Genomic DNA, 113,820 nt, shown 5'->3' on the forward strand with positions numbered 1-113,820 from the left:
CCGTGGTGGGTGCGCTCGGTGGGCACCCGCTTCGCCGCGGGCGGGGCAGTCTCGGTGGTCACGGCGGCCACGTTACCGGCCGGGCCGCTCCGCCCGCCGGACCAGCGGCATCCCGGTATCCGCCACCAGAGGTTTCGAACACATGTACGATAGCCGGCATGGCGGCAGCAGCGAGTTCCCTCGGCCGGTCCGGAGCCCTCGAGATCACCCGGCGGTTGGCGGCGATCTGCGGTCCGCCGTTCTCCCGGCTCGGCGGGCCGGCCGACGAGGTGGCGGGGCGGGCGGCGCGCTGGGTGGCGGTGCCCGGTGGCCCGCACGCCGCGGCCGAGGTGCTGCGGCTGGCCGCCGCGCACGATCTGACGGTGGTGCCCCGGGGAGCCGGCACGAAGATCGACTGGGGTGCCACCCCGGTGCAGGTCGACATCATGCTCGACACCGGCCGGCTGGCCGGCATCGGCCACGAGCCGGTCGGCGCGCCGGTCGCCGAGGTGGGCGCCGGCACGCCGCTGCGGGCGGTGCAGGCGACACTGGAGCGCACCGGGCAGCGGCTGGCGTTGGACGCCCCGTCGCCCGGAGCGACGCTGGGCGGGGTGCTCGCCGCCGGTGAGGCCGGCCCGCTGCGGCACCGCCACGGCAGCCCCTGCGACCAGCTCCTCGGCGTCCGCTATCTCGGTGCCGACGGTGAGCTGGTCAGCGCCGGCGGCGGCGCGCCCGGTCTCGACCTGGCCCGGCTGCTCTGCGGCTCGCAGGGCGCCCTCGGCGTGCTGGTCTCGGCGAGCCTGCGGGTGCAGCCGGCGCCGGCGAGCCGCCTGTGGGTGTCCCGTCCGGTGTGGACACCCCTGGAGGTGCACGACCTGGTCCGCGCGATCCTCGCCGCCCGCCTGGATCCTGCGGCCGTCGAGCTGGACCTCCCCGCCGGTACGCCCCGACCCCGGTCGCCGTACCCGCCCGGTCACCCATCCGCCACCGCCCGGGAACGCCACCCGTCGAACTCCGGCCGGCCCGGTGCCCCGTCCCGTGCGGGCAGCCTGGTGGTGCTGCTGGAGGGCGGTCCGGCCGACGTCACCGAACGCGCCGAACGCCTCGTCGGCCTGCTGCACGGGGAGGCGACGGTGGCGCACTCCGCCCCGACGTGGTGGCGGCGTTACCCGTTCGCCCCCGGCGACACGGCGCTGCGGCTGGAGGTGCCGATCAGTGACCTGCACGCCGCGGTGTACGCGCTGCGGGACGCGGCCGGCGCCCCGGTGCCGGTCCGGGGCTCCGCCGGCCTGGGCGTGGTGCATGCGGCGCTGTCCGGCTCGCTGGCACCCGACCGGGTGGCGTCCATCCTGGCCGCCGTCCGGGGGGTGCTGCTGGCCCGGGAGGGCCGCTGCGTCGTGGTCTCCGCTCCCGCGCCGGTCCGGCGGGCCGTCGACCTCTGGGGTGAGATCGCCGGCCTGGCCCAGTTGCGGGCCGCGAAGGAGCACCTCGACCCGGATCACCGGCTCGCCCCCGGCCGCCTCCCCGGCGGCCTGTGACGCGTCCGGTCAGATCACGTCGTTGCGCAGCACCAGGACGGCGATGTCGTCGCGGGGCGGTTCGACCGAGAAGTTGATCGCGGCGGCGCGTAGTCGGGCGGCCACCACGTCGGCCGAGTAGCCGGCCAGTGGCGCGGCAGCGTCCCGCAGCCGATCGGTGCCGAACAGCTCCCGCCCGCGTCGGCGCTCGGTGACCCCGTCGGTGTAGAAGATGAGCGAATCGCCCGGCGCCAGCGCGATCTGCGCCGTCGGCGAAGTGATCGTGTCGAGCAGGCCGAGCGCCGTGCCGCCGGTGCCGACGAACTCGGCGCCACCCTTCCCGGCCAGCAGCACCGGTCGGTCGTGCCCGGCGAGGTGCAGCGCGACGTCCAACTGGTTGCCGTCGCCCGGGCCGACCGCCGCCAGGGCCAACGTGCAGTACCTGCCGCCACCCCGCTCGACCAGGGTTTCGTTGAGGCGGGCCAGCGCCTCCGGCAACGGCTTGCCGTCGCCGACCAGCACCCGGATCACGTCCCGGACCAGCCCGGTGACCGCGGCGGCCTGCACGCCCTTGCCCGAGACGTCGCCGATCACCACCAGCCAGCGGCCGTCGGGCAGCGGCACCACGTCGTAGAAGTCGCCGCCCACCTCCGCGTCGTCGCCGGTCGGGACGTACTCGGCGGCGAAGCCGATCCCCTCCACCAGCGGCAGCACCGGGGGCAGCAGGGACTGCTGGAGGGTCTGCGCCACCCGTCGACGTTCGGCGTGGATGCGGGCGTTCTCGATGGCGAGCGCGGCCCGGCGGGCGACGTCCTCCAGGACGGACACCTCGTCCGGGTCGTGCCGGTGCCGTTGGTGTCGTCCCACGGCGAGGGTGCCAAGGCGCTGCCCGCGCGCGATCAGCGGGACCGCGAACCCCTCCATCGGCCCACCGAGCGGGATCTGTGCCGCGCTGCGCGACGCCTCGCGCAGCCGCGCCTGGATCGAGTCCGGTCCGGTCTCCGCCAGCACCCTGTGCAGCTGCGGCAGCACCGACTCGTCGGCGTGGGTCGCCGCCGCCAACCGCAGCCGGCCCCACTCGTCGGCGGTGTGCACGGCACACCACTGGCCGAGCCGCGGCACCACCAGCTGCGGGATCAACGCCATGGTCAGCTCGACGTCCAGCGACTGGGCCAGCAGTTCGCTCGCCTCGGCCAGGAACGTCAGCCATGCCTGCCTGCGGATGTCGGCCCGGCGCAGCCTGTCGTTCTCCAGGTGCAGCGACAGCCGTTCGGCGGTCAGCACCGCGAGCGGCCGGGCGTACGCGGACGGCGCGGCGTCCAACTCCAGCTCTCCGCCGTACGGGCGGTGCACGGTCAGCGGCACCCGGAGCAGTTCGCTGCCGAGGCGTGGCTGCCGGCCGATGCGGGCCAGCACCTGGCGACCCTGCCCGTCGCCCCGGTCCAGGCGGATCACACCGCCGGCGGCTCCCACCATCTCGGCGAGCCGGCTGAGCAGGCCGGTGGCGAAGTCGGGCAGCGGGTCGTCCGCGTACATGTCGGGGGCGGTCTGCATGAGTTCGCTCATGGCGCTGGCGCTCGGCGCGGCGCTGTCCACGGCCGCCCCGATCGGTGTCGTACTGCCGGCGGCGTCGGGTGGATCGGCGTCGGGGCGGTCCAGCCGGAACCAGACACCCTTGCCGGTGGGCAGGTACGTGGTGCCCCACCGGCTGGCGAAGTGGTCGACCAGCAGCAGGCCGCGACCCCGCTCGGACACCTCGTTGATCTCGGTGGCGTCGTTCCGGGCGCCCACGGTCAGTTCGTCACCCGGGCTGGCCGCGAAGTCGGAGACGGTCACCGTGAGCCCCACCTCGTCGGCGACGACGTCGATGTCCAACTCGGTGCGGGCGTGTTCGACGGCGTTCGTGGTCAGTTCGGTGGTGAGCAGCAGGGCCTCGTTGGCCAGCTCGTCGAGGTGCGCCTCGGTCAGCACCGAGCGGACCACCGCGCGGGCGGCGGCGGGGGTACGCCGGTCGGCGGGCAGTCGGACGTGCCGGACCGCCCCGTTCCGGGCCCCGGCCGTCGCGGGCCCCGCCTCGGCTGACACCTTCGTATCCTCCATCGTCCCCCCGCCAGGTGCCAAGCCGATCACCGTCGCGGGGGACGTTCACGGCCGGCCCGGGTCCGTTACGGCGGATCCGGCAACGGGGCGAGGTCTGCGACGCACCGTACCGGATCGGTCGCTGATGGGCGGATCGGTGCGCGGCCCGGGGTGTTCCGGCGGGTCGCGCACCCTGGCACCACGGCGCGCGCGGGCACAATATGGGGTGCCGGTGTGTCCGTACGGACCGGTGCCCCCGAGTTGAGCGAGGAATGATGACCACGGCGAAGCAGTCGGTGGCGGATCCGTCCGCGCCCGACCACGAGGCGCTCCTCGGCGAGTTGACCGAGGCACTGCGACGGATCGGCCGCGGCGACCTGAAGGTCCGGCTTCCCCGCCGCGCCGGCAAGGCGGGTGAGGTGGCGGACGCCTTCAACGAGGTGGTCTCGCTCCAGGAGCGGCACCATCTGGACCTGCGGCGGATCAGCCGGATCGTCGGCCGGGACGGTCGGCTCACCGAGCGTCTGGACGACGAGGGGCTGGACGGGTCCTGGGCGGAGGGGCAGCGGGCGATCAACTCGCTGATCGACGACCTCGGCCGGCCGACCACGGAGATCGCACGGGTGATCGTGGCGGTCGCGGACGGCGACCTGTCCCAGCACATGGCGTTGGAGATCGACGGCCGGCCGCTGCGCGGTGAGTACCTGCGCATCGGGCGCACCGTGAACACGATGGTGGACCAGCTGTCGTCGTTCTCGAACGAGGTGACCCGGGTGGCCCGTGAGGTGGGCACCGAGGGCAAGTTGGGTGGCCAGGCCGACGTTCGGGGCGTCGCCGGCACCTGGAAGGACCTCACCGACTCGGTGAACACCATGGCGTCGAACCTCACCGGCCAGGTGCGGTCGATCTCGCAGGTGGCGACGGCGGTGGCAAAGGGCGACCTGTCGCAGAAGATCACGGTGGGCGCGCGCGGCGAGGTCGCCGAGTTGGCCGCCACGATGAACTACCTCACCGACACGCTGCGGCTCTTCGCCGAGCAGGTGACCAGGGTGGCCCGCGAGGTGGGCACCGAGGGCAAGCTGGGCGGCCAGGCCGAGGTGCCGAACGTGGCGGGCACCTGGAAGGACCTGACCGACAGCGTCAACTCGATGGCGTCGAACCTGACCGCCCAGGTCCGTAACATCGCGCAGGTCTCGACGGCGGTGGCGCGTGGTGACCTGTCGCAGAAGATCACGGTGGCGGCGCAGGGCGAGATCCTTGAGTTGAAGGACACCGTCAACACGATGGTGGACCAGTTGTCGTCGTTCGCCGACGAGGTGACCCGGGTGGCCCGTGAGGTGGGCATCGAGGGCAAGCTCGGCGGTCAGGCGCAGGTGCGCGGTGTCTCGGGCACCTGGCGGGACCTCACCGAGAACGTCAACCAGCTCGCCGGCAACCTCACCAGCCAGGTCCGCAACATCTCCCAGGTCTCCACCGCCGTGGCCAAGGGTGACCTGTCGCAGAAGATCACGGTGGACGCGCAGGGCGAGATCCTGGAGCTGAAGAACACCGTCAACACGATGGTCGACCAGTTGTCGTCGTTCGCCGACGAGGTGACCCGGGTGGCCCGTGAGGTCGGTACCGAGGGCAACCTGGGTGGTCAGGCGCAGGTCAAGGGCGTCTCCGGTACGTGGCGGGACCTGACCGACAACGTGAACTCGATGGCGTCGAACCTGACCAGCCAGGTCCGCAACATCGCGTCGGTGACCACGGCGGTGGCGAAGGGTGACCTGTCGCAGAAGATCACCGTGGATGCCCGGGGCGAGATCCTGGAGTTGAAGTCGACTGTCAACACGATGGTGGACCAGTTGTCGTCGTTCGCCGACGAGGTGACCCGGGTGGCCCGCGAGGTGGGCACGGAGGGCAAGCTCGGCGGTCAGGCGCAGGTGCGCGGTGTCGCCGGCACCTGGCGGGACCTGACCGACAACGTGAACTCGATGGCGTCGAACCTGACCGCCCAGGTCCGCAACATCGCCCAGGTCTCCACGGCGGTGGCGAAGGGTGACCTGTCGCAGAAGATCACCGTGGATGCCCGGGGCGAGATCCTGGAGTTGAAGTCGACTGTCAACACGATGGTGGACCAGTTGTCGTCGTTCGCCGACGAGGTGACCCGGGTGGCCCGCGAGGTGGGCACGGAGGGCAAGCTCGGCGGTCAGGCGCAGGTCAAGGGCGTCTCCGGTACGTGGCGGGACCTGACCGACAACGTGAACTCGATGGCGTCGAACCTGACCAGCCAGGTCCGCAACATCGCCTCGGTGACCACCGCCGTGGCGAAGGGCGACCTGAGCCAGAAGATCACCGTGGACGCGCAGGGCGAGATCCTGGAGCTGAAGTCGACTGTCAACACGATGGTGGACCAGCTGTCGTCGTTCGCCGACGAGGTGACCCGGGTGGCCCGCGAGGTCGGCATCGAGGGCAAGCTCGGCGGCCAGGCGCAGGTCAAGGGCGTCTCCGGTACGTGGCGGGACCTCACCGAGAACGTCAACCAGCTCGCCTCGACGCTCACCACCCAGCTGCGGGCCATCGCCCAGGTGTCCACGTCGGTGACCCGGGGCGACCTGACGCAGCGGATCGCCGTCAAGGCGCAGGGCGAGGTCGCCGAGCTGAAGGACAACATCAACCAGATGATCGTCACCCTCCGGGAGACGACCAAGAAGAACGCCGAGCAGGGCTGGCTGGACTCCAACCTGGCCCGCATCGGCGGCCTGTTGCAGGGTCAACGGGACCTCGGCGAGGTCTGTCGCATGATCATGACGGAGGTGACTCCGCTGGTCGACGCCCAGCTCGGCGCCTTCTTCCTCGCCGACGACACCGACGGCAGCATGCGACTGCGGTTGACCTCGTCGTACGGGTACGTGGCGCGGGGGCACGACGTCACCTTCGGGCCGGGCGAGGGGCTGGTCGGGCAGACCGCGCTGTCCCGCCGCACGATCCGGGTCAGCGCCTCGCCGAACAGCCGGCTCACCCTGCGCTCCGGGCTGGCCGAGACGCCCCCGTCCGACCTGGTGGTGCTCCCCGTGCTGTTCGAGGGGGAGCTGCTCGGGGTGATCGAGTTCGCAAGTGTGGCCGCCTTCTCCGAGCTGCACCTGTCGTTCCTGGAGCGGCTGGTGCTGACCATCGGCGTCGCGGTCAACACCATCCAGGCCAACCGGCGTACGGAGGAGCTGCTGGCCCAGTCGCAGCGGCTCGCCCACGAGCTCCAGGAGCAGTCGGCGGAGTTGCAGCGCACGAACGCCGAGCTGGAGGAGAAGGCCACTCTGCTGTCCGAGCAGAAGGGCAACATCGAGACGAAGAACCGGGAGATCGAGCTGGCCCGGCTCGGCCTGGAGGAGAAGGCGCAGCAGCTCACCAGGGCGTCGGCGTACAAGTCGGAGTTCCTGGCCAACATGAGCCACGAGCTGCGTACGCCGCTGAACTCGTTGCTGCTGCTGGCGCGTCTGCTGGCGGAGAACTCGGAGCAGAACCTCAGCCCCAAGCAGATCGAGTTCGCCCGGACCATCCACGGTTCCGGTTCGGACCTGCTGCGCCTCATCGACGACATCCTCGACCTGTCCAAGATCGAGGCGGGCCGGATGGACGTCGAGCCGACCGAGATCCGCTTCGCGGAGATCCGCGGTTACGTTGAGCAGGCGTTCGCGCCGCAGGCCGAGGAGAAGAACCTCGACTTCCAGGTACGCGTGAGCAAGGATCTGCCGCCCGCGCTGGTCACCGACGCGCAGCGGTTGCAGCAGATCCTGCGCAACCTGCTGTCCAACGCGGTGAAGTTCACCGACAACGGCGCGGTGACGTTGCGGATCGCCCCGGCGGCGGAGAACGCGGTCTTCGACGTGCCGGCGCTGACGAACGCCCAGCAGGTGATCGCGTTCACGGTGATCGACACCGGGATCGGCATCTCCGACGACAAGCTGTCGATCATCTTCGAGGCGTTCCAGCAGGCGGACGGCACCACGAGCCGCCGCTACGGTGGCACCGGCCTCGGTCTGTCGATCAGCCGCGATCTGGCGCGGCTGATCGGGGGCACCATCACGGTGTCGTCGGCGCCCGGTCAGGGCTCGACGTTCACGTTGTTCGTACCCCAGGTGCTCGCACCGGACGCGGTGGTCGCGCCCGCGCCGCCGTCGCCGCAGCGCGCGGGCCTGCCGTCGTCGCTGCTGATGCCGCCGCTGGAGCTGCTGCCGGACCGGCCGGAGGCGCCGGCCACCCGTCAGCTGGACGGCGCGACGGTGCTGATCGTGGACGACGACGTGCGGAACGTCTTCGCACTGACCAGCGCATTGGAGCTGCACGGGATGACCGTGCTGTACTCGGACAACGGGGCGGACGGTGTCCGCCTGCTGGCCGAGCATCCGGAGGTGGACATCGTGCTGATGGACGCCATGATGCCGGACCAGGACGGGTACGAGACCACCCGCCAGATCCGCCGCAACCACCGTTTCGCGGATCTGCCGGTCGTCTTCCTGACCGCGAAGGCGATGCCGGGTGACCGCGAGTCGGCGCTCGCGGCCGGTGGCAGCGACTACATCACCAAGCCGGTCGACCTGGACGACCTGATCGAGTTGATGTCGTCCTGGATCAGCGGCAGCCGGACTGAGGAGACCTCGTGACCCAGATGGCCAAGGCGCTGCTGGTGGACGACCGGCGGGAGAATCTGATGGCCCTGGAGGCGATCCTCCAGGGCCTGCCGGTCCAGTCGGTGGCGGTGGAGAGCGGCGAGGCGGCCCTCAAGCAGTTGCTTGTGGACGACTTCGCGGTGATCCTGCTGGACGCGCAGATGCCGGACATGGACGGGTTCGAGACGGCCAGTCACATCAAGCGTCGGGAGCGGACCCGGCACGTGCCGATCATCTTCCTCACGGCCGCCGACCGGGACGCCCAGCTCGCGCTGCGGGGTTACCAGGTGGGCGCGGTGGACTACCTGACCAAGCCGTTCGACCCGTGGGTGCTGCGGGCCAAGGTGTCGGTCTTCGTCGAGTTGTGGGTGAAGACCCGGCAGTTGGCCGCCCAGTCGGATCTGGTGCGGGAGCGCGACACGCAGTGGCGGCGGCTCACCGACGCGGTCGACGAGGCGACGACGCTGCTGCGCTCGGACGACGCCCAGGCCCACGACCGGGCTGTGCGTCTGTTGGAGCAGGCCCGCTGGGGCAACACCGCCTGACCGGGGCGGTCAGGCCTCGCCGGGCCGGCCGTGGCCGGTGGCGGCCCGGCGGATCCGCCAGCGTTCACCGAGTGAGTCGATCTCCTCCTGGACGAAGACGAAGAAGTCGCGCATCTCGGCGACCCGTTCGCCGGCGGGGGTGTCCGGGCCGTTGAGGGCTGCCACTCCGCCGTCGGCCACGTCGATGAACGTCTTGTAGATCGCGGTCTTGGTGATGGTCCCCTCGTACCAGGGGTTGTCCGGCATCCGGTAGCGGTCCCGGCGGGAGCGGGGGACCGGCTCGCGGATCAGCAACCCGAACTGGGTGAGGTAGCGGACGGCGCCGCTGACGGCCGCCGCGCTGACCCCGAGCCGCTCGCCGATCTCGGCGGCGGTAAGGGGGTCGTCGGCGCTCATCACGGTGAACAGCACCCGGGCGGCCATCCGCGGGAAGCCGACCTCGGCGAACGTCAACGCCATCCGTTCGACGAAGAGGTGCACCGGGTCGTGGCTGTCGGCGGCTGCCATTGGTGGTCCCCTCCCGCGTTCGTGCGTGGCCTCGATGGTGCCGAGGTCTCACAGTCTTCACAACTTTGTGAAACGAGTGTAGCTTCCGATATATGGAAACTCCCATTTCGGTGTCCGGCCTGGTCAAGACGTTCGGCCGGACCCGGGCCCTCGACGGCCTGGATCTGACCGTCCGCGCCGGCGAGGTACACGGCTTCCTCGGCCCCAACGGCGCCGGCAAGTCCACAGCCATCCGGGCACTGCTCGGCCTGCTGCGAACCGACGCCGGGACCCTGCGACTCCTCGGTGGCGACCCGTGGCGCGACGCCGTCGCCCTGCACCGCCGGCTGGCGTACGTGCCGGGCGACGTCACGCTCTGGCCGAACCTGTCCGGCGGCGAGGTCATCGACCTGCTCGGCCGGATGCGCGGCGGCCTCGACCCGACCCGCCGCGCCGAACTGCTCGACACCTTCGAGCTGGACCCCCGCAAGAAAGGCCGGGCGTACTCCAAGGGCAACCGGCAGAAGGTCGGCCTGGTGGCGGCCCTCGCCTCCGACGCCGAACTGCTCATCCTGGACGAGCCCACCTCCGGCCTGGACCCCCTCATGGAGGAGGTCTTCCAGCACTGGGTCCGCCGGGCGAAGGCCGACGGTCGCACCGTGCTGCTCTCCAGCCACATCCTGGCCGAGGTGGAGGCGCTCTGCGACCGGGTGACGATCATCCGCAACGGGCGGGACGTGGAGACCGGCACCCTGACCGAGCTGCGCCACCTCCGACGCACCTCGATCGAGGCCGAGCTCACCGGCCCGGTGGACGGGCTGGGCCAGCTCACCGGCGTACACGACCTGCGGGTGGACGGGGCCCGGGTGCGCTTCGACGTGGAGAACGCCGCGCTGGACGTCGCGCTGCGCCGGCTCACCGACATCGGCGTACGGAGTCTGGTCAGTCAGCCCCCGACGTTGGAGGAGCTGTTCCTGCGGCACTACCAGGCCGAGCAGGTGCGGTCGTGACCGCGCTGACCGGCACCCGGCACCTGGTGCGGCTGATCCTGCGCCGGGACCGGGTGCTGCTGCCCATCTGGATCCTGCTGCTGGCGGTGCTGCCCGCCAGCTACGCCGGCACGTACGCCGAGCTGTACCCGACCGCCGCCGAGCGGGCCGCGTACCTGGCCGGTACGGCGAGCAACCCGTCGATCGTCGCCCTGCTCGGCCCGGTGTACGGCGACAGCGTCGGTGCGCTCACCGTCCAGCGGGCCGGCCTGCTCACCCTGATCGTCGCCCTGGTCAGCGTGCTCACCGTGGTGCGGCACACCCGTACCGAGGAGGAGGCTGGCCGGCGGGAACTGCTCGGCGCGACGGTGCTGGGCCGGTACGCCGGGCTGACCGCCGCGCTGCTGGTGACGTACACCGCGAATGTGCTCCTCGGTCTGCTCACCGCCGCCGGTCTGGTCGCGGCGGGCCTGCCCGGCGCCGGTTCGCTGCTCTTCGGCGCGGGGGTGGCGCTCACCGGGATCACCTTCGCCACGGTCGGCGGGCTGGCCGCGCAACTCACCGAGAGCGCCGGCGGCGCGCGCGGGATCGGCCTGGGGGTGCTCGGGTTGGCGTTCGCGCTGCGGCTGGGCGGCGACGCCGGCGGTTCCGGTGGCACCGGCGGGAGCGCCGAGTGGTTGAGCTGGCTGTCACCGCTGGGCTGGGCGCCCAGGGGGCGGGCCTTCGCCGACGAGCGGTGGTGGGTGCTGCTGCTGCCGGTGCTGTTCAGCGCGGCTGTCGCGCTCGTCGCGTACCCCGTCTCGGTGCGCCGTGACCTCGGCGCCGGGGTGTTCCCGCCCCGGCTCGGCCCGGCGACCGCCGGTCGTGGGCTCACCGGCCCGTTCGGACTGGCCTGGCGGCTGCACCGGGGTCAGTTGCTCGGCTGGACCGTCGGCTTCGGGCTGCTCGGCCTCGTGCTGGGTGGCGCGGCGGACGCGGCCGGCGACGCGGTGCAGGGCAACCAGCAGGTCGCCGAGATCCTGGCCCGCCTCGGCGGCACGTCGGCGCTCGCCGAGGCGTACCTCGGTGGGACGTTGAGCCTGACCGCGCTGGCCGCCGCCGGGTACGGCATCCAGGCCGCGCTGCGGGCACGGGCGGAGGAGGCCGCCGGGCGGGCCGAGCCACTGTTGGCCACGGCGGTGAGCCGGACCCGCTGGCTGGCGGCGCACCTGCTCTTCGCGTTGCTCGGCCCGGCGGTGGTGCTGGCGGTGGCGGGGCTCGCCACCGGGCTGGCGTACGGCCTCAGCGTGGGTGACGTCGGCGGTGAGCTGCCCCGGATGCTCGGTGCCGGGCTGGCCCAGGTGCCGGCGGTCTGGGTGCTGTCCGGTCTGGCGGCGTTGCTGGTGGGCTGGCTGCCCCGGTTCTGCGGGGCGGCCTGGGCGGTGCTCGCGGGTTGCCTGCTGCTCGGTCAGCTGGGCGCGGTGCTGGAGTTGGACCAGTGGGCGCTCGACGTCTCCCCGTTCACCCACACCCCACAGGTCCTGGGCGACACCTGGACGGCGACCCCGCTGGCGGTCCTGGCAGCCGTGACGGCGGCCCTGCTGGCCCTGGCCCTCGCCACGTTCCGATCCCGCGACATCCCCACCCTCTGACCTGCGTCGATCATGAGGTTGGCGGGCGGTACAGGCACCCGATCGCCCGTCAACCTCATGATCAACGGTGCCTGGCCGCCGGGCGCCCGGGGGGGGTCAGCCGGTGGGTTGGTCGTTGCGGATCATCAGGGCGCTGCGCAGGCCCGTGATGTCCAGGACGCGGATCAGGAAGTCGCCCACGTGGGTGAGCATCAGCAGGCTCTGCGCGTGGCTCGCCTTGCGGCTGAGGACGACGAGGGTGCCCAGGCCCTGCGAGTCGCAGAACGTGACGCCCCCGAGATCGAGCACGATGCGCGGCGGCGGGTCGGCCAGCACCTCGTTGACGACGGTGGAGAGCTGGGCGGCCGTGAGCATGTCGATCTCACCGGCCAGGCGCAGCACTGCTTCGTCGCCCGTCCGGTGTAGCGTGATGGACAGTTCGGCACGATCCACCCGGCCAGCCTAGCGCGATCCAGGCGACCCGGCCTGTCGAGGCCGCGAGCCGCGCCCGACGGGCTCCGACGAGCACCGATGGCGGGTGAGCCCGGTAACCCCGGTCCGGGGTGGCTGCTGGTTGGCCGTTCGGCGCTGACACAATGGCGGCATCGTGACCGACATCGTTTCCGCCGGATCTGGCCGTTACCCGGCCGACGCGCCGGCCTCCGAGGCCCTGTTCGACCGCGCCCGCGCCATCGTGCCGGGCGGGGTGAACTCCCCCGTGCGTGCCTTCCAGGCGGTCGGCGGCACCCCACGTTTCATGGTCCGCGGCGAGGGCGCGTGGCTGTACGACGCCGACGACCGCCGCTACGTCGACCTGGTCTGCTCGTGGGGTCCGCTGATCCTCGGGCACGCCCACCCGGAGGTGGTGGACGCCGTGCAGGCCGCCGCCGCCCGGGGCACCAGCTTCGGCACCCCCACCCCGGGTGAGGTGGAGTTGGCCGCCGAGCTGGTCGACCGGACGCCGATGGAGCAGGTACGCCTGGTCAACTCCGGCACCGAGGCGACCATGTCGGCGATCCGGCTGGCCCGGGGCTTCACCGGCCGTTCCAAGATCGTCAAGTTCGCGGGTTGCTACCACGGGCACGTCGACGCGTTGCTCGCCTCCGCCGGATCCGGCGTGGCCACCCTGGGCCTGCCCGACTCGCCCGGTGTGACCGGCGCGGCGGCCAGCGAGACGATCGTGCTGCCGTACAACGACATCCGGGCCGTCGAGGAGGCCTTCGCCGCCGAGGGCCAGCACATCGCCGCCGTGATCACCGAGGCGGCCGCCGGCAACATGGGCGTGGTCGCTCCGCGCGACGGCTTCAACCAGCAGCTCGCCCGGATCGCCCACGCCAGCGGCGCCCTGCTCGTGGTGGACGAGGTGATGACCGGGTTCCGGGTCTCCCGCGCCGGATGGCACGGCCTCGACGCCTCCGACGCCGACCTGTGGACGTACGGCAAGGTCATGGGTGGTGGCCTGCCCGCCGCCGCGTTCGGCGGGCGCGCGGAAATCATGGCGCGACTCGCGCCGGCCGGACCGGTCTACCAGGCCGGCACGCTCTCCGGTAACCCGCTGGCCTGCGCCGCCGGCCTGGCCACGCTGCGCCTCGCCGACGACGCGCTGTACCGCAAGCTTGACGACACGGCCGCCGTCGTGGGCAAGCTCGCGTCCGACGCGCTCGCCGCCGCCGGGGTCCCGCACCGGCTGTCGTACGCGGGCAGCATGTTCTCGATCTTCTTCACCGACGCCGACGTCGTGGACTACGACAGCGCCCGCACCCAGCAGGTGCCGGCGTTCAAGGCGTTCTTCCACGCGATGCTCGCCGCCGGCGTCTACCTGCCGCCGAGCGCGTTCGAATCGTGGTTCGTGTCGGCGGCGCTCGACGACGCCGCTCTGGAACACATCGCCGCCGCACTGCCGACGGCGGCGAACGCGGCGGCAGCGGCCGGTCACGGGGGGTAGCGGTGAGCGCGAGGAGTGAGCCGGTTTTGCGAGCCCCGCAGTCGCAAACAAAGGGGGCACAGCGGTGAGCAAGACGACGGTGCACGTGCTCCGGCACGGCGAGGTGCACAACCCCGACCAGATCCTCTACGGCCGGCTGCCCGGTTTCCGCCTGTCCGAGCTGGGCGTGCAGATGGCCAAGGCCGCCGCGGAGGGCCTGGCCGAGCGGGAGATCGTGCACGTGGTGGCCAGCCCTCTGGAACGCGCCCAGCAGACCGCCGAGCCGATCGCCGCCCAGTTCGGGCTGCCGGTCGGCGTGGACGAGCGGCTCATCGAGAGCGCCAACTGGTTCGAGGGCAAGAAGGTCTCCCCGGGCGACGGGTCGTTCCGCGACCCCCGCAACTGGTGGGTGCTGCGTGACCCGGTGACGCCGTCCTGGGGCGAGGCGTACCGGGTGATCGCCGAGCGGATGTTCGCGGCCGTGCACGCCGCCCGCGTCGCCGCCGAGGGACGCGAGGCGGTGCTGGTGTCGCACCAGCTCCCGATCTGGACGCTGCGTCGTTACGTCGAGCGCAAGCGGCTCTGGCACGACCCCCGCAAGCGGCAGTGCGGGCTGGCCAGCCTCACCTCGTTCCACTTCGACGGCGCGAAGGTGGTGGGCATCGGCTACAGCGAGCCCGCCGCCCACCTGATCGCTCTCTCCGCGACAGCCCGGACGGCCAAGGGGGCCTGATGAACGCCCGGAGGTGGACCGCCGGTCTGCTCGCCACCGTCGCCGCGGCGGCGCTGGTCGGCTGCACATCGTCGAAGGGGCAGGAGAAGACCTGCACGACCACCGCCGAGGGCATCGTCGAGTGCGCGCCGGACCAGCGCTCGGCACCGCCGAAGCTCGCCGGTGAGCTGCTCGCCGGCGGCAACTACGACGTGAGTCAGGCCCGCGGGCAGGTCGTGGTGGTCAACTTCTGGGGCTCCTGGTGTGCGCCGTGCCGCGCCGAGGCGGACGACCTGGAAGCCACCTACCAGGCCACCAAGGGCGCCGGGGTGAGCTTCCTCGGCATCAACGTGCAGGATTCGCGGGACAAGGCCACGGCGTTCGAGGAGGGTCGGGTCACCTATCCGAGCCTGTTCGACCCGTCCAGCCGGTTGGCGCTGGACCTGGACATCCCGCCGAACACTGTCCCGGCGACCGTTGTGCTCGACCGGCAGGGTCGGACCGCCGCCGTGATCCGGGCAGCGGTCAAGCAGGAGGGCCTGCAACCGATCGTCGAGCGGATCGCCGCCGAGAAGCCGGCACCGAACTGATGGGCGAGACCTTCAGGGAGTTGGCCGTCAGCGGGCCGCTGCTGCTCGCCATTGGCGCGGCGGCGCTCGCCGGCCTGGTCAGCTTCCTGTCCCCGTGCGTGCTGCCGCTGGTCCCCGGCTACCTGTCGTACGTGACGGGTCTGGCCGGCGCCGACCTCGAAGGCAGTGCAAGGAAGGGCACCTTACTAACGCCTGGGGTAGAGGAAGGTGCCCTTCCTAACGCCTCCGTCGGGGGTGGCGGAGCTGTCGCCGTACGGGAGCGGGCCGCGACGGTGGCCGTGAAGGGCCGGGTGCTCGCCGGGACGCTGCTGTTCATCGCCGGCTTCACTGTCGTCTTCGTCGCCACCGCCATCCTGTTCGCCGGCATCGGCCGGGTCTTCTTCGAGTACGAGCGGCAACTGGAGATCGTCGTCGGCGCGCTGATCATCGTGCTGGGGTTCGGCTACCTCGGGATGATCCCCGCGCTGCAACGGGAGTTCCGGATCTCCCGGCTGCCGTCGGCCGGGCTGCTCGGCGCACCGGTCTTCGGGGCGGTCTTCGCGCTCAGCTGGGTGCCCTGCACCGGCCCGACGCTCGGCGCGGTGATGGGCATGGCCACCGCCAGCGGCCAGAGCGACCGGGCCGTGGTGCTCGCCGTGGCGTACTGCCTCGGGTTGGGGATACCGTTCGTCGTCTTCGGGCTGGGCTTCCAGCGCCTGCTCGGGGTCTTCCGCGCCGTCCGGCGCAACAGCCGCTGGGTCACCCGGGTCGGCGGCGCCCTGCTCATCCTGATCGGCCTGGCGCTCGTCACCGGCGGATGGCAGAGCTTCGTGATCTGGTTGCAGACCACCGTCGGGGTGGGCGAGGTGAGCATCTGATGACGGTCGTCGACGACCGGCCAGAGGCCGAGGCCCCGGCGCCCCGGCGCCGGCCCAACCGGCTGCTGGCCCTGCTGCGCAACTCGTGGCGGCAGCTCACCAGCATGCGTACGGCGCTGATCCTGCTGTTCCTGCTCGCGGTCGCCGCCATCCCCGGCTCGGTGCTGCCGCAGCGGGGGATCAGCCCGGAGAAGGTCAACGAGTACTTCGTCGAGCACCCGGACTGGGCACCTCGACTGGACCGGATCGGCGCGTTCGAGGTCTTCGGCTCGGTCTGGTTCTCGGCCATCTACCTGCTGCTGTTCACCTCCCTGATCGGCTGCATCACGCCCCGGCTGCGCGACCACGTCCGGGCGCTGCGGTCCCGCCCCCCGGTCGCGCCGAAACGGTTGGCGCGGCTGCCGCAGCACACCGTGCTGCCCGCCCCGGCGGGCGGCGCGGAGGCCGTGGCCGAGGTGCTGCGCAAGCGGCGCTGGCGTGTCGAGGTACGCGGCGACGAGGTCTCCGCCGAGAAGGGTTTCCTCAAGGAGACCGGCAACCTGCTCTTCCACACCTCGCTGATCGCGGTGCTGATCGGCGTCGCGCTCGGCTCGTGGTACGGCTGGAGCGGCAACCGCCTGCTGGTGGCGGGCGCGGACAACGCGTTCTGCAACACCCGTCAGCAGTACGCCGAGGCGAAGCTCGGCCCGCGGGTGGACAGCGCCGACCTGCCCCGCTTCTGCCTGCGGCTGGACGACTTCCAGGCCCGGTTCCTCGACAGCGGTCAGCCGGAGTTCTTCAACGCCACGGTCACCGTCGACGGTCCGGACGAGCCGACCCGCCGCGCGGACTTCTCGGTGAACTCGCCGCTGCGCCTGAAGGACTCGAGCGTCTACCTGCTCGGCCACGGGTACGCCCCGGTGATCCGTTACACGGACCGGTTCGGTCGCAGCCAACTCAGTGACGACCCGTTCCTCACCACCGGCGACATGGGTCTGACCAGCGAGGGGCTGGCGGCCTTCCCGGACGCGAACGTCGACCCGGCCACCGGCAGGCGCGCACCGGACCAGCAGGTGGCGTTCACCGGCATCTACCTGCCCACGGCACCCGAGCAGGCGCCGTTCGTCCGTTCGCAGTACCCGACCGAGCGCAACCCGGTGTTGAACCTGGTCGCCTACCGGGGCAACCTCGGCCAGGACGCCGGCATCCCCGGCTCGATCTACCAACTCGACCAGCGGCAGGTGCGTACCGGCAAGGTCAAGGAGGTCGGCACCAAGCTGCTCCGCAAGGGCGAGACCTGGACGCTCGACGACGGGTCGAGAGTCGAGTTCCTGGGCACCGAGCGGTACGTCACGCTCTCCGTCCGGCACGATCCCGGCTCGACGATGCTGCTGGTGAGCTGCGGTGTCCTGCTGGTCGGGCTGATGGGTTCGCTGTTCGGGAAGCGCCGGCGGGTGTTCTTCCGAGTGGTGCCCGCCGACCCCGCAGAAGGATCTCCGACGAGCGGTAGTAGCTTGATGGAGGCCGGTGGGTTGCCGCGCACCGACTATCCAGGGTTCGCCGACGAGTTCGCCCAGCTCGTCGCCGCCGTCAGCGGTGACGAACGAGCGGCCGAGCGGGCCGGCGCGCGAGAAGGAGCCGAGTGATGTCCGCACTCTCCGACAATCTGGTGCTCTTCACGACCCTGGCGTATCTGATCGCGATGATCGGGCACGCCGTGGAGTACGCGCTTGGCAACGCGCGTACCCGGGTCGAGGTTGCGGCTCCGGTCCGTGAGCTGGTCGGTGCCGGTGGTGGTGTCGTCCCGACGCCGCCCGCGCCCGTACCCTCGTCGGCTCCGGCCGATCGCTCGGCGGCGCGTGCCCGACTCGCGGGCCTGATCGGGGTGGGCGCCACGGCGGTCGCCGCCGCCCTGCACCTCGGGGCACTTGTCACCCGCGGTTTCGCGGCGGACCGGATGCCCTGGGGCAACATGTACGAGTTCGTGCTCACGGTGACGTTCATCGGGGTCGCGGCGTGGCTGGTGGTGCTCTGGAAGCGGCCGTCGTTGCGCAAGCTGGGGCTGTTCCTGACCCTGGTGATGGTGCTGCTGGTGGCCACCGCCGAGTTGGTGCTGTACGTGCCGATCGTGCCGCTGGTGCCGGCACTCAACTCGTACTGGTTCGTGATCCACGTTTCGACGATCGTGTTCGCGTCCGGCATCTTCCTGTTCGGCGCGGTGCCGGCGGTCGGCTTCCTCATGCGCAACGGGTACGAGCAGGGCAAGCGGAGCTTCCCGTACACCCTGGCGAAGCGGCTGCCCGGCGCGGCCGGCCTGGAGCGGCTGACCTTCACGCTGCACGCGTTCGCGTTCCCGGTCTTCACGTTCGCGGTGATCGCTGGCGCGATCTGGGCCGAGGCGGCCTGGGGTCGGCCGTGGGGCTGGGACCCGAAGGAGACCTGGGCGTTCATCTCCTGGGTGGTGTACGCCGGTTACCTGCACGCGCGGGCCACGCCCAGCGTCAAGCGCAACGTGGCCACCTGGATCGCCGTGCTCGGCTTCCTCACCGTGCTGATGAACCTGTTCGGTGTGAACATCTTCTTCACCGGCCTGCACTCGTACGGCGGGCTGGACTGACCCCTCTCGACGATGTGCGGGCCGGCCACGGATGACTCCGTGACCGGCCCGCGTCGTTCCGCCGGGCTCGGTCAGCTCACCGTCACCGGTGCGATGTCGTTGCCCGGGTTGTCGTCCACCCGGGGGTAACGGCCGTACGGCTGGACCTCGCCGGCAGCGCCGGTGAGGCTGTCGATCCGCAGGTCGAAGGTGACCGTGTTGCTGGTGCCGGCCGGCAGGACCGCCCCCCGTCCGTTGCAGTACCAGGTCCGCGGGGTCGCTTCGCCGTCCTCCTCGCCGCCGGTCGGCGCGCAGCCAGGCGGGTTGGCAAGCACGGTGACCCCGGCGGGCGGGGTGATGAGGAACGCGCCGACCGTGTCGCCGGAGTTCGTGCCGTCCGGCACGCCCGGGCCCTCGTTCCGGATGCCCACGGTGACCTGGACGGTGTCGCCGACGGCGCCGGTGGTGGCAGCCCCGATGGCGACGATGTCGAAGGCGCTACGCACGTCGCGCAGGTAGGTCTGACCGCCGGCGCCGCTCACCTCCACCGGGGTCACGTCGAGCGGCACGCCCACCGCTCGCAGCCGCAGCGCCTGGTCGGCGTCACGGCTCCGGAGCTTCACACCGTTCGGCAGCGGCCCGGCGGTGGCCAGTGGCTCCACGAACTGGGTGATCCGCTTGCTGCCCAGGGTGGCCGGGCCGACCGCCGTGGCGAGGTTCTGCCGCAGTTCGTGTCGCTGGCCCGGCGCGAACGTGCCCCGCAGGGTGCAGACCGCCACCGTGGCGAGCACCTGGTCGGTGCCGTAGCGACAGTTGCGGTAGCTCGCCGGGACCAGCCCGACCGGGAAGTGCATGGTGAGCCGCAGGTCCACGGCCGGCTGGTCACCGGCGTTGACGACCGCCACCGGTACGGCGAGGTTGTCGCCGACGTCGACGCCGGAGACGTACTCGTCGACGAGGTCGAACAGGGCGGGTCCGGACCGGACGTCGATCGTCGCCCGCTGGGCGTACGCCTCGGTCTGTTCGCCGAACGCCGTGTAGTCGACGGTGCCGGTGGCGCCGTCGGCGGCACCGGGAGCGGCCCGGAACACCACCGGCACGGTGCCGGTGAGCGTGCCGGACTCGTCGACGGCCGTCGACGGCATGGGGCAGGTGACCGAGGTGCCCTCGGTGACACACCAGGTGGGGAAGCTGGCCGTGGCCACCCCGGCCAGCCCGGCCAGGTCGATGGTCACCCGGGGTTGGGTGGCTCCGGTGCTGGTCAGGGTCAGCGGTATCGTCCGGCCGGGAGCGCCGGGGCCGCCGACAGTGGTGTCGCCCAGCCAGGCGCCGACCCAGCCCGGGTCGTCCTGGGCCGCGGCCGGCGTCGCCGCCACGCCGATCGACGCCGTCGCCACCACCAGCGCGGTCAGCCCGCGCACGGCCCTGACGCGCGTAACACGCACAGATCTCAACCGATCTCCTTGTCGAGGGGTGAGCCGGTCGGAAGAGGTCGGGACGCCGTGCTCCCGGCCCGACCGGCACCCCTGATCCTAGTGATCAGCTGTGACGTTTCTCGATCCCGTCGCGGTGTGGGTCCGCGCCGATCGCCAGTCGCGCAACGTCCGCTCGACCTGGACGGTGACCTGGTAGGACACCTCCGGCAGATCGGCCAGCTCGATCCGTTCCCCGCGCATGGCCAGCTGCGAGTGCAGTTCCCTGGCGACGGCGTCGCGGACCGCGACCAGCAGGGGAGACAACCCGTCCGGGTCGCCGACGACGTACGCGTCCGACATGCCATCAGCCTGCACCCGAGCGGCCGTGACACGCCAGGGCCGGTGAGATGTGTCCGCCGGGCTTGACTCAGCCGCCGAACCAGCCGGGCATGTCCAGGCGGAACCAGTTGGCCGAGGCCATCGTGCGCAGGTCGTCCTCGAGCGCGTCGACGCGTTCCGCGCCCAGGGTGTCGGTCCACCGCGTGCGCAGCCGGTCGAAGATCTCCGCCGAGCGGCGCAGCCCGTCGGCGCCGCGCGGGGTCACCCGGACCAGCCGGCGTCGGGCGTCGCGGGGGTCGTCAACCCGCTCCAGGTAGCCGACGGCGACCAGCCGGTCGACGGTCTTGCCGGCTGCCTGTTTGGAGATGCCGAGCCGCTGGCCCAGTTCGGTGGCGGTGGTGCCGTCCGCGCCCACGGCCTGGAGGACGAACCCGTGCAGCGGGCGCAGCTCGGGATGCCCGGCGCGGGCCAGTTCGGCGTGCAGGTCGTCGATCAGCGTCCGGAAGCCGGCCAGCAGCAGCAGCGGTAGCTGGAAGCCGGGCCGCGCGGGTTCAGCGGTTGCCATGTTCGACAACCACGTTTACTATATCGTCAACCACGTTGACCATCTTACCGTCCCACTTGAGAAGCAGGTGACCCATGTCCGTCTTCACCGCCCACACCGCCGAAACCGCACCCGCCGCCGCCCGTCGGGCCGTCGAGACCGTACGCGGCCGGTTCGGCTGGCTGCCCACCCCGGTGGCACTGATGGCCGAGTCGCCGCAGCTGCTGGCCGGCTTCCTCACCGCCAGCGCGGGCTTCGACCAGACCGCCCTCACGCCCCTGGAGCGGGAAGTGGTCATCCTGACCGTCTCCACCAGCAACGAATGCCACTTCTGCGTCGCCCTGCACACCGGCAAACTCACCCAGCTCGACGCGGACACCGAGCTGATCAACGCGCTGCGTGCCGGCACGGTCCTGCCCGAGCCACGGTTGGAGGCGCTGCGCCGGTTCACGCTCGCCATGCTCGACCACCGGGGCGCGGTGCCCGACGACGAGCTCGACGACTTCCTGACCGCCGGCTACCAGCCCCGGCACGCGCTGGACGTGGTGCTCGGCATCGGCGCGTACACCCTGTCGACCTTCGCCAACCGGCTCACCCGCGCGCCGCTCGACCCGCCGCTCGCCGCGCACGCCTGGCAGCCCGCCGCCTGATCCGCCCACCGTCCGGGTGTATGTCACAGCACCCGGCGTGGGTCGTGCGGGAGCCGGTGCGGGACACTGGCGGGTATGGCGGCTCGTGGCTTCCCGTACACCGATCTCAAGGACTTCCTCGCGGCGCTGGAGCGCGCGGGGGAGCTGCGCCGGGTCGACGTCCCGGTCGACCCCACCCTGGAGATCAGCGAGGTGGTCACCCGGACGGTCCGGGCCGGCGGGCCGGCGCTGCTCTTCGAACGCCCCACCCGGGGTGAGATGCCGGTGGCGATCAACCTGTTCGGCACCGAGAAGCGGATGGCGATGGCCCTCGGCGTCGACTCGCTCGACGAGATCGGCGACCGGATCGGCGAGATGCTCAAGCCGGAGCTGCCGCAGGGCTTCTCGGGCATGATGGGCGGCCTCGGCAAGGTCAGGCAGCTCACGTCGATGCCGCCGAAGAAGGTCAGGACGGCCCCGTGCCAGCAGGTGGTCTACCGGGGTGACGACGTCGACCTCAACCGCCTTCCGGGTTTGCAGATCTGGCCTGGTGACGGCGGGATCTTCCACAACTTCGGGCTCACCCACACGAAGCACCCGGAGACCGGCAAGCGCAACCTCGGGCTCTACCGCCTCCAGCAGCACTCGCACAACGCGATCGGCATGCACTGGCAGATCCACAAGAACTCCACGGCGCACCACGCGGTCGCCGAGCGGCTCGGGCAGCGGCTGCCGGTGGCCATCGCCATCGGCGCCGACCCGGCGGTCGCCTACTCGGCGAGCGCGCCGCTCCCCGCCGAGATCGACGAATACCTGTTCGCCGGGTTCCTGCGCGGCGAACGCGTCGAGATGGTGGACTGCCTGACCGTCCCGTTGCAGGTGCCGGCGCACGCGCAGATCGTGCTGGAGGGCTACATCGAGCCGGGCGAACGGATGCCGGAGGGGCCGTTCGGCGACCACACCGGCTTCTACACGCCTGTGGAGCCGTTCCCGGTCATGCACATCGAGTGCATGACGATGCAGCGCGACCCGGTCTACCACTCGATCGTCACGTCGCAGCCGCCGCAGGAGGACCACGGTCTCGGCAAGGCCACCGAGCGGATCTTCGCGCCGCTGCTGCGCTTCCTGATCCCGGACATCGTCGACTACGACCTGCCGGCGGCCGGCGTCTTCCACAACTGCGCGATCGTGTCGATCCGCAAGCGCTACCCGAAGCACGCGCAGAAGGTCATGAACGCGATCTGGGGCGCGCACATGATGTCCCTGACCAAGCTGATCGTGATCGTCGACGAGGACTGCGACGTGCACGACTACAACGAGGTGGCGTTCCGCGCCTTCGGCAACGTCGACTACGCCCGGGACCTGCTGCTCACCGAGGGTCCGGTGGACCACCTCGACCACGCTTCGTACCAGCAGTTCTGGGGTGGCAAGGCGGGCATCGACGCGACCCGCAAACTCCCCACCGAGGGCTACACCCGCGGTTGGCCGGAGGAGATGAGGATGGCCCCGGAGGTCACCGCCCTGGTCGACAAGCGCTGGAAGGAGTACGGGATCTGATGGCCGTCCTCGACGCACCGGCCGAGAAGCCGGGCCGGGTCAAGTCCTTCCTCAAGCTCGTCGCTATTGAGCACTCCGTGTTCGCGTTGCCGTTCGCGTTTCTGTCGGCGTTGACCGCCATGCAGGTCAACGGGGGGCGGGTTCGGTGGCTCGACCTGCTGCTGATCACCGTGGCGATGGTCGGGGCGCGGACGTTCGCGATGGCCGCCAACCGGATCCTCGACCGGCGGATCGACGCCCGGAACCCGCGTACCGCCAATCGGGAACTGGTCACCGGGGCGGTGAGCGTGCGGACGGCCTGGACCGGCGCGGCCGTCGCGCTCGTGGTGTTCCTCGCCGCCGCCGCGCTGCTCAACCCGCTCTGCCTGGTGCTGGCGCCGCTGGCCGTGGTGCCGCTGGTGGTCTACCCGTACGGCAAGCGGTTCACCAACTGGCCGCACGCCATCCTGGCGATCGCCCAGGCGGTCGGCCCGGTGGGTGCCTGGCTGGCGGTCACCGGCACCCTGGACGGCTCGTGGCCGGCGTGGTTGCTCGGCGCGGCCGTCGGACTGTGGATCGGCGGATTCGACCTGATCTACGCCTGTCAGGACTCCGAGATCGACCAGGAGATCGGCGTGCACAGCGTTCCCGCCCGGTACGGCCGGCGGTTCGCGCTGCACGCCTCCACCGTCGCGCATGTGGTGACGTTCGCGCTCTTCGTCTGGTTCGGGGCGCTTGTCGGATTCGGTTGGCTCTGGTGGGTCGGTCTGGCGTTGACCGCCGTCGCGTTCGGCTACCAGCACCTGGTGGTGACGCCGACCGACCTGAGCAAGGTCAACCGGGCGTTCTTCACCGCCAACGGGTTCGTGGGCATCGCGCTGTTCGTGTTCGCCCTGCTCGACCTGGTGGTGCGGCTGGGGCTGCGCGGCTAGCCGCTGCCGCCACGCGATACTTGTTCTATCTACACTAGAACAAGCATTCTTTAGCCATGCTCTTCCGCATCGACCCCACGCTGAATGAGACGCTCTTCGCCCAACTCGTCACGCAGGTCCGCCTCGCCGTGGCACAGGGCGCGCTCCAGCACGGTGAGCGGCTGCCCGCCGCCCGGGAGCTCGCCGCGTCGCTCGATCTCAACGTGCACACCGTGCTCCGGGCCTACCAACTGCTCCGCGACGACGGGCTGATCGAGCTGCGACGCGGTCGCGGTGCCATCGTCACCGCCCGACCCGCGGCGGACCACGCCAACCTGCTGGCCGCCATCGACGAGGTGGTGCGCGAGGCGCGTGCCCTGCGCTTCTCCCCGGAAGCCACCGCCACGCTCCTGAAGGAGGCGTTCTCATCATGACCACCGCCACCGAGCCGCCCCGCGCCCAGGTCCAGCGGATGCGCCGGGTCGGCCTGACGGTCACCGTCTGCGGGCTCGCGATCCTGGCCGTGGCCGCCGCCGTGGCCCTCACCTGGCGTGCCGACCTGCCCGATCCGGTCGCGACGCACTGGGGAGGCCGGGGTCGCCCCGACGGCTTCATGTCCCTCGGTGCCGTCCTCTGGGTCGGCTTCGGCCTGGGCGCACTCCTGGTGCTCGGCTTCGGCGCGGTCACGACCCTGTGGGGGCAGTCGGCGGCGAACCGCCGCGTCGGCGCGGCGACCACCATCTGGGTCGCGCTCTTCCTGGCCCTGATCCAGCTCGGCACACTGCACGTCCAGCTCGGGCTGGCCGACGCGCGCGAAGCCGGCGGAATCGGCGGGGCAATCACCCTGGCGACCGTCGGCTCCCTCGTTCCGGCCGTGCTCGTCGGCCTGCTCCTGCCCGGTGACCCGCCTCAGCCGGCCGAGGACCCCGTCTCGCCCGAGGCACCCCGCGTCCCGCTTGCCGTGAACGAGCGGGCGGCCTGGATCGGGCGCACCGACGCCGGACCGGGCATCGCCCTGGGCGCCGTGGCCATCGTCGTCCTGGTCACGCTCGCCGTCGTCAGCGGTGTGTGGGGTCTGCTGATCGTCGCGGCGCTGCTGGTCGGGGTGTTCGTGGCGATGTTCGCCTTCACCGTCCGGGTCGACGAGACCGGCCTCCTCGTCCGATCGTCGGCCGGGTGGCCGCGTACCCACGTCCCCCTCGACGAGGTGCTCCGCGCCAGCGTCGTCCAGGTCCACCCGCTGCGCGAGTTCGGCGGCTGGGGCTGGCGGGTGGGCCGCGGCGGCCGCCTCGGCATCGTCCTGCGCAAGGGTGAGGGGCTGCTCGTCGAACGGACCGGCGGGCGCTCGATCGTCGTCACGGTCACCGACGCCGGCACCGGCGCCGCGCTGCTCAACACCCTCGCCGACCGGCGCGCCCGGTGAGCTGGAACCGCACCCCCGGTCAACTCCGGGATGCCGAATACCTGCCGCTCTCCAGTGACCAGTCGATCGTGCCGCGCACCGAGCGGGCGACCCCCTCCACGTGCGCGGCCACCGCCGGGGCCAGCTCCGGGCCGAAGGACGGGATCGTGGCCCGAAGCTCCATGAACCGCCGCATCGTCGCCAGCCAGCGACCCACCGCCGCCTCCACGGCCCGCTCCTCCGGCAGGCGCTGCTCCCGCGCGATTGCCAACACGAGGTTGTGCCCGCCCGACGTGACCCGATCCGTCTCCAACGACACCAGGTCGTTGAACCAGGAGAGCAGGTCGTTGCCGGTGGCCGCCAGTGCCCGCAGCGCCGGGTGGTGGTAGACGGCGTCCGGCAACGCGTGACCGGAGACGAACTCGATCATGGTGTACGACACGTACGCCGCCGAGGTGGCCCGGCGCAGCTCGACGTACTCGCTGACACCGGGACGGTGGCCCCGGGTCTTGTTCTCCGCCTCCGTCCGGTCACCGGCCAGGTGGTGGGCGACGGCGTCGGCGAAACGCCGCTGCCACGGCAACGACATCCGGGCCCGGGGCGCCTGCCACGCGTCCGCGAGCATCCGGCGCAGTGGTCCCCGGAACCCCGCCGGGCGGGCGCGCGGGCCGCGGCGCAGCACGTCCAGCACCCCGGCCCGCAACGCCGCCACGTCCGCCCCGCTGGCCCCGCCCGGCCCGTCGCAGGCGTCGTCGAGCAGGAAGAACCAGGTCCACAGGGCGGCGACGGTGCGCAGGTCGGCGACGCTGGCGTCGGGGTAGAGCCGGCCTGCGTACCAGGCGATGCGAGCGGCGTCCAGCCGGCGCAGGGCGACGTCGTCCAGCGGCAGGTCGAAGTGGCGCACCCAGCCGGCCAGCCACTCCTGGGTCGCCTGGGCATGGGGGGAACACCGCGAGGGAAGGGGACATTCGGCACTCAGTGTGCGGGCTGCCGCCGCCGTCATCGGTCGTACCGCCCCTCCGGTCGCTGCGGTGCGGTGATCCGCCCGCCCGAGCATCTCAGAAATCGGCCGTCGATGATGTCCGTGGCGGGTCGGACGGGCCGGTACGGGGGCACCGGCGCGGCGTCGACTCCGACCAGGCAGGCTGGGGGGATGCGCGAACCATGGGTGGTCGGTGTCTCCGGGGCCTCCGGAACGCCGTACGCGGCGGCGGTCATTGGCGGACTCCTCGACGCGGGGCAGCCGGTGGACCTCATCGTGTCCCGGGCGGCGCGGCTCACCGTGCTCGACGAGACCGGTCGGCCGTTCCGCGACGCGCACTGGACCGAGGACCTCGCCGGCTGGCTCGGGCGGGACCTCACCGACGCGGACGTGCGGCACTGGCCGGCGGGCGACCTCGCGGCCGGGCCGAGCAGCGGCTCCTACCGGGTACGCGGAATGGCGGTGGTCCCGGCCAGCACGGCGGCCTGCGCCGGCATCGCGATCGGGCTGTCCAAGGATCTGCTGCAACGGGCCGCCGAGGTGAACCTCAAGGAGCGCCGGCCCGTGGTGGTGGTGCCCCGGGAGACGCCGGTGACCCGGAGCCACCTGGAGCATCTCATCGCGCTGCACGACGCCGGGGCGGTGGTGTTGCCGGCCAGCCCCGGCTTCTACGGAGCGGGCGCGGCGGCCAGTGCCCAGCAGTTGGTCGACTTCGTGGCCGGCAAGGTGCTGGACGCGCTCGGCGTCCCGCACACCCTGTTCCGGCGGTGGTCCGGCCAGCTCGGCTCAGCCCGCTCGGCCGTACCGCCCCGCTGACCGTCGCAGCGGTACGCGGACCGGACTGACGCCCGGTCCGCGTGACGATGTCCGCACCAGTTCAGTACATGCCGGCGTTGGCCGGACCCGGCCCGGTGGATGCGGCCGGTCCCACGTTGCGTGGTTTTCCGACCTCGTCCACCTCGTCCAGCATGCCCTCCCCCTCAAGCAGGGCCCGCACCTCGGATTCCCGAAACCGGCGATGCCCGCCTGGAGTCCGGATGCTTCCTATCCGGCCGGCCGCCGCCCATCTCGTCACAGTCTTCGGGTCCACCCGAAACAGCGCGGCGACCTCACCCGGTGTCAGCAGGCGATCTCCAGTGTCCACAGCCCCCTCCTCGCGTCGACGAAGCCCCTGGCTGAACACACTGCCCCCGGCTGGTGCGAGCCCAGAGCCGTCATGAGGGACGTATGGCAATTACAGCACCAGGGACCTGGCGTGTCCGCCAAACGCGAAAAATGCACTGAGTGGGAAGTTAGTAAATGGTACTGGTGCAACCCCTACCTTGACTGACGGTTTGTGAACAGTTACTCACTGCTGTGTGCAACTGATGCCGAAGGCTTCGCGTTACGCCCAACCGGTTAAGGTCACTCTCCGTGGACGCCATCGACCTGAGCCTCGTCGACCTGCTGCGCGGCAACGCCCGCCTGTCGTACGCCGAACTGGCCCGGCAGGTCGGACTCTCCGCCCCCGCCGTCCACGAGCGGGTCGGCAAGCTGGAGAGCAGCGGCGTGGTCCGGGGCTACCGCGCGGACGTGGAGCCGGAGGCCATCGGGCTCGGCGTGACCGCGCTGATCGGCATCGTCGAGGACTCCGGGGCGGACTCCGACGACATGCTCGAGTCGCTGCGCGTACTGCCCGAGATCGAGTCCTGCTACTTCATGGCCGGCGTGGAGTCGTTCCTGCTCAAGGCGCGGGTCGGCACGATCGCCGAGCTGGAGCAGCTGATCGTACGACTCAACCGGACGCCCGGGGTCGCCTCCACCCGCACCGCCATCGCCCTGAGCACCAAGTGGGAGAACCGCCCCCAGCCGGTCGGCCCGACGGCTCCCTGAGCGCGTACCCCTGGTGCCACCCCGCCGACCGGCGGTAGCGTGCGCCGATGACCTCACCCGGACGTGGCACGGCCGTGGTGACCGGGGCTGCCGGCGGCCTGGGTCGCGCCATCGCGGCCGCACTGCACGACGACGGCTGGTCGGTGCTGCTCACCGACCTCGACGCCACGGCGGTGGCCGCAGCCGCCGCGCCGCTCGGCGGGTGGTCGGCCGCCCTGGACGTACGGGACGAGGCGGCCTGCGCCGAGATCGCGGCGACGGCGGCGACCCGGGGTGGCCTCGACCTCTGGGTCAACAACGCAGGCATCCTGGTCACCGGCCCGGCCTGGGAACACGACGCGCGGACCCGCCGCCGGGTGCTCGACGTGAACACCTTCGGCGCGATGAACGGCACCCTGGCCGCGCTCACGCTCATGCGCGAGCAGGGCCACGGCCACGTCCTCAACGTCGTGTCGCTGGCCGGGCTGATCGCCGCGCCCGGCGAGACGGTGTACGCGGCCAGCAAACACGCGCTTCTGGCGTTCAGCCTCGGCACCCTGACCGACCTGCGGATGGCCGGGTACCGGCGGGTGCACGTCTCCTGCCTCTGCCCGGACGGCATCTGGACCCCGATGCTGCACGACCGGCTGGACGACCCGGGAGCGCTCGCCTCGTTCACCGGCTCGATGTTGACCCCGCAGCGCGTCGCCGCCCGCGCGGTCCGGCTGGCCCGCAGGCCACGCCCGGTGGTCAGCCTGCCCCGCTGGCGGGGAGCGCAGGTCCGGCTGCTGGACGCGCTGCCCCGGCTGGCCGTCGCGTTGACACCGGTCATCCGGGCCGCCGGCCGGGCCGGGCAGCGCCGCCAACTGCGCCGGACCACCCCACCGGACCGGAGCTGACCACCTCAGGGCTGCTTGCTAGGTTTCCGGCGTGACTCATCTCGACCGGTGCGACGAGGCCAGCCGGACCTGGGTGACCGAGGCGATCGCCGCCGTCGAGGCGGACGCGAACCGTTCCGCCGACACCCACCTGCTGCCGTTCCCGCTGCCCCGGGCGTGGGGGATCGACCTCTACCTCAAGGACGAGTCGTCACACCCGACCGGCTCGCTGAAGCACCGGCTGGCCCGCTCGCTGTTCCTCTACGCGCTCTGCAACGGCTGGATCGGGCCGCACACCACGATCGTCGAGGCGTCGTCCGGGTCCACCGCCGTCTCCGAGGCGTACTTCGCCCGGATGCTCGGCCTGCCGTTCATCGCCGTCATGCCCGCCTCGACCTCGCCGGAGAAGATCTCCCAGATCGAGTTCCAGGGCGGCCGGTGCCACCTCGTCGACGACCCGGCCAGCGTGGTGGTCGAGGCCCGCTGGCTGGCCGAGGACAGCGGCGGGCACTTCATGGACCAGTTCACGTACGCCGAGCGGGCCACCGACTGGCGGGGCAACAACAACATCGCCGAGTCGATCTACGCGCAGATGGAACTGGAACGGCACCAGATCCCGGCCTGGATCGTTGTCGGCGCCGGCACCGGCGGCACCAGCGCCACAATCGGCAGGTACGCCCGGTACCAGCGGCTGCCCACCAAACTCTGCGTGGTCGACCCGGAGAACTCCGCGTTCTACCCGGCCTGGCTCGCCGCCGACTGGTCCGTACGCACCGGCAGGGGCTCCCGGATCGAGGGCATCGGCCGTCCCACCGTGGAGGCGTCCTTCGTGCCATCCGTGGTGGACCGGATGGTCCAGGTGCCGGACGCGGCGTCGATCGCCGCCATGCGGGCCGGCTCGGCGGTGCTCGGCCGCAGGGTCGGCGGCTCGACCGGCACCAACCTGTGGGGCGCGTTCGGCCTGATCGCCGGAATGCTCGCCGAGGGGCGGACCGGCTCGGTCGTCACCCTGATCTGCGACCCCGGCGACCGGTACGCCGACTCGTACTACGCCGACAGTTGGGTGGCCGCCCAGGGCCTCGACCTGGCACCGCACCTGGCCACCGTCGAGCGGTTCCTGACCAGCGGCGAATGGCCCGCCTGAGCGCTCAGCGCGGGTCGATCCGTTCGGCCAGCCCCGGGTAGCGCACCACGTACCCGTCGGCGTCCACGTCGATGTCGGCGGTGAAGGTGCCGCTGGCGAACCGCACCCGGCCCGGCCCGAGCCCGGTGTACGTCTGCTCGGCCGCCACCACCTCCAGACCGGGCAGCAGCACCCACGCGACGGTGATCCGGCGGGGCATGTCGGCGGCCTGGGCGGCCATCCCCAGCCGGTGGAACGGCAGGGCGTTGAACAGCGGCGACCCGCTCAGGTCCACGTCGAGGGCGTCGGCAAGCCGATCCGGATCGTCGGTGCCCGGCAGGCCGGCGCGGGGATGACCGGCCGCCACCAGGGCGGCGTCCAGGTCGCCCTGCTCGGCGGTCGTCACCCGCCACCGGCCGCTGGCCCGTTCCAGTGTCACCCGGCGCAGCCAGCCCGACCCCTCGGCCTCGACCTCCACCCGGGTGGTGCTCCAGTCCGGTGCGGTGGCCACCTGGTAGCGGGCCGTCCACGGGATCGGGTCGACGGCGAGCAGGGTGCCCCGGGCCGCGAGACCGTTGCCGTCGTCGAGCAGCACCTGCTCGCTGCCGGCGGTGTCCGTCCGGGACCAGAAGATCGACTTCGGCATGGTCGGCATGAGCCGGACGTTACGCGACCACGCCGACATCGGCAGGCCATGCGCGAACGCCGTCGCGGAGCAGGCGCTCCGCGACGGCGTTCGGGTGGATCAGAGGATCAGTGGGTACGTGCCGGCGGCCGCCCGCCGAAGCCGCGCCGATCGTCGCGCGGCCGGTCGTCCCGGCCACGGCCCTCGGAGCGGAAGCCACCCCGGGTGTCGCGGTCGCCGAAGCGACGCTCACCGGCCGGTCGGTCGGTGAACCGGCGCTCGTCGGCCGGCCGGTCACCCTGCGGACGGTCGCCGAAGCGCCGCTCGCCGGTGGGCCGGTCGCCGTAGCGGCGCTCGCCCTGCGGCCGGTCGCCCCGGCCGTCCCGGTCACCGAACTGCGGGCGGTCGCCGTAGCGGCGCTCGCCCTGCGGCCGGTCGCCGTACTGCCGGTCGCCGGTCGCCCGGTCGCCGTAGCGCCGCTCGCCGGACGGCCGGCTGTCCCGGTCACCCTGCGGACGGTCGCCGAAGCGGCGCTCGCCGGTGGGCCGGTCGCCGTAGCGGCGCTCGCCCTGCGGACGGTCGCCGTACTGCCGGTCACCCGTGGGCCGGTCGCCGAAGCGGCGCTCGCCGGTGGGTCGGTCGCCGAAGCGGCGCTCGCCGGTGGGGCGGTCCCCGTAGCGGCGCTCACCCTGCGGCCGGTCGCCGAAGCGGCGGGGGCCACCGGACCGGTCGTCGAACCGACGCGAGCCGCCCGAGCGGTCACCGTAGCCGCGCGGCTCCGCCTCCACCCGGACCGGAACTCCGCTCGGCTCGCGGGCACCGATCAGCTCGGCCAACGCCGGGTCGCCGACCCGGACCCGGGTCTCGGCCGGCGCGACGCCCGCCTTCTCCATCATCGCCAGGGTGGTCCGTCGCTGCTTGGGCAGCACCAGCGTGGCCACGGCGCCCGACTCGCCGGCCCGGGCGGTGCGACCGGCGCGGTGCAGGTAGTCCTTGGGGTCCTTCGGCGGGTCGACGTGCAGCACCAGGGTGACGCCGTCGACGTGGATGCCCCGGGCGGCCACGTCCGTGGCGACCAGGACGTTCATCCGGCCCTCACGGAACTCGGCCAGCGTCTTGGTGCGCATCCGCTGGGTCTTGCCGCCGTGCAGGCCACCGGCCCGTACGCCGACCGCGGCGAGCTGCTCGACCAGCCGGTCCACACCAAGCTGGGTGCGGGCGAACACCATGGTCCGGCCGTCCCGGGCGGCGATGGAGGCCGCCACCGGGAACTTCTCGTGCGGCGGGATCAGCAGCATGTGGTGGTCCATGGTGGACACCGAGGCGGTGGACGGCGCCGTCGAGTGGGTCACCGGGTCGTTCATGAACCGCCTGACCAACGCGTCGACGTCACCGTCGAGGGTGGCCGAGAAGAGCAGCCGCTGACCGTTCGCGGGCGTCTTGGCCAGCAGCTCGGTCACCTCCGGCAGGAAGCCCATGTCGGCCATCTGGTCGGCCTCGTCGAGCACCGTCACCTCGACGTCGTCGAGCTGGCAGATGCCCCGCTCGATGAGGTCGCCGAGCCGACCCGGCGTCGCCACGATGATCTCCACGCCGCGTCGCAGCGCGTCGATCTGGCGGTCGTAGGGGACCCCGCCGACGGCGGTCTTCAGGAACACGTTGAGGGACTTGCCAAGCGGCAGCAGAGCGTCGTTGACCTGCATGGCCAGCTCGCGCGTCGGGACCAGGACCAGGGCGCGCGGCCGCATCGGCCGGGCCGGCCGGCCGGCGGCGACCCGGGCCAGCACCGGCAGGCCGAAGGCGAGCGTCTTGCCCGACCCGGTCTGCCCGCGGCCCAGCACGTCGCGGCCGGCGAGCGCGTCGGGCACGGTGGCCCGCTGGATCTCGAAGGGGGCGGTGATGCCCTGCCGCGCCAACGCGCGGACCAGGGGCTCGGGCAGGCCGAGCGCGGCGAAGTCGATCTCCGCCGGTGCGGCGTCGACCGGAGCCGGTGCGGCCTCGGTGGCCTGGACGGCGGGGTCGTAAACGGACGGAACGATGCTGGGGTCAGCAGAGGTGGTCAACAAATGCCTTTCGAGCGGGGCGCATCTTCGCGATGGCCTGCCGCGGCTGTTGTCGCCGGATCGCCCGCAAGATCGCCCATGGGCGCGCACCACGCGCGCCAGGTCAGTGATCTCGACAAGTGTACGGCGGTTCGTCGAACTCGCCAGCCGCATGGCCGACGGTAGTGGGCCGACTCACCATCGGCCCCCGCTGACTCAGCTGTTGAGCACGTCGCCCATCAGGCCGTCCAGAGCGTTGTTGGCCAGCAGAACCACCAGGACGCTGATCGCCACCAGCAGCCCCAACGCGGCGGCCAGGACGAGCAGGACACGCGTCGTACGGGGTCGGTCGGCCGGCGTGTCCGCCCAACCCTGGGCGAGGATGTGCCCGGTCAGGGAACCGGAATTCTCCACCGCGTTGGCGGGCATGGCGATCGTGGCGAAGCCCGGCCCCTCCCCGCCGCCGTAGACGGTGCCGGCCAGGTCGGCGCCGCCATCCGGCCGCCCGCGTCGGGCGCCGGGCGTGGCCCGTCCCGCAGGCGTGGTCGGCGGGGTGGTCGGTCGGGCGGCGTCGCTGCCGTGGACCGTGGACGGCGCGGCCCCGGCGGTGGACGGCGGCCACGCGGGCAGTGCGGGCGCGGGCACCACCGGCGGCGCGGAGGCGGGTGCCCCGGCCCAGCCGGCGCCGGAGGTCGACATCGCGGACGTCCGGCCCGCCGGAGGCGCGGAGGCCGAGGCGGTTGCCCGTACCCCCGGTAGGTGGGACATCGCCGGCGGTGGCGGGAACGGAGGTGCCGGCATCGGGCCGGGAGACGGCGGTGGCGCCGGCACGGGCGGGCCGGGCGGCGGAGTGGGCGGCCCGGGTACCGGCGGCGACGGGGGACCCGGCACGGGTGGCACCGGCGCGGGCGGTGGGACGGGTGGGCCCGGAACGGGCGGGACCGGGTTGGGTGGCGGCGTGGGTCGAGGGTCCGGCGTCGGCATCGGCGCGGGAGGGTACGGCCCCGGGCTCGGCGCGGGCACGGGCTCGGGTGGTGACGGCTCGGTCGGCCCCGGGCCGGGCGGCGCGGGGGCCGGTTCCGGCTCGGGGGTCGGCGGCACGGGCGGCTGGGCCGGCTCCGGGGGCTGCGCCGGCTCGGGAGGCTCGGTGTTCACCGGGGCGGAGCGGTAGACGGCCGGCGTGCTCGCCCGCGCTTCCGGGGTGCCGATGGCGCCGGCCGCGACCCGGCTGCTGCTGGGCACCGTGGCACTGGCCCGGGCTGCCGGGGCGGACGAGCCGTCCCGCTGGCCGGGCAGCGGGACGCCGGCCGGGCTGGCGGACCCGGTCGCACGGTAGGTGGTCGCGGTCGCCGACGCGGCGGCCGGGAGGTCGCCGAGCAGGGCGCCAGCGGTGGGAACCGTGGCCCGGGCCCGAACCGGCGCCGGTGACCCGGCGTCGGCCCCAGGGGAGGCCGCCTGCCCCGCGTCGGGTGCGGTCGCCTTTGCGGCGTCGTCGGCCGGAGCGTCGGTGCTGGTGGCGTTGTCGGCCGGAGCGTCGGTGCTGGCGGCGTCGTGGGCCGGAGCGTCGCTGTTCGCGGCGTTGTCGGCCGGAACGTCGCTGCCGGCGGCGTCGTCGGACGAGCTGGCCTCGGGGTCGGGCGTCGACTCCGTGACGCCTGCCTCCGGCGGGTCAGCCCGATCGACGACGGGGTCGACAGTCTCCGCCGGATCCTTCTGCTCGGCCATCTCCGCCCTCCGTGCCACGCTCGCACCCGGACCCGTGACGTCGAGCCGGATGTGCCTGGATGTCACGGTGCCACAGATCGCCCCGAGCGGACAGCCGGAGTCCGTCGTGGCGCCTCAGCTCCCCGTCTTCGGGCTGCCCGACGGGCTGTCACTGGCCGTTCCGCTGCGGCTCGCCTCCGGCGTACCGGAAGGGGCGGTGCTGGCCGGTGCGGTGGTCGGCGGCGCGCTGCTCGAAGGGCTGGACGAAGGGGTCGGGTCGACCGTCTTGGTCGGCGTCGGCGTCGGCGTCGGCGTCGCGGTGTCGGTGGGTGTGGGGGGCGGCGTGACCGTCTTGGTCGGCGTCGGCGTCGCGGTGGGCTTCTTGGTCGGCGTCGTGCTGGGCGTCGGCTTCGGCGACGTCGGCGGCTTGCTCGGAGGCACCGGGATCGTCGGGATGGTCGGCGGGGCCGGCACGGCGCCGATCACGCGGGTGGCGGCGTAGAGCCGGGACCAGCTCACGACGGAGATCTTCACGACGTCGCCGGTGGTGGGCGCCTGCACCATCTTGCCGTTGCCGATGTACATGCCGACGTGGTGGATCGTGGTGTAGCTGCTGCCGGACGCGAAGAACAGCAGGTCGCCGGGGAGCAGCGCGGTCTGCGGCACCGTCCGACTGCGGGTGGCGGCGTACTGGTCGCGGGAGACGCGGGGCAGGTCGAAGTAGTCGGCTCCCGGTGACCGGTACGCCGCCCACATCAGGCCCGAGCAGTCGAACCGGTCCGGGCCCTCCTCCGACCACTTGTACGGGTCGCCGAGCTGGGCCAGCGCGTACCGGACGGCGGCCAGCGCCCGCGGGTGCGCGGCCATGCCGCTCACGTTCTGACCGGCGACGTAGCCCGCGCCGAGCTGCTGCTCGGTGGCCTCCTGCTGGCGCTCGATCTCGACCAGCAGTGCGGCGTTGTCCCTGCGCAGCTTGAGCAGGCTGGCCTCGGCGGTGCGCAGCGCCGTCTCGCCGGCGGTGAACTCGGCCTGGACGGCGTCGAGCCCGGCCTTGGCCGCCGCGTGGGCCTGGTACGCGGTCTGCTCGGCGGCGCGGGCGCGGGACAGCTCGCCGGCGACGCCCGTGGTACCGCCCTCGACCTTCTCGCCCCGGGTGATCTGCTGGAGCCGGCTCAGCCCCTGAATGTCCCGGGCGAGGTCGCCGGGCGGTAGCGCGGCGGCGGCCTTGACCGCGTCCGCGGCGGCCACGTCGGCTGCCTGCTGGGCCCGCAGCAGGGCGTCCTGCGCGGTCTCCAGCGCCTTCCCGGCGGCGTCGAGCTGGGCTTGCGCGGCGGTGCGTCTCTGTTGGCTCAGCAGCAGCGCGTCGCCGAGCGCGCCGACCTGGACCTCGCCGGCGGAGATCTGCGCGGCGAGCGGGCCGGTGCCGAGGTTGACGAGCGGCGGGGCGGAAACGCCGGCCACCGGCGTTCCGCCGGGCACCTGGAGCGCCCCGATCGCGGGCGGACGGGCGCCGGTGTCCGGCACCGTCGTGGGTACGCCGGGCTCGGCGTACGCGGGGGTGGCAAGCACGGCTGCGGCGATCGCGCCGAGCAGGGCGGCCCAGAGCTTCGGACGCAGGACCGGGGAGATCACCGGGCTCCGTCGTCGCTGCCGTCGCCCGCGCCCGCTGTAGACCATTCCGCTCCCCGTCCGACTGCTCTTCGCCGCGCTCGGTGGGCGCGGCCGACGGGACGGTACCAGTGTGTGTGTTCCGCCCCACCTTGTTACTACCGCACGCCGGCACCGATGTCGATGCGTGGCCGGGTTACAGGAGGCTGAGAGTCTGGTGAAGTGGATCGCTGTCGGCGACCGTGCCGCCGGGCCGATCGGCGTCCCGACGTACGCTCGATCCGACCGCAGGTGGAAGGGACGTGGCATGGACGCCGGACTCAAGCGTGAGCTCGAAGCGAAGGTGTACGCCGGTGAGCGGCTGACCCGCGAGGACGGGGTGGCCCTCTACGAGAGCGACGACCTGACCTGGTTGGGGCGGTTGGCGCACCACAGGCGTACCGAGCTCAACGGCGACCGGGTGATGTTCAACGTCAACCGGCACCTGAACCTGACGAACGTCTGCTCGGCGTCCTGTGCGTACTGCTCGTTCCAGCGCAAGCCGGGCGAGAAGGACGCGTACACGATGCGCATCGACGAGGCGGTCCGTAAGGCCAAGGAGATGGAGGGTGAGCAGCTCACCGAGCTGCACATCGTCAACGGCCTGCACCCGACGCTGCCGTGGCGGTACTACCCGAAGGTGCTGCGGGAGCTGAAGGCGGCGCTGCCGAACGTCAAGCTCAAGTGCTTCACGGCCACCGAGGTGCAGTGGTTCGAGAAGATCAGTGGGCTGAGCGCCGACGAGATCCTCGACGAGCTGATGGACGCCGGCCTGGAGTCGTTGACCGGCGGTGGCGCGGAGATCTTCGACTGGGAGGTCCGTCAGCACATCGTCGACCACGCCTGCCACTGGGAGGACTGGTCGCGCATCCACGCCCTGGCGCACAGCAAGGGCATGAAGACGCCGGCGACCATGCTGTACGGCCACATCGAGGAGCCCCGGCACCGCGTCGACCACGTGTTGCGGCTGCGCGAGTTGCAGGACGAGACGGGCGGCTTCGCGGTCTTCATCCCGCTGCGCTACCAGCACGACTTCGTGGACTCGGCGGACGGCAAGATCCGTAACCGGATCCAGGCGCGCACCACGATGGCCTCGCCGGCCGAGTCGTTGAAGACGTTCGCGGTCTCCCGGCTGCTGTTCGACAACGTGCCGCACGTGAAGAACTTCTGGGTGATGCACGGGCTGTCGGTGGCCCAGTTGTCGCTGAACTTCGGCGTGGACGACCTGGACGGCTCGGTCGTCGAATACAAGATCACCCACGATGCCGACTCGTACGGCACCCCGAACACCATGCACCGCGACGACCTGCTGCACCTGATCTGGGACGCCGGCTTCCAGCCCGTCGAGCGGGACACCCGCTACAACGTGGTCCGGGAGTACGACAAGGCTCCGTCGCTGGCCGAGCGCCGCGCCGAGCCGCAGCAGGTCTGGGCCTGAGCCACCACGTACCCTCGCAGTCGATGACCGAGCAGAGCGGTTCCGAGCAGCAGGGCGGGTTTCCCCGCCGGGACGCGCAGGGGCGTATCCGTACCCTGGGTGACCTGCTCGGGGTGTGCCTTGCCGGCGTGGTCATCGGCGCGTTGGCGCTGGTGCTGTTCGACTGGGCGTTCGCCTCGGTCGGCGCCGGCGACTTCGGTCACACGAACGGCTGGCTGGCGGTGATCCTTCCGGCCTGGCTGTTCTGGGACGACTTCCGGGCGTGGGAGTTCGGCGCGGCGCGGGTGGTGGCGGCGATCGTCGCGGCGGCCGTCGGTGTGTTCGCCGGCCTGGTGATCGCCGGGTTGGGTGCCGGGTTGCCGCCGTTGCTGTCCGGCTCGTTGGCGGCGGCGGCGTTCACCGTGGCGTACGCGACCGTGTGGTTTCCGGGCGTCCGCTGGCTGGCCCGCCGGACCGGCTGACCGGGGCCGCCCGCCGGGCGGAGTGATCTTCCCGCCGGCAGTGGCGGCTGACGAGAGAACGGAGTGGTGCGGGTGAGCGCGGCGGTCAAGTACACGCTGGGTCGGATCGGGCTGTTCGTCGCCGTGCTGGCGGCCCTCTGGCTTGTCGACATGAACGTGTTCCTGAAGCTGATGCTGGCGTTGGCGTTCTCCGCCGCGCTCTCGTTCTTCCTCCTGCGGGGCTGGCGCGACGAGATGGCCGGCGAGATGGCCGACGCCGCCGAGCGCCGCCGCAGCGAGAAGGAACGCCTCCGCTCGGCGCTGGCCGGTGACGACCAGACCACCACCCCGCCCGCCGAGGGTCCCGACTCCCAGCGTTGATCAAGAGGTTCGTGTCACCAGGATGGCTTCCGGTGACGCGAACCTCTTGATCAACACGCAGGGGCCTACCAGTTGGTGGAGCCGGGGACCTTGGGCCAGGGCTTCGAGATCGGCTTGATCAGGTACGCGACGCCGCCGGAACCGCCGGAGGTGCCGCCGCTGGCGTTGGTGCGCTTGGTCCGCAGCCAGATCTGCTCGAACTGCGCGCGCTTGTAGACGTTGCGCACCACGTCGTTGCTGGACGAGGCGGGGTCGTTGACGATCACGTCACCGTCGGCGGTGAACCCGACCACCACGAACAGGTGCCCGGAGGTGCCGTAGTTCGCCCCGTCCAGCTCGCTGGCGAGGAAGGACTGGCTGGTCACCACGGGGATGCCGGCGGCGATGAAGCGTTCCACCTCGTCGAGTGAGTGCAGCCGGGTGACCCGCCCCTCTAGGCCCGGGTAGCTGGCCGCGTACGCGGTGTTGAACGGCCAGTTGCCGGCGCCGTCGTACTCGTAGTCGTAGGTCATCCGGGCGGCGTGGTTGACGGTCGGGTCGGGGTAGGTCGGGTCCACCCAGGAGGTGTCGGCCGGCGACGGGCCGCGCCCCCAGTACTCGACGACCATCTCGGTGGAGGTGGGTGAGCACCAGGCCTCGCCGCCGCCGTCGTACTCGGGGTAGTGCCCGGCGTGCACGTTCTGCGAGTAGCGCGGCACCGGCAGCTCGACGCCCCAGGCGATGTGCCCGGCGCTCGGCGCGACGGTGAACCGGTCCGGCACCGTGGAACTCATCGCGCCCACCATCCGGACCACCGGCGCGGCGGTCTGCCCGGGTGCCCGGTAGAGGGTCAACCGCAGCTGGTACGACCGCAGCAGCACCCCGGCGTCGGCGTCGTCGATGCTGAAGGTGTCGGTCCAGATCGTCGACCAGGGGTCGCCCTGCCGGTCGACGCTCGTCCGTTTGATGTCGGTGTCGCCGGACGCCCAGCGGCCCATGACGTACCACGGGGTCTGGTCGCCGCTGGTGTAGCTGCCCTGCATCTCCACCTGGATCCAGGTGCCGGCGGGGGTCTCCGCGTTCCAGGAGGCGATCAGTTCGGTGGCGTCGAACCCGACCCGGGTCACCGGCGACGTCCAGGTGCCGTACTCCCAGGTGCGGGTGACGCCGGTGTGCGGGTCCGCGTACTCGACGGTGCCGGCGGGGCGGGCCAGGGTGACGCCCGCTCGGGCGCCGGGCACGACGCGGGTGCCGTTCCGGCTGCCCCGGTGCCAGTCGGCGGGGCCGGCCCAGTCCTGGAAGGTGATCTGCTCGTCGTGGACGGTGGCGGGCGGGCGGGCCGCGGTGGCGGGCGCGGCGGTGGCGAGCAGGGTGAGCGCGGTGACGCCGGCGAGGGCGGCCGCGTGCAGGCGGGATCTGGCCATGGGTGCTCCGCGGTGTCGAGAGGGGCATCGTCGCTGGTCAGTGTTCCGCTTGGAGGGAAGTTTCGCCATATGTTCACGGATGGAAAATCGTTGCCGCCATGATGATCCACCTGGGATGCTCAAGGCAGAGATCGATATTGATATGACCATGTGACAGATGGTGAAGTGTCCTCCACCGAGCGGGATCTCCCGCCGACCGAGGAGGAAGTCCATGGCCCTCCGCACGCCCATCCGTCTCCGCCGTGCCCTGGTGCTCGCCGTCGTCACCGGGCTGGGAATCGTCACCGTCGCCACCGGACCGGTCGCCGCCCGACCGGCACCGGACCGGAACTCGGAGCCGGCCGCCGCCAGCTACCGGGTGCTCGGGCCCCGGACCCTCGCCGACCGCAACGCGGTGGCCCGAACCGGAGCCGCCATCGACTACTCCGAGCACGGCGTCCTGCACATCTCGGCCACCGCCGGTGAGGCCGCCGCGATCGGCAAACTCGGCTTCCGGCTCGAACCGCTCGCCCCGCCGCCGAACGCCGAACGCGGCGCCGGCGACGTCGGCACGCTGGCCTTCCCGCCCGCCGACTCCAACTACCACGACTACGCGGAGCTGACCGCCGTCGTGAACCAGGTCGTCGCCGACCATCCGGCCATCGCCCGCAAGATCAGCATTGGTACGTCGTACGAGGGCCGCGACCTGATGGCGGTGAAGATCTCCGACAACGTCGGCACCGACGAGAACGAGCCGGAGATCCTGTTCAACTCCCAGCAGCACGCCCGCGAGCACCTGACCGTCGAGATGGCGATCTACCTGCTCAACCTCTTCACCGACAGCTACGGCGGTGACTCCCGGATCACCAACATCGTCAACAGTCGGGAGATCTGGATCGTGCCGACTGTCAACCCGGACGGCAGCGAGTACGACATCGCCACCGGGTCGTACCGCTCCTGGCGCAAGAACCGGCAACCCAACAGCGGCTCGTCGAACGTCGGCACCGACCTGAACCGCAACTGGGGCTACAACTGGGGCTGCTGCGGCGGCTCGTCCGGCAGCACCTCGTCGGAGACCTACCGCGGCCCGTCGGCGTTCTCCGCCCCCGAGACGCAGGCGCTGCGCAACTTCGTCAACAGCCGCGTGGTCGGCGGCGCCCAGCAGATCAAGGCGAACATCGACTTCCACACGTACTCGCAGCTGGTGCTCTGGCCGTACGGCTACACCACCGCGAACACCGCCACCGGGATGAGCGCCGACCAGTACAACACCTTCGCCACCATCGGCCAGCAGATGGCGGCCACCAACAACTACACCCCGGAGCAGTCGAGTGATCTCTACATCACCGACGGGGACAGCCTCGACTGGATGTGGGCCACCCACAACATCTGGGCGTACACCTTCGAGATGTACCCGGGATCGTCCGGTGGCGGCGGCTTCTACCCGCCCGACGAGGTGATTCCGGCGCAGACCAGCCGCAACCGCGAGGCCGTGCTGCTGCTCAGCGAGTACGCCGACTGCCCGTACCGGGCCATCGGCAAGCAGGCGCAGTACTGCGGCACCGGTGGCGGCGGAACCACCGTCTGGTCGGACACCTTCGAGACGGCCACCGGCTGGACCATCAACCCGTCCGGCACCGACACCGCCACGGCCGGGGCGCTCGAGCGGGGTGCCGCCCAGGCGACCACGTCCTCCGGCGCCAAGCAGCTCACCCCGTACGCCGGCGCCAACGACCTGGTCACCGGGCGGCTTGCCGGATCGGCGGCCGGTGACTACGACCTCGACGGCGGCGTGACGAGCGCCCGGTCGCCGGCGGTGACCCTACCGTCGTCCGGCACGCTGACCCTCTCCCTCGCCTGGTACCTGGCGCACGGCTCGAACGCGTCCTCGGCGGACTACCTGCGGATCAGCGTGGTGCACAACGGTGGCACCACGGCCCTGCTCACCCAGGCCGGAGCGGCTACCAACCGCAACGGGAGCTGGGCGGTGGCGAACCTCAACCTCACCCCGTACGCCGGCCAGTCCGTCCGCATCCTCGTCGAGGCGGCGGACGCCTCGGGTGCCAGCCTCGTCGAGGCGGCTGTGGACAACGTCACCATCACCTCCTCCTGATCGGGTGGGGCCCCGTTCCGCCCCCGGCGGGGCCCCGCCACCCGTTCCCGAGCCTCCCGATCCGGGACATATCCCTCGATGCGCGCCGGTCCAGGTATCGCGCGTCGTCGATCGGCCCTTGATCGATCCGGCACGTCGGGTCGGTGCGCTACCGTCTTACCGACCAGTCCGCAGCGAAGCCGGTGCTCAACCCGGCGCTGTCCCGCAACTGTGATGCCCCGCCCGACGGTGGGGACGAGCCAGGTCGCCTGCGGACCGGTCGCGACACGCGCTCTCGAGGAAGGGCGCCTCGTGGGCGGGCGTACGAAAGTCCCTGTCGGCGAAGCACCACACTCCTCGACCGACAGGAGGCCCCATGTTCAGACGTACCCCTCGGCTCTTCGCCGCGACCCTCGCGGTCGCCGCGCTCGCCCTCGGCGCCTGCGCCGAGAAGGCCGACGACGAGCCGACCACCGGCACCGCGGCCGCCAGTTTCCCGGTGACGGTCGGCGCGCTCACCCTCGACAAGCGCCCCGAGAAGATCGTCGTGCTGTCGCCCACCGCCACCGAAATGATCTTCGCGATCGGTGCCGGCCCGCAGGTGACAGCCGTCGACGACCAGTCCAACTATCCGGCCGACGTGCCCAAGAGTGACCTCTCCGCCTTCCAGCCGAACGCCGAGGCCATCGCCGGTAGGAACCCCGACCTGGTGGTGCTCTCCGACGACCGCAACAAGATCGTCGAGCAGCTCGGCAAGTTGAAGATCCCGGTGTACCAGACCCCGGCGGCCACCACGCTCGACGACACATACCGGCAGATCACCGAGCTGGGCACGCTGACCGGGCACGCCGACCAGGCCGCCGACGTCGCCACCGGAATGAAGAACGACATCGCCAAGCTGGTCAAGGACCTGCCGCAGCGCGCCGAGAAGCTCACCTACTACCACGAGCTGGGCCCCGAGCTGTACAGCGCGACGAGCAACACCTTCATCGGCTCGCTCTACAGCCAGGTCGGTCTCGCCAACATCGCCGACCCGGCCGACGCGGACGGCAAGAGCGCCGGCTACCCGCAGCTCTCCCAGGAGTTCATCGTCAAGGCCAACCCGGACTTCGTCTTCCTGGCCGACTCCAAGTGCTGCCAGCAGAACGCCGACACGGTCGCGGCCCGCAGCGGCTGGGCCGGGCTCACCGCGGTGAAGAACAAGCAGGTGGTCGCGCTCGACGACGACGTCGCCTCCCGCTGGGGGCCGCGAGTCGTGGACCTGCTCCGGGTGATCATCGACGCGGTCGCCAAGGTGCCCGCGTGACAGTCGTCAATCGGTGACCGGGCCGCTCTCCGCGGCCCGGCCCACCGGGCCGCCGTCCGTGGTCCGGCCGGCCGGGCTGCGCAAACGCTGGCTGGTCGCCGGGGTGATCGCGGTCCTCGTCGCGCTTGTCGCCGGCGTGTCCCTCGGGCCGGTGAGCCTGCCACCGGGCAGCGTCGCCGCCGAACTGCTCAACCTGATCCCCGGCGTGCACCTCGACAGCGGGCTCTCCGAGCGCGAGGCCGCGATCGTCACCGAGCTGCGGCTGCCCCGGGTCGTGCTGGGCCTGCTCGTCGGTGGCCTGCTCGCCCTCGCCGGCGGCTGCTACCAGGGCGTGTTCCGCAACCCGCTGGCCGACCCGTACCTGCTCGGGGTCGCCGCCGGTGCGGGCCTCGCGGTCACCGCCGTGATCGCCCTCGGTGGCGCCGGCCGGGAAGGCTCCCTCTCCGGGCTGCCGCTGACCATCCCGCTGGCCGCGTTCGCCGGTTCGCTGCTCGCCGTGACCATGACGTACGTGCTCGGAGGAGCGGGTGGCCGGAGCCGGTCCCCGGCGATGCTGATCCTGGCCGGGGTGGCGGTCTCCGCGTTCCTCTCCGCCGGGCAGACGTACCTGCTCCAGCGGCACTCGGACAGCATCCAGCCGGTCTACTCCTGGCTGCTCGGCCGGCTCGCCACCGCCGGCTGGCACGACGTGCTGCTGGTGCTGCCCTACGCCGCGCTGACCACCGTGGTGGTGCTGCTGCACCGCCGCGAGCTGGACGTCCTCGCGGTCGGCGACGACGAGGCGAAGAGCCTCGGCCTGCACCCGCAGCGCTCCCGCTACCTGCTGATCGCCGCCGCGTCCCTCGGCACCGCCGCCGCGGTCTCCGCCACCGGGCTGATCGGCTTCGTGGGCATCATCGTGCCGCACACCGTCCGGCTGCTCGCCGGATCGAGCTACCGGGTGATCCTGCCGCTGTCGCTGCTGTTCGGCGGCGCGTTCCTGGCGCTGACCGACGTGGTGGCCCGTACCGCCGCCGCGCCGGCCGAGGTGCCGATCGGGGTGGTCACCGCGCTGCTGGGCGGCCCGTTCTTCGTCCTCGTGCTGCGCACCGCACGGCGGGTGCTCACGTGAACTCCGACCAGGGCGGCGCTGCGGTGCCGGCCGTCGAGGTGCGGGGGCTGCACGTCAGCCTGGACCGCACACCGGTCCTCGCCGGCGTCGATCTCACCGTCGCCGCCGGCGAGTGGGTCACCGTGATCGGCCCGAACGGCGCCGGCAAATCGACCCTGCTGCGCGCCATCGGCGGCCTGCTGCCCGCGCCGGAAGCCATCACCCTCTTCGGTACGCCGAGCGCCGCGCTACGTCGCCGGGACCGCGCCCGGGTGGTGGCCACCGTGGCGCAGTCCCCGGTCGTACCGCCCGGCATGTCGGTGCTGGACTACGTGCTGCTCGGCCGCACCCCGTACATCCCGCCGCTGGGCCGGGAGTCGGCCGCCGACGTGGACGCCGCACAGGAGGTGCTGCACCGCCTGGACCTCGTCGGCTTCCACCGGCGCGAACTGGCCACCCTCTCCGGCGGCGAGCGGCAGCGGGTCTTCCTGGCCCGCGCGCTGGCCCAGGGCGCGACACTGCTGCTGCTGGACGAGCCGACCAGCGCCCTCGACATCGGCCACCAGCAGGAGGTGCTGGAAGTGGTCGACGAGCTCCGCCGTGAACATGGCCTCACGGTGCTCGCCACCATGCACGACCTGTCCCTGGCCGGCGAGTACGCCGACCGCCTGGTGATGCTCGCCGACGGCCGGGTGGTGGCCTCCGGAACCCCGCACGAGGTGCTGACCGAGCACCTGCTCGCCACCCACTACCGGGCCAGTGTGCGGGTGGTGCCGGGAGCCCACGGCCCCCTGGTGGTGCCCGTCCGCCCCCGCCCGTAACGCCGCAGAGGTCCCACCCGCCCGCCGGTCCTCCGTCCCCGCCCGGCCCGCGATCCCCGGCCTGGCCCTGGCAGCCCTTGGGCTGACCGCGACCAGAGCTCGCATGATCGTGCTCGATCGTGGAAACAGTGGGGTCCGGGCGTACGGAGACCACCACTTCCAGGATCGAGCACGATCTAGGCGCGCGGGCGTGGCGGCTTGCGGGTGCGGGTGCGGCGGCTTCCCGGTCAGGGGCCCAGGTCGATCACCGAGAAGAGGGCTCCCTGGGGGTCGCGCAGGGCCGCGAATCGCCCGGACGGTATGTCGCGGGGCGGGACGAGGATCGTGCCGCCGAGTTCGGAGGCGCGGGCCGCGGCGGCGTCCGCGTCGGCCACCGCGAAGTAGACAGTCCAGTACGCAGGCAGGTCGGCCGGGAAGTCCTCGGCCAGTGGTCGCATCATCCCGGCGACGATGCGCGCCCCGAGCCGCCACCCGGTGTACGTCGTACCGGCGACCGGCTGGTCGTCGGGCTGCCAGCCGAACACCAGCTCGTAGAAGACCTTCGCGCCCTCGGGGTCGGGGGTGACGAGTTCGTTCCAGCTCATCGCGCCCGGTACGCCGACGACCTCGGCACCGGCCATGGTCAGTGGCTGCCAGACGCTGAACGTGGCGCCGGCCGGGTCGGCGAAGACCCCCATCCAGCCCCTGTCGAACACCTCGAACGGCGGCACCACCACCTGTCCGCCGGCCCGTTCGACCCGGCCGGCGACGAGTTCGGCGTCGTCGGTGGCGATGTACGTGGACCAGATCGGCACCTGGTCCGGGATGGCCGGCGGTCCGGCGCCGGCCACCGCCTGGCCGTCGAGCTGGAAGATCGTGTAGCCGCCCGCCTCGGGTTCCGGCGTGATCTGGCCGGTCCAGCCGAACAGTTCCGGGTAGAAGCGTCGCGCGTCGGTCAGGTCCGGGGTGGCCAGGTCGGCCCAGCAGGGCGTACCCGGCGGGACGGTGCTCACGTCAAGACCCCTCTCGGCCCGGGGTGGCCACGGCGACCCCCTGCCCGGAATCCTGGCACCGTCCCGCCGCGGCTCGGGGCGGAAACGGACGAATCGTCAGCTGAACCGGCGACCCTCGTCCCGCCGGTACGCCCAGGCGGCGAGTGTGGCGAGCAGCACCACCCAGCCGCCGAGCATGATCATCGCCAGCGGCTCGACGCGGTAGTCGCCGACCGCCGACCACATCAGTTCGGCCGCGCCGCGGGTGGGCAGGTACGGCGCGATCGTCTCGATGAACCCGGGCGCTTCGCCGGGCGCGGAGAGCAGGCCGCCGCCGAACGCGAGCGGCAGGAAGAGCACCTGCGCCACCACGATCGCCGCCTTGCTGGGCAGCGAGTAGCCGATGGCGAGCCCCATCAGCGTGAACGGCACCGAGATGACGGCCACCGTGCCGAGGGCCAGCAGGAAAGCCGCCGGGGTGAGCTGGGCCGCGGTCAGTGTCGCGCCGATCACCACGACGGGGATCAGCGAGAGGTACGTCAGGGCCAGGCCGGCGAGCACCCGGCCGGCGAAGCGGGGCGCTGGCCCGGCCGGCAGGGTCCGGGTGTACGGGTTCCACGGCTGGTCGCGGTCCTCGGCGACGCCGACGCCGTACTGGAAGATGTTGGCGCTCATCACCGAGAAGGTGACCATCGAGGCGGTGGCGAAGGTGGCGCCTGCCGCGTCGTCACGGGCGAACGGCACCACGAAGAAGATCATGGCGGCGGCCGGGAAGAAGGCGCTGCCGAAGACGGCCACCGGAATCCTGATGATCTCCAGGAGCTGGTAGCGGGCGTGGACCAGGGCGAGCTGCACGGGGTCGCCTCCTCAGACGGTGGTGGGTCGGGCGGCAACGGTGGCGGGCTGAGCGTCGGCGGTGGGTCGCTCCTCGCCGGTGATGGCGAGGAACGCCTCCTCCAGCGAGGTCGGTCGTACCTCCAGGTCGGTGAACGCGGTCCCGGTGGTGACCAGCGCCCGGACCAGCTCGTCGGCGTCGGTGGTGAGCAGGTGCAGCCGACCGTCGATCCGTTCGGTGCGGACGACGCCGGGCAGGTCGGGCATCTCGTCGGCGACCAGGCTGACCCGTCGTACGCCGACGATGCCGCGTACCGCCTCCACGGTGTCGTCGGCGAGCACCCGGCCCTGCCCGATCACCACGACCCGGCGGGCCAGCGCCTCGACCTCCTCCAGGTAGTGGCTGCTCAACAGGACGGTCCCGCCGTCGTCGTGGAACGCGCGGATCGCGTCCCACAGGGTGTGCCGGGCGGTCACGTCCAGGCCGGTGGTCGGCTCGTCGAGCAGGACGAGTCGGGGCCGACCGACGAACGCCAGCGCCACTGCCAACCGGCGGCGCTGCCCGCCGGAGAGCCCGCCGGTCTGCCGCCGGACGAGGTCACCGATGCCGAAGCGGTCGAGCAGTTCACCCCGGGGCACCGGGTCGGGGTAGTGCGCGGAGACGAAGTCGACGACCTCGCCGACGCGCAGTGTGCCGGGAAGGCCGGTCTCCTGCGGGGTGACGCCGATCTGCCGCCGCGACGCCGGGTCGCGCGGGTCGCCGCCGAACAGCTCGACGCGCCCGGAGCTGGGTTTGCGCAGCCCGACCAGCAGGTTCATCAGGGTGCTCTTGCCGGCGCCGTTCGGGCCGAGCAGGCCGACCAGTTCACCGGCCCGCACCTCCAGGTCGACACGGTCGAGGGCGAGGACGTCGCCGTACCGGCGGCTGGCCTGGTCGGCTCGGGCGAGGGTCATGACTGCTCCTTCGACGGGGTGGGTTCGAGCAGGGTGCGGATGGCCTCGGTGTACTCCTCGAACGCCAGCCGGCCCCGCCGGCTGAGCCGGATCAGGGTGGTCGGGGTGCGTCCACGGTGGGTCTTGCTGATCTCCACGTAGCCGGCGTCCTCGAGCTTGCGCAGGTGTACGGAGAGGTTGCCGGCGGTCATCGCGAGCAGGTCCTGGAGGCGGGGGAAGGCGATCCGGTCGCCGTCGTTCAGCGCGGAGAGGCTCGCCACCACGCGTAGCCGGGCCTGGGCGTGGATGACCGGGTCCAGGTCGGTCATCGTGCGCGCCGCCGGCGCAGGTGGGCGAGCAGACCGGCGACGAGGATGCCGCCACCGCCGGCCACGGAGACCACCAGCGAGTGCCAGCCCGGCCCGGCGAACGCGCCGACCACGTTGATCACGCTGATCCACACGCCCAGCCGGAACAGGTCCCGGTCCAGCCAGATCGCGCCGCCGGCCATGTGCAGCGCGCCGGTGAGTCCGACGGCCGTCGCCGACCAGAGCAGCGCCGCCAGGTCGTGCGGCAGGTGCTCGCTGATCCGGCCGAGCCCGACGTACACGCTCACCGACCCCAGCGACCAGGCCCAGCCGTACCAGCGCCCGCGCAGCGCCGAGTCGCCGGTCACCTGGCCGTACGCCTTCATGCCCGCCACCGCCTGGATCGCGCCGGCACCCAGGAGCAGGACGAAGAGGGCGGTCAGCGGCAGCCATCCGGGCATCCGGACCAGCACCCGGTCGTCGGGTGCGAAGCGCAGGAAGAACAGCCCGAAGCCGACCAGCCAGGCGACGCCCCACGGCCAGTAGAGCACCCGGGGGTCCGGTTCGAGGCGGCGTACGGTCTGTGACCGCTGGTCCTCGATCAGTCGGAGCGCGGCTGCGGCGTCGGTGGGAGGCAGGTCGTCCTCGGGGGTCATGCAAACTACTTTAAGGCGCAAAGTCGATGTGGTGTGACCGCCTTTCGCTGACGGGTTACCGACTGCGGCGCGCAGTGCCTATGGTGGGTGGCTGTAGCGGCTGATCCGTCGCACAGGACACAGGGGAGGGTCCGTGTCGAGCCCGAGCAGAGAGCTGGACGTCCAGCCCGAGGCGCTGACGGCGTTCGCCGCGGCCTCCACCGACCGGGCGGCCCGCTTTCGCGAGCTGCACCGCTCGTTCGGCGACGGCCACGTGCCCCGGCACGCCTTCGGGGTGATGCCGGCCTCGTTCAGCCTCGCCGCGACGTACGCCGAGCAGTTCGAGGCGTGCCTCCAGGGGCTGGCGGACGGCGCCGAGGTGATGGCGGACATCGCCGAAGGCCTCCGCGACACCGCCGGGGCCTACACCGGCACCGATGTGGCCAACACCGACATGTTCGTGCCCGGCCGCCCGGCCGCGCCCGACGTCATCGCGCCCGGCCCCTGGTCGCCCGGCACCGGTAACCCGTCCGGGCCGGTGCCCGCATGAGCACCGAGGCGTTGCAGCGCAACAAGACCTACTTCGAGCAGATCGTCTCGGGCACCCCCGACCCGTTCAAGCCGCTGTCGAACGCGGTGCTCTGGCCCTTCGAGCAGCTTCTCGAGCTCGTCGCCGGCGAGCCGGACGACCTGATGCGCGCCGCGCAGCTCTGCCTGGACACCGGCGCGGCGGTCCGCGAGATCGCCGGCGAGCAGATCCAGGACCGGGCCCGGCTGCGCGGCTACTGGACGGGCGACGCCGCGGAGAGCTTCCACGCCTCGATGGCCTCGGTGGAGGAGGCGATCGAGGAGCTGGCCAAGGGGTTGGACGGCACCAAGGAGGTGCTCGTCGACGCCGCCAACGCGGCGGTCGACGCGTTCAACCTGCTGGTCGAGTTGATCCTCGAGTTCCTGCTGTGGTTCCTCACCGAGGTGATCATCGCGGCGGTGGCGGCGGCGCTCAGCGCCGGCATCTCGCTCGCGGCGACCGTGGTCCGGGTACTGGCCAGGCTCGCCACCACCGTCGGCCGGATGGTCAAGATCGTGGCGCGGTTCGCGGAGATCCTGACGAAGCTGGCGACCAAGATGCAGAAGGTCGCCGAGCTGCTGATGAAGTACCGCCGGGCGGTCCTGGAGATCCGCAAGGCCAAGAAGGCGTACCGGGCGTGGAACAAGTCCGGCTGGACCGCCGAGGCGCGGGCCTTCCAGATCGAGAAGTTCAAGACCCTCTTCCCGGGCAAGTTCCTGATCAACCAGGCGTCCCCGGTGAACATCCCCGGCCTGGGAGGGTCCCTGCTGGACACCGGGGTCGGGCTGCACGACGTCTCGGACGGCACGAAGGACCGCAACTACCTGGTGGACGGCACCTACCGCGAGGATCTGGGCCCCTACACCAAGGGCGTGCAGAATGTCTTCGACTCAATCCTGACCTGAGGGGACCGCCATGACCTTTCCCGGTCTGGACCGCATCGAGGCGCTGGCCCGCAACCTGGACGGCTGGCAGCGTGAGCTGGCCGGCAAGATGGCCGAGCTCGAGGACAGCAGCGCCGAGGGCGTGAGCGACTCCGGCCTGGTCCGGGTGACCGCCTCGGCCGACGGCACGATCGTCTCGACCGACGTCAACGCCCGCGCGATGCGGTTCGACTCGTACACGCTGGCCGAGGAGTTCACCGCCGCCGCCAAGCGCGCCCAGGAGGCGGCCGCCGCCCGCGTACGCGAACTGGTGGGTGAGGTCATGGCCGACGCGCCCGGAGCGGACCAGCCCCACCCGGACCGGTACTGAGCATGGCGGACGTCGACTACTCCGAACGGCTCACCCAGCTCGTCGAGCCGGGTGAGCAGGTGCTCGCCGTCGCGAAGACGGGGGTGGCCCAGGGCGTCCTGCCGGCCGATCCACCGGACCCGCAGCGACCCGAACCCTCCCGCCCCGGCGGCTTCGTCGCCAGTGCACTGCTCAACGTGATCTCGCCGCTGGTCACCTTCTCGGCGGGGGACCGGCTCGTCGACCGCATCACGTACGGGGTGGCCGGTCGCGGCGCTCCCGGTTCGGCGGCGTCCACCCTCCAGTACGCCCGCCGGCCGGTGCCGCCCGCGACCTCCATCAAGGACACCATCCTCGCCGTCACCGACCAGCGGTTCCTCGTCTGCGAGTCCGGGGCGGTCAAGCTCTGGTCGAGCCGGGCCGACGACGAGCGGGCGGCGGCCGAGACGACGATCGTCTGGTCGGTGCCCCGGGCCGAGGTCGCCTCCGCCCGGGTCGGCTGGCACCGGCTCAACCCGAAGCGACTCCGGGTCGACTTCACCGACGGCTCGTGGTTGGCCTTCACCGTGCCGATCGCCGAGCCCGGCAAGCCGCTGCGCGAGATCGCCGCCGCCCTGAACGCCCGCTGACCCTGAACCGCCGCCGGGCCGCCGGGCTGTCGGGCCGCCGGGCCGCTGGGCTGCCGGGCCTGAACCGCCGCTGGGCCGCTGGGCCGCTGGGCCGCCGGGCCGTTGGGCGGTCAGCGGTTGGCGGGCTGGCTCGGCAGCGGCGCGGGCAGGGGCTCGTCATGCAGCACCGACAGGCGGGACACGGCCCGGGTGAGCACCACGTACAGCCGGTGCAGGCCGCGCGGCTCGGCCGCGACGATCGCGGCGGGCTCGACCACCACCACGTGGTCGTACTCCAGACCTTTGACCAGCGTCGCGGGCACCACAGTGACGCGCTCCGCGGCCGTCACGTCGTCGGCGGTCGCGGTCGCGACCCCGGCGGCGGCGAGCGCGGCGCGCAGCCCGTCGACGGCGTCGTCCGCGGCGATCACACCGACCGAGCCGTCGTGCGTGAGCGCCGCGTGCACCTCGGCCACCGTCGCCGAGGTCAGATCGGTCACGGTACGCACGTCCAGGCCGCCGTCGCGGCGCAGCGACTCGGCCGGCGGTACGTCCACGGCGAGCGCCGGCAGCAGCAGGTTGGCGAACGCGACAACCGCCGCGGGCACCCGGAAACCGACAGTCAGCGGGACCACCACGGCGTCCGGCTTGCCCAGGTGGGCGAGGGATTCCCGCCAGTCCGTGGCGGCCCACGGCGCGGTGCCCTGGGCCAGGTCACCGAGGAGCGTGACCGAGCCGTGCTCGCTGCGCCGGGCGATGGCCCGGCACTGCATGGGGGACAGGTCCTGCGCCTCGTCCACCACGACGTGCCCGAAACCGGACGGCCGCTCCAGCAGCCCGGCCGCCTCGTCGAGCAGCACGGTGTCGGCGGCGGTCCAGCGGCTCGCCTTCGGGGTACGTGCCGGTTTCGCCCAGATGAGCAGCGCCTGTTCGGCGTCGTCGAGCAGTCCGTCGGCCGCGGCGGCGAGCCGGGCCGGGTCGGAGAGCAGGCCGTGCACCAGCCCTTCCGGGGTGAGCGCCGGCCAGACGGCGTCCAGGAAGTCGAGCACCGGTCGGCACCGGCCCATCCGGCGGAGCCAGGCGTCGCTTGGCGACTCCGCCCGCCGCGCCTCGGCCTGCCGTTGCAGCAGGCCCACGACGCGCGCCCGGACCCGTTCCCGCCCGGTGCCGTACGGCAGCCCCTCCCGGCGGGTCTCCTCGACGATCCGGTGCAGCGGCTCCACTCCGATCCGCCACCGGAACGAGCCGTCCGACACCGTCATCGGGTCCGTCGGCGTGCCGATCTGTGCCTGCGCCGCGCGGTGCAGCACGTCCGCCATCCGCGCGTCGTGCTTGAGGGTCGCGACCGCCGGCGGCTCCACCGCCCGGACCGGCACCCGCGCGATCAGGTCCTCCACCGTGGCCTGCTCGACCTCGACCTCGCCGAGCGCCGGAAGCACCGCCGCGATGTACGACAGGAACGCCCGGTTGGGCCCGACGATCAGCACACCGGCCCGCCGCAGCCGCTCCCGGTGCAGGTAGAGCAGGTACGCGGCCCGGTGCAGACCAACCGCAGTCTTTCCGGTGCCCGGCGCTCCCTGTACGCAGATCGAGTCGGCCAGATCGGCGCGGACCAGTTCGTCCTGCTCCGGCTGGATGGTCGCGACGATGTCCCGCATCGGCCCGACGCGCGGCCGCTCGATCTCGGCGGTCAGGATCCGACTGGTCGTACCCAGTTCCTCGCCCCGATCCAGCCGCTCGTCCTCGAAGCTGGTCAGCATCCCGTTGCTGAACCCGAACCGCCGCCGGACCGCCACCCCCTGCGGATCCCGCGCGCTGGCCCGGTAGAACGACCGGGAGACCGGTGCCCGCCAGTCCAGCACCAACGGCTCGCCAAGCTCGTCGGTGACGTGCCGCCGCCCAACGTGGTACCGCCGACCGTCGTGATCGCCGGTGCTGTCGTCGCCGCCCGTCTCCTCGTTGTGCGGGGTCCCGGAGAAGTCGAGGCGGCCGAAGAACAGCGGCGTGGTCGGGTCGTCGGCGAGTTCGGCCACCCGGCGGGCCAGCGTGCGACCGAGCGTCTCCGCCGCGTACGCGTCGCCGGCGACCTGGTCACCTGTCGAGAAGAGGGCTTCGGCCCGCTCCCGCATCCGCCGCAGTGCCGCCCGCGAGGTGTCCAGGTGTGCGCGCTCGGCGGCCAGATCCGCGTCGAGGTGGGTGCCGTCGAAATCGGTGTCGAGGTCAAGTGCGGGCATGCTGACGTCCCATCGTTCACATCTGCTGCTCGCTCGCGTGTCCGGGGGCGGATGGCCGGCCGCCCGGCGCGGGGACGTCCGTTCCGGTGCAGCTCACCTCGGCCGTCAAGCGGCCTGCAACCCTACGCCCTCCCGACCACCCCTTCCAGCGAATTACCGAAGCGGCCACCCGTTGGTGACGGCGTGGCGTCGAGGGCGGCGTCACGGCGTGGCGCGATCCCGGGCGTGGCGGCCCACCGGGGTGGCGTGGCGTCGCGCAGGGTACGGGCCCGGCGGTACGGAGGCCTGTGCCTGCTGGACTAGCAGCGCCTGTGGAAGAGGTTGCGGCGTGGGGTGCGGAGTGGATCCAACCAGCCGGGTGGGAGGAATTCGGGCTGACTGTCCGGTGCGATGCGGACATTCCAGTCGCCATGGTGGATGAGTCGGTGGTGCTGCCCGCAGAGCAGGACGGCGTTGTCGAGCGCGGTTGCGCCGCCGTCGGCCCAGTGCCGGACGTGGTGGCCGTCGCACCAGCGGGAGGGCCGGTCGCAGCCCGGGAAGGCGCAGTCGCCGTCGCCCAGCACCAGAGCGCGTCGCAGGGGGCCGGTGAAGAGCCGGCGCTGACGCCCGACGTCGAGGATCTGGCTGTTGCCGGCCAGCACGGCCGGCAGCACGGCGGCGTCGCAGGCGAGGCGGCGGACCGCGCCCGCTGTGAGGCGCGCGCCGGTCTCCAGTGTCCCCGCGCCCACGCCGTTGAGCAGCGCGTCCAGCGACATGGTCACCACGATCTGCGGCTGGTCGCCGCCGTTGTCCGGCAGGGTGCCGGTGCGTAGTGCCAGCCGGCAGATGTCACCGAGCGCGTCCGCCCGACGCTGACCGGGACTGCGGTCGTCGTGCTCGCCAGCCGGGGCGCAGAGCGGATCCATCGCCTCGCGCAGCAGGCTCGCGGTCTCCGAGTCGAGGTTGCCGCTGAGGCGTACCTGCCCGTCCCTGGGCTCCGAGAGGGTGACGTGCCGGCGGGCCTCGGCCCGCTCGACGGCCCGCTGAAGCGCGGCCAACTCGGCCTGGTCGGCCAGGTCGGGTGCGACGTGCCCGAGGACCCGCTCGCCGAGGCGGCACAGGATGGCCGGGTCGAAGCGGTCGGCCCACGTGATCAACAGCTCGGTGGCCTTGTCCGCGACCTCCGGGCCGACCTCGGCCGGCAGGGCCGCGATCGTCTCGGCGACCACCCGGCCCTGCTCCAGCGTGATGGTGCCGTCGAGAAGGGCGTCGCGCACGGTCGCCGGGGCCGCGTCGATGGTCGCCGCCAGTTGAACCATCTGACGAGCCGATCGGCTGGTGAGCCGGAGCCGATCCCGCAGCCACACGGCGGTCGACGTGGCGCCCTGCTCGACGGCGAGCCCACGGGTGTCCAGTTCACGCACCAGGGCGAGCTGGATGGCCGCCAGCCGCTGCGCCACCACGTGCGCGGCGTCGACGGACGCGAGCAGTTCGTCGTCGGAGAGGGCCCACAGCACGGCGTCGGCGCAGTCGTCGACGGTGCCGCCCGCCTGCGCCAACGCCCTCAACATGAAACGACGATAGAACAGGTGTGCGACAGTTCCGCCTCACGATCAGGGCGTCGTCCGGGTTACCAGGGGACGACGCCCTCGTCGTCGAAGAAGCCGCCGCGCGGGCCGTCGTCCGGCAAGGTGGCGAGCCTGATCGCGATCGCGGCACCCTGCTCGGGCGTCCGGGGCGCGTTGAACCCGGTGAAGTCGGTCGCCACGTAGCCCGGGCAGGCGGCGTTCACGATGACGTTCGTGTCGGCGAGGCGGCGGGCGTACTGGGCCGTGATGCTGTTGAGCATCGACTTCGACGGTGCGTACGCGGCCAGGATCGGGCCGGTCCGCAGTGCCAGCGAGCCCATGTTGCTCGACATGTTGACGATGCGCGGCGAGGCTGCGCGGCGCAGCAGCGGGAGCATCGCGTTCGTCACCCGGACGACGCCGAACACGTTCGTTTCGAGGACGGTGCGGACGACGTCGAGGTCGAGGGTCGTCGGGTCCTGCGCGCCACCGTCGGTGCGGCCGGCGATGCCGGCGTTGTTGACCAGTACGTCGAGCCGTCCTGCCGCCCGCTCGATGGTCGCCGCTGCCTCGGTGACGCTCTGGTCGGAGGTGACGTCGAGGGCGACCCCGAACGCGTTGACGTCTGCGGCGCGCAGACGCGCGACGGCTTCGCTGCGCCTGGCGTCGTCACGCGCACCCACCGCCACCGTGAAGCCGATCGCTCCGAGACCGTGGGCGATGGCAAAACCGATTCCCTTGTTCGCGCCGGTGACGAGCGCAATCTTCGTGTCCTTCACGCGGTTCATGTTCTGCCTGGTCGCCGCCTCGCGTCCAAGACTGATTCAGTACGCCGTGATACTCCACAGGTATCAGGGGATAGGTTCTGTCCATGGACGATCTGGAGACCCGGGAGCTTCGCTACTTCGTGGCCGTTGCCGAAGAGCTGCACTTCGGGCGTGCCGCCGTCCGGCTCGGGATCGCGCAGCCGCCCCTGTCGCGCGCGATCAGTCAGCTTGAGCGGCGGCTCGGTGTCCAACTGCTCGAGCGGGACCGTCGTGGAGTGGCGCTCACAGACGCCGGCGGGGTGCTGCTGGACGAGGCCAGAGGGGCACTCGACGCGGTCCGGGCGGCGGCACGCCGGACGCGGCGTGCCGGTCATTCGAAGCGGTCGCTGGTGCTCGCCACGAAGGCCGGCGCGTCCCACGAGCTGCTGCAACGGCTTCTCGACGCGCTGGCGCGCGAACCCGGTTCGGCACCTGTCGACGTCCTCCTGTGCGAGGTCGGCGAGCAGGCGGGGCTGCTGCGTGACGGGCGCGCCGACGTGGCGCTCATGCATCGGCCGTTCGACGACCTCGCCGGGTTCGACACCGAGGACCTCCACGTCGAAGGTCAGGTCGCGATCCTTCCCGCGAGGCATCCGCTCGCGTCACGCGACCAGCTCACGCTTGCGGACGTCCGCGACGTGCCGGGCCTGCCGATCGCTCGGTGGCCCCGGCTCGACGGGTCGTACCCGGACGGGCCCGGACCGGAGGTGCGCACCCAGTCGCAGCTCGCCCAGCTCGTGGCGCTCGGCAGGACGCTGCTCGTCATCCCTGCCTCCAGCCGGGCCTGGCAGTGGCCCGAACACGTAGCGGTACCGGTGGTCGACGCGCCGGACGTCACCACGGTCATCGCCTGGCAGCCGGGCAGTCACTCACCGGCGGTCGCGTCACTCGTCCGCTCGGCGGCCGGGCTGTCCAGGGCGTGAGCCGCGCCGGCTGGGTGAGAGCTCGGACTGATGGCGGCGCGGATGCGGGCTTGGCCACTCCGGACCGGCCCGCCGGGCCGGCACCGGACGGCGGGGATACGGTCGGGGCATGGCTGAGCGCATCGCACGCCCGCGGGTCGGGCACATCCAGTTCCTGAACTGCCTGCCGATCTACTGGGGCCTGATGCGCTCGGGTGCCCTGCTCGACGTGGATCTGCACAAGGATTCTCCGGACCGGCTCAGCGCCGCCCTGGTCGCCGGCGACCTGGACATCGGTCCCATCACCTACGTCGAGTACCTGAAGCACACCGACGAGCTACTGCTCCTGCCGGACCTCGCGGTGGGCAGCGACGGGCCGGTGCTCTCGGTCAACATCGTGTCCACCAGGCCGCTCGCCGAGTTGGACGGCGCCCGGGTGGCGCTCGGCTCGACCTCGCGGACCGGGGTGCTGCTGGCCCAGCTGCTGCTCGCCGAGCGGTACGGGGTACGTCCGGACTACTTCCGCTGCCCTCCGGACCTGACGCAGATGCTGCTGGAGGCCGACGCCGGGGTGCTGATCGGGGACGTGGCGTTGCGGGCGTTGTACGAGGCACCGCAGCTCGGCCTGACCGTCACCGACCTCGGGCAGGCGTGGCGTGAGTGGACCGGGCTGCCGATGGTCTTCGCCGTCTGGGCGGTACGCCGGGACTTCGCCGCCGCCCATCCGGGCCTGGTCAAGGAGGTGCACGAGGCGTTCCTGCGCTCGCGTGACCTCTGCCTGTCGGAGTTGGACCAGGTGGCCGAGGCGGCGGCCCGGTGGGAGACGTTCGACGCGGCGACGCTCGCCACGTACTTCCGGACCCTGGACTTCTCGCTCGGTGACCGGCAGGTCGCCGGGCTGCGCGAGTTCGCCCGGCGCGCCGCCGCGATCGGCGAGACCCCGCCGCTGCCGGACGGCGGCCCGGAGTTCTTCGCCGGCTGACCCGGGCGACCGCGTCTGATCCGGGCGACCGCGCCGCCAGGTGTCAGGCCGGCGCGGTCGCTGAGCTGCGGGTCAGGTGCCGGGGCGCAGCAGCGCCTCGGTGATCTTCTCGCAGTTCTTCATGCCGTAGTCGTAGCCCATGTCGATCGGGTACTTCACCATCACGCCCATCGTCCAGGTGTCGCCGATGGCCAGGCAGTTGATGTGCATCTCCTGCTCCCTGGTCCGGTCGATCCACCCGTTCTTGATGGCGATCTGCTTCTGCTCGGCGGCCGGAAACGCCTTGCGGATGCCGAAGTCACCGGCGCCGCGCACCAGCTTCATCTCGTTGAGCAGCCACTTGGTCCACTTCGGGCCGGCGGCCGTGCCGGTGGCGATGCAGTTGCCCAGGCGGGCGGTGTCACGCGGGGAGAGTGCCGTCCGGGACCAGCCCTTGTCGGGGGCGACGCTGCTGTCGGTCAGCTGGCACATGGAAATCAGCCGCTTGATCGAGGCGTCCCGGCCCACCAGGTTGTAGAACTGCTCGGCGCGGGTGTTGTCGCTGTCCCGGATGATCCGCGTCGCGTCGGCGAGCTTCGCGTCGCTCGGCGTCTGACCGCTGTCGGCCGCGCGGCGTAGGTAGTCGGCGACGATCCAGGATTTGATCATCGAGGCGGTGGTGCTGGTCTCGCCCATGTTCTTCGAACCGATGATCTTGCCGGTGCGGCGGTCCAGCACGCTCCAGGAGTACCAGCCCTCGATGTCGAGCTTGAGGTCCTTCGCCACGAACGGCAGCGGCTCCAGCGACGGGCTGGGGCTGGGCGACGGCGGGGCCGGGTGGCGGGCGCTGCGGTCGGTGGCCGTACCGGTCGATCGGCCGCCGGGCGTACCGGAGTCACCCCAGCGGGCGGCGGCGGACGACTCGAACGGCGACCCGGGCAGCAGGCGCAGCGACACCAGCACCAGCCCGATCAGGATGATCGCGATGGCGATCAACCGAAGTGGAGACGCCTCCCCACCGCCGCGCCGGTCGGCCCGACGGTTGCCGGCCATCAGAGCTTCCCGACCGGCTGCTGCGGCACCTTCAGCGCGGCGCCCGGCTGCGGGGTGACCAACTGGGTGGCGACGCTGGCGCAGACCTGCGCCCCGTAGTCCAGCCCACTCCTGATCGGGTAGCGCAGCATCACCGCGAGGCTCCATTTGCCGTTGACGGCCAGGCAGTTGACGTGCCAGTTGCCGTCGTACGCGATGGGGGTCCACCCGTTCTTCATGCTGACCGGGCCCTGGGCGGTGATCGACTTGGGCAGGCCGTCGATGATCCCCCAGCGGCCACCGCCGTAGGAGGCCTTCTGGTCCTTGGCCGCGGTGGTGCCGCGTACCTTGCTCATCTGGTCGAGCACCCACTTGGTCCACTTCGGGCCGGCGGCCCTGCCGTCGGCGATGCAGTCGCCGAGACGGACGGCGTCGCGGGGGGACATCCGGGTGAAGCTCCAGTAGCCGGTGTACGGCTTGACGTTGCCGCGCTTGGTGTCGGTCAGCCCGCAGATCCTGATCGCTCGCTGGATCACCGCGTCGGGCGTGCTGCTGGTCGAGGCCCGGTACGAGCCACCGGCGGCGGCGTGGACCTTGTTGGCCGCGCCGTCGTTGCTGTCGATGATGGCGAGCCGGGACGCCTCCTTCAGCGCCGCTGGCGGCTCCCTGTCACCGAGCTGCCGCAGGTAGTCGGAGACGATCCACGCCTTGATCATCGACTCGGTGGAGCTGGTCGAGGTCATGTTGGGCGACCCGGAGATCTTGCCGGTCTGCCGGTCCATCAGCGCCCACGAGAAGAACTCGCCCTTGAAGCTCACCGACACCGGGCCGGCCGCCAGGGTGGGCGGCGGTGGTGGGGTGGGTGCGGGCGCGGCGACTGTCGAGGCGGCGCCGCCTCCTCCGCCTCCGCTGCTGGTGCCGTCGGCCAGTCGGGCGTACGCGGTGGGGACCAGCAGGACGCCACCGAGCAGGACCGCCGCGACGGCGAGCACCATGGTCACGCGAGATCGCATGAGTTGGGTGAGCTCCAGATGTCAGGGCCGGGGGGACCGGCTGGTTGTCCGGGGCGACCGGTGCGATCGCCGAGGCCGGGGGAGGTGGCCTCTGTGGAGACGGCGATTCTGGGCAGCCGATCGATGTGACCGGCAGAAGTCTACGTCCGGAGCGGCGGCCCGCCAGAACCCGACACCTGGCAACTTGCAAGGAAGACGGAATATCGGGATGGTATGCGGCTTCTGCGAGGGTTCATCTTTGAGCCGTGACCTAGCTCATAGCTCCGCCGGTTGCACGTCGTGAGGAGATATCACCATTTCGTGACCGAAGGTGGCTCGGGTTTCCTGTTACACCCCCTGGTGCACCAAGGCGCAAGCTGTAACACTTGTCCCCATGTATGGCAACGACTTCTCCGCGCCCGCGGACGACCCGCCCGGCGGCGGCCTGCTGGGTGAGGTCGAGGCGGCCGAGGCGGAACTGCGCGCGGCCGCCGCGCGCGAGCGGCGCGGCGGACCCGCGCCGGACGAGGACCTGGCCGCGTACTTCGCCGACGTGGTGGGGGCCGAGCAGAAGATCGAGCCGCGCGACTGGATGCCCGAGGCGTACCGCCGGACGCTGATCAGGCAGATCGCCCAGCACGCCCACTCCGAGATCATCGGAATGCAGCCGGAGGGCAACTGGATCAGCCGGGCGCCGTCGCTCAAGCGCAAGGCGATCCTGCTCGCCAAGGTGCAGGACGAGGCGGGTCACGGGCTCTACCTGTACGCCGCAGCCGAGACCCTCGGCATCAGCCGCGACGAGCTGGTCCAGTTGCTCCTCGACGGCAGGCAGAAGTACAGCTCGATCTTCAACTACCCCACCCTCACCTGGGCCGACGTCGGCGCGATCGGCTGGCTGGTGGACGGGGCGGCGATCGTCAACCAGGTGCCGCTGTGCCGCTGCTCCTACGGTCCGTACGCGCGGGCGATGATCCGGGTCTGCAAGGAGGAGTCGTTCCACCAGCGTCAGGGCTACGAGATCCTGCACACCCTCGCGCACGGCACCCCGGAGCAGCGGGCCATGGCCCAGGACGCGGTGGACCGCTGGTGGTATCCGTCACTCGCCATGTTCGGCCCGCCGGACGGCGACTCCACGCACTCCGCCCAGTCGATGGCCTGGAAGATCAAGCGTTTCTCGAACGACGACCTGCGGCAGCGCTTCGTCGACATGTGCGTCGGGCAGGCCGAGGTGCTCGGGCTGCGCATCCCCGACGACGACCTGCGCTGGAACGAGGAGCGGCAGGCGTACGACTACACCCAGCCGGACTACGACGAGCTGATGCGGGTGATCTCCGGCAACGGGCCGTGCAACCGGGAGCGGATGGCGCACCGGCGGGCCGCCCACGCCGACGGCGCATGGGTACGTGAGGCCGCGGCGGCGTACGCCGCGAAGCGGGCGGAGAAGAGGGAGAAGGTCGCCGCGTGAACACCGAACACTCGCCTCTGTGGGAGGTCTTCGTGCGTGCCCGGCGTGGGCTGTCACACACCCACGTCGGCAGCCTGCACGCCCCCGACGCCGAGCTGGCCCTGCGCAACGCCCGCGACCTCTACACCCGACGGCAGGAGGGCGTGTCGATCTGGGTGGTTCCGGCCGGCGCGATCACCGCGTCCAGCCCGGACGAGAAGGACGCCTTCTTCGACCCGGCCGCCGACAAGGTCTACCGCCACCCCACCTTCTACGAGGTGCCGGACGGGGTGGCACACCTGTGAGCGGGCGAACCGGCCAGCTCAGCAACGCGGCCGTCGAGCGCAGCGAGGTGACGGCGTGAACGGACCCTTCGACTTCGCTCTCGGCCTCGGTGACGACGCGTTGGTCGCCGCGCAGCGGCTCGCCGAGTGGACGACCCGCGCACCGGAGATGGAAGAGGACATCGCGCTCGCCAACATCGCCCTCGACCAGCTCGGTGCGGCACGCCTGCTGCTGTCGTACGCCGGTGAGCTGGAGGGCGCCGGCCGCGACGAGGACGCGCTGGCGTACCTGCGCGACGACCGCGAGTTCCGCAACGCGCTCCTCGTCGAGCTGCCCAACGGCGACTTCGCGGTGACGATGGCGAAGCTGTTCTTCCTGGCCGCGTACCAGCTCCCGCTGTACACGGCGCTTGCCGGCTGCGCGGACGAGCGGCTGGCCGCGATCGGCGCGAAGGCCCGCAAGGAGTCGGCGTACCACCTGGACCACGCCGCGCTGTGGGTGAAGCGGCTCGGTGACGGCACCGAGGAGTCGCACCGCCGCATGCGGTCGGCGGTCGACGAGGTGTGGCCGTACACCCATGAGCTGTTCGCCGCGGACCCGGCGGCGCCCGTCGACCCGGCCACCCTGCGGCCGGCGTTCGACGAGACCGTCGACGCGGTGCTGACCGAAGCGACGCTGACCCGGCCGGAGAGCGCCTGGGCGCCGGCCGGCGGACGGGCCGGCGTACACACCGAGCACCTGTCCTACCTGCTGGCCGAGATGCAGGTGCTGCACCGGGCCCATCCCGGGGCGACGTGGTGACCGACGCGAGGACGGCCGCCGCGGGCGTGGTCGACCCGGAGATCCGGGTGGTCACGATCGACGAGCTGGGCATCCTGCGGGCGGTCGAGGAGGATCCGGCCAGCGGCCGGGTCACCGTCACCATCACCCCGACCTACACCGGCTGCCCGGCGATGGACGTGATCCGGGCCGACATCCGCCGGGCGCTCGCCGCCGCCGGCCACGCCGACGCCGAGGTCCGCACGGTCTACAGCCCACCGTGGAGCACCGACTGGATCTCCGAGGGTGGGCGGGCCAAGCTCGCCGCCGCCGGGATCGCCCCGCCGGAGCCGGTACGCGCCCCCGGCGTCGTGTCGTTGACCCTCGCGGTCCGCTGCCCGCAGTGCGGCTCACCGGAGACCGAGCAGGTCAGCCGGTTCGGCTCGACCGCCTGCAAGGCGCTGTGGCGGTGCCGTTCCTGCTCCGAACCCTTCGACCACCTGAAGGCGCTGTGACTGTCACCATCACCCGCCCGGTTCGCCGCCGGCCGGTCTTCCACCCGCTGTCCGTCGCCGCCGTCGACCGGCTCACCGACGACTCCGTCGCGGTGACCTTCGCCGTACCCGAGGAACTGCGGGAGACCTTCGCGTTCCGCGCGGGCCAGCACCTCACCGTGCGCCGGGTGACCGACGACGGCGAGGACGTGCGCCGGTCGTACTCGATCTGCTCCACCCCCGACGACCTGGCCCGGGACGGCCGGTTGCGGATCGGGGTGCGGGAGGTCCCCGGCGGCGCCTTCTCGGCGTTCGCGTGCGGGGCGCTGCGCGGCGGCGACACCGTCCAGGTGCTGCCCCCGCTCGGCACCTTCACCACGGACTTCGCGCCGGACCGCGTGCGGCACTACGGCGCGGTCGTCGCCGGCTCCGGCATCACACCGGTGCTCGGGCTGGTCGCGACCGCCCTGGCCGTCGAGCCGGCCAGCACCTTCACACTCGTGTACGGCAACCGCACGGCGAACACGGTGATGTTCGCCGAGGAGCTGGCCGACCTGAAGGACCGCTATCCCACCCGGCTGCACCTGGTGCACGTGCTGTCCCGGGAGCAGGGCGAGTCGCCGCTGCTCTCCGGCCGGATCGACGCCGAGCGGCTGAGCCGCCTGCTGGACACCATCGTGCCGGGCGACGTCATCGAGGAATGGTTCCTCTGCGGCCCGTACGGAATGGTGGTCGACGTCCGGGACGTGCTGACCGGGCGCGGACTGCCCGAGTCGGCGGTACGCACCGAACTGTTCCACGTCGACGCCCCGCCCGAGCCGGTGCGCCGGCCCGTCGACCAGCCGGGCGCCGGCACCGAGGTCACCATCGTCCTGGACGGGCGGTCGTCGAGCTTCACGATGGGCCGCGAGGAGCGGGTGCTGGACGCCGCGCTGAAGGTGCGCGGCGAACTGCCGTACGCCTGCAAGGGCGGTGTCTGCTCGACCTGCAAGGCGAAGGTCGTCGACGGGTCGGTCACGATGGCCCGCAACTACGCCCTGGAGCCCGACGAGTTGGCCGCCGGCTACGTGCTGACCTGCCAGTCGAGCCCCACCACCGACAGGCTCACGGTCGACTACGACGCCTGACACGGGCGGCGGCCACCGGCCCTCGATCGACAGAAGTCGGTGAATGCTCTGTGGCTCCGCGTGTCACCATGATGCATGGCTCGTATGCCACGATCGACGATCGTCATCCTGGTCGTGTCCGCAGGCGCCCTGGTCCTGGTGGTGTTCCTGGGCACCCAGGGCCTGGACCGGGCGAGCCTCTGGGCCGGCGTCCTGGGGCTGTTCCTGGCGATTTTCGCGTTCAGCGGGCAGGTGTGGAGCACCTGGCTCGCGCCGGACGCGACCGGACGCCGTCATGCGCCAGACGCGACGCGGGCGACGGACGCGGAAGCGGGCGGCACCGGATCGAGCGGTGCTGTTGAGGCGGATCTGTCCGACGAGCGCCCGGACCCAGGGTGGCACCGTCCAATCCGTATCCGGGCACTCTCCGTCGCCGCGGCGGTGGTCTGTGTCGTCGTGGCGGTGGTGCTGGTCGTGGTGGTTTTCACCGAGGAGGACGACGGAGGCGGACACCCCGACTGGGTCCAGGTGCGGACCGGTGAACGGCTGGTCCTGGCCGACGGTCAGACCTTCGACCTCGACACCGGTTCCGTCGGCGGCGAGGACGCGCCGGAGGGGGATCTGCTGCTGTCCCAGCGCGCCGACCGGTTGGGCGCGCGGGAGCCCGGTGAGCTGGCCGTCGTCCTGCCCGGTCTGCGCCACGACGTGCGACGGTGCCTGGATGCCACGAACTGGGACGGCACGATCGACGGCTTCCACGACCTGCGGCGCGGGACGGAACTCTGCGTGCGAACGGTCGTCGGCGCCTGCGCCATGATCACGATCGAGGAGCCGCCGGACGTGGTGACGCGGGTGTTCACCTTCCGCTACACGCTGTGGGAACGTCGATAGACCGGTAGATGGGGCATCCGTCACCCGGGTGCGGTGCCTGGTGCGGGGCGACCGACGGGCGACGTAGGCTCGGGACGTGACGGTGAGCCGGGAGATCGACGACATCCTGCAGCGCGGCGCGGACGGCGGGCGGATCACGCCCGAGGAGGCCCTGCTGCTCTACACCGAGGCGCCCTTCCACGCGTTGGGCGAGGCGGCGGACGAGGTGCGCCGGCGGCGCTACCCGGACAACGTCGTCACCTACCTGATCGATCGCAACATCAACTACACGAACGTCTGCGTGACGGCGTGCAAGTTCTGCGCCTTCTACCGCGCGCCGAAGCACTCCGAGGGGTGGACCCACCCGACGGAGGAGATCCTGCGCCGGTGCGGCGAGGCGGTCGAGCTGGGCGCGACCCAGGTGATGCTCCAGGGCGGGCACCACCCGGACTACGGCGTGGAGTACTACGAGGAGTTGTTCTCCTCGGTCAAGCAGGCGTACCCGCAGCTGGTCATCCACTCGATCGGCCCGAGCGAGATCCTGCACATGGCCAAGGTGTCCGGGGTGAGCCTGGACGAGGCCATCGCGCGCATCAAGACCGCCGGTCTGGACTCGATCGCGGGTGCCGGCGCGGAGATGCTGCCGGAGCGGCCGCGGAAGGCCATCGCGCCGCTCAAGGAGTCGGGCGAGCGCTGGCTGGAGGTCATGGAGCTGGCCCACCGGCAGGGCATCGAGTCGACCGCCACCATGATGATGGGCACCGGTGAGACGCACGCCGAGCGGATCGAGCATCTGCGCATGATCCGTGACGTGCAGGACCGTACCCGCGGTTTCCGGTCCTTCATCCCGTGGACGTACCAGCCGGAGAACAACCACCTCAAGGGCCGCACCCAGGCGACCACCCTGGAGTACCTGCGCCTCGTCGCGGTGGCCCGCCTGTTCTTCGAGACCGTCCCGCACCTCCAGGCGTCCTGGCTGACCACGGGCAAGGACGTCGGGCAGCTCTCCCTGCACATGGGTGTGGACGACCTCGGCTCGATCATGCTGGAGGAGAACGTGATCTCCTCGGCGGGCGCGCGGCACCGCTCCAACCTGCACGAGCTGATCGGCATGATCCGCTCGGCGGACCGGATCCCCGCGCAGCGGGACACGCTCTACAACCGGCTCGCCGTGCACCACACGCCGGCCGACGACCCGACCGACGAGCGGGTGGTCTCGCACTTCTCCTCGATCGCCCTGCCGGGCGGCGGGGCCGGCCGGTCGCTGCCCCTCGTCGAGGTCAACTGACCCGGCCGTTCGGCTGACCGGGGCTCGTGCTCCCGCCCGACCACGGTGGCCGGTACGGGTCGTCCCGGCCGTCGCAACGTCCGGCTGTCCCGTCCGGGGCTGGTGGAGATGATCGTCGGCGGCTAGCGTCCCGGCTCGTATCCGTCGCCACCGTGGATCGACGAAATCGGCGCGACCCTGCTGCTGGCGGATGGTCTGGTGGTCCTGGTCAGGGCTGTCCTCCATCGGCCCGTGAGGGTCGTCCACATAACGCACGGCGGTACGGGCGGGATGGGTCACCATCCCGCCCGTACCGTCTCCCCGGTCCGGACCGGACGGCTGAAAGTGGCCGCGCCGCTGGCGTGGGACATCGACCTCCGATAACGTCCCCCCGGTTCCGCAACCACTGATTTCCCTATCCCCCGGGGGACTGATGACCACGTTCCACCGCTCGGCGCTGGCTCGTGCCGGCGTCGTGGCCCTGCTGGCGGCCGGTGGCCTGGCCACCGTCGCCGCCCCGGCGCACGCCGCCGACCAGGCCGACCTGCTGCTCCACCCGCTGAGCTACCAGGTGGCCAAGGGTGTCAAGGCCGCCAAGGCCAAGCCGTTCAAGTTCCAGGTCGACAACACCCGGAGCACGGTCGACGCCAAGGATGTCCGGGTCACCGTCGAGACGAAGGGCCTCAAGCCCCGCAAGGTCGGCGTGCTCGTCCCGGACGGCTGCGAACTCTCCGGCACGACCATCGACTGCCTGCTCGGCGACCTGGCCGCCGGCACCACCGAGGACTTCGGCATCCCGGTGTTCTCCACGAATGGTCGCGGTGACGCCGGCACGATGGTCGTCACCGTCAGGTCGGCGACCGGCAAGGCGGTCACCGTCAGGCACGACATCACAGTCGTCGAGCGGGGGTACGACCTGACCTCCTGGGTGCAGGACGTCTACGCGGACGTGACCGTGGACGGCGACAAGGCGGCCGAGACCGGCCTCAAGCCGGTCCGGCGCGGTGAGACCGCGCCGCTGGACTGGGCTGTCTACAACGACGGCAGTCGTAAGGCGACCGGCCTGGCGTACGGGCTCAGCCTGCCGGCCGGCGTCACCTTCGCCGAGCTGCCGGAGGGCTGCGTCGAGGTGACGCTCGGCGGCCTCGCGAACGCGTACTGCGAGGACAGCGGCGTGGTGCTGAAGCCGGGCCAGTTCTACACCGCCGACGTACGTGTGAAGATCGGCGCCGACGTGACCGAGAAGGTGCTCCGACCCGGCTTCCTCTGGGCCGAGGGTCTGGACGCCGCCGAGGGCACTCCCGAGGAGCAGCCGCGGGTGGCCACCAGCGCACAGCGCCGGACGTTCACCGAGGTCGACGAGGGGGACAACACCGCGCAGTTCGACGTCTTCGTCGACCTGAGCGCGCAGCCGACCCCGACGCCCACGCCCACCGTGACGCCCACCCCGACCGGCACGCCCACGCCGGGAGCGACCACCTCGCCGGGTGCCGGCGGCGGTGCGGGCGGAGGACTGCCGGTGACCGGTGTGCAGGCCGGCCTGATCGGTGGCATCGGCGGTCTGATCCTGCTCGTGGGTGGGGCGCTGCTGGTGCTCTCCCGTCGCCGCAAGGTCGTCCTGGTCACCCCGGGCGACGAGAAGTCGACCGACTGACGTAGCAGCGACGCGAGGGCGGGGTGGGCGACCACCCCGCCCTTTCGCGTCCCCGGCCGGGCCGTGCCGGTTCCCACACCCGGGGGTACGCGGACCCAGCGGTCGACCGCCGGGGCGTGGCTGGCAGAGTGGAGGGGTGAGCCGTACCCCGCAGGGCCAGCGAGCCAGCCTGGACAAGCAGCCGCACGAGGTCGCCGCGATGTTCGACGGCGTGGCGGAGCGTTACGACCTGACCAACACCGTGCTCTCCTTCGGCCAGGACCGTTCCTGGCGTCGGTCCACCCGGGCGGCGCTCGGGTTGCGACCGGGCGAGCGGGTGCTGGACGTCGGCGCGGGCACCGGTGTCTCGACGCTGGAGCTGGCGCAGTCCGGGGCGTACGCGGTGGGTGCGGACCTGTCGCTGGGCATGCTGTACGCGGGCAAGCGGTCCCGACCGCAGGTGCCGTTGCTGGCCGGTGACGCGCTCCGGCTGCCGTTCGCGGACGCGAGCTTCGACGCGGTGACCATCTCGTTCGCGTTGCGCAACGTCAACGACACCGACGCGGCCCTGCGCGAGCTGGCCCGGGTGACCCGCCCCGGTGGGCGGCTGGTGGTGTGCGAGTTCAGCACCCCGGTCAACCTGGCCTTCCGGACGGTGTACCTGTCGTACCTGATGCGGTCCCTGCCGGCGGTGGCCCGGACGGTCTCCAGCAACCCGGATGCGTACGTCTACCTGGCCGAGTCGATCCGGGCCTGGCCGGACCAGGCCGCCCTCGCCGGGCGGGTCGCCGCGGCGGGTTGGGGTCGGGTGGCGTGGCGCAACCTGACCGGCGGCGTGGTCGCCCTGCACCGGGGAGTCCGCGAGTAGGTCCGCCATCCGGCGCAGACAATTCGTGAATATCCGGCTTTAGTCCACTTTGCCCCGTACGCTCGTTCGCATGACCGGAGCAGACCGGGCGGACCCGGTGGCCGCCACCGACGACGACGCGGCCGAACTCATCGCGCAGCTCCGCGCGCTGGCCGGCGCCGACCCGACGGAGGTCCGGCAGGTGGTCGCCGAGGTGCTGGCGGCGCTGGACCGCGCGGCCGGAGGCGCGCTGCGCGAGCACCTGCCGGAGACCATCCGCGTCGACGCGGGTCTGGACGCGCCCAGTCCGGCCTGACACCCGACCGCTGTGGACGGTCCTCGACTGTCACATCGGCGAGTTAGGTACCCCTGATCCTGCGCTGGTATGACGCCGGTCATACACTCGTCCCGTCTGGCTTGTGAAGCATTTCACGAGCGTGCGGGAGGAGGCGCGAATGACCGCGGTGGAACATGACGCCGACGTCATCGTCGTGGGCGCCGGTCCCGGTGGATCGGCGACGGCGTACCACCTGGCCCGGCACGGAGTCCGGGTGCTGCTGTTGGAGAAGACCGAGTTCCCCCGGGAGAAGGTCTGTGGCGACGGGTTGACCCCGCGCGCCGTGCGCCAGCTCGTCCGGATGGGTGTGGACACCTCACCCGAGGCCGGCTGGCTGCACAACAGGGGCCTGCGGGTCATCGGTGGCGGCGTACGCCTGGAACTCGACTGGCCGGAGCTGGCGAGCTTCCCCAACTACGGGCTGGTGCGGACCCGACTGGACTTCGACGACCTGCTCGCCCAGCGTGCGGTGGCCGCAGGCGCGAAGCTGCGCACCAACGTCAACGTCCTGGGCCCGGTGCTCGACGGCGACGGCCGGGTCACCGGTGTCGAGGCGGAGGTGGGTCCCGGCAAGGAGCCGACGACCTTCCACGCGCCGCTCGTCGTGGCGGCCGACGGGGTCTCCGGTCGGTTCCCGCTCGCGCTCGGGTTGGCCAAGCGGGAGGACCGGCCGATCGGCGTGGCCGTCCGCCGCTACTACCGCTCGCCGGTCAAGCACGACGACAACTACCTGGAATCGTGGCTGGAGCTGCGCAGCAAGGACAGCGGCGACAACCTGCTGCCCGGGTACGGCTGGATCTTCGGTCTCGGTGACGGGCGGGTGAACGTCGGCCTCGGCGTGCTCAACTCGTCCTCCGCGTTCGGTAAGACCAACTACCGCCGGCTGCTCACCGACTGGCTCGCCAACACCCCCGCCGACTGGGGGATGACCGACGAGACGAACGCCGACGGCCCGATCCTCGGCGCCGCCCTGCCGATGGGCTTCAACCGGGTGCCGCACTACACCCGCGGGGTCATGCTCGTCGGTGACTCCGGCGGCATGGTCAACCCGTTCAACGGCGAGGGCATCGCGTACGCGATGGAGTCCGGCGAACTGGCGGCGGAGGTCGCCGTGCAGGCGCTCGCGCGGCCGGCCGGGCCGGAGCGCGAGCGGGCGCTGATGGCGTACCCGAACGAGCTGAAGGCCCGCCTCGGCGGCTACTACCGACTCGGCGGCATTTTCGTGAAGCTCATCGGCCGTCCGGAGATCATGCGGATCGCCACCAAACACGGCATGCCCCACCCGACGCTGATGCGTTTCGTGCTCAAGCTGTTGGCCAATCTGACCGACCCGCGTGGCGGGGACGCGATGGACCGGGTCATCAACGCGATGACGAAAGCCGCGCCAGCTGTGTAAGTAGGACGGCATCGGTGCTGGTCACAGCCCCGACGCCGACAAAGATCGACCCCCGCCGGCAGCCACCGCGAGGGACGTGAATAGTGTGATTTTCGTCAAGCACCGAGGGCAGGGAAGGACGAGCAGGAGAAAACGATGTCGCTCTCGCCTTACGCACCGATCATCGGGCTGTTCGCCCTCGCCGCGGCGTTCTCGCTGTTCTCCGTTGGCGCCGCCCGCTTCGCCGGTCCACGTCGTTACAACAAGGCCAAACTCGAGGCTTACGAGTGCGGCATCGAGCCCAGCCCCCAGCCGGTCGGCGGCGGGCGGTTCCCGATCAAGTTCTACCTGACGGCGATGCTCTTCATCGTCTTCGACATCGAGATCATCTTCCTCTACCCCTGGGCGGTCTCGTTCGACGCCCTGCCGATCTTCGGCTTCGTGGAGATGGTCCTGTTCATCGTCGCGGTCTTCGTCGCGTACGCCTACGTGTGGCGTCGCGGCGGCCTGGACTGGGACTGAGGAAGGAACGTCAGATGGGCATCGAGGAGAAGCTTCCTGCCGGCGTCCTGCTCACCTCGGTGGAGAAGCTGGTCAACTGGTCCCGGAAGTCGTCCGTGTGGGGCGCCACCTTCGGCCTGGCCTGCTGCGCCATCGAGATGATGGCCGCCGGTGGTCCGCACTACGACATGGGCCGCTGGGGCATGGAGGTCTTCCGGGCCTCGCCCCGGCAGGCCGACCTGATGATCGTCGCCGGTCGGGTGAGCCAGAAGATGGCGCCGGTGCTGCGGCAGATCTACGACCAGATGGCCGAGCCCCGCTGGGTGCTCTCGATGGGCGTCTGCGCCAGCAGCGGCGGCATGTTCAACAACTACGCGATCGTGCAGGGCGTCGACCACGTGGTGCCGGTCGACATGTACCTGCCCGGCTGCCCGCCCCGGCCCGAGATGCTCATCGACGCGATCCTCAAGCTCCGCGAGAAGATCATGTACGAGCCGCTCGGCCCGAACGGCCGCAAGATGCTGGCGGCCCGGCAGGAGCGCGGCGACGTCCCGGTCGTCCCCTACGGCTCCATGCCGTCCTCGTACCGCAACGACAAGGCCCGGCGTGCCGAGTGGACCAGGGCGGTCCGCGAGGGGCGCGAGGAGCAGTTGCGGATCGAGAACTGGATGAACGCCCAGAACCACCTCCACGCGCACAGGGGCCCGAAGTGACCGCACCCAACGACAGGAACAACGACGGCGGCGTGCCGCTGCCGGTGGTGCCGGCCGGCGCCTCCAGTGGCGCCCCCGCCGAGTTGCCCCCGGCCAGCCCGGCCGGCCGGGGGATGTTCGGCAACCAAGGCTCCGGTGACGTGTCCGGCTACGGCGGCCTGGTCCGCCAGCGCCAGCCCATCGAGGAGGCCGCCCGCCCGTACGGCGGCTACTTCGACGAGGTGCGCGACGCGCTGGAGGAGGCGTACCCGGCCTTCGGCGACGCGATCGAGAAGGTCGTGGTCGACCGGGGCGAGCTGACCCTGCACGTACGCCCCGAGCGGATTGCCGAGGTCTGTCAGGTGATGCGCGACGACATGGCGCTGCGCTTCGAGCTGTGCTCCTCGGTGTCCGGTGTGGACTACCTCGGCGCCGACGAACGCCGGCTGCACGTCGTCTACCAGCTCACCTCGATGACCTACCGGCGGCGGGTTCGGCTGGAGGCCGCGGTCTCCGTCGAGGCCCCGCACCTGCCGAGCGTGACGGCGGTCTACCCGACCGCCGACTGGCAGGAGCGCGAGGCGTACGACATGTTCGGCATCGTCTTCGACGGCCACCCCAACCTGACCCGGATCCTCATGCCGGACGACTGGGAGGGCCACCCGCAGCGCAAGGACTACCCGCTCGGCGGCGTTCCCGTCGAGTACAAGGGCGCGGAAATCCCACCGCCGGACCGTAGGAGGTCCTACCAGTGACCACGTCGAACTACGCGACCGAGCGCGAGACCACCGAGGGTCGCGTCTTCACCGTCACCGGCGGTGACTGGGACACGATCGTCTCGGGCACCGACCCGATCAACGACGAGCGCATCGTCGTCAACATGGGCCCGCAGCACCCGTCCACGCACGGCGTGCTGCGGCTGATCCTGGAGCTGGAGGGCGAGACGGTCCGCGAGGCCCGTTCCGTCGTCGGCTACCTGCACACCGGCATCGAGAAGAACCTCGAGTACCGCAACTGGGTGCAGGGTTCGACGTTCGTGACCCGGATGGACTACCTCGCGCCGATCTTCAACGAGACGGCGTACGCGCTCGCGGTCGAGAAGCTGCTCGGGATCACCGACGACATCACCGAGCGGGCCACCACCATCCGGGTGCTGATGATGGAGCTCAACCGGATCTCGTCGCACCTGGTCTGGCTGGCCACCACCGGCATGGAGCTGGGCGCGATCTCGATCATGCTGTACGGCTTCCGGGAGCGGGAGTACATCCTCGACATCTTCGAGACCATCACCGGCCTGCGGATGAACCACGCGTACGTCCGGCCGGGCGGTGTGGCGCAGGACGTGCCGGACGAGGCGATCGTCAAGATCCGCGACTTCCTCAAGATGATGCCGAAGAAGCTCAAGGAGTACGAGGACCTGCTCTCCGGCCAGCCGATCTGGCTGGAGCGTACGAAGAACGTGGCGGTGCTGGACGTGACCGGCTGCGTGGCGCTCGGCGTCACCGGCCCGGTGCTGCGCTCCGCCGGCCTCGCGTGGGACCTGCGCAAGACCATGCCGTACTGCGGCTACGAGACGTACGAGTTCGACGTGCCGACCCACCCCGACGGTGACGTGTGGGGCCGGTACCAGGTGCGCCTGGCCGAGATCCGCGAGTCGATGAAGCTGGTCGAGCAGGCACTGGACCGGTTGAAGCCGGGCCCGGTGATGGTCGCCGACCGCAAGATCGCGTGGCCGGCGCAGCTGGCCATCGGCGTGGACGGCATGGGCAACTCGCTGGAGCACGTCGCGAAGATCATGGGTCAGTCGATGGAGTCGCTGATCCACCACTTCAAGCTCGTCACCGAGGGCTTCCGGGTGCCGCCCGGCCAGGTGTACGTCGGCATCGAGTCGCCGCGCGGCGAGTTGGGCGTGCACGCGGTCTCCGACGGCGGCACGCGGCCGTACCGGGTGCACTACCGGGAGCCGAGCTTCGTCAATCTCCAGGCCCTCCCGGCGATGGCCGAGGGTGGCCTGATCGCCGACGTGATCGCCGGTGGCGCCTCGCTGGACCCCGTGATGGGTGGTTGTGACCGATGAGCGTTGTTTTCACTGACGAGACGCGGGAGCGGGCGCGCGAGATCATCGCCCGCTACCCGGCGGACCGGTCCCGCTCGGCGCTGCTGCCGCTGCTGCACCTGGTCCAGGCCGAGGAGGGGTACGTCTCCCCGGCCGGCGTGGCGTTCTGCGCCGAGGTGCTCGGGCTGAACAAGGCCCAGGTCGGCGCGGTGGCCACCTTCTACACGATGTACAAGCGCAAGCCGACCGGCGACTTCCTGGTCAGCGTCTGCACCAACACGATGTGCAACGTGCTCGGTGGCCAGGAGGTCTACGACACGCTCTCCGAGCACCTGGGCGTCGGGCACGACGAGACGACCGCGGACGGCACGATCACGCTGGAGCACGCCGAGTGCCTGGCGGCGTGCGACTACGGCCCGGTGATGACCGTCAACTACGACTTCTTCGACGGGGTCGACCCGTCGACGGCGGTCGGAGTGGTCGACGAGCTGCGGGCCGGCGGGCGGCCGATGCCGACCCGTGGCGCGCGGCTCTGCACGCTCAAGGAGATGGCGGTGCAGCTCGCCGGTTTCGCCGACGAGCGCGACGGCGCGGTCGCCGACGGCGGGCCGGGCGAGCCCACCCTGCGCGGGCTGCGGCTGGCCCAGCAGCACGGCGTCTCGGTGCCGGGCTTCGACCCGAACACCCCGATCCGCAGCAAGGCCGAGGCCGACAAGGCCGCCGCCGAGGCGAAGGCGAAGGCGGAGGCCGCCAAGCCGGCGCCCGCCGAGGCCAGCGCGGCGCCGGTCAAGGGTGGCGACGGGGCGTCCGCCCCGACCGGGGTCGCCGAGCCGGCGAAGGCGGAGGCCGCCACCGGCAGCACCGCACCCGACGTCAAGGCGCCGGACGACAAGTCGCCGCAGGTGCGTACCGCCGAGACCCGGCAGCCGGACGCGGGCACCGCGGTGCCGGACGCCCCGGGCACGAAGGTCCCGGCGGACGGCAGCGGCACCGCGCCCGAGGCTGGCGACGCGCGGTCGGCCGAGGCCGCCGGCGTGGCGTCCAACGCGCCGGCCGGCGACGGCAAGCCCGCCGGCGACGAGGCCGGGGCGCAGGAGCGCAACCTCACCGAAGCGAAGGCTGGCACGGACGCCGACGGCGCCGGACCGGCGGACGCGAACGAAACGGGGGCCCAGAAGTGACCACTCCCCGCCCGGAGACGTTGGCCAAGCTGACGCCGGTGCTGACCAAGCGCTGGCTGTCACCTGACGCCTGGCAGATCGGCACCTACGAGCAGCTCGACGGCTACGCCGCGCTGCGCAAGGCGCTCAAGGCACACCCGGACGACCTGATCCAGCTGATCAAGGACTCGGGGCTGCGCGGCCGTGGCGGCGCGGGGTTCCCCACCGGACTCAAGTGGGGCTTCATCCCGCAGGGCGACGGCAAGCCGCACTACCTGGTGGTCAACGCCGACGAGGGCGAGCCGGGCACCTGCAAGGACCTGCCGCTGATGACCCACGACCCGCACGCGCTCGTCGAGGGCGTCATCATCGCCTCGTACGCGATCCGGGCCAGCCGCGCCTACATCTACATCCGGGGTGAGGCGGTGCACGCCGCGCGGCGGCTGCGCAACGCGGTGCAGGAGGCGTACGACAAGGGTTACCTCGGTCGGAACATCCTGCGCAGCGGCTACGACCTGGAGCTGGTGGTGCACTCCGGTGCCGGGGCGTACATCTGCGGCGAGGAGACGGCGCTGCTGGACTCGCTCGAGGGTTTCCGGGGGCAGCCCCGGCTGCGCCCGCCGTTCCCGGCCACCCACGGCCTGTACGCGAGCCCGACGGTGGTGAACAACGTCGGCACCATCGCCAGCGTGCCGCCGATCGTGCTCGGTGGCGCCGACTGGTGGAAGAGCATGGGCACCGAGAAGTCCTCCGGGCCGATGATCTACTCGCTGTCCGGCCGGGTCGTCAACCCCGGCCAGTACGAGTGCTCGATGGGTGTCACGCTGCGCGAGCTGCTGGAGCTGGCCGGCGGGATGCAGCCCGGTCACAACCTGCGGTTCTGGACGCCCGGCGGCTCGTCGACGCCGCTGCTCGCCGCCGAGCACCTGGACGTGCCACTGGACTTCGAGGGGGTGGCGGCGGCCGGCTCGATCCTGGGCACCACGGCCACCCAGATCTTCTCCGACCAGGACTGCCCGGTGTACGCGACGTACCGGTGGCTGGAGTTCTACCACCACGAGTCGTGCGGCAAGTGCACCCCGTGCCGCGAGGGCAACTACTGGATGGTCCGGGTCTACCGGCGGATCCTCGCCGGTCAGGGCACCCACGAGGACCTGGACACCCTTCTGGACACCTGCGACAACATCCTCGGCCGTTCGTTCTGCGGCCTCGGTGACGGCGCGACCAGCTCGGTGACCTCGTCGCTGAAGTACTTCAAGCAGGACTACCTCGACTACATCGAGGGACGTACCGCGCCGAAGCTGTCGGACAAGCAGCTGGTGGGAGCCCACTAATGACCGACGTAGCCAAGCAGACCGAGACCGTCACCCTCACCATCGACGGCGTCGAGGTCACCGCCCCCAAGGGGACCCTGCTGATCCGGGTCGCCGAGCAGATGGGCACCGAGATCCCCCGGTTCTGCGACCACCCGCTGCTGGCTCCGGCCGGCGCGTGCCGCCAGTGCCTGGTCGAGGTGGAGGGGCAGCGCAAGCCGGTCGCCTCCTGCACCCAGACCGTCGCCGACGGCATGGTCGTCCGGACGCAGCTCACCTCCGACGTCGCCAAGAAGGCGCAGGAGGGGGTGATGGAGCTGCTGCTGCTCAACCACCCGCTGGACTGCCCGATGTGCGACAAGGGCGGCGAGTGCCCGCTGCAGAACCAGGCGATGTCCACCGGCCGCACCGACTCGCGCTTTCACGAGCACAAGCGGGAGTACGAGAAGCCGATGGCGATCAGCAGCCAGGTGCTGCTGGACCGCGAGCGGTGCGTGCTCTGCCAGCGGTGCACCCGGTTCTCCGAGGAGATCGCCGGCGACAAGTTCATCGACCTGATGGGCCGGTCGTCCGCCGAGGAGATCAACATCTACCGGGACGACGCGTACGGCGAGGAGGGCGACGCCGGTGACGTGCCGTTCAACTCCTACTTCTCCGGCAACACCGTGCAGATCTGCCCGGTGGGCGCGCTGACAGGTGCCCAGTACCGCTTCCGGGCCCGCCCGTTCGACCTGGTGTCCAGCCCGAGCGTCTGCGAGCACTGCTCGGCCGGCTGCGGGCAGCGCACCGACTGGCGGCGCGGCAAGGTGCTGCGCCGGCTGGCCGGCGACGAGCCGCAGGTCAACGAGGAGTGGAACTGCGACAAGGGCCGCTGGGGCTTCCAGTACACCCGCGCCAACGACCGGCTGACCAACCCGCTGGTCCGCGACGAGCGCACCGGTGAGCTGCGGGAGGCGTCCTGGAGTGAGGCGCTCACCGTGGCCGCCGAAGGGCTGCACGCGGCCCGCGAGGGCGGGCAGGGCACGGCGGTGCTCACCGGCGGTCGGTTGACCGTCGAGGACGCCTACGCGTACGCGAAGTTCGCCCGGGTCGCGTTGAACACCAACGACATCGACTTCCGGGCCCGGCCGGTCTCCCGCGAGGAGGCCGACTTCCTGGCCAGCTCGGTCGCCGGCGTCACCGACGTGACGTACACCGACGTGGAGAACGCGCCGGCCGTGGTGCTGGTCGGCCTGGAGCCGGAGGAGGAGTGCCCCATCCTCTTCCTGCGACTGCGCAAGGCGTACCTGAAGAAGACCCTGACGGTGTACGCGCTGGCGCCGTTCGCCACCCGCGGCCTGGAGAAGCTCGGTGCCAAGCTGGCCCGGGTGGTGCCGGGCGAGGAGGCCAGCGTGCTCGCCGAGCACGCCACGGTCGCCGAGGCGCTGAGCGCGCCGGGCGCGATCCTGATCGTCGGCGAGCGGCTGGCGAGCGTCCCCGGTGGGCTCTCGGCCGCCGCGAACGTGGCCCGGCGTACCGGGGCGAAGCTGGCCTGGGTGCCGCGACGCGCGGGTGACCGCGGCGCGGTCGACGCGGGCTGCCTGCCCAACCTGCTGCCCGGTGGCCGGCTGGTCACCGAGCCGGCCGCGCGTGCCGAGCTGGGCGAGGCGTGGGACATCCCGGCCGGGGTGATCCCGAGCCAGGCCGGGCGGGACACCGACCAGATCCTGGCGGCCGCTGCCAACGGCCAGCTCGGCGCCCTGGTGGTGGGCGGTGTCGACCCGGCCGACCTGGCCGACCCGCGACTCGCCGAGGCCGCCCTGGACGCCGTGCCGTTCCTGGTCAGCCTGGAGCTGCGCGCCAGCGCGGTGACCCGGCGGGCGAACGTGGTCCTGCCGGTCGCGCCGGTGGTCGAGAAGGCCGGCAGCTTCCTGGACTGGGAAGGCCGGCTGCGTCCGTTCGAAGCGGTGCTGAACACGGCCGCGATGACCGACGGTCGGGTGCTCGACGCGCTGGCCGCGCTGCTCGACGTGCGGCTCGGCACCGCCGACGTGCCGAGTGTGCGTCGGGAGCTGGGCTCGCTGCCGGCCACCCGTACGTCCCGGCCGGCGGCACCGTCGGTGTCGCCGGGCGCGGTGCCGCACCCGGGCGCCGGGGAGGCCGTGCTGGCCACCTGGCACCAGCTCGTCGACCTGGGCACCCTGACCGACGGCGACGAGCACCTCGCCGGCACCGCCCGGCCGCCCGTCGTCCGCCTGGGCAAGGGCACCGCCGAGGCGCTCGGTGTGGTCGACGGCGACGCGGTCACGGTCGGTACCGACCGGGGCGCGCTCACCCTGCCGGCCGAGCTCACCGAAATGCCGGACGGCGTGGTCTGGTTGCCGACCAACTCTCCCGGTTCGACCGTGCGACGCAGCCTCGGGGCGACGTCCGGCGCGGTCGTCCGGATCTCCGTCCCCGCACCGAGCGCGGCCGTACCGGCCGGGCGGGTGGCGGCCGACGAGACCGGTCTGCCGGGTCCGCTCCTCAACACCGGGGGTGCCCAGTGAGTCCGTCAATCCTGGCCCAGGACCCGACGCTTGCCGACTTCGGCCGGGATCCGTGGTGGCTGGTCCTCGGCAAGATCGTGTTCGCGTTCGCGTTCGGTCTGCTGGCCACCCTGCTCGGTGTCTGGTTCGAGCGGCGCGTGGTGGGCTACATGCAGGTGCGGCCCGGCCCCAACCAGGTCGGCCCGTTCGGCCTGCTGCAGACCCTCGCCGACGGCCTGAAGATGGCCTTCAAGGAGGACATCCTGCCGAAGGCGGCCGACAAGGTCGTCTACTTCTTCGCCCCGACCATCTCGGTGATCTGCGCGGTCACCGCGCTGTCGGTGGTGCCGTTCGGCCCGATGGTGAGCATCGCCGGTCACCACACGCCGTTGCAGGTCACCGACGTGCCGGTGGCGGTACTGCTGCTGCTGGCCTGCTCCTCGATGGGCGTCTACGGCATCGTGCTCGGCGGCTGGGCCTCCGGCTCGACGTACCCGCTCCTCGGCGGTCTGCGGTCGAGCGCCCAGATGATCTCCTACGAGGTCGCGATGGGGCTGAGCATCGTGGCGGTCTTCATGACCGCCGGCACGATGAGCACCAGCGGGATCGTCGCCGCCCAGGGTGACGCCACCCAGCTCAGCATCTTCGGCACCGAGATCCCGGCGCCGGGCTGGTACGCGATCCTGCTGCTGCCCAGCTTCATCATCTTCTTCATCGCCACCGTGGGCGAGACCAACCGGGCGCCGTTCGACCTGCCCGAGGCCGAGTCCGAGCTGGTCGCCGGCTTCATGACCGAGTACAGCTCGCTGAAGTTCGCGCTCTTCATGCTCAGCGAGTACGTCGCGATGGTGACCATGTCCGCGGTCACCACCACGCTGTTCCTCGGCGGTTGGCGGGCACCCTGGCCGATCACCCTGTGGGAGGGCGCCAACTCCGGTTGGTGGCCGATGCTGTGGTTCTTCGGCAAGGTGATCGCGCTGGTCTTCGTCTTCGTGTGGCTGCGCGGCACGCTGCCGCGGCTGCGCTACGACCAGTTCATGCGCTTCGGCTGGAAGGTGCTGCTGCCGATCAACCTGGTGTGGATCCTGGTCCTGTCTGGCCTGCGCTCCATCGAGGACTGGGACTCGCGCGGCAAGCTCATCGCGGTCGGCATCCCGGCCGGCGTGCTGCTGATCGCCACCCTGTTCTGGCCCAACCGCCGGCCGCAGCCGAAGCCGACCACGCAGGAACAGGTGGACAACCGGCCGTACGGGAGCTTCCCGCTGCCACCGATGGATCTACAGGTACCACCGAGCCCGCGTATCACGCGCGTGGTCGCCGAGCGGGAGCCGGCCAACATCGTCGCCGGCTCGGACTCCAGGGAGGTGTGACGTGGGCGCGATCACCGGAACGTTCAAGGGATTCGGTGTCACCTTCTCGCACATGTTCAGGAAGGTCGTCACCACCGACTATCCGTTCAAGCCGCCGGTGTCGGCGCCGCGCTACCACGGGCGGCACATCCTCAACCGGCACCCGGACGGCCTGGAGAAGTGCATCGGCTGCGAGCTGTGCGCGTGGGCCTGCCCGGCGGACGCGATCTACGTCGAGGGTGGCGACAACACCGACGAGCAGCGCTTCTCGCCTGGTGAGCGGTACGCCAGCACCTACCAGATCAACTACGCGCGGTGCATCTTCTGCGGGCTCTGCATCGAGGCCTGCCCGACCCGTTCGCTGACCATGAGCAACGAGTACGAGCTGGCCCGGGACAACCGGCAGGACCTGATCTTCACGAAGGAGCAGCTGCTCGCTCCGCTGCTCGAGGGCATGGAGCAGCCGCCGCACCCGATGCGCCTGGGCGACAGCGAGAAGGACTACTACGTCGGCGCGCTCGACAACCCGGGCACCTCCGCCGGTGCCGAGACGTCCCCGATGGGCCCCGGCCGCTACCAGGTCGAGGAGCACCCCGGTGTGACGTTCCCGGGTGCCGAGCAGGCCGCCCAGCGCGCGGCGGCCGGCAAGGGAGAGGGAGCATGACCACGTCAACGGTGCTGGCCGCGGCGGGCGGGGTGTCCGGCGGCGAGGAGGTCACCTTCTGGATCCTCGCGCCGCTCGCCCTGATCGGCGCGATCGGGATGGTGGCCGCCCGCAACGCGGTGCACTCCGCGCTCTGGCTGGTGCTCACCATGCTCTGCCTGGGCGTGTTCTACGTACTCCAGGCCGGGCCGTTCATCGGCATGGTGCAGATCATCGTCTACACCGGCGCGATCATGATGCTCTTCCTGTTCGTGCTGATGCTTGTCGGCCGCGACTCCACGGACTCGCTGATCGAGACGCTGCGCGGCCAGCGGGTCGCCGCGATCGTGCTCGGGCTGGGCTTCGCCGGCCTGGTCGGCGGGGCGCTCTACCGGGCGCTGGAGGGCACCACCGCCGTCGGCCTGGAGCAGGCCAACGCGGAGGGCAACGTGCAGGGCATCGCACGGCTGCTCTTCACCAAGTACGTCTTCGCGTTCGAGCTGACCTCGGCGCTGCTCATCACCGCCGCGGTGGGCGCGATGGTGCTCGCGCACGTCGAGCGGCGCAAGCAGGACAAGATCGACCAGCCGTCGACGATGAAGGCCCGCTTCGCACCGGGCAACTACCCCGGCCCGAAGCCGGGCCCCGGCGTCTTCGCGACCTCGTCCTCGGTGGCCACCCCGGCGCGGCTGCCGGACGGCCGGCTCACCGAGCGCAGCACGCCGGACATCCTGCCGGTGCGTGAGCTGACCGCGCAGGAGACCACCCTGAAGGGGACGGACCAGTGAGCGCGAGGAGTGCAGCGAAGCGGAGCCCCGCAGTCGCGAACGAAAGGCGAGCCCAGTCATGACACCCGACTACTACCTGGTGTTGGCCGCGGTGCTGTTCACCATCGGCGCCGCCGGGGTGCTCGTCCGGCGCAACGCGATCGTGCTCTTCATGTGCGTGGAGCTGATGCTCAACGCGGCCAATCTGACGCTTGTCACCTTCAGCCGGATCAACGGTGACCTCAACGGTCAGATCATGGCGTTCTTCGTGATGGTGGTGGCGGCGGCCGAGGTCGTGGTCGGGCTCGCGATCATCATGTCGATCTTCCGGACTCGACGCTCGGCGAGCGTCGACGACGCCAACCTGCTCAAGTACTAAGGGGCAAGCAAGTGGAAGAGACTGTGCAGTACGCCGGTGCCACGGGCTTGCTCGGCAGCGTTTGGCTGCTGGTGGCGATCCCGCTGGTCAGCGCGGCCATCCTGCTGCTGCTCGGCCGTCGGGCCGACCGCTGGGGGCACTGGTTGGGCGTCGCCGCCATCGGTGCCGCTTTCGTGCTCGGCCTGGCCTTCTTCTTCCAGCTGCGTGGCCTGGAGAACAAGTCGGTCGAGCTGAGCCTCTGGGACTTCATCGCGGTCGGTGACCTCCGCGTCGACTTCGGTCTGCTGTTCGACCCGCTCGCCGCGGTCTTCGTGCTGCTGATCACCGGGGTGGGTTTCCTGATCCACCTGTACGCGGTGGAGTACATGGCGCACGACAGTGGCCGCCGCCGGTTCTTCGCGTACTTCAACCTGTTCGTCGCGGCCATGCTGCTGCTGGTGCTCGGCAACAACTACGTGATGTTGTACTTCGGCTGGGAGGGCGTCGGTCTGGCGTCGTACCTGCTGATCTCCTTCTGGTACGGGAGGCCGAGCGCGGCCACCGCCGGCAAGAAGGCGTTCCTGATGAACCGAGTCGGCGACGCCGGTCTGGCCGTCGGCATCTTCATCATGTTCGCCACGCTCGGCACCACCCAGTACGACGAGGTATTCAACGGCGTCGGCGCCTTGACCGCCACCACGGTGCTGGTGCTCGGCCTGCTGCTGCTGCTCGGCGCGGCCGGCAAGTCCGGCCAGTTCCCGCTCCAGGCGTGGCTGCCGGACGCCATGGAGGGCCCGACCCCGGTGTCGGCGCTCATCCACGCCGCGACCATGGTCACGGCGGGCGTCTACCTGATCGCACGCTCCAACCCGATCTTCTCCGCGAACTCGACGCTCCAGCTCGTGGTCGTCAGCGTCGGCGCGCTCACCCTGCTGATGGGCTGCATCATCGGCGCGGCCAAGGACGACATCAAGCGGGTGCTCGCCTGGTCGACGGTGAGCCAGATCGGCTACATGTTCCTCGGCGTCGGCCTGGGCGGCGGGGCGTACGCGCTGGCGATCGTGCACCTGCTCGCGCACGGTTTCTTCAAGGCCAACATGTTCCTGGGCGCCGGTTCGGTCATGCACGGCATGAAGGACCAGGTCGACATCCGCCGCTTCGGGGGGCTGTCGAAGTACATGAAGGTCACCTGGTTGACCTTCATGATGGGCTGGCTGGCCATCATCGGCATGTTCCCGTTCTCCGGCTTCTTCTCCAAGGAGCCGATCATCGTGGCCGCCTTCGAGCGGGACGACTGGACCGCCTGGCTCTTCGGCGGCGCGGCGCTGCTCGGCGCCGGGCTGACCGCGTTCTACATGACCCGGCTGTTCGTGCTCACGTTCCACGGCCCGAAGCGGTGGACCGAGGACATCGAGCACCCGCACGAGTCGCCGAAGCTGATGACGATTCCGCTCATCCTGCTGGCGGTCGGCTCGGTCGGCGCCGGTTTCCTGCTCTCCACGTCCGTTCCGGACTGGCTGACGGCGACCGGCGGACTCGGCGGCGAGCACGCCGAGCACGAGGCGGTCCTCTCGCACGCCGTGATCACCACGCTGTCGCTGCTGGTCACTGTGCTCGGCGCCGGGCTGGCCTGGTTCCTGTTCCGGGCCGGGACGGCCACCGCGCCGCAGCCGGCAGGTGTGCTGGTCACCGCCGCCCGGCGCAACCTCTACACCGACGCGGTGAACGAAGCGGTGTTCGAGAAGCCGGGCATCTTCCTCACCCGGGCGCTGGTCTTCCTCGACAACCGGGGCATCGACGGGCTGGTCAACGGGCTCGCCGCCGCGGTCGGCGGTGGATCGGGCCGGCTCCGGCGGATGCAGACCGGCTTCGTCCGCTCCTACGCCACCTCGATCCTGGCCGGTGCGCTGCTGGTGATGGCGGCGTTCCTGGCGGTGCAGGCGGGGTGGTTGGCGTGATCGACCTCTTTCCGGCCGCCCCCGCCGGCGGACTACGGATCCACGACGGAGGTAAGGCCGCATAATGTCCAACTTCCCGTTCCTCTCGGTGCTCACGGTGGCGCCCCTGGTGGGCGCCCTGGTGGTGGCCTTCCTGCCGCGCCACCGGCCGGAGCTGGCCAAGCAGGTGGCGTTCGCCTGGTCACTGCTCGTGCTGGTGCTGTCGGTGGTGATGTGGGTCAGCTTCAACGCCGGCGGTGACCGGTTCCAGTTCCGCGAGTCGTACTCGTGGATCCCGAACTGGGGTGTCAGCTTCACCTTCGCCGCCGACGGCATCGCGCTGGTGATGCTGATGCTGATCGCGGTGCTGGTGCCGCTGGTGATCCTGGCGTCCTGGCACGACGCCGAGTCGTCGAAGCGGTCGGTGCCCGTCTACTTCGCGCTGCTGCTGGTCCTCGAATGCACGATGATCGGCGTCTTCGCGGCCGCCGACGTCTTCCTGTTCTACGTGTTCTTCGAGGTCATGCTCGTCCCGATGTACTTCCTCATCGGCAGCTACGGCGGCCACCAGCGGCAGTACGCGGCGGTGAAGTTCTTCCTGTACTCGCTCGTCGGCGGTCTGTTCATGCTGGCCGCGGTGATCGGCCTGTGGGTGGTCGGCGGCAAGACGTTCGACTGGCAGGCGCTGTCGCAGGTCGACATCAGCACCGGCACCGAGCGCTGGCTGTTCCTCGGGTTCTTCCTCGCGTTCGCCATCAAGGCGCCGTTCTTCCCGTTCCACACCTGGCTGCCGGACGCCGGTGGCGCCGCACCGGCGGGAGCCGCGGCGCTGCTGGTCGGTGTGCTGGACAAGGTGGGAACGTTCGGCATCCTGCGGTACTGCCTGCCGCTGTTCCCCGAGGCGTCGAAGTGGTTCGCGCCGTGGGCGCTGGCGCTGGGCGTCATCGGCATCGTGTACGCCGCGCTGCTGGCGGTCGGTCAGAACGACCTCAAGCGGTTGGTGTCGTACACCTCGATCGCGCACTTCGGCTTCATCGGGGTGGGCATCTTCGCGTTCACCACGCAGGCCGGCACGGGCGCGGTGCTCTACATGCTCAACCACGGTCTGGCCACCGGGCTGCTGTTCCTGGTGGTGGGCATGCTGATCGCCAGGCGCGGCTCGTCGTTGATCAGTGACTTCGGTGGGGCGGGCAAGCTGGTCCCGGTGCTCGCCGGCGTGCTGTTCTTCGCCGGTCTGGCCTCGCTCGCGCTGCCCGGCACCGCGCCGTTCATCTCCGAGTTCCTGGTGCTGATCGGCACGTTCACGGTGAACAAACCGGTCGCGGTCATCGCGACGCTCGGCATCATCCTGGCCGCCGCGTACGTGCTGTGGATGGTGCAGCGCACCACCCAGGGCACGCTCAACCCGGCTCTCACCGAGGTCGACGGGATGCGCAAGGACCTCAACCTGCGCGAGAAGTTCGTGGTCGCCCCCCTGATCGCGCTGATCGTGCTGCTCGGCTTCTATCCCAAGCCGGTCACTGACGTGATCAACCCGGCCGTCCAGGCGACCATGGACGACATCGGCAGGACCGACCCCGCCCCGTCGGTGGGCACCGTCCAGGAGGCGGCAAAGTGACCGAGTTGAAACTGCCGTCGCTGGACTACGCGGCGCTCGCCCCGATCCTGATCATGCTGGGCACCGCGTTGCTCGGCGTGCTCGTCGAGGCGTTCGTGCCGCGGCGTTCGCGGCACCTGGTACAGCTGACGTTGGCGCTGCTGGCGGTGCTCGCCGCGCTGACCATGGTGGTCTTCAACGCCGACGACCGGATCATCACCGCCGGCCAGGCTCTCGCGGTGGACGGGCCCACGCTGTTCCTGCAGGGCGCGATCCTCGTGCTGGCCGCGATGGCGTTGCTGCTGATCGGTGACCGCTCGGTGGAGCGCGGCGGCGCGTTCGTCGCCCAGGCGGCGGTGACCGCCGAGTCGGCCGACGACCGGCGGCAGGCCGAGGGACGCAACGGGCTCACCGAGGTCTACCCGCTCACCACGTTCGCGATCGGCGGCATGCTGATCTTCGTGGCGGCGAACGACCTGCTGACCATGTTCATCGCCCTGGAGGTCTTCTCCCTGCCGCTCTACCTGCTCTGCGCGCTGGCCCGTCGCCGGCGTCTGCTGAGCCAGGAAGCGGCGATGAAGTACTTCCTGCTCGGCGCGTACGCCTCGGCGTTCTTCCTGTTCGGTGTGGCCCTGATCTACGGGTTCACCGCCGGGATGCCGGGTCGGACGGCCGGCGTCGACTTCGCCACCATCAACGCGGCGGTGTCCGAGTCGCCGGCCAGCCCGGTGCTGCTCTTCGCCGGCATGGCGCTGCTCGCCATCGGTCTGCTCTTCAAGGCGGCGGCGGCCCCGTTCCACGTGTGGACGCCTGACGTCTACCAGGGCGCGCCCACCCCGGTCACCGGGTTCATGGCGGCCTGCACCAAGGTCGCCGCGTTCGGCGCGCTGCTGCGCGTCTTCCACGTCGCGTTCGCCGATGCCGGCTGGGACTTCACGCCGGTGCTCGGCGCGGTCGCGGTGCTGACCATGCTGATCGGCGCGGTGCTCGCGGTCACCCAGACCGACATCAAGCGGCTGCTCGCGTACTCCTCGATCGCCAACGCCGGCTACCTGCTGGTCGGTGTGCTGGCGCCGAGCAAGGACGGGCTGTCCGGCACGATGTTCTACCTGGTCGCGTACGGGTTCTCGGTGCTTGCCGCGTTCGCGGTGGTGACGCTGGTGCGCGACGCCGACGGGGAGGCCACCCACCTCTCCCGTTGGGCCGGTCTGGGCCGGCGGTCGCCGTTCTTCGCCGGGCTGTTCACGTTCATCCTGCTGGCCTTCGCGGGTATCCCGCTGACCAGCGGCTTCACCAGCAAGTTCGCGATCTTCGGGCCGGCCCTGGAGGAGGGGCACGCCTGGCTGGTGATCGCGGGTGTGCTGACCAGCATGGTGCTGGCGTTCCCGTACCTGCGGGTCGTGGTGATGATGTGGCTGTCCGAGCCGGGCGAGTCCACCCCGACCGTCACCGTGCCGGGCGGGCTGACCTCCGCCGCGCTGATGATCGGCGTACTGGCCACCCTGGTGCTCGGTGTCGCCCCGGCGCCGCTGCTCGATCTGGCCGCCGGAGCTGCCGAATTCGTTCGATGACGCGAGTCCCGACGATCGGAGGCCGGTACGCGTTCGCGTGCCGGCCTCCGGTGCGTATCCCCAACCCGGAGCAGGTAGAACGGGTGTGGCATGGTTGATGGCGTGGTGAATCCGGCTGGCGAGCGTTCAGGTGCCCCCGGCTCCGGCGGTCGTCGGGGTTGGGCGAGCACGAGTCAGTTCGGCGCGCTCGGCCTTCATCTCGCCGATCCCCGCGTCGAGGCGTCCGTGCTGGGTCTGCTGGACGCGGTGGAGGTCGAGCTGCGGGCCAGCGTGGCGAGCGCGGACCCGTTCGTGGAGGAGGCGGCCCGGCATCTGCTGGAGGCCGGCGGGAAGCGGTTCCGTCCTCTGCTGGTGGCGCTGGGCGCCCAGTTCGGTGATCCGAGCGGCCCGCAGGTCGTACCTGCCGCCGTCGTGATGGAACTCACGCACCTGGCGACGCTGTACCACGACGACGTGATGGACGAGGCTGCCGTCCGCCGGGGTGCGCCGAGTGCGAACTCCCGCTGGACCAACTCGGTGGCCATCCTGGTCGGCGACTATCTCTTCGCCCGCGCGGCGGACATCGCGGCCGACCTGGGCCCGGAGGCGGTCCGGTTGCAGGCGCGCACCTTCGCCCGCCTGGTGCACGGTCAGATCGCGGAGACGGTGGGTCCGCGTGCCGGCGACGACCCGGTCGCGCACTACCTCAGTGTCATCGCCGAGAAGACCGGGTCGCTCATCGCCACGTCGGTCCGGTTCGGCGGCATGTTCGGTGGTGCCCCCGTCGAGCAGGTCGAGGCTCTCGCCGGCTACGGCGAGACGATCGGCGTCGCGTTCCAGCTCACCGACGACCTGCTGGACATCGCCTCCGAGTCGGTGCAGTCGGGCAAGACGCCGGGCACGGACCTGCGCGAGGGTGTTCCGACCCTGCCGGTGCTCTACGCCCGCGCGGCGGACGACTCCGACGCCTCCTCGGTGCGGCTGCGGGAGATCCTGGCGACCGGTCCGCTGACCGACGACGCCCTGCACGCGGAGGCGTTGGGGCTGCTCCGGGAGAGCCCGGCGCTCAAGCGGGCACGGGAGACCGTGCGCAGCTACGCCGAGGACGCCCGCGCCCGTCTGGCTCCCCTTCCGGCCGGCCCGTCGCGTCGCGCCCTCGAATCGCTCTGCGACTACATCGCCGACCGCACCAGCTGATCCTCGTTCCGGGCGGTGCCGGCGGCGGTCAGCAGCCGACTGCCGACGAGCATGAGGGCGGCGGCGAGCAGCATGGACACCGCCGCCGTGGACCACATCACCGGATAGCCGGCGTGGGCGGCGAGCGGGCCGAGGGTCAGCGGGCCGAGGCAGCCGCCCGCGTACACCCCGGTCTGTGTGATCGACGTGGCGGTGGCCGGGGCCTGCGGGTGTAGCCGCACCACCGCGAAGTTCACCAGACCGGGCCACGCCCAGCCCAGGCCGAAGCCGAGCACCACGCCCGCGACCAGCGGCACCGTGCCGGTCAGCGCGAGCAGTGCCAGTCCGACGGCGCCGACCACCAGCATCGCGGCGATCAGCGCGATGTGGCCGCCAGCGCGCCGGTCGGCCAGCCACCCCGCGCCCACCCGGGCCACCACGCAGACGGCGCTGCCCAGGGTGAGGGTGAGGCCGGCGAGGCCCGGGGACAGGCCTCGGGCGGCCGCGGAGTCCACCAGGAAGGTGCCGAGCGCGTTCGCCGCGGCGGCGGCGAGTGTCGCCGCCGCGCCGACCACCACGAGCGCCCCGGTGGCCCGGCCGGCCCGCCCGCCGCCGGTCCGGCGGGCCGAACCGGCCTGCTGCCGGGGTACGAGCGGCAGCGTCGTCAGCGCCGCGCCGGCGGCTGCCACGAACGCCCAGCGCCAGCCGGCGGTCAGCGCGATGGTGGGCACCGCCGCGCCGGCCAGCAGCGTGGAGACCGGGATGGCGGCCTGCTTGACGCCGAACGACAGGCCCTGCCGGCGGGCCGGCACGTGCTGGGCGAGGGCCGCGTTGCTGGCCAGCTGGCCGAGGGCGTTCGCGGCGGCGCTGAGCGCCAGCAAACCCACCAACACCGGGTACGACCGGGCGAGTGCCGCCACGGCCAGCATCGACCCGGCGGCCAGCAGGATGCCGCAGCGGGCCACCACAGCCGGCCCGTACCGTTCGACAAGGCGACCCGAGGGCACCGACGCGAGCGCGCTGACCCCGAAGTAGACGGCCACGGCCACGCCCAGGCCGGCCGGGGTGAAGCCGACGTCCGCGCCCATCTGCACGGCGAGGCCGCCGAGCAGGAAGACGGGCAGTACGCAGGCCACCGTGGTGGCGACGGCGCCGGCGCTGGCCCGCACCGGTCGGAGGCGGGCGGTGGTCGGGGTGAGGGGTGTGTCGTTCATCGTCCGGCAAACCTACGTGAGCGGTGCTCAGAGCACTCGTGGTGACCGTCAGGGCACACCCAGTGGATGGTGATCTGGCATCCTCGACCCGAACAGGCATTTCGCACCGGGCCTGTATTTCATATGGTGTAAGTCCCCGGCGGCGGAGGTGGTTGTGCGCGACCCCTTGGCAGAACCTTCGGACCTGATCCGCAGCGTCTCCAGAGCGCTGCGGGTGCTGGAGTCGGTCGGTCGCGCCCCGAAGGGCCTGACCGTCAAGCAGATCGCACGGCGGTGCGAGCTGACCGTCGCCACCACCTACCACCTGGTGCGCACCCTGGCCTACGAGGGCTACGTGATCCGTCGCGAGGACGGCACGTACATCGTGGGGTTGGAGGTGGCCGACCGCTACCGCGAGCTGGTCACCGCGTTCCGGGGGCCGCCGGCGGTCGGTGAGGCGCTCCGCCGCGCCGCCCTGGACACCGGCTACAGCCACTACCTGGGCCGCTTCGTCGGCGGTCAGGTGGCCCTCACCGCGGTCGCGGAGGGGCACCGGTCGCCGTACCTGGAGGATCTGGTCCCCGGGTTCGACGAGGGCGCGCACGCCACAGCCCTCGGCAAGGCGCTGCTGGCCACCCTCACCGCCGACCAACGCTTCCGCTACCTGCGGGAGTACGGCATGCGGCCGTTCACCAGCGCCACGTTGACGAGCAACGAGACGTTCGAGGCCGACCTGGCCGCCGGCGACCGGCGGGGGATGCAGCTGGAGCTGGGGCAGTTCCGGCAGGGCGTGGCCTGCGCGGCGGTGCTCGTCACACCGGACAAGGACATGGAACGCCGCGTCGTGCTGGCGTGCGCGCTGCCGGCCAGCGAGATGATGACCTCGGCCCGGGTGGTACGCGCCAAACTGCTCACGGTCGCCCGCAGCGTCGCCGACGGCATCGCCGCCGACCACTGACCCCGTACGGCCGAGAGGCCCTCTCCCGGGCTGGGAGAGGGCCTCTCGGGGCGGTCCAGGGCCGGACCACCGGAGGCCGCAGCCTCGCCGGCCCTGCCACGGTCGGTGTTGTTGGTCAGCGCCACGTACACCTTGCCGGTGGGGTGGCTGGGCGGCCCCAGCGCAATGTGAAGCAGGCGTGGACACCCGCCCGGGTGGGTACCGACCCGCGGCCGGTCTGACCTCGGGCTGAACCGTTCGGCGTCACCGCACGTATTCCCGGGCGGACGCACCGCCGGACGCGCGCCGGAAGCGAGGAGACCGCCATCAGCGACCACGACGCCCAACTGCTGCGCGCGCTGCACGACGAGCACGCGGAGGCGCTGTACGCGCACGCGCTGCGGCTGGTCAACGGCGACCGGCAGCGCGCCGAGGACCTGGTGCAGGAGACGCTGCTGCGGGCCTGGCGGCACCCGGAATCGCTCGACCCCCGCCGGGGTTCGGTACGCGCCTGGCTCTTCACCACCGCCCGCAACCTGGCCATCGACGCCTGGCGGCGACGGTCCACCCGGGTCGGTGAGGTGTTCACCGACGAGATGCCGGAGCCACCCGAGGTCGTCGACGAGGCCGAACGCGCGGTGGAGGCGTGGACCGTCGCCGAGGCGTTGAACCGGCTCAGCCCCACCCACCGCGAGGTGCTCATCGAGTGCTTCTACCAGGGGCGGTCGGTGGCCGAGGCGGCGTCGCGGCTGGGTGTGCCACCTGGCACCGTCAAGTCCCGCACCCACTACGCGCTGCGGTCACTACGGTTGGTCCTGGCTGAGATGGGAGTGACGGGATGACCCGGTGCGAGTTCGCGCACGACGACGGCGCGTACGTGCTGGGCGCCCTGGCCCCCGCCGAACGGGCCGCCTACGAACGGCACCTCGCCGGCTGCGCCGAGTGCCGGGACGCCGTCGCCGAGATCGCCGTCCTACCCGGACTGCTCGGCCGCCTCGACCCGTCCGGGCTGGAGCAGTTCCTCCCACCCCCGACCCCACCCCGGGTGCCCGCGCTGCTCGAGGAGGCCCGCGCCCGCCGGCGCCGCGAGCGGTGGTCCAACCGCCGGGGGTACGCGGTGACCGCGCTGGTCGCCGCCGCGATGGCGTTGGTGGTCGGCGCTGGCACCGCCGCGATGCTGCGGAACACCCCGGGCACCCAGGCGCCGCCGAGCGCCGTGGGGACCCCCGGCCCACGGGTGTCGATGGTGTCCATGCGGCCGGCGGCCGCGGTCGGGCCGGTGCACGCCGAGATCGGGCTGACCAGCACCAAGTGGGGCACCGAGGTGACCATGCGCTGCGGGTACGACCCCCGGACGAGTTACGGCAAGGCGTACCCGTTCCGGCTGGTGGCGCACGGTCCGAACGGCGCCAGCGAGCAGATCGGCTCCTGGCTCGCCGCGCCGGGCGACAGCCTCCAGTTCACCGGCGCCACGAGGTTCACCGACGCGGAACTGGTGAGCGTGGAACTCCAACGGGCCGACGGCACGACCCTGCTGACCTACGCCGTCCCCTGAGCCCCGCACCCACCCGCGCGGCCGACGGCGGGGTCAGGGGGTGGCGGCGGAGAGGCGGGCGGCCTGGCGGGACTGGCGGGTGTGCCGGATCGCGTCGGCGGTGAAGACCACCAGGGCGAGCCAGACCAGCGCGAACCCGGCGAGCCGGGCCGGCGGCATCGGCTCGTGGAAGATGAGCACACCGCAGGCGAGCTGGAGGATCGGCGCCAGATACTGGATCATGCCGAGGCCGGTCAGTGGCAGCCGGTTGGCGGCCCCGGCGAAGAGCAGCAGCGGGATCGCGGTGGCCGCGCCGGCCAGCACCAGCAGGGCCGTGTGTCCGGCCGAGACGTGCCCGAAGGCCATGCCGCCCCGGTAGGACAGCCAGATCAGGTAGCCGAGTGCGGGCAGCGCCAGCACGGCCGACTCGACGAACAGTCCCTCGGCGGCCGGCAGCCCGAGCCGCTTCTTGATCAGGCCGTACCCGGCGAAGCTGAACGCCAGGGTCAGCGCCAGCCAGGGCAGACGGCCGTAGTCCACGGCGAGCACCGCGACCGCCGACCCGCCGATGCCCAGCGCCACCCACTGCCCCGGACGCAGCCGCTCCCGCAGCACCGTCACCCCGAGCAGCACCACCACGAGGGGGTTGATGAAGTAACCGAGCGCGGTCTCCACCACCCGGTCGGAGCTGACCCCGTAGATGTAGGTGCCCCAGTTCACCGCGATCAGCGCGGCGGCGGCGACGATCCCGGCCACCGCCCAGCGTCGGCGCAGCAGCGCCCGCAGGAAACCGATGTTGCGCAGCGCGCCCAGCAGCAGCGCCACGAAGAGCACCGACCAGACGATCCGGTGGGCCAGGATCTCCAGTGGGCCGGCGGGTCGCAGCAACTTGAAGTAGAGCGGGAAGAAACCCCACAGCAGGTACGCGCCGATGCCGTAGAGGTATCCCAGGCGGAGTGGCGTCACGGCTCCACCGTAAGGGGTCCAGCCGTGCGCTGTTCCTTTCCGGTGATCGGGGTCACCGGGGGTCGCTGGTCGAGGTTCATCCACCGCTCCGGAGCGTCCAGCGGCGTGAAGCCCGCCCGCGCGTACACCTGGTGCGCGTCTTTCGTGCTCAGCAGGATCCGGCGTACGCCCAGCTCGGCCAGGTGGTCGCGGACCGCGGCGGCGAGCCAACCGCCCAGACCGTCGCCCCGGGCGGCGCGGTCCACGTACACGTCGCAGAGCCAGGCGAAGGTGGCGCGGTCGGTGACCACCCGGGCCACCGCCACCTGGCGGCCGTCCCCGGGCCGGTAGACGCCGAACGGCAGGGAACCCGCGAACGCCCGCTCGACCGTCTCCCGGTCCCGCCCCAACGCCCAGTACGCGTCGGTGGACAACCAGTGGTGTACCAGGGCCAGGTCGAGCCGGGCCGGGTCGGTGCTGAGCAGGTGGCCATCGGTGCGGGTCAGCGTGAACACCCAGCGACGCTAGCTGCCGCGATGGGCACGCTCGCCTGCCAATTCCCGAACTCTGGTCACCGGCCCCGCCGGGGCCCCGACCGTGGTCGGAGCCCCGCGCGGGCCGGGTCGGTACGCGCCGGTCGCCGGTCAGTCCCGGTCGAGGACGGCGCCGAGGATCCAGGTCACGATGCTCACGAAGAGGGCACCGAGCACCGCCGCCGGCCAGAAACCGTCCACCGAGAACGGCAGTCCGGCCTGGTCGGCGATCCAACTGGTGAGCAGGAACAGCAGCCCGTTGACCACGAGCGCGATGAGGCCCAGCGTCAGCAGGTAGAAGCCGCAACCGACGGTCTTGATGATCGGCTGGAGGACCGCGTTGACCACGCCGAAGATCACCGCCACCAGGAGCAGCGTGGTCACCGTCTCCACAGCGGAGCTCGACTCCAGAGAGATGCCCGGGATGAGGAACGTGGCCAGCCAGAAAGCCAGCGCTGTGCTGGCCAGCCGAATCAGCAGACCTTTCAGAAAACCCATGGCGGGGATCGTGCCACGACACCGGCGGCGACGTAACCCGCCAGTTCGCCGCGCCACCAGGTCAGCCGCGCGCTACCCGGCCGATCAACTGTGCCTCGATCGGGGTCGGGTGGAGCAGCGCCCAGCGCAGGGCCCGCCGGTTCACCACGGCCACCATGTCGTCCCGCATCCGGGTCAGCCACTCGGCCGAACCGCCAAGCCCCAGCGCCGCACCGGCCAGTGCGGCCTCGGCCGCGCCCAACGGCTGCAACACCGCCAGGTCCGCACGACTCAGCACGTCGGTGTCGGCGGAGGTCAGCTCGTCCCGCACCACGAGCGTGGTCCGCCACGGGGCGCCCGGCTCCGCCTCGGTCGGCACCGGCCCCGCGTCGACCACCAGCAGCAACGGCCGCAGCGCGGTCGCCACCCCGTCGGCCACCGGCCGGCCGGGCGGGATCAGCGGGATCGTCCCACCCGGCGCGCCCACCCCCCGGACGAACGGCTCCCAGACGCGTGGCCGCGAGGTCTGCACCACCACCAGCGCGCCCAGCGCCATCGCGCGCAACGCCACCAACTGGGCGGCGCGTACGCCACCGACCAGCAGCACCCTCGTGCTCTCCGGCCGGAACAGTCGCACGGTGACCGCGCCGGCGTGCCGGTTGGTGCCGACCATGATCCCCGCCTGGCCGAGGGTCAGCTCCCAGTCGTCGAGCGCCGGTCGGGGCTGCGCGTCCGCCGTCGCCAACGCCAACGGCAGGGTGGCCGCCAACCCCCGCAGATGTGCCCCGTCGAGCCGCCGGAGCGCCCCGCCCAGGCCGGTCACGAGCCGGTGCAGAGCCTCGGCCGCCAGGGTCAGCTCGGTCGTCGTCCCGGCGGCCAGCCGTACGGTCAGCTCGGTCGGCACCTCGGCGGCGCCACTGGCCGGCGGCGGGCCGGCGCAGATCGACACGGTCGTCGCCGTCGCCGGCAGCGCGAGCAGCCGGGGCGCCAGACGGCGGGCGCCCACGCCGTCGGCGTCCGGCCAGTGGGTCAGCCGGAAGGTGGCCTGGACCAGTGAGCCGGACCGCAGTACCGGCCAGGACTCCCGCGCCGGGTGACCGTCGTCGTGGTGGGCCAGCTCGCCCAGGACACGCAGCGCCGCGGGTACGCCGAGCGGCCGCGCGGTCAGCGACCCCAGCCGGCGCACGATGCGGCGCACCGTGCCGGCGAGCACCCGGCGCAGGGCCTCCTCGGACCAGCCGTCGGCCCGCAGCACCCGCACCGCCAGCAGCGCCTGCTCCCGCCCGGCCAGCCGCCCGTCGGTGAGCTGCCGGTACGACGTGCCGACCGTGCCGCCGACCGCCGGCACCGGCGCGGGCGCCCCGGCGAGCAGCAGTTGGATCCGCAGCGGGGGGACGTCCACCCCCGGTGCGGGCAGCAGGGCGGACGGGGCGGGGATCGCCCGCGACGCGTCGCCGAGCAGATCAGCGGGGTCGCCGAGCTCCAGCAACGCGACGATGCCCCCGGTGTCCTCCAGCACCGCCGCCGGACCGTCGGACAACTCCGTCGAGTGGACCACGGCACCCGGCGCGACAAGGTCGAGCAACTCGGCGGGCCCCGCCGGCCCGGCCAGCGCCCTCCGGCGGGTCAGGTGCCCGACGGCGGTGCCGAGCCACTCGAAGAGCCACCGACCCCGGAGCCGGACCCCGGCGGCCACCAGCAGCAGCGTCGCCCCCGTCACGGCCGCGACCGTCACCGGAGCGCTCCGGCCGAGGGTGGCCAGGACGAGTGCCACCGCGACCTGTGCGGTGACCAGCTGGCCGGCGCGTACCCCGGCGCCGACCTGCGCGAGAGTCGTCCACCGGCCACCGCGTCGACCAGGCCCGGTGGCGCCCGGCCCCCCGGGAACGCCGCCGGCGACGGGGTTCGGCCCGGTCGGGGTCCGCTGCCGCGGGCCTCCGGTGGTGATCGCCGGCACCGAGCCTCCTCGACCAGTGTGGACGGCACCCGTCACGCGCCGCGACGTGGCTGCCGCACATCGTAAACGACCGATGGCTGGCGTGGTTGTCCACAGGGGATCGGTCGGGGGTAGCAGAACCGCTACCAGGCCGCTACCGTCAGCCACGAAGTTCATCGCTGACCCGCGTCCGCCGTGCGTCGACGAGCGGGCAAAGCGACCGACGCGTCCTCCGGGCGCGTCGACGGCCAGGCGCGATCGAGGAGACGAGGTGACGTCCGGGTGTCCCAGACCCAGGCAGAAGCCGCGGTGATGAAGCAGACCGCCGCGAAGTTCGAGCAGGTGGATCAGTCGTTGCAGTCCATGCTGACCGGCCTGCTGGCCGAGCTGGAGGTGTTGCAGCAGGCCTGGCGCGGCGCCGGTGGGCGCTCGTTCGAGCAGGTCAAGCGGCAGTGGTCGCAGGACCAGGCGGCGCTGCACCGCGCCCTGCGGGAGACCGCCGGGGCGATCCGCACCGCCGGTCGGCAGTACGACGTCTCGGACGACGAGGCGGCCAGCCGGGTGGCCGGCACCAACCGCGGCGGCATCCAACTGCCGCTCTGACCCCGCTCGGGAGGGAGCTCCGATGGACAACGGTGTGCTGGTCGTCAACTTCACCGCGCTTCAGCAGGCCGGTGCGGACATCCAGAAGGCCCTGAACACGCTCGACTCGCAGCTCGGCCAACTCGAACGCGACGCCGCGCCGCTGGTGGCCGGTTGGGAGGGTGAGGCCCGGGAGGCGTACGAGCAGCGTCAGGCGCGGTGGCGGGCCGCCTCGCAGGACCTCCAGGCGATGCTGCGTGACATCAGGCTGGCGGTGAACGACTCCGCCGCCGACTATCTGGACACCGAGAAGAAGAACACCGGGCTGTTCCAGTGATCCCGGTGGGCCGGGAGCACTGACCATGTCCGGGTCCGCGCCCCGGCCGGCCCCGGCCGGGGCGATCCCCGGTGGTCCGCTGTCCGGTGGCGCGCTGTCCGGTGGTCCGCTGTCCGGCGGCGGGGAGGGCGGCGGGCCGGTGAGGTCAGGCCGGGTCGGCGGGCCGCCAGCGTCGGCGTGCGCCCCGGGGCAGCACCAGGGCGAGCAGCACCACGGCACCTGCCGTCGTCCCGACCACAGCCCCGATCACCAGGGCCCGGTTGCGGGCCGCGTCGCGGCGGGCGTCGCGGGCCAGTTGCGCGGCGTCGGCCCGGTCGTCGGCGAGCGTGGCCACCGTCCGAGGCCCGGCCGGCTGACCGGGGCCGGTCTCGGTGACCGCCCGGTACGGGTTGAGCACGCCCGCGCCGTACCCGCCGCCATGACCCGGACCGGGCGCCGGATCGGTGGTCGCGACGATCCGCTCAACCACCTGCGCGGCGGTCAGCTCGGGCCGGTACTGGCGCAGCAGGGCGGCGGTGGCGGCCACGAACGGCGCCGCGTAACTGGTTCCCTCGACCCGCTGGTGGCCCTGCCCCGGCGCGGCGGTCAGCACCTCGCTGCCCGGCGCGACCAGGTCGACGTACGGGCCGGTCTGCGAGAACCCGGCCCGCGTGCCGTCCGCCCCGATCGCGCCCACCCCGAGCACCCCGTCGTACGCGGCCGGGAACGGGTGGGGATCACCGCTGTCGTGCAGGTTGCCGGCGGCGGCCACCAGCACCACGTCCCGCTGGACGGCGTACGCGACGGCGTCGTGGACGGCCGGGTCGTCGGCGTACAGGACGACGGACAGGTTCACCACGTCGGCGTCGTGGTCGACGGCCCACCGGATGGCCCGGGCGAACTCGGCGGCGCTGACCGTACGCCCCGACTCCCGTCCCTGCACCACCTGCTGCTCACTCACCCGTACCGGCAGGATCCGGGCGTCCGGCGCGAGGCCGTGGAAGGCGACGCCGGGCTGGGGTCGGGCCGCGATGATGCTCGCCACGCCGGTGCCGTGTCCGGCGCAGTCGCGGCTGCCGTCTCCGCCCGGGTCGAGCAGGTCGGTGCCGGCCAGCACCTGCCCGGCCAGTTGCGGGTGGGTCCGGTCGACACCCGAGTCGACCACCGCGACCGTCACTCCCGCGCCGGTGGCCAGTGGCGCGAGCCGGGCGGGGTCGTACCGTTGCAGTGTCCACGGCTGGGCCGGGACCGGGCGGACGGGGGCCAGCGGGGTGGCGCAGGTCGGTGCGGCCAGCGCGTCGGCGGCGCCGATGGGCAGTGCCGGTGCGCTCAGCAGACTGGCCGCCAGGCCTGCGAGGACCGGGCGCGCGATCGACCGGGACATCGACGGCCTCCGTATCGTGTCGGCTCCGGGACGGGATGTTATCCCCTCGTCGGCGCCCCGGCGGACCGCCGCCGGCCAGCAATTGTGATCTTGATACCACCTTGTAGGTTGTACGCGATACCTGTGGCCTGTTCTCGGAAGGAGAGGTGGCCGTGACCGAATGGGAGCCGGCCACGGAGGCCGAGGTGGCGATGCGGGACGCGCTGCGCGCCAACGACCAGGAGTTGTACTTCCGGCTCCTGTCCCGCACCGATCTGCTGTTGCCGGTCGCCGCGCCCGCGGTGGCTGGCCAGGCGTCGCCCGGTTGGGGCACCTGGACCACCGGTGGCCGCACCCACGTGCTGGCGTTCACCTCCGCCGCCGCGCTGCGGGCCTGCCTCGGTGACCATCCGGGCAGCAACCGGCGGGTCCCGTTCACCGATCTCGCGGTCGGTTGGCCCAACCACGAATGGTGGCTCGCGGTCAACCCCGGGTTGCCGGTGGAGGGCTACCTGCCCGCCTGGTTCGTCTCCCAACTCTCCCGCGGTGACGTCCGGCTGCCCGGGCGCGCGATGGGCGCCCGCGCTCGACTGGAGCGGGCCGAGACCCTCGCCCGCACCCGTGGCGGCATGACCGGTCGGGACGCCGCGGGAGCGCCGCCCGCGACCGGCCCCGCGCCATCCGGTGCCACCCCGCCGCCCGGCCCGGATCCGGTGGCGGCCCCGCCCGTGCGACCCGCGCCGCCACGGGCCGCCGTCCCGCGCCCGATCAATCCGCTGGCCTCGGGCACGTCGCGGAGCACGTCCAATCCGGGCGATCTGTCACGCCTGTCCGGCACGGACGACATGCCGGCCGCCGGCCAGCGGCATCCGAACGCCGTGCCGCGCGCCGATTCCGTGCCGGGCCGCCCGGCCGCACCCCGGTTCGCGCCGCCCGCCGACCGTTCCGGTGCCGCTCCCACCGAGCAGAGCCCACCCGCGGCCGGCCGGCCGTCGGTGGCTCGGGCCGGCGACGCCGTGGCCGCCCCGACCAACGGCACCGCCCAGGGCGACAGGCGTTCCTTCTTCGAACCGGCGTCCGCCCGGGACCGCGCCGCTGGCCCGACGCCGGGCGGGGGCCGCCCCGGCGACCGGGCCACACCGCCGTCCCGCTTCGCGCGGGGCAGCCAGCCGTTTCCCCGCCGCCGGCCGGCCGACGCGGCTACCGCCGACGGCACCACACGGGCCTTCCCGATGACCGACGCGACGGTCACCCGGCCGTTGCGGCCGCCGTCCGGCGACCCGCTGACCCCCCACGGGGTACGACCCGCTCCCGACGACGAGCCCACGCAGCCGCTGCCCCCGCGCCACCCGGACCCGCTGGCCGAGGAGCCCACCCGCGCGTTCCGGGCGACCGGTGGGTCAGCGCCGGTCCAGCCGGACCTGTCGGCCGAGGAGACCCAGGCGATCCCGCGTCGCCGGCCGGCGGAGCAGGCCCGGTACGAGCCGGTGGAGGAGTTGTCGCCGTCCATCGCGGAACCGGTCTCCGGTCCGCCAGCGCCACGCCGTGGCTTCACGCCCATCGTCATCGAGGGCACGATCATCGAGTCCCGCGACCTGACCGAGCCGATCGGGGCCGGTCAGCCCGTCGACGACGTGCTCGGTGACCAGGCCGGCGGCGACCGCGTCGACCCCGCGCCGCCCCACCCGGACAGCGTCCCCGCGCCGCCCCACCCGGACAGCGTCCCCGCGCCTCCGCGCGCGGCCGGCGGCACACCGTCGCCTCGGCCGGAACCGGTGTGGCCGGACACCGACGACGGCGACCCGTACGCGGCCGTGGGCGGCGAGGAGCCGAGCCCACCGGAGCCGGTGCCGGTCGACTTCGAGCCGGCGAACACGGTCGAGGAGGACCTGCTCAACGCCGCCGGCGCGGGCAGCACCGACACGTTCCTGTCCACCCTGCTGCTGGCCCGGGTGCTGCTGCCCGCCGCGCCGGAGTCGGTGCCGGGCAGCCGTCCCGGCGACCCGGGTTTCGTCTGGCGTACCGGCCAGCTCGACGGCGAGACGTACGTGGTGGTCTACACGTCGGCGGAACGCCTCGCCGACCACACCGACGGTGACGTGGACACGGTCCGGGTGAAGTTCGCCCAGCTGATCCGCCGCTGGCCGGACGAGGACTGGTCGTTCGCCGTCAACCCGGGCACCCCGGTCGGCGCGAAGCTGCCCGGCGAGCAGATCGTCGCCCTGGCCAACTGGGCCGCCGAGGTCGGGCTCGGAGACGACCTGGAGGTCGACACCGAGGAGGCGCCGGCCGTGGCCGAGCCCGCCGCCCGCCCCCGGTACGCTCCGGCGGCGGTCGACCCGGCCCGCCCGACCGTGATGCAGAAGGCGATCGCGCCCAGCCAGCTCACGTACTACCTGGAGCGCGGGTACGACCGGGTGTCCGGCTTCGTGCACCGGGCGGGCGAATTGGCCCACCTGACCACGCCGGCCCAGCTGTACGACGCGCTCGGCCTCAACTATCCGGCCTCGCCGTTCGTGCGGGACGCCGAGGAGATCTACGTGCTGCGCTGGCCGGCGCACCGGCCCAGCCTCTACCGGATCCCGTACGGGGGGCAGAACGAGCCGGCGATGCGGGCCATGGAGGGCTGGGTCATCGAACGCCCACCGTTCCGGGGTAACGGCTTCGCACCCGGAGAGAGCAGCGACGTGGTGGCCGAGTTCAAGGTGGACAGCGCCCGGCTGCCGCACGGCGCGCAGCTCTGGCGAATCGGCGCGGACGGCACCGAACGGGTGATCGCGTCGCTCGACACGGACGCGGTGGTGTGGCGACGGGTTCCGGAGGCGTGATGCGCGACGGCTACGTGGCCCGCTGGCGGGGTCGGGAGTACCAGGCCAGCCCGGACGGCGACGACATCCGGCTGTACCAGCCCGAACCGGGCGAGGGCTTCGAGGAGATCCGGCCCGGCCGGTACGTGCGCGTCCTGCCGGCCGGCGACATCGAGGACCTGGCGTACGTGCGTACCACCTGCACCTGGCAGGGGCAGCCGTTCATCGTGCTCGGTGAGCACGACGCCTGGCTGCGCGTCGAGTACACCGGCGGTCGTTGGCCGGTGGCCGAGGCGATGCGGCTGGAGGTCTTCGACTTCGGCGTCTACCAGGGCTGGGCGCCGGCAGCCGAGGTCACCGACCTGCGGGAGCAGCGGGTCTGACCGGTCAGGTCTTGGCCCAGCGCAGGATCTCGCCGAGTACCAGCTCCGGGGCCTCCAGGTGCGGGAAGTGTCCCACCTCGTCGAGCAGCCGCCACTCGTACGGGGCGACGACGTACCGTCCGGAACCCAGGGCCGTCCTCGGCAGGGAGGCGACGTCGAGTGCCCCGTGCAGTTGGAGGGTCGGGGTGACAAGCGGCTTCTGCATGAGGCGTACGAACCGGTAGCCGTGCAGTCGCAGCACCGAGCGGAACGCCCACCGGTAGCCCTCCAGTGCGCAGAATGCGGCCTGCGGGATGCGCATGGCCTCCCGGTACCGCTGGGCGTACGCCTCGAAGTCCGACCCGGCCACCCATCGTGGCCCGCCCCACCGGTGCAGGATCTCTCCCACGGCCGCCGCGCCGTCCCGGGTCAGGACGTGCTCGTAGCGGGGCAGTTGGAACTTCAACGCCGGGGTGGAGGCGGCGAACTGCCCGCGCGGGTCGGCGAAGATGGCGGCGCGCAGTCGCAGCGGGTGCGGTGCTCCCAGCACCACGAGCCGGCGGACCAGGGACGAGTGGAATGACGCCACGGTCCAGGCCACCATGCCGCCGACGCCGCTGCCGACGAGTGTCGCGGACCGTTCACCGAGGGCCCGGATCAGCCCGGCGATGTCGGCGGCGAGGGTGTAGCCGTCGTACCCCCGGGGTGGTTTGTCGCTGGCGCCGTAGCCGCGCAGGTCGACGGCGACCGCCCGGAAGCCGGCGTCGGCGACGGCCGGGAGTATCTGGTGCCACGCCCACCAGTGCTCCGGGAAGCCGTGCAGGAAGAGCACCATCGGGCCGGTGCCGGCCTCGACCACGTGGAACCGGGTGCCGTTGGCGCCGATGAAGCGGTGCGTCCACGGCCCCTCGGTGAGGACACAGGACTCGTCGACGACTCCGCCGCGCTGGTCGGTCATGGCAGACAGCCTAGGACCAGGTTGCCTCCGACGGCCCTGGTGGTCGCGGTGAACAGGGAGAAGCCCGGGTTGTCCCCTACCGGTACACAGGGCGACGCCCGGGCAGATGACTGCCCGGGCGTCGCTGGGTGGTGCGGGATTCAGTGGTCAGCTGATCCGGATCTTCATCGAGGTGCCGTCCTGCTCCTGAACCTTGATCTTGACACCGGCGGCGGGGAGCTTGACGCCGTGGTTCGGCAGCTCCTCGTAGAAGTACTTCTTGGTGTCGTCGAACAGCGGCTCGGCGGCCTGACCGCGGATGTACTGCGGCTGGCTGTTGAGGTGCAGGGTGAACGAGTCGGCCTTCTTGAGGCTGAACGGAGCGTCGTAGACCTGGACGCGGGCCCGCCACGGAGCGCCGGTCAGGTTGTAGATCGGGCGCGGGTGCGCGTCGATGTACAGGTTGCGACCCTCACCCGGGTGACCACCCGGGTTGGCCTCGGAGACCGGTGCGGTGTTGTTGTCCGACCAGCGGGTGTTCCAGTACGAGATGAGCAGGCCCTCCTGGTACGCGTAGTGGTCCACCCAGTCCGGGCGGGTGTTCGCGTAGCCGAAGAAGTACGGGCCGGTCTTCAGGTACTTGTCGTACGAGACGTACGACCGGTTGCCGGCGATGTAGTAGTTGTCGAACAGCCGGGTGTAGGTCGACCCGACCACCTGGAACTTGTCGAAGGTCCAGCCCGCGTTGGCGGTCTCGGCACCGTCGGTGAACACCGTCTGACCGTCGGCGGTCACGGTGATCGCGTCACCGAAGAAGCCGCCCTCGGAGACGCCGCCGTCGGTGACGTAGTGCAGGCGGACCTGCGCGACCTTGCCGGCGAGCGAGGTGAGCGGGATGTTGACGTCCACCCACGCGCCGTTGCTGCTGCCCGCGAGGGCCGGGCGGTTGGCGCCGTCGACGCCGATCGGCTTGCCGTTGACGGTGCCGTCCAGGTCGGACCACGTCTTACCGCCGTCCGTCGACCCCTCGAAGTAGAGGTAGTCGAAGCCGGCTTCGATGCTGTACTTGCCCTTGAGCGACAGCGCCGCCGCGGACTTCCCGGTGAGGTCGAACGTCCTCGTCATCTTGCTGTCGAGGTTGTCCTCGTTACCGGAGAAGTACTGCTTGGCACCTTCGAACGGCGCACCGTAGTCGAACGTGTACTCCCGCTGGGGGAGCACCACCACGGCGGCCTGGGCCTTGTCCGAGTTGTACTCCTGCGGGCCGAGTTCGAGCGTCCGCTTCTGCCCCGCGACCACGACCTCGTAGTCGAGCCAGCCGAGCTGGAGCTTGTTCCAGGCACCGAGGTCGCCACCGCGGTCACCGATGGCCGGGTCGTTCTTGGCACCGAGCCGGCTCTGGGCCATCAGGGTCCAGTGCTCGTTGCTGTTGTCGGCGGGTCCGTAGTCGTCCGGCAGGCCCAGGTCGTGGCCGTACTCGTGGTAGAAGACGCTGCGGCCACCGTTCTCCGGCTGGATCGTGTAGTCGCGGATCCAGACGCCGGTGTTGCCGATCTGGGTGCCGCCGATCGGGAAGTTCGGCGGGCCGACGGGCGAGCTGTTGAACGCCGACCAGCGGTGGCTCCAGATGGCGTCCTCACCCTGCTGCGGGTCACCGTCGGCCTGGTCGCCGCCGGAGTGGACGATCTGGAAGTGGTCGATGTAGCCGTCCGACTCGTTGAAGTCGCCGTCACCGTCGTAGTCGAACCGGTCCCACTGGTCGTAGGACCGCATCTCCTCGGCGATCTGCGCGTCCGTCCGGCCCTTGGCCTTCTGGTCGGCGACCCACTGGTTGGCGGCGTCGCGGATCAGGTCCCAGGTGTTGGAGCAGACGTTGCCCGCGCAGACGGCGCGGTCGTCCCGCGGGTCCACCGGCGCGCCCGGCCTGGGGTCCGGGATCGGGTCGTCGGAACGACCGTAGCGGGCCTCGTTGTACCGGACCTTGACCCAGTCGGTGACCTGGCCCTCGACGGTGTAGCGACCCGAGGACTGGGCCTCGTAGTACTGCTTGAGCGACTCGTCGCCCGGGTTGGTGCCGAAGTAGACCTGGCGGTAGTGCTCCGGGCTGAAGTCCGGCTGCCAGATCGTGGAGTTGTCCACGGCCCGGTTGGGCTGCGGGATCTTGTTGTGCAGCGGCCCGTCGAACGTCGCCGGTCCGGCGATGTTCGGGTTGATGTCCTTGTCCGGGTAGGACGGGTGCCGCTCGTCGCCGAACTCGGCCAGGATCACGAAGATCTTGTCGGTACGCTCACGCTCGAGCTCGACGTACTGGTCCTTGGTGGCCTGAGCGCCGGCGGTACGGGCGTTCGCGTTGCCACCCGCCTTGCCGACCTGACCGACCTTGACGACCTTGCTTCCATTGCGCTCGATCGGCTTGCTGCGACCGCTCAGCACGTCGCTGAGACCCTGCTCCCGCAGCTCGCGGCGCTTCTCCTCGAGCTTGTCCGGGAGCTCGTCCTTCAGCGTCTGCGGTTCGGCAGCGGCCGGTGCTGCTGCCGGCAGTTTGGGCTGAGGCGCCGCCGAGGCGGACGGGCCGAAAGCCAGGCCCGTCGCCGTCAGTGAGAGCCCGATCAGACCCACTGCGACTTTGCGCACGTGGTACCTCCGGTGTGAGGGAACCGGCCCAACGGGGGTACAGGCCGGCGGGAGATCGATCCCACGAGTGGGACCAATGGTGAACATAGACACTGCTGGGACGGGTGGGAAGATGCACGCGTCGATTTGTTGCAAGATTTTGTTTGCGACGCCTTTCGCCGTCACACACCGGCGCTTCATCAGCCATGCTGGCCAGCGGCGCTCGTACGGACGGCTTTACAACGACGATTTTCGATCAATTTGATCGACCGAACGGCAGTGGGGCCGGAGGCGTCTCCGCCACCGGCCCCACCGTTACCGCTGTTGTCAGATAGAGAACCGTGAAACGGTCACTTCTTCGCCGGGGTGACGAAGATCGTGGCCGACGAGTTGTCCCGCGCGGCCTTCTTCACGGTCAGCGACACGCCGTAGTTCACGCCCTGGTCGCCCGGGTTACCGGTGCCCAGCACGATCGCGCCGCCACCCAGCGTCACACCGTAGAACTCCGGCGCCGGGCTACCGTCCGGGTTGGTCACCCGGGTGGTGTACGGCGCGTTGTTCCGCGACGGCACCACGACCGACGCGTCGTTGTCCCGGGCGTAGGGAGCCCCGTCACGCATCTCGATGCCCGGGTACCAGGTCTTGGCGTCGGTGAAGGACTTCACCGGCTTCTGCGCCTTGAACTTCGTGCAGTACGCGCTGTACGGCTCGTCCGCCGCCTCCAGGCACTCCGTGAAGGGGTACGTCTTCTGGAGGCCGAACGCCGCGTTCGCCGACTGCGGACGGCTGGGCAGGTTGTCCGTCACCGACGGGTCCTTCACGGCTGCCTCGCCGGTGCGCCGGTACGGGTCGAAGTGCGAGTCCACGATCAGGAGCCCGCCCTTCGCGCCGTAGCTGGGCAGCGCGGTCATCTGCCCGGTGACGTGGTTGACGTCGCCGAGCGCGGTGTCCCGGTACCAGACCAGCATGCCCGGCGCGTTGTACGAGATCCGGTCGACCTTCCACGCCTCGTGGGAGTAGATCGTGTCGTACGCGTACTTCAGGCCCTTGTCGAAGCCGTCGAAGTTGCGCCACTCGGCCAGGTAGTAGTGCGCGTGGGTCTCGACGCCGCTGGAGACCTTCCAGCCCGCGCCGGTGGTGTCGACGAACGTGCCGCCGGTGGCGGTCCAGCCGTTGTCGCCGCCCTCGACGTCGTCGCTCCAGGTGGTGGCGCCGCCGCCGGTGACCGAGAAGTCGTCGACGAACCAGTTGCGCTCCTCGAACGCCTCGTCGGTGGCCAGGCGCAGCCGCACCTGCACGGTGGTCCCGGCGTACGCCGACAGGTCGACGTAGTCGTGACGCCAGCCGTCGGTGCTGCCGGTCAGGCCGTACTTCTTGCCGCCGAAGTCGTTCATCCGGCCGTTCGGGTCACCGTAGTTGTCAGGCGTGGTGACCACGGCGCCACCCTCGGCGTAGACCTTCTGCTCGGTCCAGGTCGTGCCGCCGTCGGTCGACAGCTCGACGAAGCCGTAGTCCCAGTCCTCTTCGATGATGTAGTTGTTCCACATCCAGAACTTGGCGTCGGCGGCCGAGGGCACGTCGACCGAGCGGCTCAGCTTGACGTCGGCCCAGCTCTGGTCGTTGTTGCTGTGCCACATCTTGGTGCCGCTGTGCGGCGTGGCCAACGTCGTGATCTTGTCCGGCAGGTCGACCTTGATGCCGTCCTCGGAGTCGATCGGCGTACGCGAGGTCTGGCCGAGCTTGACCTCACGCGGGTTCGAGCCGGGGCGGATGGTCAGCGGGTCGGCCCAGCCGAGCACCCACTTGTCCCAGATGCCCATGTGTGTCGGCAGCGCCTGGAAGATCTCACCGGAGTGCGAGCCCGAGGCCATCAGGTCCCAGAAGTCCACGTCAGAGTCGGCGTTGCCGGACGTGTCGTAGAGGTCCGGGAGGCCCAGGTCGTGACCGAACTCGTGGGCGAAGACGCCGACACCGGCGTCCTCAGGCTGCACGATGTAGTTCGACACCTTCAGGTTGGTGCCCGGGATGGTGTAGCCACCCGGAACGGAGGAGGAGTGCGCCCAGACGGCGTACACGCCCTGGTCGCCGCCGCCTCGCGACTTGCCCTGCCCGGCGTGCACCAGCACGAGGTGGTCGATCACGCCGTCCGGCTCGAAGAGGTTGCCGTCACCGTCGCGGTCGGCCTGGTCCTCGATGTCGTAGTCGGCCCACGGGAAGTTCGGGTCCTTCGCGGCGAGCGCCTCGATCGCGTCGCCCGCCAGCCGGCCCGCGCCGGCCGGGTTGTCCGGGTGGCCGTTCATCGACTGCTCCCGGCCGGGAACCCAGTTGCCGTTCTCGTCCTGGGTGCAGCGGTTGGCCGCGTACCAGCCCTCCGAGTGCGGCACCGTGATCCACGGGCTGGCCTGCCCGTCGACGGTGTACGCGTTCTTGGACATCTCCAGGTACATGTTGTGCATGGTGCGACCGGAGATGTCGACACCCTTCTTGCCGTCCGGGCCCTTGAGGTCCTTGCGGACCCGCTCGGTGATGCCCTTCTTGCTGTAGAGCATCTTGTTGTAGTGCGACGGCGAGAAGTCCGGCACCCACATCGAGTTGTTGTCCTCGTGCGGAAGCCTGCCCGGGTCCGGGATCTTGTTGTGCTTCGGGCCGTTCTGCACGGTGCCCGGCACGCAGGTGCGGTCCTCGAACACGGTCTTCGGGACCATCACGTTCGTGAAGTCGTCGTTCGCCTTGTCGTTGAACTCGACGAGCAGCGTCAGCAGCTTCGCCGTCTGCGTGGTCGGCGCCTGCTTGATCTTGCGGGGGTTCTTGCCGGTCTGGATCGACTTGGCCTCGATCTTCGCCAACTGCTTGGCGGTGACCGGGTTGCCCCGCGCGTGCTTCTGGTCGAACGCGCGAGCGGCGTCGGCGGCGGGCGTGTACACGCCGCCCTTGCCCTTGACCTCGCGGCCGGCGGTGTCCGGCTGCACCTCGGGCTCGGCGTAGTTGATGTAGTACTCGTCGGCGCCGATCACCGCCCGGGGGGTGCCGGACGCCGACTGGGCCGCCGCGCTGCCACCCACGGTCAGTGTGGTGGCCGCGAGGGCAATGGCGGGTAACGCGACGAGTAGTCGTCGACGCGACCCCGGTTGGGAGTTCTTGTTCATGCCACTCCGTTCTCGGCATGGGCGGAGGAAGTCGGTCGGTCCCGAGGCGCGGTGAGGGCGCATCGACAACACCCGACGCGCGTGAAACTAAATGAGAAACAAGCCAAACGGCGGGATCGTGATCGATGCGTTATCTGCGCGTCTTCGCACGGACAGTCGATGTCCGAGATCGACTGGGAGCGTTTCCGGCCGTACCTCCACAGACGACGGCGGGGGGTGACGGTCCGTCCGGACCGCCACCCCCCGCCGGGGTACGCCTGCCGTCAGTCCTCGTCGGACTTCGCGCCGCTCATCCCCGAGGAGATCAGCTCCATCACCGACGAGTCCTGCAACGTCGTCACGTCGCCGAGCGACCGGTTCTCCGCCACGTCCCGCAGCAACCGACGCATGATCTTGCCGGAGCGGGTCTTCGGCAGCTCCGGCACCAGCATGATCTGCCGCGGCTTGGCGATCGGGCCGAGCGTCTTCGCCACATGGTTGCGCAGGTCCGCGATGAGCTGCTCACCGGCCTCGCCGGCGATGTCCGTGCTGCCGCGCGGAATGGCGAACGCGACGATCGCCTGACCGGTCGTCGGGTCGGTCGCGCCGACCACCGCCGCCTCGGCCACCGACGGGTGCGACACCAACGCCGACTCCACCTCCGTGGTGGAGATGTTGTGGCCGGACACCAGCATCACGTCGTCCACCCGGCCGAGCAGCCAGATGTGCCCGTCGTCGTCCTTCTTCGCGCCGTCCCCGGCGAAGTACATCCCCTCGAACCGCGACCAGTACGTCTCGATGAACCGGTTGTCGTCACCCCAGATGGTGCGCAGCATCGACGGCCACGGCTCACGCAGCACCAGGTAACCGCCACCGCCGTTCGGCACCGACTGGCCCTGGTCGTCCACCACGTCCGCCACGATGCCCGGCAACGGGGTCATCGCCGACCCCGGCTTCGCCGCCGTCACACCCGGCAGCGGGGAGATCATGATCGAACCCGTCTCGGTCTGCCACCAGGTGTCCACGACGGGCAGCTCATCCCGGCCGATGTGCTTCCGGTACCACATCCACGCCTCCGGGTTGATCGGCTCGCCGACGCTGCCCAGCAGGCGCAGCGACGACAGGTCGAACCCGGCCGGAATGTCGTCGCCCCACTTCATCATCGTCCGGATCAGGGTCGGGGCGGTGTAGAGGATGCTGACGCCGTACCTGTCGATGATCTCCCAGAACCTGCCCTTGTTCGGGGTGTCCGGGGTGCCCTCGTACATCACCTGGGTGGCGCCGTTGGAGAGCGGGCCGTACACGATGTACGAGTGCCCGGTCACCCAGCCGATGTCGGCGGTGCACCAGTAGACGTCCGTCTCCGGCTTCAGGTCGAACACCGCGTGGGTGGTGTACGACGCCTGGGTGAGGTAGCCGCCGGTGGTGTGCAGGATGCCCTTCGGCCGGGCCGTCGTGCCGCTGGTGTAGAGGATGAACAGCGGGTGCTCGGCGTCGAACGGCTGCGCGGTGTGCTCGGCCGACGCCGTCTCCACCGTCTCGTGCCACCAGTGGTCCTTCTCCGTCCAGGCCACGTCCTCGCCGGTGCGGCGGACCACGAGCACGTGCTCGATCGACGGGCAGTTCGCCACCGCCTCGTCCACCGTCGGCTTCAACGCCGACGGCTTGCCCCGCCGGTAACCGCCGTCCGCGGTGATCACGACCTTGGCGCTGGCGTCCTGGATCCGGTTGCTCAACGAGTCGGCGGAGAAGCCGCCGAAGACCACACTGTGCGCGGCCCCGATCCGGGCGCACGCCAGCATCGCCACCGCCGCCTCCGGGATCATCGGCAGGTAGATCGCCACCCGGTCGCCGGCGGTCACACCCAGGTCGGTGAGCGCGTTCGCCGCCCGGCAGGTCAGCTCGTGCAGATCCTTGTACGTGATGGTGCGGGTGTCACCCGGCTCGCCCTCCCAGTGGATCGCGACCTTGTCGCCGCGGCCCGCCTCGACGTGCCGGTCCAGACAGTTGTACGCCACGTTGAGCTGCCCACCGACGAACCACTTCGCGAACGGCGGGTTCGACCAGTCGAGCACCTCGTCCCACTTCTTCGACCACGCCAGCCGGTCGGCCTGCTTCGCCCAGAACGCGAGCCGGTCGGCCTCTGCCTCGGCGTACGCGTCGACGGTGACGTTCGCGTGCGCGGCGAGCTCGGCCGGCGGGGGGAACTGGCGCGTCTCGTTCAGCAGATTGGCCAACGCCTCGCTCATGCCGTGACTCCTCGTCCTCAGGGTGACCCGCGTCTCGTGGGCACGAGGGTAGTCGTGGGCCCCCCGAGCGGCGACCGCCGCCCACTCCGTCGCGCCGAGCGGCCACCGCCGCGCGCCCGACGGCCCGTCGTACACCCCGGCCCTGCCCCGATCGGCCGCCCACGACGCCCGGCTGGTCTGTCCGGACTCCCGGGGACACCGGCCGCGACAAGGTCGCGGCCGTGTGCGACGGCCGGGTGGTACGGGTCGCGTTGCCGGCGGGTGCGGCCCGCCGCGCCGGGCCGGGTCGCTAGCGTGGCGGGGTGACCACCGATCCGCTTGCCCCCCTGCTCGCGCTCGCCGACATCCCCTCCGCCGTCGAGCAGGCCCGCGAGCGCTTCGACCAGGCGCTCGGGCACCGCGCGCTGCGCCGCAACGGCGGACAGGTAGCGGCCGAGGTCAGCCTGCGCTCCGCGGTGGCCAGCGCCGCCCTCGAAGGAGCCGTGCACGAGCGCGAGGAGGTCCGTGCCGGCACCGTCACCGACCCGGTGCTCCAGGGGGCGCTACGGGTCGCCGGGGCGCTGCCCGGACTGAGCGAACTCTGGCCCAGGGCCCCCCGGCAGGCCCTCGCCAAACTGCACGTCCTCGCCGCCCGCGACATCGTGTCCGAGGCCGAGTTGGGCCGCCCGGTCGCCGACCCGGTGGTCGCCGCCCGCCTCGACGGGCTCGCCGGCCTGGTCGCCGGCGGCACGAAGGTCTCCCCGCTGGTACTCGCCGCCGTCGTACACGGCGAACTGCTCAACCTGCGCCCCTTCGCCGGCCCGTCCGGCGTGGTCGCCCGTGGCGCCGCCCGCCTGGTGCTGCTCTCCAGCGGTCTCGACCCGCGCGGCCTGCTCGGCGTCGACGTCGGTCACCGCGAGCGGGAACCGGAGTACGTCGGATCGGCCGGCGCCTTCGCCACCGGCACCCCCGACGGCCTGCGCTCCTGGCTCCGCCACTACATGGCCGCCGTCGAGGTCGGCGCCGACCAGCTGACCGCCATCGGCGACGAGATCCTCGCCGCCGCCTGACCGCCCCCCACTGACGGCGTCGATCTTGCAGTTGTCGCGCCGGCAAAGGGCGCACAACTGGTTAATCTGCCCGCCACAACTCCATGATCGACGCGGTGGGGTGAGGTCAGGCTGTGGCGGCTCGGGTGCGGCGGTGCCGGCCGTACCAGGCGATGCCGATGGCCACACCCACACCGACACCCAGAGCCGCCGCGGCCACCGGGACGGCCGGACGCTCCCGCAGCCGACGGCCCAGCGGGATCGGGTGCCGGAACTCCAACACCGGCCACGCGTTCTCCGACGCCAGCCGCCGCAACTGCCGATCCGGGTTCACCACACTCGGGTGACCCACGCACTCCAACAGCGGACGATCGCTGTACGAGTCGGAGTAGGCGTACGAGTCGGCCAGGTCGTAGTCCCGCGCGGCCGCCAACTCCGTGACCGCCTCGACCTTGCTCGGACCGGCCGCGTAGAACTCGACCTCGCCGCTGTACCGGCCATCGCGCACCGTCATCCGGGTCGCGATCACGTCGGTCACCCCGAGCAGCTCACCGATCGGCCGGACCATCTCCTCGCCGGACGCCGACACCAGCACCACGTCCCGCCCGGCCGCCTGGTGCTCCACGATCAGGGCGGCGGCCTCGGCGTACACGTAAGGGTTGATCAGCTCGTGCAGCGTCTCCGCGACGATCTGACGGACCTGCTCCACCTGCCAGCCCTTGCAGAGCGCAGCCAGGTAGTCCCGTGTTCGGGCCATGGTCTGCTCGTCGGTGCCGCCCAGCCGGAACATCAGCTGCGCGTACGCCGACTTGACCACGTCTCGCCGGGTGATCAGCCCGTCCCGGTAGAACGGCCGACCGAACGCCAGGGCGCTCGACTTGGCGATGACGGTCTTGTCCAGATCGAAGAAAGCGGCACTTCGGCCCACGGCGCGAAAGTCTAGCCCGATGGTCTATCGTCGGCGGGTGCCCGGGGTCACGCCACCCCTCAGACCTGCGGGCCGCCACCGCCATCTCCGCTCCGCGTGATCACGCTCACACTGCGCGAGGATAATTTCGCAGTGAGTGGAGACGGCACCACTCGACGTGACGGGCGCGCTCAGGCAGACTTGTCGGTACGACGAGCTTTCACATCCACGAAAACAGACAGACCCTCAGCGGTTGCACCCCCCGTGACCGCTGAGTGGTTCGGCTCGACCCCCCCGGAGCCGAACCTTCGACGACCCCCGTCTCCCCCCGACGGGGGTCGTCCCTTTCTGCTGGAAGCGCTCCCGACCAGGTGCGGCCGTGCCCGGGTTGCCAGGACCAGTAGGCAGGAGAACGTGATGCCGCAGCGGGAGACAGCCGAGCGCCTGACGCTGGTGGACACCGTTGGCCGATGGTTCCACCTGGACCAGCCAGTGTTCATCGAACGCGGGCAGACCTACTGGATCGATCGCACGACAAGTGAACTGTGCGTCGATCGGGGAGACGGGCGAGTCACGCGGACTGCTGGCGGGATGTGCCGCTGAGCCGCCGGCGAGGTTGAGGCAGGCAGATCAGGGCAGAGCCTGGGTTTCCTAGGTCCCGGTGACGACTGCCGGAATCTTGCACGCCATCCCGGGCCAGGTGGCGTTGGCGCGCCGCAGATCGTGAAATCGCATCCCGCCGACAGCCTTTGTCGCCACGCAGGCGACGGCCTCCCGTTCGGTGGTGAACTCAGCCGGCCATCGATGCTCCCCATCGGGGCCACGGGCCGACCCGCCAGCGTCCAAACGTGCGTCAAGGCCGCCTTGACGTGGAGGGCCGGGTGGTAGCCCGCTCCCCGTGGGCCGGTTGACGGCAGACGGGACAGCAAAAAATGGCGTAGACCGTCATGATTGTGATCATGGATGCGTCCGTCCGGACGAGTAGAGAGTGAGAGACATGAGATTTGCAATGAGGCGTCGATTAAGCCGTATTGCTGCTGGAATGCTGGCCAGCGTCGCAGCGGCTGGTGCCCTGGTCGTTTCGTCCGCCGCACCGGCTAGCGCGGACGCCTACACGTCGTGGACGTACCTGAGGAACGCGGCAACATTGGATTGCCTGGCCACCGACTGGAGCACCCGCGTCTACACCTTTACCGGGTGCAATGGGCCGCAGCGGTGGCAACTGCAATTCCTCGACGCCTACCCGGGATCCTTCTTGCTGCGCAACGAGGCGACCGGACGCTGCCTGAAGCAAGTGACCATCTCCCGGGTGATCAGCGCCTCCTGCGACGGGTCCATAATCGAGTTCCGGTGGCAATCAACTTCCGAGTTCATCTGGAGCGCCAACACCGGCGGTCTCCTCGTCACGGACTTCACCCGCAAGGTGTCTCTATACAATGCGGACTATTGGCCCAGTGATCAGTCTTGGAGCCTGCCTTACTTCCTTTCTGCTACTTCAGGAAATCTCCCGCAGAATGAGAGTCTCGTTAGTTAGACCTGCGTGGCACGAGAAGATTTGAAGAACCACGAGTGGGCTGTGCTGGTGCCGCTGCTGCCGGCACAGCCCGTTCGGGGTTACCAGTGGCGGATCACCGGCAGGTCATCAACGCGGACGGCTGCTCTGCCTGCTGCCGCAGGCGGCGTTCCGTTCGTCCCTGAGGAACCGCTAGCCGTCGGTGAGCTGCGCCAACAGCAGACGTGAGCAGTCCGAGCAGCCCGTAGGCGTCCACGGCCGGCCGGCCTTGCTCCGTGCGCCCAGCTTCACGACGGTCAGGGAACGACCCCCCATGATCCCGCGCGTTTCCGAGGCCGGTCATCCGCCGGGCGTCCGCCGCATTTCGTGAGCAGCCACGCTGGCTGCGCGGCAATCCGCGCGCATAGCAGATCCACCGTCCCGGCGGGCGTTGTCCACAGGTGCCTGCGTTATCCACAGGCGCCTCGTCTGGGGCGGTGGCCGGGGCCAGGTCGAGAGCAGTGTCGGCGGCACAACCGAGCCGACCGCTGGAGGCCGCGATGCCACCCCGTACCTCCGTTCCGCCCCCGTCCCGACGACTTCCCCTGCTCGTCACCGGCGACGATGACCTGCTCGACGATCTGCTCCGGCTCGCCGCCGCCGGCGGCACCGAGGTGGACCTGGCCGCCGATCCGGCGGCGGCCCGCACCCGCTGGCTCCCCGCGCCACTGGTCCTGCTCGGTGCCGACCAGGCGCAGGCGTGCCTGCGGGCCCGGCTGCCACATCGCCCCCGCCTGGTGCTGGTGG

General features: G+C 71.6%; 105 protein-coding genes (2 of these 105 only partly in view). 70 read left to right on the forward strand and 35 right to left on the reverse strand.

Annotation, left to right across the window (positions count from 1 at the left end):
• A protein-coding gene (locus ABZS77_RS02520; protein ID WP_354815948.1) for a S9 family peptidase crosses the window boundary here: on the reverse strand, positions 1-62 show its 5' end (the start). 2,035 nt of this gene lie to the left of the window's left edge; 62 of the gene's 2,097 nt are visible here — the first part of the coding sequence; it begins with the start codon at positions 60-62; its stop codon lies off the left edge, out of view.
• 96 nt (positions 63-158) lie between these two features.
• Between ABZS77_RS02520 and ABZS77_RS02525 the strand changes: the two genes are divergently transcribed.
• Positions 159-1,517 (forward strand): FAD-binding oxidoreductase, encoded by a 1,359-nt coding sequence (locus ABZS77_RS02525; RefSeq protein ID WP_354815951.1) that lies wholly within the window; start codon positions 159-161, stop codon positions 1,515-1,517.
• A gap of 9 nt (positions 1,518-1,526) precedes the next feature.
• On the opposite strand, the gene ABZS77_RS02530 is transcribed toward ABZS77_RS02525, so the two are convergent.
• Complete coding sequence (locus tag ABZS77_RS02530; protein WP_354815954.1) at positions 1,527-3,596, reverse strand: SpoIIE family protein phosphatase; 2,070 nt, start codon at positions 3,594-3,596, stop codon at positions 1,527-1,529.
• A 254-nt stretch (positions 3,597-3,850) separates the two neighbouring features.
• On the opposite strand from ABZS77_RS02530, the gene ABZS77_RS02535 reads away from it, so the two are divergent.
• Both ABZS77_RS02535 and ABZS77_RS02540 read left to right on the forward strand, forming a co-directional pair.
• The gene (locus tag ABZS77_RS02535; protein ID WP_354815957.1) at positions 3,851-8,218 is read left to right on the forward strand and encodes a HAMP domain-containing protein; all 4,368 of its coding nucleotides are present in this window, start codon (positions 3,851-3,853) and stop codon (positions 8,216-8,218) included.
• The gene (locus tag ABZS77_RS02540) at positions 8,215-8,769 is read left to right on the forward strand and encodes a response regulator (protein ID WP_354815959.1); all 555 of its coding nucleotides are present in this window, start codon (positions 8,215-8,217) and stop codon (positions 8,767-8,769) included. The genes ABZS77_RS02535 and ABZS77_RS02540 overlap by 4 nt, the downstream gene beginning before the upstream one ends.
• A 9-nt stretch (positions 8,770-8,778) precedes the next feature.
• Here ABZS77_RS02540 and ABZS77_RS02545 read toward each other — a convergent pair whose 3' ends face one another.
• A complete protein-coding gene (locus tag ABZS77_RS02545) occupies positions 8,779-9,276 on the reverse strand; it encodes a MarR family transcriptional regulator (RefSeq protein WP_354815962.1) in 498 nt (165 codons plus the stop codon).
• 92 nt (positions 9,277-9,368) lie between these two features.
• On the opposite strand from ABZS77_RS02545, the gene ABZS77_RS02550 reads away from it, so the two are divergent.
• Entirely contained in the window at positions 9,369-10,265 is an 897-nt protein-coding gene (locus ABZS77_RS02550; protein ID WP_354815965.1) for an ABC transporter ATP-binding protein, read from the forward strand.
• Positions 10,262-11,875 carry an ABC transporter permease gene (locus ABZS77_RS02555; RefSeq protein WP_354815968.1) on the forward strand — a complete coding sequence of 538 codons (1,614 nt, stop codon included), beginning with the start codon at positions 10,262-10,264 and terminating at the stop codon, positions 11,873-11,875. Before ABZS77_RS02550 ends, ABZS77_RS02555 begins: the two co-directional genes overlap by 4 nt.
• 96 nt (positions 11,876-11,971) lie before the next feature.
• Here ABZS77_RS02555 and ABZS77_RS02560 read toward each other — a convergent pair whose 3' ends face one another.
• Positions 11,972-12,307 (reverse strand): STAS domain-containing protein, encoded by a 336-nt coding sequence (locus ABZS77_RS02560; RefSeq protein ID WP_007454492.1) that lies wholly within the window; start codon positions 12,305-12,307, stop codon positions 11,972-11,974.
• Between the two features lie 154 nt (positions 12,308-12,461).
• On the opposite strand from ABZS77_RS02560, the gene hemL reads away from it, so the two are divergent.
• The 6 genes from hemL (at position 12,462) to ccsB (ending at position 18,533) form a co-directional block, all read left to right on the forward strand.
• Positions 12,462-13,799, forward strand: coding sequence for a glutamate-1-semialdehyde 2,1-aminomutase (gene hemL, locus ABZS77_RS02565; RefSeq protein ID WP_354815971.1), 1,338 nt, complete (start codon positions 12,462-12,464; stop codon positions 13,797-13,799).
• Between the two features lie 64 nt (positions 13,800-13,863).
• Positions 13,864-14,511 (forward strand): histidine phosphatase family protein, encoded by a 648-nt coding sequence (locus ABZS77_RS02570; RefSeq protein WP_354815974.1) that lies wholly within the window; start codon positions 13,864-13,866, stop codon positions 14,509-14,511.
• Positions 14,511-15,080, forward strand: coding sequence for a TlpA disulfide reductase family protein (locus ABZS77_RS02575; RefSeq protein WP_354815977.1), 570 nt, complete (start codon positions 14,511-14,513; stop codon positions 15,078-15,080). The genes ABZS77_RS02570 and ABZS77_RS02575 overlap by 1 nt, the downstream gene beginning before the upstream one ends.
• Positions 15,080-15,937, forward strand: a complete 858-nt coding sequence (locus ABZS77_RS02580) for a cytochrome c biogenesis protein CcdA (RefSeq protein ID WP_354815980.1) — start codon at positions 15,080-15,082, stop codon at positions 15,935-15,937. The genes ABZS77_RS02575 and ABZS77_RS02580 overlap by 1 nt, the downstream gene beginning before the upstream one ends.
• Positions 15,937-17,562, forward strand: coding sequence for a cytochrome c biogenesis protein ResB (locus ABZS77_RS02585; protein WP_354815983.1), 1,626 nt, complete (start codon positions 15,937-15,939; stop codon positions 17,560-17,562). The genes ABZS77_RS02580 and ABZS77_RS02585 overlap by 1 nt, the downstream gene beginning before the upstream one ends.
• Positions 17,562-18,533 (forward strand): c-type cytochrome biogenesis protein CcsB, encoded by a 972-nt coding sequence (ccsB, locus tag ABZS77_RS02590; protein WP_354815986.1) that lies wholly within the window; start codon positions 17,562-17,564, stop codon positions 18,531-18,533. Before ABZS77_RS02585 ends, ccsB begins: the two co-directional genes overlap by 1 nt.
• 71 nt (positions 18,534-18,604) lie before the next feature.
• Here the strand turns inward: ccsB and ABZS77_RS02595 are convergent, their stop codons facing one another.
• The 3 genes from ABZS77_RS02595 to ABZS77_RS02605 form a co-directional block, all read right to left on the reverse strand.
• Positions 18,605-19,966 carry a hypothetical protein gene (locus ABZS77_RS02595; protein ID WP_354815989.1) on the reverse strand — a complete coding sequence of 454 codons (1,362 nt, stop codon included), beginning with the start codon at positions 19,964-19,966 and terminating at the stop codon, positions 18,605-18,607.
• A gap of 78 nt (positions 19,967-20,044) precedes the next feature.
• A complete protein-coding gene (locus tag ABZS77_RS02600; RefSeq protein WP_354815992.1) occupies positions 20,045-20,287 on the reverse strand; it encodes a hypothetical protein in 243 nt (80 codons plus the stop codon).
• A 67-nt stretch (positions 20,288-20,354) separates the two neighbouring features.
• The gene (locus tag ABZS77_RS02605; RefSeq protein WP_354815995.1) at positions 20,355-20,831 is read right to left on the reverse strand and encodes a MarR family winged helix-turn-helix transcriptional regulator; all 477 of its coding nucleotides are present in this window, start codon (positions 20,829-20,831) and stop codon (positions 20,355-20,357) included.
• A gap of 74 nt (positions 20,832-20,905) precedes the next feature.
• Between ABZS77_RS02605 and ABZS77_RS02610 the strand changes: the two genes are divergently transcribed.
• The 5 genes from ABZS77_RS02610 to ABZS77_RS02630 all read left to right on the forward strand — a co-directional run bounded on the left by ABZS77_RS02610 (position 20,906) and on the right by ABZS77_RS02630 (position 25,309).
• A complete protein-coding gene (locus ABZS77_RS02610; RefSeq protein ID WP_354815998.1) occupies positions 20,906-21,460 on the forward strand; it encodes a carboxymuconolactone decarboxylase family protein in 555 nt (184 codons plus the stop codon).
• 75 nt (positions 21,461-21,535) lie between these two features.
• A complete protein-coding gene (locus tag ABZS77_RS02615; protein WP_354816001.1) occupies positions 21,536-22,996 on the forward strand; it encodes a menaquinone biosynthesis decarboxylase in 1,461 nt (486 codons plus the stop codon).
• Positions 22,996-23,907, forward strand: coding sequence for a menaquinone biosynthesis prenyltransferase MqnP (gene mqnP / locus ABZS77_RS02620; RefSeq protein ID WP_354816004.1), 912 nt, complete (start codon positions 22,996-22,998; stop codon positions 23,905-23,907). Before ABZS77_RS02615 ends, mqnP begins: the two co-directional genes overlap by 1 nt.
• Positions 23,908-23,963: 56 nt before the next feature.
• The gene (locus ABZS77_RS02625; protein WP_354816007.1) at positions 23,964-24,320 is read left to right on the forward strand and encodes a GntR family transcriptional regulator; all 357 of its coding nucleotides are present in this window, start codon (positions 23,964-23,966) and stop codon (positions 24,318-24,320) included.
• The gene (locus ABZS77_RS02630) at positions 24,317-25,309 is read left to right on the forward strand and encodes a DUF1648 domain-containing protein (protein ID WP_354816010.1); all 993 of its coding nucleotides are present in this window, start codon (positions 24,317-24,319) and stop codon (positions 25,307-25,309) included. Before ABZS77_RS02625 ends, ABZS77_RS02630 begins: the two co-directional genes overlap by 4 nt.
• Before the next feature lie 19 nt (positions 25,310-25,328).
• Here the strand turns inward: ABZS77_RS02630 and ABZS77_RS02635 are convergent, their stop codons facing one another.
• Complete coding sequence (locus ABZS77_RS02635) at positions 25,329-26,192, reverse strand: terpene synthase (protein ID WP_354816013.1); 864 nt, start codon at positions 26,190-26,192, stop codon at positions 25,329-25,331.
• Positions 26,193-26,441: 249 nt separating this feature from the next.
• On the opposite strand from ABZS77_RS02635, the gene ABZS77_RS02640 reads away from it, so the two are divergent.
• On the forward strand, positions 26,442-27,086 hold the full coding sequence (locus ABZS77_RS02640) for a UbiX family flavin prenyltransferase (RefSeq protein ID WP_354816016.1): 645 nt from the start codon (positions 26,442-26,444) through the stop codon (positions 27,084-27,086).
• A 61-nt stretch (positions 27,087-27,147) separates the two neighbouring features.
• Here ABZS77_RS02640 and ABZS77_RS02645 read toward each other — a convergent pair whose 3' ends face one another.
• On the reverse strand, positions 27,148-27,414 hold the full coding sequence (locus tag ABZS77_RS02645) for a BldC family transcriptional regulator (RefSeq protein ID WP_007454516.1): 267 nt from the start codon (positions 27,412-27,414) through the stop codon (positions 27,148-27,150).
• 269 nt (positions 27,415-27,683) lie between these two features.
• Here ABZS77_RS02645 and ABZS77_RS02650 point away from each other — a divergent pair, with 269 nt between their 5' ends.
• From ABZS77_RS02650 to ABZS77_RS02660, 3 genes are read left to right on the forward strand one after another with little or no spacing between them, the layout of a single operon-like run.
• A complete protein-coding gene (locus ABZS77_RS02650; RefSeq protein ID WP_354816019.1) occupies positions 27,684-28,142 on the forward strand; it encodes an Lrp/AsnC family transcriptional regulator in 459 nt (152 codons plus the stop codon).
• A gap of 47 nt (positions 28,143-28,189) precedes the next feature.
• On the forward strand, positions 28,190-29,020 hold the full coding sequence (locus tag ABZS77_RS02655; RefSeq protein WP_354816022.1) for an SDR family oxidoreductase: 831 nt from the start codon (positions 28,190-28,192) through the stop codon (positions 29,018-29,020).
• A gap of 31 nt (positions 29,021-29,051) precedes the next feature.
• Positions 29,052-30,143, forward strand: a complete 1,092-nt coding sequence (locus tag ABZS77_RS02660; RefSeq protein ID WP_354816025.1) for a PLP-dependent cysteine synthase family protein — start codon at positions 29,052-29,054, stop codon at positions 30,141-30,143.
• A gap of 4 nt (positions 30,144-30,147) precedes the next feature.
• On the opposite strand, the gene ABZS77_RS02665 is transcribed toward ABZS77_RS02660, so the two are convergent.
• The 4 genes from ABZS77_RS02665 to ABZS77_RS02680 all read right to left on the reverse strand — a co-directional run bounded on the left by ABZS77_RS02665 (position 30,148) and on the right by ABZS77_RS02680 (position 36,170).
• Positions 30,148-30,768, reverse strand: coding sequence for a putative glycolipid-binding domain-containing protein (locus ABZS77_RS02665; protein WP_354817119.1), 621 nt, complete (start codon positions 30,766-30,768; stop codon positions 30,148-30,150).
• A 107-nt stretch (positions 30,769-30,875) separates the two neighbouring features.
• A complete protein-coding gene (locus tag ABZS77_RS02670; protein WP_354817122.1) occupies positions 30,876-32,708 on the reverse strand; it encodes a DEAD/DEAH box helicase in 1,833 nt (610 codons plus the stop codon).
• 297 nt (positions 32,709-33,005) lie between these two features.
• Complete coding sequence (locus ABZS77_RS02675; protein ID WP_354816028.1) at positions 33,006-34,514, reverse strand: hypothetical protein; 1,509 nt, start codon at positions 34,512-34,514, stop codon at positions 33,006-33,008.
• Positions 34,515-34,628: 114 nt separating this feature from the next.
• On the reverse strand, positions 34,629-36,170 hold the full coding sequence (locus ABZS77_RS02680; protein WP_354816031.1) for a C40 family peptidase: 1,542 nt from the start codon (positions 36,168-36,170) through the stop codon (positions 34,629-34,631).
• 238 nt (positions 36,171-36,408) lie between these two features.
• Here ABZS77_RS02680 and mqnE point away from each other — a divergent pair, with 238 nt between their 5' ends.
• From mqnE to ABZS77_RS02695, 3 genes are all read left to right on the forward strand, one after another.
• The gene (gene mqnE / locus ABZS77_RS02685) at positions 36,409-37,578 is read left to right on the forward strand and encodes an aminofutalosine synthase MqnE (RefSeq protein WP_139584067.1); all 1,170 of its coding nucleotides are present in this window, start codon (positions 36,409-36,411) and stop codon (positions 37,576-37,578) included.
• 23 nt (positions 37,579-37,601) lie between these two features.
• Entirely contained in the window at positions 37,602-38,039 is a 438-nt protein-coding gene (locus ABZS77_RS02690; protein WP_354816034.1) for a hypothetical protein, read from the forward strand.
• 72 nt (positions 38,040-38,111) lie between these two features.
• Positions 38,112-38,399, forward strand: a complete 288-nt coding sequence (locus tag ABZS77_RS02695; RefSeq protein WP_354816037.1) for a DUF4229 domain-containing protein — start codon at positions 38,112-38,114, stop codon at positions 38,397-38,399.
• A gap of 65 nt (positions 38,400-38,464) precedes the next feature.
• Here ABZS77_RS02695 and ABZS77_RS02700 read toward each other — a convergent pair whose 3' ends face one another.
• On the reverse strand, positions 38,465-39,802 hold the full coding sequence (locus tag ABZS77_RS02700; protein ID WP_354816040.1) for a C39 family peptidase: 1,338 nt from the start codon (positions 39,800-39,802) through the stop codon (positions 38,465-38,467).
• 211 nt (positions 39,803-40,013) lie between these two features.
• Here ABZS77_RS02700 and ABZS77_RS02705 point away from each other — a divergent pair, with 211 nt between their 5' ends.
• From ABZS77_RS02705 to ABZS77_RS02720, 4 genes are all read left to right on the forward strand, one after another.
• The gene (locus tag ABZS77_RS02705) at positions 40,014-41,894 is read left to right on the forward strand and encodes a M14 family metallopeptidase (RefSeq protein ID WP_354816042.1); all 1,881 of its coding nucleotides are present in this window, start codon (positions 40,014-40,016) and stop codon (positions 41,892-41,894) included.
• 355 nt (positions 41,895-42,249) lie between these two features.
• Positions 42,250-43,179: an ABC transporter substrate-binding protein gene (locus ABZS77_RS02710; RefSeq protein WP_354816045.1), complete on the forward strand. Its 930-nt coding sequence runs from the start codon at positions 42,250-42,252 to the stop codon at positions 43,177-43,179.
• Positions 43,180-43,192: 13 nt separating this feature from the next.
• Entirely contained in the window at positions 43,193-44,290 is a 1,098-nt protein-coding gene (locus ABZS77_RS02715) for an iron ABC transporter permease (protein ID WP_354816048.1), read from the forward strand.
• Between the two features lie 23 nt (positions 44,291-44,313).
• On the forward strand, positions 44,314-45,090 hold the full coding sequence (locus ABZS77_RS02720) for an ABC transporter ATP-binding protein (protein ID WP_354817125.1): 777 nt from the start codon (positions 44,314-44,316) through the stop codon (positions 45,088-45,090).
• Between the two features lie 227 nt (positions 45,091-45,317).
• Here the strand turns inward: ABZS77_RS02720 and ABZS77_RS02725 are convergent, their stop codons facing one another.
• The 5 genes from ABZS77_RS02725 to ABZS77_RS02745 form a co-directional block, all read right to left on the reverse strand.
• On the reverse strand, positions 45,318-46,082 hold the full coding sequence (locus ABZS77_RS02725; RefSeq protein WP_354816051.1) for a VOC family protein: 765 nt from the start codon (positions 46,080-46,082) through the stop codon (positions 45,318-45,320).
• 96 nt (positions 46,083-46,178) lie between these two features.
• The gene (locus tag ABZS77_RS02730; protein WP_354816054.1) at positions 46,179-46,916 is read right to left on the reverse strand and encodes an ABC transporter permease; all 738 of its coding nucleotides are present in this window, start codon (positions 46,914-46,916) and stop codon (positions 46,179-46,181) included.
• 12 nt (positions 46,917-46,928) lie between these two features.
• A complete protein-coding gene (locus ABZS77_RS02735; RefSeq protein ID WP_354816057.1) occupies positions 46,929-47,849 on the reverse strand; it encodes an ABC transporter ATP-binding protein in 921 nt (306 codons plus the stop codon).
• Positions 47,846-48,157, reverse strand: a complete 312-nt coding sequence (locus ABZS77_RS02740; RefSeq protein WP_354816060.1) for a transcriptional regulator — start codon at positions 48,155-48,157, stop codon at positions 47,846-47,848. The genes ABZS77_RS02735 and ABZS77_RS02740 overlap by 4 nt, the downstream gene beginning before the upstream one ends.
• Entirely contained in the window at positions 48,154-48,792 is a 639-nt protein-coding gene (locus ABZS77_RS02745) for a transporter (protein WP_354816063.1), read from the reverse strand. Before ABZS77_RS02745 ends, ABZS77_RS02740 begins: the two co-directional genes overlap by 4 nt.
• A 133-nt stretch (positions 48,793-48,925) precedes the next feature.
• Between ABZS77_RS02745 and ABZS77_RS02750 the strand changes: the two genes are divergently transcribed.
• Genes ABZS77_RS02750 through ABZS77_RS02765 form a run of 4 tightly spaced genes read left to right on the forward strand, consistent with a single transcriptional unit; the run spans position 48,926 to position 51,201 of the window.
• A complete protein-coding gene (locus ABZS77_RS02750) occupies positions 48,926-49,321 on the forward strand; it encodes a type VII secretion target (RefSeq protein ID WP_354816066.1) in 396 nt (131 codons plus the stop codon).
• A complete protein-coding gene (locus tag ABZS77_RS02755) occupies positions 49,318-50,244 on the forward strand; it encodes a WXG100 family type VII secretion target (protein WP_354816069.1) in 927 nt (308 codons plus the stop codon). The genes ABZS77_RS02750 and ABZS77_RS02755 overlap by 4 nt, the downstream gene beginning before the upstream one ends.
• A 10-nt stretch (positions 50,245-50,254) precedes the next feature.
• Positions 50,255-50,593: a YbaB/EbfC family nucleoid-associated protein gene (locus ABZS77_RS02760; protein WP_354816072.1), complete on the forward strand. Its 339-nt coding sequence runs from the start codon at positions 50,255-50,257 to the stop codon at positions 50,591-50,593.
• A 2-nt stretch (positions 50,594-50,595) separates the two neighbouring features.
• Positions 50,596-51,201: a hypothetical protein gene (locus ABZS77_RS02765; protein ID WP_354816075.1), complete on the forward strand. Its 606-nt coding sequence runs from the start codon at positions 50,596-50,598 to the stop codon at positions 51,199-51,201.
• A gap of 110 nt (positions 51,202-51,311) precedes the next feature.
• Here ABZS77_RS02765 and ABZS77_RS02770 read toward each other — a convergent pair whose 3' ends face one another.
• From ABZS77_RS02770 to ABZS77_RS02780, 3 genes are all read right to left on the reverse strand, one after another.
• The gene (locus tag ABZS77_RS02770) at positions 51,312-53,414 is read right to left on the reverse strand and encodes an AAA family ATPase (RefSeq protein WP_354816078.1); all 2,103 of its coding nucleotides are present in this window, start codon (positions 53,412-53,414) and stop codon (positions 51,312-51,314) included.
• A 299-nt stretch (positions 53,415-53,713) separates the two neighbouring features.
• On the reverse strand, positions 53,714-54,964 hold the full coding sequence (locus ABZS77_RS02775) for a DUF222 domain-containing protein (protein ID WP_354816081.1): 1,251 nt from the start codon (positions 54,962-54,964) through the stop codon (positions 53,714-53,716).
• Positions 54,965-55,023: 59 nt separating this feature from the next.
• The gene (locus ABZS77_RS02780; protein WP_354816084.1) at positions 55,024-55,740 is read right to left on the reverse strand and encodes an SDR family oxidoreductase; all 717 of its coding nucleotides are present in this window, start codon (positions 55,738-55,740) and stop codon (positions 55,024-55,026) included.
• 101 nt (positions 55,741-55,841) lie between these two features.
• On the opposite strand from ABZS77_RS02780, the gene ABZS77_RS02785 reads away from it, so the two are divergent.
• A complete protein-coding gene (locus ABZS77_RS02785; protein WP_354817128.1) occupies positions 55,842-56,690 on the forward strand; it encodes a LysR family transcriptional regulator in 849 nt (282 codons plus the stop codon).
• A 109-nt stretch (positions 56,691-56,799) separates the two neighbouring features.
• Positions 56,800-57,651 (forward strand): menaquinone biosynthesis protein, encoded by an 852-nt coding sequence (locus ABZS77_RS02790; protein ID WP_354816087.1) that lies wholly within the window; start codon positions 56,800-56,802, stop codon positions 57,649-57,651.
• A gap of 72 nt (positions 57,652-57,723) precedes the next feature.
• Here the strand turns inward: ABZS77_RS02790 and ABZS77_RS02795 are convergent, their stop codons facing one another.
• Positions 57,724-58,683: a hypothetical protein gene (locus ABZS77_RS02795; RefSeq protein WP_354816090.1), complete on the reverse strand. Its 960-nt coding sequence runs from the start codon at positions 58,681-58,683 to the stop codon at positions 57,724-57,726.
• The gene (locus tag ABZS77_RS02800) at positions 58,683-59,675 is read right to left on the reverse strand and encodes a hypothetical protein (RefSeq protein ID WP_354816092.1); all 993 of its coding nucleotides are present in this window, start codon (positions 59,673-59,675) and stop codon (positions 58,683-58,685) included. Before ABZS77_RS02800 ends, ABZS77_RS02795 begins: the two co-directional genes overlap by 1 nt.
• Before the next feature lie 373 nt (positions 59,676-60,048).
• Here ABZS77_RS02800 and paaA point away from each other — a divergent pair, with 373 nt between their 5' ends.
• From paaA to ABZS77_RS02930, 26 genes are all read left to right on the forward strand, one after another.
• A complete protein-coding gene (gene paaA / locus ABZS77_RS02805; RefSeq protein ID WP_354816094.1) occupies positions 60,049-61,119 on the forward strand; it encodes a 1,2-phenylacetyl-CoA epoxidase subunit PaaA in 1,071 nt (356 codons plus the stop codon).
• The gene (gene paaB, locus ABZS77_RS02810; protein WP_354816097.1) at positions 61,116-61,403 is read left to right on the forward strand and encodes a 1,2-phenylacetyl-CoA epoxidase subunit PaaB; all 288 of its coding nucleotides are present in this window, start codon (positions 61,116-61,118) and stop codon (positions 61,401-61,403) included. The genes paaA and paaB overlap by 4 nt, the downstream gene beginning before the upstream one ends.
• Before the next feature lie 55 nt (positions 61,404-61,458).
• The gene (paaC, locus tag ABZS77_RS02815; protein ID WP_354816100.1) at positions 61,459-62,184 is read left to right on the forward strand and encodes a 1,2-phenylacetyl-CoA epoxidase subunit PaaC; all 726 of its coding nucleotides are present in this window, start codon (positions 61,459-61,461) and stop codon (positions 62,182-62,184) included.
• A complete protein-coding gene (gene paaD, locus ABZS77_RS02820) occupies positions 62,181-62,657 on the forward strand; it encodes a 1,2-phenylacetyl-CoA epoxidase subunit PaaD (RefSeq protein WP_354816103.1) in 477 nt (158 codons plus the stop codon). The genes paaC and paaD overlap by 4 nt, the downstream gene beginning before the upstream one ends.
• Positions 62,654-63,763, forward strand: a complete 1,110-nt coding sequence (gene paaE / locus ABZS77_RS02825; protein ID WP_354816106.1) for a 1,2-phenylacetyl-CoA epoxidase subunit PaaE — start codon at positions 62,654-62,656, stop codon at positions 63,761-63,763. The genes paaD and paaE overlap by 4 nt, the downstream gene beginning before the upstream one ends.
• Before the next feature lie 84 nt (positions 63,764-63,847).
• Positions 63,848-64,633 (forward strand): hypothetical protein, encoded by a 786-nt coding sequence (locus ABZS77_RS02830; RefSeq protein WP_354816109.1) that lies wholly within the window; start codon positions 63,848-63,850, stop codon positions 64,631-64,633.
• Between the two features lie 76 nt (positions 64,634-64,709).
• Positions 64,710-65,900, forward strand: a complete 1,191-nt coding sequence (mqnC, locus tag ABZS77_RS02835; RefSeq protein WP_354816112.1) for a cyclic dehypoxanthinyl futalosine synthase — start codon at positions 64,710-64,712, stop codon at positions 65,898-65,900.
• Between the two features lie 412 nt (positions 65,901-66,312).
• Entirely contained in the window at positions 66,313-67,533 is a 1,221-nt protein-coding gene (locus tag ABZS77_RS02840) for an LPXTG cell wall anchor domain-containing protein (RefSeq protein ID WP_354816115.1), read from the forward strand.
• A 136-nt stretch (positions 67,534-67,669) separates the two neighbouring features.
• Positions 67,670-68,380: a demethylmenaquinone methyltransferase gene (locus tag ABZS77_RS02845; RefSeq protein ID WP_354816118.1), complete on the forward strand. Its 711-nt coding sequence runs from the start codon at positions 67,670-67,672 to the stop codon at positions 68,378-68,380.
• Positions 68,381-68,450: 70 nt separating this feature from the next.
• Positions 68,451-68,675: a hypothetical protein gene (locus ABZS77_RS02850; RefSeq protein ID WP_354816121.1), complete on the forward strand. Its 225-nt coding sequence runs from the start codon at positions 68,451-68,453 to the stop codon at positions 68,673-68,675.
• Between the two features lie 139 nt (positions 68,676-68,814).
• Positions 68,815-70,092 carry a geranylgeranyl reductase family protein gene (locus ABZS77_RS02855; RefSeq protein WP_354816124.1) on the forward strand — a complete coding sequence of 426 codons (1,278 nt, stop codon included), beginning with the start codon at positions 68,815-68,817 and terminating at the stop codon, positions 70,090-70,092.
• Positions 70,093-70,227: 135 nt separating this feature from the next.
• Positions 70,228-70,593 (forward strand): NADH-quinone oxidoreductase subunit A, encoded by a 366-nt coding sequence (locus tag ABZS77_RS02860; RefSeq protein ID WP_007454588.1) that lies wholly within the window; start codon positions 70,228-70,230, stop codon positions 70,591-70,593.
• Positions 70,594-70,607: 14 nt separating this feature from the next.
• A complete protein-coding gene (locus ABZS77_RS02865) occupies positions 70,608-71,285 on the forward strand; it encodes an NADH-quinone oxidoreductase subunit B (RefSeq protein ID WP_074316038.1) in 678 nt (225 codons plus the stop codon).
• On the forward strand, positions 71,282-72,019 hold the full coding sequence (locus tag ABZS77_RS02870) for an NADH-quinone oxidoreductase subunit C (protein ID WP_354816127.1): 738 nt from the start codon (positions 71,282-71,284) through the stop codon (positions 72,017-72,019). Before ABZS77_RS02865 ends, ABZS77_RS02870 begins: the two co-directional genes overlap by 4 nt.
• Positions 72,016-73,341, forward strand: coding sequence for an NADH-quinone oxidoreductase subunit D (locus ABZS77_RS02875; RefSeq protein WP_354816130.1), 1,326 nt, complete (start codon positions 72,016-72,018; stop codon positions 73,339-73,341). Before ABZS77_RS02870 ends, ABZS77_RS02875 begins: the two co-directional genes overlap by 4 nt.
• Positions 73,338-74,501 (forward strand): NADH-quinone oxidoreductase subunit NuoE, encoded by a 1,164-nt coding sequence (nuoE, locus tag ABZS77_RS02880; protein WP_354816133.1) that lies wholly within the window; start codon positions 73,338-73,340, stop codon positions 74,499-74,501. The genes ABZS77_RS02875 and nuoE overlap by 4 nt, the downstream gene beginning before the upstream one ends.
• Complete coding sequence (gene nuoF / locus ABZS77_RS02885; protein ID WP_354816136.1) at positions 74,498-75,814, forward strand: NADH-quinone oxidoreductase subunit NuoF; 1,317 nt, start codon at positions 74,498-74,500, stop codon at positions 75,812-75,814. Before nuoE ends, nuoF begins: the two co-directional genes overlap by 4 nt.
• Positions 75,814-78,321, forward strand: coding sequence for an NADH-quinone oxidoreductase subunit G (locus ABZS77_RS02890; RefSeq protein ID WP_354816139.1), 2,508 nt, complete (start codon positions 75,814-75,816; stop codon positions 78,319-78,321). Before nuoF ends, ABZS77_RS02890 begins: the two co-directional genes overlap by 1 nt.
• The gene (gene nuoH / locus ABZS77_RS02895) at positions 78,318-79,670 is read left to right on the forward strand and encodes an NADH-quinone oxidoreductase subunit NuoH (RefSeq protein WP_354816142.1); all 1,353 of its coding nucleotides are present in this window, start codon (positions 78,318-78,320) and stop codon (positions 79,668-79,670) included. The genes ABZS77_RS02890 and nuoH overlap by 4 nt, the downstream gene beginning before the upstream one ends.
• 1 nt (position 79,671) lies before the next feature.
• Positions 79,672-80,313: an NADH-quinone oxidoreductase subunit NuoI gene (gene nuoI, locus ABZS77_RS02900; protein ID WP_007454597.1), complete on the forward strand. Its 642-nt coding sequence runs from the start codon at positions 79,672-79,674 to the stop codon at positions 80,311-80,313.
• Positions 80,310-81,080, forward strand: coding sequence for an NADH-quinone oxidoreductase subunit J (locus ABZS77_RS02905; RefSeq protein WP_354816145.1), 771 nt, complete (start codon positions 80,310-80,312; stop codon positions 81,078-81,080). The genes nuoI and ABZS77_RS02905 overlap by 4 nt, the downstream gene beginning before the upstream one ends.
• A gap of 58 nt (positions 81,081-81,138) precedes the next feature.
• Positions 81,139-81,438 (forward strand): NADH-quinone oxidoreductase subunit NuoK, encoded by a 300-nt coding sequence (gene nuoK, locus ABZS77_RS02910; RefSeq protein WP_030486270.1) that lies wholly within the window; start codon positions 81,139-81,141, stop codon positions 81,436-81,438.
• Between the two features lie 11 nt (positions 81,439-81,449).
• Complete coding sequence (gene nuoL, locus ABZS77_RS02915) at positions 81,450-83,375, forward strand: NADH-quinone oxidoreductase subunit L (RefSeq protein WP_354816148.1); 1,926 nt, start codon at positions 81,450-81,452, stop codon at positions 83,373-83,375.
• Between the two features lie 64 nt (positions 83,376-83,439).
• Positions 83,440-84,972 (forward strand): NADH-quinone oxidoreductase subunit M, encoded by a 1,533-nt coding sequence (locus tag ABZS77_RS02920; RefSeq protein WP_354816150.1) that lies wholly within the window; start codon positions 83,440-83,442, stop codon positions 84,970-84,972.
• Positions 84,969-86,522, forward strand: a complete 1,554-nt coding sequence (gene nuoN, locus ABZS77_RS02925) for an NADH-quinone oxidoreductase subunit NuoN (RefSeq protein WP_354816153.1) — start codon at positions 84,969-84,971, stop codon at positions 86,520-86,522. The genes ABZS77_RS02920 and nuoN overlap by 4 nt, the downstream gene beginning before the upstream one ends.
• A gap of 90 nt (positions 86,523-86,612) precedes the next feature.
• Positions 86,613-87,698 carry a polyprenyl synthetase family protein gene (locus ABZS77_RS02930; protein WP_354816156.1) on the forward strand — a complete coding sequence of 362 codons (1,086 nt, stop codon included), beginning with the start codon at positions 86,613-86,615 and terminating at the stop codon, positions 87,696-87,698.
• Here ABZS77_RS02930 and ABZS77_RS02935 read toward each other — a convergent pair.
• Entirely contained in the window at positions 87,674-88,891 is a 1,218-nt protein-coding gene (locus ABZS77_RS02935; RefSeq protein WP_354816159.1) for an MFS transporter, read from the reverse strand. The two genes, ABZS77_RS02930 and ABZS77_RS02935, sit on opposite strands and share 25 nt — an antisense overlap.
• Before the next feature lie 154 nt (positions 88,892-89,045).
• Here ABZS77_RS02935 and ABZS77_RS02940 point away from each other — a divergent pair, with 154 nt between their 5' ends.
• From ABZS77_RS02940 to ABZS77_RS02950, 3 genes are all read left to right on the forward strand, one after another.
• On the forward strand, positions 89,046-89,828 hold the full coding sequence (locus ABZS77_RS02940; protein WP_354816162.1) for an IclR family transcriptional regulator C-terminal domain-containing protein: 783 nt from the start codon (positions 89,046-89,048) through the stop codon (positions 89,826-89,828).
• A gap of 305 nt (positions 89,829-90,133) precedes the next feature.
• Positions 90,134-90,649, forward strand: coding sequence for a sigma-70 family RNA polymerase sigma factor (locus ABZS77_RS02945; protein WP_354817130.1), 516 nt, complete (start codon positions 90,134-90,136; stop codon positions 90,647-90,649).
• Positions 90,646-91,362: a zf-HC2 domain-containing protein gene (locus tag ABZS77_RS02950; protein ID WP_354816165.1), complete on the forward strand. Its 717-nt coding sequence runs from the start codon at positions 90,646-90,648 to the stop codon at positions 91,360-91,362. The genes ABZS77_RS02945 and ABZS77_RS02950 overlap by 4 nt, the downstream gene beginning before the upstream one ends.
• A gap of 33 nt (positions 91,363-91,395) precedes the next feature.
• Here the strand turns inward: ABZS77_RS02950 and rarD are convergent, their stop codons facing one another.
• The 4 genes from rarD to eccE all read right to left on the reverse strand — a co-directional run bounded on the left by rarD (position 91,396) and on the right by eccE (position 95,253).
• A complete protein-coding gene (rarD, locus tag ABZS77_RS02955; protein WP_354816168.1) occupies positions 91,396-92,307 on the reverse strand; it encodes an EamA family transporter RarD in 912 nt (303 codons plus the stop codon).
• On the reverse strand, positions 92,304-92,801 hold the full coding sequence (locus ABZS77_RS02960) for a GNAT family N-acetyltransferase (RefSeq protein WP_354816171.1): 498 nt from the start codon (positions 92,799-92,801) through the stop codon (positions 92,304-92,306). Before ABZS77_RS02960 ends, rarD begins: the two co-directional genes overlap by 4 nt.
• A 129-nt stretch (positions 92,802-92,930) precedes the next feature.
• Positions 92,931-93,317: a phage holin family protein gene (locus ABZS77_RS02965; protein WP_354816174.1), complete on the reverse strand. Its 387-nt coding sequence runs from the start codon at positions 93,315-93,317 to the stop codon at positions 92,931-92,933.
• A gap of 61 nt (positions 93,318-93,378) precedes the next feature.
• Entirely contained in the window at positions 93,379-95,253 is a 1,875-nt protein-coding gene (gene eccE, locus ABZS77_RS02970) for a type VII secretion protein EccE (RefSeq protein ID WP_354816177.1), read from the reverse strand.
• 261 nt (positions 95,254-95,514) lie between these two features.
• On the opposite strand from eccE, the gene ABZS77_RS02975 reads away from it, so the two are divergent.
• The gene (locus ABZS77_RS02975; RefSeq protein ID WP_354816180.1) at positions 95,515-95,835 is read left to right on the forward strand and encodes a WXG100 family type VII secretion target; all 321 of its coding nucleotides are present in this window, start codon (positions 95,515-95,517) and stop codon (positions 95,833-95,835) included.
• Between the two features lie 22 nt (positions 95,836-95,857).
• Entirely contained in the window at positions 95,858-96,151 is a 294-nt protein-coding gene (locus ABZS77_RS02980) for a WXG100 family type VII secretion target (RefSeq protein ID WP_354816183.1), read from the forward strand.
• A 145-nt stretch (positions 96,152-96,296) separates the two neighbouring features.
• On the opposite strand, the gene mycP is transcribed toward ABZS77_RS02980, so the two are convergent.
• Positions 96,297-97,514 carry a type VII secretion-associated serine protease mycosin gene (mycP, locus tag ABZS77_RS02985; protein ID WP_354816186.1) on the reverse strand — a complete coding sequence of 406 codons (1,218 nt, stop codon included), beginning with the start codon at positions 97,512-97,514 and terminating at the stop codon, positions 96,297-96,299.
• A gap of 152 nt (positions 97,515-97,666) precedes the next feature.
• Between mycP and ABZS77_RS02990 the strand changes: the two genes are divergently transcribed.
• Together ABZS77_RS02990 and ABZS77_RS02995 are read left to right on the forward strand one after the other, a co-directional pair.
• The gene (locus ABZS77_RS02990; RefSeq protein WP_354816189.1) at positions 97,667-100,321 is read left to right on the forward strand and encodes an SseB family protein; all 2,655 of its coding nucleotides are present in this window, start codon (positions 97,667-97,669) and stop codon (positions 100,319-100,321) included.
• Entirely contained in the window at positions 100,318-100,683 is a 366-nt protein-coding gene (locus ABZS77_RS02995) for a hypothetical protein (RefSeq protein ID WP_354817133.1), read from the forward strand. The genes ABZS77_RS02990 and ABZS77_RS02995 overlap by 4 nt, the downstream gene beginning before the upstream one ends.
• Before the next feature lie 4 nt (positions 100,684-100,687).
• Here the strand turns inward: ABZS77_RS02995 and ABZS77_RS03000 are convergent, their stop codons facing one another.
• The 4 genes from ABZS77_RS03000 to acs all read right to left on the reverse strand — a co-directional run bounded on the left by ABZS77_RS03000 (position 100,688) and on the right by acs (position 109,586).
• A complete protein-coding gene (locus tag ABZS77_RS03000; protein ID WP_354816192.1) occupies positions 100,688-101,620 on the reverse strand; it encodes an alpha/beta hydrolase in 933 nt (310 codons plus the stop codon).
• A gap of 147 nt (positions 101,621-101,767) precedes the next feature.
• A complete protein-coding gene (locus ABZS77_RS03005; RefSeq protein WP_354817136.1) occupies positions 101,768-104,218 on the reverse strand; it encodes an immune inhibitor A domain-containing protein in 2,451 nt (816 codons plus the stop codon).
• 344 nt (positions 104,219-104,562) lie between these two features.
• Positions 104,563-107,358 carry an immune inhibitor A domain-containing protein gene (locus ABZS77_RS03010; protein ID WP_354816195.1) on the reverse strand — a complete coding sequence of 932 codons (2,796 nt, stop codon included), beginning with the start codon at positions 107,356-107,358 and terminating at the stop codon, positions 104,563-104,565.
• 263 nt (positions 107,359-107,621) lie between these two features.
• Positions 107,622-109,586 carry an acetate--CoA ligase gene (gene acs, locus ABZS77_RS03015; protein WP_354816198.1) on the reverse strand — a complete coding sequence of 655 codons (1,965 nt, stop codon included), beginning with the start codon at positions 109,584-109,586 and terminating at the stop codon, positions 107,622-107,624.
• A gap of 302 nt (positions 109,587-109,888) precedes the next feature.
• On the opposite strand from acs, the gene ABZS77_RS03020 reads away from it, so the two are divergent.
• Entirely contained in the window at positions 109,889-110,635 is a 747-nt protein-coding gene (locus ABZS77_RS03020; RefSeq protein WP_354816201.1) for an oxidoreductase, read from the forward strand.
• Between the two features lie 106 nt (positions 110,636-110,741).
• On the opposite strand, the gene ABZS77_RS03025 is transcribed toward ABZS77_RS03020, so the two are convergent.
• Positions 110,742-111,542 (reverse strand): HAD-IB family hydrolase, encoded by an 801-nt coding sequence (locus ABZS77_RS03025; protein ID WP_354816204.1) that lies wholly within the window; start codon positions 111,540-111,542, stop codon positions 110,742-110,744.
• A 396-nt stretch (positions 111,543-111,938) separates the two neighbouring features.
• On the opposite strand from ABZS77_RS03025, the gene ABZS77_RS03030 reads away from it, so the two are divergent.
• From ABZS77_RS03030 to ssd, 3 genes are all read left to right on the forward strand, one after another.
• The gene (locus ABZS77_RS03030; protein ID WP_354816206.1) at positions 111,939-112,124 is read left to right on the forward strand and encodes a hypothetical protein; all 186 of its coding nucleotides are present in this window, start codon (positions 111,939-111,941) and stop codon (positions 112,122-112,124) included.
• Between the two features lie 394 nt (positions 112,125-112,518).
• On the forward strand, positions 112,519-113,055 hold the full coding sequence (locus tag ABZS77_RS03035) for a hypothetical protein (protein ID WP_354816208.1): 537 nt from the start codon (positions 112,519-112,521) through the stop codon (positions 113,053-113,055).
• Positions 113,056-113,573: 518 nt separating this feature from the next.
• A protein-coding gene (gene ssd / locus ABZS77_RS03040) for a septum site-determining protein Ssd (RefSeq protein WP_354816211.1) crosses the window boundary here: on the forward strand, positions 113,574-113,820 show its beginning. Its footprint extends 860 nt past the window's final position; the window shows 247 of its 1,107 coding nt (coding positions 1-247); it begins with the start codon at positions 113,574-113,576; its stop codon lies off the right edge, out of view.

This window comes from Micromonospora sp. NPDC005298, assembly GCF_040607375.1.
GTDB lineage: Bacteria > Actinomycetota > Actinomycetes > Mycobacteriales > Micromonosporaceae > Micromonospora.

Excerpts from the sequence above, each read along its gene's own strand:
- ABZS77_RS02525 (WP_354815951.1), top strand. The coding sequence starts at position 159 with ATGGCGGCAGCAGCGAGTTCCCTCGGCCGGTCCGGAGCCCTCGAGATC.
- ABZS77_RS02530 (WP_354815954.1), bottom strand. The coding sequence starts at position 3,596 with ATGGAGGATACGAAGGTGTCAGCCGAGGCGGGGCCCGCGACGGCCGGG.
- ABZS77_RS02535 (WP_354815957.1), top strand. The coding sequence starts at position 3,851 with ATGACCACGGCGAAGCAGTCGGTGGCGGATCCGTCCGCGCCCGACCAC.
- ABZS77_RS02545 (WP_354815962.1), bottom strand. The coding sequence starts at position 9,276 with ATGGCAGCCGCCGACAGCCACGACCCGGTGCACCTCTTCGTCGAACGG.
- ABZS77_RS02550 (WP_354815965.1), top strand. The coding sequence starts at position 9,369 with ATGGAAACTCCCATTTCGGTGTCCGGCCTGGTCAAGACGTTCGGCCGG.
- ABZS77_RS02575 (WP_354815977.1), top strand. The coding sequence starts at position 14,511 with ATGAACGCCCGGAGGTGGACCGCCGGTCTGCTCGCCACCGTCGCCGCG.
- ABZS77_RS02580 (WP_354815980.1), top strand. The coding sequence starts at position 15,080 with ATGGGCGAGACCTTCAGGGAGTTGGCCGTCAGCGGGCCGCTGCTGCTC.
- ABZS77_RS02585 (WP_354815983.1), top strand. The coding sequence starts at position 15,937 with ATGACGGTCGTCGACGACCGGCCAGAGGCCGAGGCCCCGGCGCCCCGG.
- ccsB (WP_354815986.1), top strand. The coding sequence starts at position 17,562 with ATGTCCGCACTCTCCGACAATCTGGTGCTCTTCACGACCCTGGCGTAT.
- ABZS77_RS02600 (WP_354815992.1), bottom strand. The coding sequence starts at position 20,287 with ATGTCGGACGCGTACGTCGTCGGCGACCCGGACGGGTTGTCTCCCCTG.
- ABZS77_RS02605 (WP_354815995.1), bottom strand. The coding sequence starts at position 20,831 with ATGGCAACCGCTGAACCCGCGCGGCCCGGCTTCCAGCTACCGCTGCTG.
- ABZS77_RS02610 (WP_354815998.1), top strand. The coding sequence starts at position 20,906 with ATGTCCGTCTTCACCGCCCACACCGCCGAAACCGCACCCGCCGCCGCC.
- ABZS77_RS02615 (WP_354816001.1), top strand. The coding sequence starts at position 21,536 with ATGGCGGCTCGTGGCTTCCCGTACACCGATCTCAAGGACTTCCTCGCG.
- mqnP (WP_354816004.1), top strand. The coding sequence starts at position 22,996 with ATGGCCGTCCTCGACGCACCGGCCGAGAAGCCGGGCCGGGTCAAGTCC.
- ABZS77_RS02625 (WP_354816007.1), top strand. The coding sequence starts at position 23,964 with ATGCTCTTCCGCATCGACCCCACGCTGAATGAGACGCTCTTCGCCCAA.
- ABZS77_RS02630 (WP_354816010.1), top strand. The coding sequence starts at position 24,317 with ATGACCACCGCCACCGAGCCGCCCCGCGCCCAGGTCCAGCGGATGCGC.
- ABZS77_RS02640 (WP_354816016.1), top strand. The coding sequence starts at position 26,442 with ATGCGCGAACCATGGGTGGTCGGTGTCTCCGGGGCCTCCGGAACGCCG.
- ABZS77_RS02655 (WP_354816022.1), top strand. The coding sequence starts at position 28,190 with ATGACCTCACCCGGACGTGGCACGGCCGTGGTGACCGGGGCTGCCGGC.
- ABZS77_RS02665 (WP_354817119.1), bottom strand. The coding sequence starts at position 30,768 with ATGCCGAAGTCGATCTTCTGGTCCCGGACGGACACCGCCGGCAGCGAG.
- ABZS77_RS02675 (WP_354816028.1), bottom strand. The coding sequence starts at position 34,514 with ATGGCCGAGCAGAAGGATCCGGCGGAGACTGTCGACCCCGTCGTCGAT.
- ABZS77_RS02680 (WP_354816031.1), bottom strand. The coding sequence starts at position 36,170 with ATGGTCTACAGCGGGCGCGGGCGACGGCAGCGACGACGGAGCCCGGTG.
- mqnE (WP_139584067.1), top strand. The coding sequence starts at position 36,409 with ATGGACGCCGGACTCAAGCGTGAGCTCGAAGCGAAGGTGTACGCCGGT.
- ABZS77_RS02690 (WP_354816034.1), top strand. The coding sequence starts at position 37,602 with ATGACCGAGCAGAGCGGTTCCGAGCAGCAGGGCGGGTTTCCCCGCCGG.
- ABZS77_RS02700 (WP_354816040.1), bottom strand. The coding sequence starts at position 39,802 with ATGGCCAGATCCCGCCTGCACGCGGCCGCCCTCGCCGGCGTCACCGCG.
- ABZS77_RS02705 (WP_354816042.1), top strand. The coding sequence starts at position 40,014 with ATGGCCCTCCGCACGCCCATCCGTCTCCGCCGTGCCCTGGTGCTCGCC.
- ABZS77_RS02710 (WP_354816045.1), top strand. The coding sequence starts at position 42,250 with ATGTTCAGACGTACCCCTCGGCTCTTCGCCGCGACCCTCGCGGTCGCC.
- ABZS77_RS02735 (WP_354816057.1), bottom strand. The coding sequence starts at position 47,849 with ATGACCCTCGCCCGAGCCGACCAGGCCAGCCGCCGGTACGGCGACGTC.
- ABZS77_RS02740 (WP_354816060.1), bottom strand. The coding sequence starts at position 48,157 with ATGACCGACCTGGACCCGGTCATCCACGCCCAGGCCCGGCTACGCGTG.
- ABZS77_RS02745 (WP_354816063.1), bottom strand. The coding sequence starts at position 48,792 with ATGACCCCCGAGGACGACCTGCCTCCCACCGACGCCGCAGCCGCGCTC.
- ABZS77_RS02755 (WP_354816069.1), top strand. The coding sequence starts at position 49,318 with ATGAGCACCGAGGCGTTGCAGCGCAACAAGACCTACTTCGAGCAGATC.
- ABZS77_RS02760 (WP_354816072.1), top strand. The coding sequence starts at position 50,255 with ATGACCTTTCCCGGTCTGGACCGCATCGAGGCGCTGGCCCGCAACCTG.
- ABZS77_RS02765 (WP_354816075.1), top strand. The coding sequence starts at position 50,596 with ATGGCGGACGTCGACTACTCCGAACGGCTCACCCAGCTCGTCGAGCCG.
- ABZS77_RS02770 (WP_354816078.1), bottom strand. The coding sequence starts at position 53,414 with ATGCCCGCACTTGACCTCGACACCGATTTCGACGGCACCCACCTCGAC.
- ABZS77_RS02775 (WP_354816081.1), bottom strand. The coding sequence starts at position 54,964 with ATGTTGAGGGCGTTGGCGCAGGCGGGCGGCACCGTCGACGACTGCGCC.
- ABZS77_RS02790 (WP_354816087.1), top strand. The coding sequence starts at position 56,800 with ATGGCTGAGCGCATCGCACGCCCGCGGGTCGGGCACATCCAGTTCCTG.
- ABZS77_RS02795 (WP_354816090.1), bottom strand. The coding sequence starts at position 58,683 with ATGGCCGGCAACCGTCGGGCCGACCGGCGCGGCGGTGGGGAGGCGTCT.
- ABZS77_RS02800 (WP_354816092.1), bottom strand. The coding sequence starts at position 59,675 with ATGCGATCTCGCGTGACCATGGTGCTCGCCGTCGCGGCGGTCCTGCTC.
- paaA (WP_354816094.1), top strand. The coding sequence starts at position 60,049 with ATGTATGGCAACGACTTCTCCGCGCCCGCGGACGACCCGCCCGGCGGC.
- ABZS77_RS02830 (WP_354816109.1), top strand. The coding sequence starts at position 63,848 with ATGCCACGATCGACGATCGTCATCCTGGTCGTGTCCGCAGGCGCCCTG.
- ABZS77_RS02840 (WP_354816115.1), top strand. The coding sequence starts at position 66,313 with ATGACCACGTTCCACCGCTCGGCGCTGGCTCGTGCCGGCGTCGTGGCC.
- ABZS77_RS02850 (WP_354816121.1), top strand. The coding sequence starts at position 68,451 with ATGACCGGAGCAGACCGGGCGGACCCGGTGGCCGCCACCGACGACGAC.
- ABZS77_RS02855 (WP_354816124.1), top strand. The coding sequence starts at position 68,815 with ATGACCGCGGTGGAACATGACGCCGACGTCATCGTCGTGGGCGCCGGT.
- ABZS77_RS02860 (WP_007454588.1), top strand. The coding sequence starts at position 70,228 with ATGTCGCTCTCGCCTTACGCACCGATCATCGGGCTGTTCGCCCTCGCC.
- ABZS77_RS02865 (WP_074316038.1), top strand. The coding sequence starts at position 70,608 with ATGGGCATCGAGGAGAAGCTTCCTGCCGGCGTCCTGCTCACCTCGGTG.
- nuoE (WP_354816133.1), top strand. The coding sequence starts at position 73,338 with ATGAGCGTTGTTTTCACTGACGAGACGCGGGAGCGGGCGCGCGAGATC.
- ABZS77_RS02890 (WP_354816139.1), top strand. The coding sequence starts at position 75,814 with ATGACCGACGTAGCCAAGCAGACCGAGACCGTCACCCTCACCATCGAC.
- ABZS77_RS02905 (WP_354816145.1), top strand. The coding sequence starts at position 80,310 with ATGACCACGTCAACGGTGCTGGCCGCGGCGGGCGGGGTGTCCGGCGGC.
- nuoK (WP_030486270.1), top strand. The coding sequence starts at position 81,139 with ATGACACCCGACTACTACCTGGTGTTGGCCGCGGTGCTGTTCACCATC.
- ABZS77_RS02920 (WP_354816150.1), top strand. The coding sequence starts at position 83,440 with ATGTCCAACTTCCCGTTCCTCTCGGTGCTCACGGTGGCGCCCCTGGTG.
- ABZS77_RS02930 (WP_354816156.1), top strand. The coding sequence starts at position 86,613 with ATGGTTGATGGCGTGGTGAATCCGGCTGGCGAGCGTTCAGGTGCCCCC.
- ABZS77_RS02935 (WP_354816159.1), bottom strand. The coding sequence starts at position 88,891 with ATGAACGACACACCCCTCACCCCGACCACCGCCCGCCTCCGACCGGTG.
- ABZS77_RS02950 (WP_354816165.1), top strand. The coding sequence starts at position 90,646 with ATGACCCGGTGCGAGTTCGCGCACGACGACGGCGCGTACGTGCTGGGC.
- ABZS77_RS02965 (WP_354816174.1), bottom strand. The coding sequence starts at position 93,317 with ATGGGTTTTCTGAAAGGTCTGCTGATTCGGCTGGCCAGCACAGCGCTG.
- ABZS77_RS02980 (WP_354816183.1), top strand. The coding sequence starts at position 95,858 with ATGGACAACGGTGTGCTGGTCGTCAACTTCACCGCGCTTCAGCAGGCC.
- mycP (WP_354816186.1), bottom strand. The coding sequence starts at position 97,514 with ATGTCCCGGTCGATCGCGCGCCCGGTCCTCGCAGGCCTGGCGGCCAGT.
- ABZS77_RS03000 (WP_354816192.1), bottom strand. The coding sequence starts at position 101,620 with ATGACCGACCAGCGCGGCGGAGTCGTCGACGAGTCCTGTGTCCTCACC.
- ABZS77_RS03010 (WP_354816195.1), bottom strand. The coding sequence starts at position 107,358 with ATGAACAAGAACTCCCAACCGGGGTCGCGTCGACGACTACTCGTCGCG.
- acs (WP_354816198.1), bottom strand. The coding sequence starts at position 109,586 with ATGAGCGAGGCGTTGGCCAATCTGCTGAACGAGACGCGCCAGTTCCCC.
- ABZS77_RS03030 (WP_354816206.1), top strand. The coding sequence starts at position 111,939 with ATGCCGCAGCGGGAGACAGCCGAGCGCCTGACGCTGGTGGACACCGTT.
- ABZS77_RS03035 (WP_354816208.1), top strand. The coding sequence starts at position 112,519 with ATGAGATTTGCAATGAGGCGTCGATTAAGCCGTATTGCTGCTGGAATG.